The following is a 113,497-nucleotide window of genomic DNA, read 5'->3' on the forward strand; positions in this document are numbered from 1 at the left end:
TCATCGCGCTCGTCGGCCTCAACAGCCTCATCAGCATTCCGGCCGAGATGAAGACGGTGATCGTGACGGCGACCACGTTCCTGCTATCGATGGCGCTGGCCGCGATGGGACTGGAGACCGATTTCGCCAAGCTCAAGGCAAAGGGCCTGCGGCCGCTGGCGCTGGGCCTGCTCGCCTTCCTGTTCATCGCAGGCTTCAGCCTGGCCCTGGTGAAGCTGACCACGTAGGACGCATGTGACGCTCGAACAGCTCAGGATTTTCGTTGCGGTCGCGACCCGCGAGCACGTCACCCAGGCGGCCCGCGACCTCAATCTGACCCAGTCGGCGACATCGGCGGCCGTGGCCGCGCTCGAAGCCCGCTACGAGACCAAGCTGTTCGATCGTGTCGGACGCCGCATCGTGCTCACGGCGACCGGGAAGGCGTTTCTCGTCGAAGCAAAGGCGGTGCTGGCGCGCGCGGCCGCAGCCGAGACCGTGCTGAACGATCTCGCCGGCCTGAAGCGGGGGCAGCTGGCGCTGGCCGCGAGCCAGACCATCGCCGGCTATTGGCTGCCGGCCTTCATTCACCGTTTCAAGACGGCGCATCCCGCCATCAAGCTGCAACTGTCGATCGGCAATACCGAGCAGGTGGCGGACCGGGTGCGCGAAGGCTCCGCCGATCTCGGCTTCGTCGAGGGCGACGTCGACGATCCCGCGCTCGCGGCCCAGCCGGTCGCCGAGGACGAGATGGTGCTGGTCGGGCCGATCGATCATCCCCTGTGCCGCGGCGCGTCTGTCACAACCAGAGACCTGAAGACGGCACGCTGGGTGCTGCGCGAGCAGGGCTCCGGCACGCGCGCCGTGCTCGAATCAGCGCTCGGCGGGTTTGGGATCGCGCCAGCCGGGCTCGACGTGGCGTTCGATCTGCCGTCCAACGAAGCCGTGCGCGGCGCCGTCGAAGCCGGCGCCGGCGTCACGGTGCTGTCGCGCCTCGTCGTGATGCGCGCGGTCAAGGCGGGCCTGCTTGCTGTCGCCAATATCGAACTGCCCAAGCGCCGCTTCTACAGCCTGCGCCACAAGGAGCACCATCAGACCCAGGCTGCGCGGGAGTTCTTGCGAATCGCAGGGGAGACCGCGGCTGTCGACACTCATCGGTGACGGCTGAACCGCGAAAATCACAGAGAGAATCGAATCTGGATCAACGAATTCCGTCATCGCGAGCGCAGCGAAGCGATCCAGAACTGCGACCACCTGCGTGACCCTGGATTGCTTCGCTGCTGTTTAGCCCGGAGACATAGCTTACACCTGTTCGGGGACATGGTTGACACTTTTGGGGTCACGCAAATCGATCGCTGCGATCTGATGAGCGGCAAAGAAAACTCCGAATTTTCCGTCTTGGCTGAGTGGACGAATAGCGAGTCGCTCACCGCGAAAGGCTTGAGGGACTTTCCAGAGCCGTCCCTCGAAACTGACATAGGCCTTCGTGCTCGACACGGAACGGACGATCTCCCCCTCGTCGTAGTCCACCGTCGGAAGGCGATCCGGCATGGTGCGTTGGCTGGGCCGATAGCGGCTTGCCGGCACATTGAAGTCGAGAGCCTCATGGGGGCGGTCGAGATTGTAGACGGCTCGCCATTCGTCGAGTGCCCGCTGGACATCGGGAAGGTCCCTGTAACGCTTGAAGGCAAAGACCTCGGCCTTCAGGCTGCGGTGGAAGCGTTCGTTCTTGCCGCGGCTCTGGGGATGATAGGGCCGGCTATGGATCGTTCGAACGCCGAGCTTCAGCAGCCAGACCGTCAACGCGGTCCAGGGGTCTTCGAGAGTAAAGCCCCAGGGGCCACCGTTGTCGACGAACATCGCATCCGGCAGTCCATAGCGGCGGAACGTCGTCTCCAAATGTCCTTTGACCGTAGAGCCGCGCTCATTGTCGCAGGCCGCCAGGCACAAGGAAAAGCGCGAGTGATCGTCCAGCGCGGTGAGCGGATGACAAGACACACCGTTCTCCAGCGCACTGTGTCCCTTGAAGTCCATCTGCCACAGCTGATTGGGCGCATCCTTCTCGAACCGCGTGTAGGGCTGCCCGGGCGTGCCGCCAGGCTCCGTCACCCGATCGTAGCGGCGCAGGATGTTATGCACGGTGGAGATCGCCGGGACAGCTTGCCCATCGCGATCGAGACGATGCGCGAGCTTGCGCGCGCCCCAGGCCGGGTGAGCATCGCGCAACGCGACAATCTGCTGCTCAGTCGCAGCTGCGGTGCGCTCCGGACTTCGATGCGGCCGCCGCGACCGGTCCGCCAGCGTCGTATCGCCGGCGTCAGACCGCTCGATCCATTTGTAGCCGGTCTGGGGGCTGATGCCGAACCGCCGACACAGCTGCCGCCGGTTGGCTCCCTCCTGCTTGGCAAGCATCACAAACTCTCGTCGCTGGTCCATGACAGACACCTCTCGCCACGGCATCGCTCGCCCCTTTGCTTGACGAATCGAGCCAATTTTGAGGTGTCAACCATGTCTCCGAACACCTGTCAGCCATGTCCCCGGGCTGAACACTGCGCTCGCAATGACGAAGGAAGGACTAGGGCTTACGTAACGATGCCAACGCTTCCCGCGCCGCCCGCTCGCCCGAGTCTCGCGCGCCATGGGCGGTGGAGAAGAAGTCCGATGGCGTCGCTTCCCCAGCGAAGAACAGGCGGTCATCGACCGGCGCGGCGAGCACCGCGCGCTTGTCTGCATGGCCCGGCAGCGCATGCGAATAGGCGCCGCGCGCGAACGGGTCGGCACCCCAGCGCGACTCGGCGAGCGGCTTGAGACTTTTGCGGATGTCGCCGCCGAGCAGCGCGACGACGTCATCGATCGCCTGGGCCGCGAGCGCGCCCTCGCCGGCCGCTTCGATGTCGCGGGCGAAGCTGCCGCCGTAGAAGCCTTCGATGCAAGGCTGGTCGAACGGGCGCAGCTGGAAGCTGCCGACCCGCGCGGTGCTGCTGCGGCCGCGCATCCCGGAATCTTTTGGCAGGTGCTCCCAGCCGTCGAGCGCCAGCGTCACCTTGTTGTCGAGGCCGAGCGGCAGACCGGCGGCGGCTTCGACCTTGGCCGGCAATCCGGGCGTAAAGCGGATCGCCTCGTCCGCGATGAGATTGGTCGGCACGGTGACGATCACCTTGTCGGCGGTCAGCGTGCCCTGTGATGTCGTCAGACGGATAGGCTTGTCGCTGTGATCGATCCGCGTGACGTCGCAGTTCAGCGCGATTGGCAGGCCGGCACCGTAGGCGGCAACCAGCGCGCCATAGCCGCGGCGGATCCGCCAGTTCAGCTCGGTGTCCTCATAGGCCTCGAAGTCGAGCAGCGACATCTGCTCGAGCTCGCAGCCGTTGAGATAGGTGCAGATCGCATCGATCATGCCGTTCCAGCGATTGCCGGGCTCCAGGCAGATGCTCGCAGGCGCATCGCGGCCGCTCTCGGCGGCCTCGGCGGTACGCGTGAAGAACGCTTCAAGCGCGCGAACAAAATCCTCGCGCTCCGCGCGGGGGAAGGCCGCCTCGTAGGCCTGGTCGCGCCACGGCGGGCGCGACTTGTCGATGGCGAAGGAAAGCTGCTCGGCGATGGCGACGAAAGAATTGCGGTCGGCCGAATGCAGCCAGCCGCAGCCGAGATCGAACGTCACCTCGGGCGACGCCGTGATGGTGTGAGCGCGGCCGCCGATGCGGTTGCGCGCCTCCAGCACGATGAAGGAGACGCCAGCGTTCTTCAGCGCGTGTGCGGCGCCGAGGCCGGCCGCGCCGGCCCCGATGATGGCGATGTCGGTGGAGGGTGGAAAGGACATTGGCTCATCCAACTCCGTCGTCATGCCCGGGCTTGACCCGGGCATGACGAAGGAGAGAGCAAAGGCTGGCCTTACGCCACCGCTTCCTTCTGCTTCTCGGCGCGCTTGCGCTCGTTCGGATCGAGGTGCTTCTTGCGCAGGCGGATCGACTTCGGCGTGATTTCCACCAGCTCGTCGTCCTCGATATAAGCCAGCGCCTTTTCCAGGGTCATCCGGATCGGCGGGGTCAGGCGGACGGCCTCGTCCTTCGAGGTGGTGCGGATGTTGGTGAGCTGCTTGCCCTTGAGGACGTTGATCTCGAGATCGTTGTCGCGGGTGTGCTCGCCGACGATCATGCCCTTGTAGACCTTCCAGCCCGGCTCGATCATCATCGGGCCGCGGTCCTCCAGCTTGAACATCGCGTAGGCGACGGCCTCGCCCTGATCGTTCGAGATCAGGACGCCGTTGCGGCGGCCCTGGATCGCGCCCTTGTAGGGCAGGTAGTTGTGGAACAGGCGGTTCATGATCGCCGTGCCCTTGGTGTCGGTCATCAGCTCGCCCTGATAGCCGATCAGGCCGCGGGTCGGCGCGTAGAACACCAGCCGCAGACGGTTGCCGCCGGACGGACGCATCTCGATCAGCTCGGCCTTGCGCTCGCTCATCTTCTGCACGACGACGCCGGAATGCTCCTCGTCGACGTCGATCACGACTTCCTCGATCGGCTCCAGCGTCTGGCCGGTTGTCGGGTCCTTCTCGAACACGACGCGCGGACGGGACACGGAGAGCTCGAAGCCCTCGCGGCGCATGGTCTCGATCAGGATCGCGAGCTGCAATTCGCCGCGGCCGGACACTTCCATCGCGTCCTTGTCCTGGGACTCGACCACGCGCAGCGCGACATTGCCCTCGGCCTCGCGCAGCAGGCGGTCGCGGATCAGGCGGCTGGTGACCTTGTCGCCTTCGGTGCCGGCCAGCGGCGAATTGTTGACGATGAACGACATCGACACGGTCGGCGGATCGATCGGCTGCGCCTGCAGCGGGCTCTCGACGGCAGGATCGCAGAACGTATCGGCCACGGTGCCCTTGGTCAGGCCCGCGATGGCGACGATGTCGCCGGCCTCGGCGAACTCCACCGGCTGCCGCTCGAGACCCCGGAACGCCAGGATCTTGGTGATGCGACCGGTCTCGATCAGCTTGCCTTCACGCGACAGCACCTTGACCGCCTGGTTCGGCTTCACGGTGCCGGACGCGATACGTCCGGTGATGATTCGACCGAGATAGGGGTTGGCCTCGAGAATGGTGCCGAGCAGCCGGAACGGGCCTTCCTCGACCACCGGAGGCGCCACGTGCTTGATGACGAGATCGAACAGCGGCTGCATGCCGTCCTCGTGGGAGGCGTCGGGCGAGGTGGCCATCCAGCCGTTCTTGCCCGACCCGTACAGGATCGGAAAATCGAGCTGCTCGTCGGTGGCATCGAGGGCTGCGAACAGGTCGAACACCTCGTTGACGACCTCGGTGATGCGCGCGTCCGGCCGATCGACCTTGTTGATGGCAACGATCGGCTTCAGGCCGAGCTTGAGCGCCTTGCCGACCACGAACTTGGTCTGCGGCATCGGGCCTTCGGCGGCATCGACCAGCACGATCACGCCGTCGACCATCGACAGGATGCGCTCGACCTCGCCGCCGAAATCGGCGTGGCCGGGGGTGTCGACGATGTTGATCTGGGTGTCTTTCCACTGCACCGAGGTGCACTTGGCCAGAATGGTGATGCCGCGCTCGCGTTCCAGATCGTTCGAATCCATCGCGCGCTCAACCTGACGCTGGTTTTCGCGATAGGTACCGGATTGCTGCAGCAGCTTGTCGACCAGGGTCGTCTTGCCGTGGTCAACGTGGGCGATGATAGCGATGTTACGGAGGTTCATGGTCGGTGTCTTCTAAGCTTTCTCAAGAGCCCGTGCTCTGTCCCCGGCGGGGCGCGCGCTTTATGATAGTCGAATCAAGCTGTTAGCTTTGCGACGCGCGCTCGCGAAACTCGTTCGGCGGCAGGGGCCGGCAGCCCCAAATAGGAAGCCCGGCCAATCGACCGGGCAGACCTCGCGCGTTGCGGCGCAATATAGGCAGAAAATGCCAAAAAACAATGACTGCTTTCAGGAGCGAGGAGCAGTTTCCGGGCGGCTGGCTAATGCCTCCGCCGCCACGCGCCTCCGGCCGCGCGAGAGAAAACGCTGACGGCCGACGCGGCCGCTGCGCCCATGCGCGGAAAGTAAATGGCGCCTGCGGGCTCAGCCCGCCTCGGCCTGCTCGGTCGGATAGACACCGCGCAGGACCTCCTCGAAATGGGTCTTCACGGCCTCGTTGCACAGGCAGGAACGGCGCTTCAGCGCGTCGAAGTCCCGCACCATGAAGGCGCCGCGGCGGGTTTCGAGAATGCCCTCGGCCCTGAAGGTCTGGACAACCCGGCTGACGTAGCTGCGGCCGACGCCCAGCAGGGTGGCCAGCTGCTCATGCGTCAGCGGCACGATCGGCTCGCCATCGGTGCGGTCCATCGCGGCCACGATCCACTTCGCCGTGCGCTGCTCGATCGAATGGATCGCGTTGCAGGCGGTCGACTGGAACATCTGCGCCAGCATGCAATCGGCGTAGCGCGCGAACACGTTGCGCAGCGTCTTGGATTGCAGCTTGGCGGCCGCCAAACGGGACAACGGCAGCCGGGCGAACGGGCCGCCGAACTTGACGACGATCCGCGTATAGGCGGGCAGGAAGCCCTCGCTGACGATCCCGCCGACGGCGCCCTCGCGGCCGACCAGGATGGTCTCGACGTCGCGACCGTCCTCATTGGGAACGAGATAGGACGTCAGCGCCGGCCCGCAGGGAAAATGCACGATCTGCACGTCGTCGCCCGGACTGTAGAGCAGCTCGTTCGGCGTTGCCGTGTCCTCGACCAGATTCGGCGAGATCAGCGCGTAGTCGGCCGGACTGAGCCGCCGCAGCAGGTTGTTGTAGGGCCGTTCCCGGCTCAGCGTGGTCACACCCTGGCTCAGCATCGTCATCCCCCGTGCGCAACGCATGTGCGTGATCCGTGCTCCTTGTGTTCACAAGTGCACCGACACAGGAACTCTGATATGCTGCCTTGGTTCCAGGAACCCGCCAGCGCGCTCGAGAGGAGGCGCCGGCCGCGGGGTCCGTCCCTCCTCCTGGAACCCGCAGATCCCATGACCAGCTCGCAATCAGGCGTGCCCGAGTTCTATCAGCATGTGCTGGTCGTCGAAGACGACCCCATCATTGCGCTCGGATTGGAAGACACGATCACCGACCTCGGCGTTCCCGACATCAGGATCGCAGCCGACGTCGCCACCGCGCTCGCCATGATCGCCGAGCGTGTCCCGCAATTCGCACTCCTCGATGTCGGCCTGGTCCGCGAGAAGAGCTTTGCGATTGCCGAGCGGCTGGCGGCGCTCGGCATTCCCTTCGCATTCTCGACCGGTTATGGCGCCGACCGCGTGCCGGCCGCATTCGCCGACCGGCCGCGGCTGCCGAAGCCGTGCCCGACCGAGGCGCTGGAGGCCGTGCTGCGGCGACGCGATTAGTTGCCGTCGCAGCACGCGATCGTGTTGCCGCCGAGCAACAAGACCTCAGCCGAGCTTCGGATCGAGCGTGGTCGACCACAGCGCGACGTCGGCGCGATCCCGCAGGGTCACGGTCATCTGGCCCGTTGCGCCTTCGATCTTGACGTGGCCGAAGAACTGCATCCCGGCCGATGGCGGCAGGTTCTGCTTGTCGAGGCCGGGCGCCTTGATGAAGCGCACCTCGGGGCCGAAGGTGTTGTCGAGCTCGTTCGGACCGAACGTGCCGGCATGCAACGGACCGGAGACGAACTCCCAGAACGGCTCGAAGTCCTGGAACTGCGCCTTGTTCGGATCGTAATAATGCGCGGCCGCGTAGTGCACGTCCGCCGTCAGCCACACCGTGTTCTGGATCGGCGCCGTCTTGATGAAGCGCAGGATCTCGGCAATCTCGAGCTCGCGGCCGCGCGCCGGGCCGTCACCCTGGGCGATGGCTTCCGAGCCCTTCTTGTTGGCCGCGTCGTCATAGACGATGATGCTGAGCGGCATGTCGGAGGCGATCACCTTCCAGGTCGCGCGCGAATTGAGCAGCGCCTGCTTCAGCCAGCGCATCTGCTCCGGCCCGATGAAGTAGGACGCCGGGCCATATTTGTCCTCGAGATTGGGACCGTTGGCGCCGCGGTAGCTGCGCTCGTCGAGCACGAACACGTCGAGATGCGGACCGTAGTTGATGGTGCGATAGACGCGGCCCGGCTCGATGATGCTCTCGCGCATCGGATACATCTCGTGGAAGGCGCGCGCCGCGCGGGCCGCGAGCAGCTGGATGTTGCGCTCCTTGTAGCTCGCCGGCAGCTCCTTGGAAGCCGACCAGTTGTTGGTGACCTCATGATCGTCCCACTGCACGAAGATCGGCACCTCGGCATTGAAGGCGCGAACGTTCTCGTCGAGGAAATTGTATTTGTGGGCGGCTCGGAATTCGTCGAGCGTCTCGGCGACCTTGGCCTTCTCTTCCACGGTGAGGTTCTTCCACACCTTGTTGTCCGGCAGCTTTACCTCGGACTTGATCGGGCCGTCGGCATAGATGGTGTCGCCGGAATGCAGGAAGAAATCCGGGCGGTGCTTCTTCATCGTCGCAAAGGTGAACATGCCGCCATCATCGGGATTGATACCCCAGCCCTGCCCCGCCACATCCCCGCCCCAGACGAACGAGACGTCGCGCTTGTTGCCGGGCGCGGTGCGGAAGCGGCCGGCCACGGCCTCGCTTTCGACCGCGGTATGCGACAGGTCGCGGAACTTGACGCGGTAGAAGATGTCCTGGCCGCTCGGCAGGCCTTCGATCAGCATCTTGGCCGTGAAGTCGCTCTCCGGAAGCGCGGCGATCGGTGGCAGCGCCCGCGCGTCCTTGAACGATTCGGTGGTCGCCACCTCGACCAGCATCTGCGACGGCCGATCGGCACGCGCCCAGACCACGCCGCCATCCATGCCGACGTCGCCGGACTGCACGCCATGCGTGATCTGCGGCCGGTCGGCGGCGCGGCTCAGATAGGGCATCGCCAGCGTCGTGACGCCGGCTGCGGCGGCCGTCGACAGGAAGCGGCGGCGGGACAGGGCTGTGTGCGGTCGAGGAATGCGAAGCGTCATGCGGATCTCCTGGTCGGATCGCGCGCGGGAGCAGGCGCGAGTCACGGCCCGGCAGACCTAGGAAAGATTGATGACGCTGGAATTACAATCGCGCCCCGGCCGCCGCGTGACACGGCCGCAGCGCAAGCGTGGTCCGACCTCAGGTGCCGGCGGCACGCAACTGCGCGCCGGTTCGCTGCAGATTGGCGGGCATGCTCATCAGGATGAGCTTGCGATCGGCCACCGCGTTGTGGAACTGCTCGAGCGCGATGTTGAACGCGGTCAACGCAGCGTGCTCGATCGCACCGTCCTCGAAGAAGGTCAGCGTGTTGCGCAGGATCTCGTCGGCCTCGCTCTGCAATTGGTCGAGCTCCTCGGTCGAATCGCTCCTGCGCGCGATGGTGATCATCTCCAGCAGACGATCGCGCAGCGAGGTGTTGATGGTGCGTTCGTCGCGCTTGAGATAGCCGGCGAACCACGCACCGGCCGAACCCATCGCCGAAAGCGCCATCAGGCTCCACCAGATGTAGTCGCTGTAGCGGTCGAGGAAGGTCTTCTCCTCGCCGTCGACGAACGCCGCCGCGCCGGGATGAGCGGGGATCGCCGCGTCCTTGTCGGTGTCCGGCGTCTCGATCTTGGCGGCAAGCGGAAATTCCGACAGCAATTGCTGGCGCACCGAGAACAGCTGATGCGTGAACGTCGAGACCGTCGAGTCGGTGAGGCCCTTGCGTGCCACGATGTGGTGATTGAAGCTGATCGTCTTCACTTCATCTTCGGGGCGATCGGGCGCCCCGCCGAACGCGCCGGCCGGAATCTCGGTGGCCTCGTATTCGGGATGGTTCTGTGCGATGGCTGCGGCGGAATCGATGGCCAGGAACGTCGGAGGCCCGCTTTCCTTTGTGGCGGCGGCGATCGCATCCGCCGTGATCTTGCTGTTGATGGGACCGGCCGCCAGATAGACATCGGCCCTCTGGCTTCGGACCGCTTCGGCGGCCTCGGTGATCGGGAATTGGACGATCTCGACCTTGCTGGGGTCGACGCCATATTGGCGCAGGATGACCTTCAGCAGGTTCGCGTTCGCCGGCGTCCGGCCGATGATGCCGACTTTGTGGCCCGCGAGCTGCGAGATCTTCGTGATCTTGGCGCCACCTTTGCGGCTCTTGCCCTTGCCGGACGAGGGCACCCAGAGGATGACGACGTTCTTGCGCAGCGTCGCCACCGCCTGTGCGTTCTTTGGGACCTCGAGGTCACCCCGCACGATCGCAAGATCCACCTTGGCGGCGGCCAGCGCCTGCGCGCTCTCGGCGGCGCCCTCGGTCGGAACCGGCCGCAGCCTGACGGAGGCGTGCGACTGGGAAAAGGCCTGGGTCAGGGCCTGGACGACCTTCAGGTCGTCGCTGTTGGGCGGACCGACCGCGATCTTGAGCACCACGGGACGCATCGCAAAATAGTAGGCACCCGTCAAAGCGCCGACGACCGCAAGGATCCCGGCGATGACGATGAACACGGCAGGGCGCATCCGTGAGCGCTGCGCTGGCGTGGTCTGAGCATCTACCAGATTCTGTCCTCCGGTGGTCCTGGTCCCGGGCGATGCCACAGGCGGCTTCGTCTGGCCACGTCGTCCTTTGATAGAGCTGAACTGTAGCAAATTTCTTGTCCGCCCGGGGTGACATCTGCGTCATGGTTACCATCGCACCAGCCACCGGAGGATCGGGACAGGTCCGAGCCCCTCCGGCAACGGCCTGTGACAAGGCTCTGATCGGGATGCGTTTTCGGCTAGTCTGCGCAACCGGACCCCGGCGCGATCCGGCTGGAGGTAGACCCCGCAATCGCCCGGATGTTGCCACGTGTCCGGTCGATTGCACCACGAGAGGAGATCGAGATGCCGCAACGATTGTCGGCGGAGGCACGCGCCACTGCCTTGCGGGAGCTTCCCGGCTGGTCCGAGGCGGTGGGCCGTGATGCCATCGCCCGCACGTTCACATTCACAGACTTCAACGAAGCCTTCGGCTTCATGACCCGCGTCGCCCTGGTCGCCGAAAAGGCTGACCATCATCCCGAGTGGCGCAACGTCTACCGCACCGTCGAGGTGGTCCTCACGACCCATGACGCCGGCGGCGTGACCCTGCGCGACATCGAGCTCGCCAAGGCGATGAACGCGATCGCCGCGACGATGCGCGGCTGAGGCCTTGGCGACGACGGCACGCGCCTTGCGGCCGGCGTCGCCATCACCACATCCGAGGACGAGGACCGCGCCCCCGGCGCCGTCTGGAACCGGAGATCGGACATCATGTCGGATGCGACCGACTACAGCGTTGGCTTCGAGCCCGCGGAGCGGCTGGCCCGGGATCGCGAGACCCTTCGCCGTCGTTTCTGGATCAAGTTCAAGAAGGTTGTCGCGCGGTTGCCATTCGCCGAGGAGCTGCTTGCGGCGTATTACTGCGCCTTCGACAAGGAGACACCCCGGCACGTACAGGTCGCCCTGCTCGGCGCCATCGCCTACTTCGTCGTGCCGTTCGACTTCATGCCTGACGTGCTGCCCATCCTCGGCTTCACCGACGACGCGGCGGTGCTCGCCACCGCCATCCGCATGGTCGCCTCGAACATCACGCCCGACCATCATGCCGCCGCCCGCGCCGTACTCGCGCGGCTGGCGGCAGACAAGAACGCTGACGTCGCGAAGGACGGCGAGACGATCGGCTGACGACGGCTCCGGCCGGGCAAGCCGGGCGCCCGCAGTCAGCGCCTCGGAAGGGCGCAAAAGCAAAAAGCCCCGCATCCGCGGGGCTTTTCTCTTGATGGGACGTCGTCGAACGCTCCGAGCTCAGCGCTGGCCGCGCGCCTGGGCGCGGGCGCTGCCGGTCTTCTCGGCCTCCCAGGCCTGGTACTGCTTGAACAGCGCCTCGCGGTCGGCCTGGCTGGGCATCGCCCTGCCGGCGCTGCTCTGCTTCAGGAAGTCGTCGAAGCGGTCGCGTTGCGCGCCTTCCATGGCATGGCTCTCCAGCCATTTGCTGGCGGACGGCAGCCGCTGCCAGCCGGCGAGCGGGGCCGACAGCGAAACCTCCTTCCACTTCGGATGGAACGGCGGATTCTGGAATGCCGGGAATTTGGTGAAGAAGGCGTCGACGAAGGTTGCGAGCTTGCGATAGCGGTCGGTGTTCGGCGCCCAATTGTAGGCGGCGAGCACGGCCGGCACCGCGATCGTGTCGACCTTCTCGCCCTCGGCGATCAGGTTCGGGTAGTCCTTCGCCGTCAGGGTCGCGGGCAGATAGTCGGTCTGCAGCGGTCGATCGTAATCGACGTTGACGAGATGGAAGCGGCCGTCGTTCACGAAGGTCGAGACCGACTTGTAGGGCTTGCCGCCGACCACGATGACGGCATCGAGCTCGCCGCGCTTCAGCTTCTCCATCGCGATGCGCTGCTCGATGTAGGCGAAGTTGGCGCGCAGGCCAAGCCGCTCGAACACCGTCAGCGCCGTGACGAAGGTGCCGCCATTCGGCAGGTCGACGCTGACGCGGCGGCCCTCGAGGTCACGCAGGTTGCGCACCGCGCGCGGCGCGATCACCTGCATCTCTTCATTGTAGAGCTTGGTGACGTAGGTGAACTGCCGCTTGATGTCCTTGGCGAAACCCTTGCGCTCGAGATAGTCGAGCGTATCGGCGCGGACGATGCCGAGATCGACGCCCTGCAGGAACAGAATGTCGGCCACGCTCTGCACCGAGCCGCGGCCGACGATCGGCAGGACGCGCAGATTGTTGCCGTCGTCGAGCAGCGAGGCCAGGTCGGCGCCGAACTGCACATAGGTGCCGCCGATCGTGCCGGTGATGAGCGTCACCGTGTTGGCGTTCAGCGCCTGCTTGGTCTGCACCGAGCCGAACTGGAAGATCGCCTTGAGGCTGTCGCTCACCTTGGCCGGGTCGAACTCGCCTTCCTCGGCGTGGGCAGCAAAACCGCACGCTATCATCATTGCGGCTAGGGCCGCTCCAACAAGACGTCGCATCTGTCCCCCTTGATGTAAGGCTGGCACATGGTTGCGAGCCGGACGCGGGCAGCGCCAAGTCTCGGCTGGCGTCGCCCCTGAACGGACCCGAAAATCATGCGTGAAACAAAAAAATGAAACGGGGCGGCATCGCTGCCGTCACGAGCGTTCAGTTCTGCAGCTGATCGAGCCTGCGCTGCGCCTCTGACGAGCCGAGTTGCGCGGCGCGGCGGTACCAGTTGCGAGCCGCAGCCGGATCGGCATTGATATTGCGGATGTCCTTCGTTCCCAGCACGTGGGGATCGTAGGTCTGCGCCAGCATCAGCGCCGCGGCCGGTTCTTGCGCCTCGGCGGCGCGCTCCAGCAGCAGTCGCGCCGGCGGGATGTCACCCGCGGCCAGCAGACTCTTGGCGCGTTTCATGATGCCAGCGAGTTCGTCGGGATCGAGCCGGCGGACCTGCGCGGGCGGCGGAGCGGCGGTCACGGCGCCGAGGCCGGGTGCGACGATTGCCGATCCCGCGCCAGGCGAATTGATCGAGGACGGCTCCATCGCGCTCGGGGCCGGCGCGGCCGGTGCCGTGGCGAAGCTCGGCGGCGCTGCAACCGGCGCAGGCTGCGTCACGCTGCGATTCTGCAGCGCTGTCTGGTAGGCGTTGGCGATGTCGTCACGCGTCGGGGCGACGGCTGCCGTCTGCACCGGCGCCGCAGCGGCAGCCGGCGGCTCGGGCGGCAGTCGCGCCGGCTCGTTCAGCTGCATGTCGCGCGCGGTGAGCTGCGTGTTGGTGGCCTGCGGCGGGGCCGTCGGATCCGGCGTGGCGCCGATGATGGAAGCCTTGGCACTGGCGATCAGGTCGCGCGTCGCATCCGAGGTGACAAGCGCGAAGAGCACCGCGACGCCGGCCGCAGCCACCACGGCGAGAAGGATCCGGGACGAGATCGAGACGCGGCGGGTCCGCGCCGGCCACTGGTCCTCGAAATGCGTGCTGTCGATCTGATTGCCGCTCTCATACTCAGAGAGGAACATCGGCATCGATTCGTCGTTTGGATAGTTGTCCTGGGTCGACCGGCCGAAACGATAGTTCGGTGGGCGCTCCTGAGGGAGTTCGTCGGGGAAAGGCCTGAAGTCAGGCTCCGAAGGAGTTCTGTTGTTGAAACGTCCGCGCGTCGTCCGCTCAGCCATGGCCTTCATCCCCATCTCAACTTCACGCAACATACTTTTGGTCCCAAGCCCGTCAGAAGCTCGAGACACGTCACGATTGCCAGAGGCACCCCACTGCCGACAACTAATTGACTAATTGAATCCGACTAAAAGTGGACGAGAGCCGGCATGATTCTGGAAATATTTTGATCTGATTGTGGCGACGCACGTGCGACATCGCACGGCACCAAATCCAGAAACGTCGAGATAACAACGGCAAAGCCCTACAATTAACCATGCCATAATGTGGCGCAGTTGCGTTAACCAAGAAACGCTCGTTTTCGGATTTTCTGCTTCCGGTTGCGAATCCGTGACGCCGGCGCGGCAGCCCGCCGAACAAATTTGCGACCCGCCGCGCATCGCGCGGATGTCACAGCGACCTCGGGCCGGCTCGGCTCGAGCCTTGCGCCCGCAGAACAGACAGGGCTCTGCCCGGTTTGGTTGCGCGGATCAGGGCGAGGCTACCCCGGGGGAATACAGCAACCCCGGGGGCCTTCATTGCGCGACGTCCTCAGGGGTGCAGGATCACCTTGCCCATCGCCTGGCGGCCGGCCAGCACCTTCAAGGCATCGGCGGTCTGCGCCAGCGGGAAGGTGCGGTCGACATGCGACGACAGCTTGCCCTCCGCGGTCCACTGCACGAGCTTTTCGAGGTTCGCGCGGTTCTTGGCGGGGTTGAGTCGGGTCCAGGCGCCCCAGAACACGCCGCGGATATCACAGCCCTTCAGCAGCGCGAGGTTCAGCGGCATCTTCGGGATGTCGCCGGCGGCGAAGCCGATCACCAGGAACCGGCCCTCCCAAGCGATGGAGCGCAGCGCAGCCTCGGCGTAGGTGCCACCGACGGGATCGAAGATGATGTCGGCGCCCTTGCCGTCGGTGAGCCGCCGCAGCCCCTCCTTGAGATCCTCCTTGGCGTAGTTCAACGTCAGCGTCGCGCCGTGCTGCCTGGCGAATTCGAGCTTCTCGTCCGAAGAGGCACAGGCGATGACCTTCAGCCCCATCAGCTTGCCCAGCTCGCAAGCGGCAAGGCCGGTGCCGCCGGCGGCACCAAGCACGGCCAGCGTCTCGCCCGGCTTCGGACTGGCACGATCCTCCAGCGCATGCAGCGCGGTGCCGTAGATGATGATGATGCCGGCGGCGCGATCGAAATCGAGATTGTCCGGAATCTTGACGATCGACGCAGCCGGCAGCGCGATCTTTTCGCGCGCGCCGTTGTGGCCGCAGGAGGCGACGACACGGTCGCCGACCTTCAGGTCGGTGACGCCATCGCCAACGCTCTCGATGACACCTGCGACCTCTGCGCCCGGCGAGAACGGGAACGGCGGCTTGATCTGGTACTTACCCTGGATCATCAGGATGTCGAAGAAGTTCAGCGCCGCCGCCTTGATCGCAATCACGGCCTCGCCGGGACCGGCCACCGGATCTGGCACCTCGGTGAGGACGAGATCGTCGGGCTGACAGAATTGCGAGCAGAGAATGGCTTTCATGGGCGCTCCTTGGTCGTTGCCGCCGGATCGAGGTCCGGCTTTGGGAACGTCATGCCGGATTTGCCGCCGCGCCACAATCATCATCGGGCCGCGGCATGGGCCGCGGCGCCGGCCCGAGGACGCGAAGCGCCGGACAATCCGGCTCTGCGGCCTTTGCAAGCGGTGCATTTAGCCGCTATCCATCGCGACCACGGTCAGCGATTCCGGGCCATTTTCCAGTCACAATATTGGTGGAACGAAGTCGCGGGGGAACTCAACGTATCATGTTGTTCGGGCGATTGTTGACAACGCTGGTCGGCGGCGTGCTGCTGTTCGGAGCTCCGAGCCTCGTCGTGGCACAGAGCGCCGCGCCAAAGGCCGCAGCTCCGCATCCGAAGGCCGCACCGAAATCGGAATCGAAGCCGGCCGTTCCCAGCATCGGCGGCGCGGAACCGACGCTGATCGGACAGTTCGGCGGCTGGGGCGCCTACACCGCGATGCCCGGCGGCAAGAAGGTCTGCTTCGCGCTGGCCAAGCCGACAACCTCCAAGACCAATCCGCCCAACCGTCCGCGCGATCCCGCCTATGCCTTCGTGTCGACCCGGCCCTCCGAGAAGGTCTTCAACGAGGTTTCGATCATGATCGGCTATGCGCTGAAGCCCGGATCCGACGCCGCGGTGGAGGTCGGCGGTGCCTCCTATGCCATGTATACCCAGGGTGACGGGCTCTGGATCAAGAACGCCGCCGAGGAAGAGCGGATGGTCGAGGCCATGCGCAAGGCGCCCGAGGCGGTGGTCAAGGGCGTTTCGGCCAAGGGCACGGAGACCACCGACGTGTTCTCGCTGAAGGGGCTCGCCCAGGCGCTCGACCGCATCGCGCAGGATTGCCGCCGGTAGACGGCGGCCGCCGGTACCGCTCGTCAGGCGGGTCGCATTTGCCGGCCGGATCGTTATATAAACCCGCTGAACGCCTTCGGCCGCCGCGGCCGGGCAGCACTTTGGGCTCCTCGACATGGCAACGACTGCCGGGCTGCGCGACTCATCTGCGCCCCTCGAAAAGACTCCGCTCGAAACCTACGTCCCGCCGGCGAAGCCCTCGCTGATCGGCCTGTCGCGCGCGGAGCTGGCCGCGAGACTGGGCGAGGTCGGAGTACCCGAGCGCCAGCAGAAGATGCGGGTGCAGCAGTTGTGGCACTGGATCTATTTCCGCGGCGCCAGCTCGTTCGACGAGATGACGTCGGTGTCGAAGGACACACGCACCGCGCTGGCCGAGCATTTCACCGTCGACCGTCCCGAGGTCGTGGCCGAGCAGATCTCCAACGACGGCACCCGCAAATGGCTGCTGCGGCTGCCGAGCGGCGACAATCTGCAGAAGGCCCACGAGGTCGAGTGCGTCTACATCCCCGAGACCGATCGCGGCACCTTGTGCGTCTCGTCGCAGGTCGGCTGCACGCTGAACTGTTCGTTCTGCCACACCGGCACGCAGCGGCTGGTGCGCAACCTCACCGCGGGCGAGATCGTGGGCCAGTTCATGGTGGCGCGCGACCGGTTGAACGACTGGGCCGACCGCGAGACCCCGCTCGGCAACCGGCTCATCACCAACATCGTCATGATGGGGATGGGCGAGCCGCTGTACAATTTCGACGCGGTGCGCGACGCGCTGCTGATCGTCTCGGACAACGAGGGCATCGGCATCTCCCGCCGCCGCATCACGCTGTCCACCTCGGGCGTGGTGCCGAACATCAAGCGCGCCGGCGAGGAGATCGGCGTGATGCTGGCGATCTCGCTGCACGCCGTGCGCGACGAGCTGCGCAACGAGCTGGTGCCGCTCAATCGCAAATATCCGATTGCCGAGCTGCTGCAGGCCTGCCGCGACTATCCCGGCGCCTCCAACGCGCGCCGCATCACCTTCGAATATGTGATGCTCAAGGGCGTCAACGATTCGCTCGATGACGCCCGGCTGCTGGTGAAGCTGCTGAAAGGAATCCCGGCCAAGATCAACCTGATTCCGTTCAATCCCTGGCCCGGCTCGGCATATGAATGCTCGGATTGGGAGCAGATCGAGAAGTTCTCCGAATACGTCTTCAACGCCGGCTACTCCTCACCGGTGCGCACGCCGCGCGGCCGCGACATCCTCGCCGCCTGCGGCCAGTTGAAGTCGGAGACGGAGAAGCTGTCCGCGCGGGAGCGCCAGGCGCTGCGTGCGATGGCAATGACGGATTGAGTCCTGTTTTTGAGCATTGTTATCGATGACGTCGTCATGGCCGGGCTTGATCCGGCCATCCATGTAGTTGTTCCGAGACGAAAGACGTGGATGCCCGGGTCGAGCCCGGGCATGACGAGTGGAGAGAGCGGGGCCTCCATTGCTTAATATGGGTTTTTCGCCATGGCGCTGATCGGCCGTCTCGTCGTGATCGCGTTCGCCTTTCTCGCCGCGTGCTTCCTGGCCGGGCTGATCGTCGTGACCGCGATCCTGTTCCCGGAGTTCTCCGATCTCGGCAACGGCCCGATCGACCAGGGCGCGTTCGAGGTCATCATCGGCTTCGGCTTCATCTTCGTGTCGGGGTTCGCGCTGATCCCGGCGCTGCTGATCGCGCTGATCACCGAGGCGTTCTCGATCCGCAGCGTGCTCGCCTATGCGATCGGCGGCGGCGTGGTCGGCGCCGCCTGCTATCTTGGCCTGGTCCCGTTCGATCCCGAGACCTTCCGGTTCGAGGGCATCGTGCGCCGCCATCTCGAGATACTGACCGGCGCCGGCATCGTCGGAGGGCTGGCCTATTGGCTGATCGCCGGTCGCAACGCCGGCCGCTGGCGCGAGCCGTCGCCGCCTCTGCCGCCGCCCCCTCCGCTTCCGTCGGGGTCGCCGCGGTGAGCGCGCGGCCTTTCCATCGCCACCCGCTTTCGCTAAACCGCGCGCCATGAACCGCACTGGACTCTTCATCGCATTGTCGCTCGCGCTCGTCATCGGCGTGCTGTTCGGCGTCTATCCCGAGCTCGACCTCAAGCTCGCCGCGCTGTTCTACGATTCCCACACGCGCAGCTTCCCCGTGAAGCTCGACGGCTATGCCGCCTTCGCGCGCGATGCCGCGATGTGGGTTGCCTGGGGCATCGCGCTGCCGTCCATCGTTGCGCTGGTGGTGAAGCTCATCCGTCCCGACCGGCCGCTGCTGGTGAAGGGCCGCACCATGGCGTTCCTGCTGCTGACCTTGTCGCTGTCGGCCGGCGTGCTCACCAATTTCACCTTCAAATCCTATTGGGGCCGGCCGCGTCCGGTCGTCGTGACCGAGTTCGGCGGCGACATGCAGTTCGTGCCGTGGTGGGATCCGCGCGGCGGCTGCGGCCGCAACTGCTCGTTCTTCTCCGGCGAGGGCGCGACCGCGTTCTGGACCCTGGCGCCGGCCGCGCTGACGCCGCCCGCCATCCGGCCCGTCGCCTACGGCGCCGCCGTCCTGTTCGGCATCGCCACCTCGGTGCTCCGGATGGCGTTCGGCGGACATTTCTTCACCGACATCGCCGCGGCCGGCCTCGTCACCTTCATCGTGATCTGGCTGCTGCACGGCTACATCTACCGCTGGCCGTCCACCCGGCTCACCGACGCCGGCATCGACGCCGCCCTGACCCGCTTCGCCTGGCCGGGCTTCCGGCTGATGCGCCGGCTGTTCGGCCGCCGCCAGCCCGGCACCAGCCCCGCGGCCTGAGCGCGGCCGGAAGCCGATTAATCGCGTGCCGATCGGGGCGAAATCTGCTATCCGCGCCCGAATTTCTGAACGATACGGCCATCAACACCGGTTGGACTCCCCATGACCACGATCCTGAAAAGCCTGCCCAAGGGCGAGAAAGTCGGCATCGCCTTTTCCGGCGGCCTCGACACCAGCGCCGCGCTGCTCTGGATGAAGCAGAAGGGCGCGCGCTGCTTCGCCTACACCGCCAATCTCGGCCAGCCCGACGAGTCCGACTATGCCGAGATCCCGCGCAAGGCGCTGAGCTTCGGCGCCGAGAAGGCGCGCTTGGTCGATTGCCGCACCCAGCTGGTGCATGAGGGCATCGCCGCGATCCAGTCCGGCGCCTTCCACATCTCGACCGGCGGCATCACCTATTTCAACACCACCCCGCTCGGCCGCGCCGTCACCGGCACCATGCTGGTCGCCGCGATGAAGGAGGACGGCGTCAACATCTGGGGCGACGGGTCGACCTACAAGGGCAACGACATCGAGCGGTTCTATCGCTACGGCCTGCTGACCAATCCAAACCTCAAGATCTACAAGCCCTGGCTCGACCAGCAGTTCATCGACGAGCTCGGCGGCCGCGCCGAGATGTCGGCGTTCCTGACCGCCAACGGCTTCAATTACAAGATGAGCGCCGAGAAGGCGTACTCGACCGACAGCAACCTGCTCGGCGCCACCCACGAGGCCAAAGATCTCGAGAGCCTCGACAGCGGCATCCGCATCGTCAACCCGATCATGGGCGTGCCGTTCTGGCGCGAGGACTGTGTGGTCAAGCCGGAAACCGTCGTCGTCCGCTTTGAGGAGGGCCAGCCGGTCGCGCTGAACGGCCAGACTTTCGGCGACGCCGTGGCGCTGTTCCTGGAGGCGAACGCGATCGGCGGTCGCCATGGTCTCGGGATGAGCGACCAGATCGAGAACCGCATCATCGAGGCCAAGAGCCGCGGCATCTACGAGGCGCCGGGCATGGCGCTGCTGCACATCGCCTATGAGCGGCTCGTCACCGGCATCCACAACGAGGATACGATCGAACAGTACCGCATCAGCGGCATGCGCCTGGGACGCCTGCTCTACCAGGGCCGATGGTTCGATTCGCAGGCTTTGATGCTGCGCGAGACGGCGCAGCGCTGGGTGGCGCGCGCCGTCACCGGCGAGGTGACGCTGGAGCTGCGCCGCGGCAACGACTACTCGATCCTCAACACCGAGAGCCCCAACCTGACCTACCAGCCGGAGCGGCTGAGCATGGAGAAGGTCGAGGACGCCGCCTTCACGCCGGCCGACCGCATCGGCCAGCTGACGATGCGCAATCTCGACATCACCGACACCCGCTCCAAGCTGAAGCTCTATTCGGACACCGGGCTGCTGTCGGGTTCGGACGGCGCGGAGATCTTCCAGCTCGGCCACGACAAGGGTTGAGCGACGTCTCAAACAAGATACGGCGCCGTCTCCACCGGCGTCGTCCCTGCGAACGCAGGAGCCATAACCACCGGCTGACGTGGTGAGAGCTGGCTGTAGCTCCAACCATCGCAAAACTGGATCCTGGGAGTATGGGTCCCCGCGTTCGCGGGAAGACATCGAGTTGGCCGCGACAGATTGCCTCCAACGAAAAATGGCCGGGATTGCTCCCGGCCATTTTCTTTACTGAGTCGCAGCGCCTCAGCGCGGCGGCGCGACGCCCGGAGGCGGCGGCGGCAGCGCGGCCTGGCCGCCATTCAGCAGCGGCGTGATGCGGCGGACCGTGACGCGCCGGTTGATGCGGCTCGGCCCCTGCGTCTGCTCCTTCAGGTACTGCTCGCCATAGCCCTGCGAGGTCAGGTTCTCGGCCGGCACGCCGAACTGCTGCGTCAGCAGCGTCGCCACCGACTCGGCGCGGCGATCCGACAGCGACAGATTGTCGGTCTCGTTGCCGACCGCGTCGGTGTGGCCCTCGATCAGGTAGACCTCGCGCGGATTGCGCTGGATCGCCTGGTTGAGGCCGTCGGCGATGACCTGCAGCTTCGCCGCCTGCTCCGGTCCGATCTCCCACGATCCGGTATCGAAAGTGATCGTGTTGAGATCGATCGACGGCATCAGCTGGCGCACCGACGGCGAGTAGCGGACCTCGTCGAGCGAGTAGCGGCGCTGCACGCGCTCGACAGGCGGGGCCATCAGCGTGTCGTAGATGACATCCGGCGGCGCCTCCTCGGCGTCGACGATGTAGCGGTTGTAGGGGATGCGGATCTCCGGCGGCGGCAGGTCGACATAGAAGCCGCCGACCGCCTGAGGATCGCGGAAGGTGTTGTCGATGATGATGATCTCGCGGCCGCCGACGTCGCGACGGATGCGGCGCAGCAGCCGTCCATCGGGCGCCGTGATCGTGACGATCTGGCTGCCGTCGGGACGGATCACCACGGTGCGCGTCTCGCCCCGCTCCTGCTGCACGCGGATGTCACGGGCGCCGTAGCGGAAGCGCTCGAGCTCGTCGTGACGCACGAAGGCCTGTCCGCTCGGATCGCGGACGATGACGCGGCCCGGCTCGTAGATCACCGTGCGGCCGCCCTCCTGGACCTCGCGGCGCTGGCCGCGGAAGTCTTCCAGCCGCTGCGGCCCGGGCATCGGGGCGCCCGGTGCGATCGGCGTGAGTTGCTGGGGCGTCGGCGGGGGCGGCGCCGGAATTGGCGCTGCGACCTGCGGCGGCGGCCGATTGGACATGGCCGGGGGACCGGCAGGCGGCACGGCGCCCGGCCCGGCCTGCGGCGCGCCGGCGGGTCCCGGTCCGGGTCCAGCAGCACCGGGACCTGCCGCCGGGGGCGCCGCCCCCGGGGCACCTGGGGCCGTTCCCGGACGTCCGCCGGGCGGGCTGCCAGCGACGGGCGGCGTGCCTTGCTGTGTTGGCGTCTGGGCGGCCGGAGGCGCGGGTGGCGCCGGCGGAGTTCCCGGAGCAGGCGCGACGGTGCCGGCGGGCGGGATCGGAGCCCCTCGCGGCGGGGGTCCGCCTTGCGGGGAACCGGGCGGCGGGCCGCCGGCGCCCGGACGGCCTCCTGGTCCACCGGACGGTGGAGTAGGCGCGGCCGAGGGTTGCGGCGACGGGCCCGCGGCGGGTGGCGGCGAATGGGGCGGTGTTGCGCCAGCCGGAGGCGGCGGGGTTCCTGGCCGCTGATTCGGCGCAGCACTCGGCGGCGGGGGCGGAGCTACCACGGGCGGCGCAGGCGGCGTTGGCCGCGATGGTGCCGCCGCGGGCGGCGGCGGAGCGGGCGGAGTTGCTGGACGCGGAGGCTCGCGCACCACGGGCGGCGGGGCCGGCGGATGCGCCGGAGGCGCTGCGACCGGGGGCGGCGGCGGTGTCGGACGCGGGGGAGCCGCCGGCGGCGGGGGCGCGGGGCGCGGTGGCTCCGCACGGGGTGGCGGCGGGGGAGGTGGCGGCGCGGGACGCGGTGCCGCAGCCGGGGGAGGCGGTGGGGGAGCGGGACGCGGCGGAGCCGCCGCGGGCGGCGGCGCAGGCGGTGCCTGATGGGGCGGTGCAGCGGCCGGCGGCGGGCCAGCCGGCCGCTGCGGCGGGCCTGGCGGTTGACCATGCGGCGGCTGCTTGGGCCGACCGTCCGGGCCGACCTCGCCGCCGGGGCCGCCTGGACCTTGCGCCATGATCATCGGCGCGCTCTGCGCGTGGGAGCCGGAGCTCATCAGTTGCATCGCCGACAGCGCAGTCGTCGCCAGCAGCAGGACGCGAAGTTTGCTCATGTGTCTTGTTTTCCCGGAACGATCTTTTTCAAGCACGGAGAGATCAACGAGTATGGGTTAGGCCGGATTGTGGCGCAGTTCAAATCCGCAGGCGGATTTATTTCGACGCGAAGCCACCACCGCAGGGCCGCCATTCAGGTTTCATTCAGCCTTGATTTTCAAGGGCTTGGCGTAACCGCAGAGATGCGGACCGGCTCGCGGCCAAGCCCTCGGCAGGCGATCATCATGACCGTCCAATCGCGGTCAATCCGTGGCCGGATTCGGTGTGGTGGGACCGAGCGGCCCTCGGCCGGGGATTTCGTCCGGCGTCGGCCCTGGCAGCTCGCGCGGCGGCGCCGGCGCATCAGGCTCGTACACCGGCGGCGGAATGTCGGGCTGCGGATTGCCGACCGGGTCTTCCTGCGGCGGCTCGACCGGATGGCCCGGCGTCGCCGGCGGAATCTCTGGCGGTTCGATCGGCATCACATCGCGACCTTGCGGTTGTCGCCGAGGTCGGGACGCGTGCCGGTCACCGCGGCCGCCGCCATCTTGACGTAGCTCACGACCGTGCCGGGCGCATCCCAGAACTCGGCGTCATCAGGCGTGATCTTCAACAGGCGGATGTTCGGATCCTCGGCGCTGTCCCACCAGGCCTTGGCCGGCGTCGAGAAGAGCTCCCGGATCTTGCCGCGATCGTTGGAGACGGCTGCCGTGCCCGTCAGCGAGACGTATTTCTGGGCTCCGGCGTCCGCAAACGACAGATTGATCTGCGGCGACCGCGCGATCTCCTCGTCCTTGTGACGCCGCGCGTCGGTGAGGAAATAGATCATGTTCTCGTCGCGCGCGAGATAGGCGCTCATCGGCCGTGCTCGCAGCCTGTCACCGTCGCGGGTGACCAGCATCGCAAATCCGATCTTCTTCATCAGGTCCCAAACGCGATCCTGATCGCGCGCGTCGTCATTGCTCATGGCCGGCTCCCTTGATGTCAGGGCCGACAACGCAGCGTGGGGCGCCGCGTTCCGGACGTAGCAGGGAAAGCGGACGGATGCGCGGTTCAGCCGCGCAGCAGCAGCGTGTTGCTGCGGGTGCGGCCGCTCTCGCGGTAACCGCGGCCGAGCATGTCGGCGAGGCAGTCGTTCTGCCATTCGTCGCGCGACAGATGTTCGATGACCACCGCCCGCGGCCACAAGGCGGCAGGCGCGTCACGGAAGAAGCAGGTCAGCACGCGGTCCTCGAAACCTTCCACGTCGATCTTCAGCACGTCGACCTTGGTCGCTCCGGCCTGTTCGAGGATGGTCTGCAGCCGCAACGATGGGACCTTGAATGCCTCCGCTCCGGCCTCGCCGATCACGATATGGCTGGCGCCGAGATTGTCACCGTCCGTCTCGATCATCACCTCGCCGTCGCTGTCGCCTGCGGCCGCTGCCACCAGCCTGACCTGGGACAGCGCGGACGCAGCACGGTTGAAGTTCAGCCGCGCATGCGTGACCGGATGCGGCTCCACCGCGATCACGAGGCCGTCGGGCCCGACGTGACGGGCCAGCGGCAAGGCGAACGTTCCGACATTGGCGCCGATATCCACCACCACGCCGCCCTGCGGAACGTGGCTGCGCAGGAAATCCAGCTCCTCGCGATTGTAGTCGGGATTGAACAGCGCGCCGCGCTCGGTCGCACTGAGCTGATGGTAGAAGCGGAAACTGGCGCCCTGATAGCCGACGTCAACGGGGCCCGCCCCGAGCACATTGACGACGCGCGTCAACATCGGCCGGAACGCGCCGCGCTTGAGCCCGGAGCCGTGCGCCAGCCGGATCACCAGCGCCTGGGCGGCGTTGGGAGCGAAGGCACCAAAGGGAGGCGGAGAAGGATCGTTGTCGGGCGTCAAGGTCGCGTCCTGGGCTGAAGGCGACGTGTGATAGCCGGTTTCGCTGCGATCTCCAATGCAGGCGGCGTGTCCGCATTGTGTCGTCACCGGGACAGCGCTGCGGCAGGGGCGCGAGGCGCTCAGGCTGCCTTGCGCTGGCGCAGGAAACGTCCGATGAGGCGACGCTTCCCCTTGCGCGGAATGAGGTCGATGTCGCTGACGAGCTTGGCGCCGCCCTTGCGCCGCTCGAGCACGATCTTGCGGCTGTGGAAGGCCTCCAGCTCCACCCGGTGCGCAACGCTCACGATGGTCGCCTTCGGCAGCTCGCTCGTCACCATCTCCATCATCTTGTCCTGGCTCTTCTCGTCGAGCGCGGACGTCGCCTCATCGAGCACGACGATGTCGGGACTGTGCAGCAGCAGGCGCGCGAAGGCGAGGCGCTGCTTCTCGCCGCCCGAGAGCGTCTGGTCCCACGGCGCCTCCTCCTCGATCTTGTCCTTGAGATGATCGAGCCCGACCTTGTGCAGGGCTTCGCCGACCTGCGCCACGCTCCAGTCCTCGGCGGCGCCGGGATAGGCGACGGCCCGGCGCAGGCTGCCCGAGGGCACGTAGGGGCGCTGCGGCAGCATGAACAGCCGCCGGTCGGGATGGAAGTCGATGCTGCCGCCGCCCCACGGCCACAGGCCGGCAATGGCGCGCACCAGCGTGCTCTTGCCGGTGCCGGATTCGCCGGCGACCAGGAGTCGCTCGCCGGGATCGACGACGACCTCGGTTTCGCCGACCACGGCGGTGCCGTCGTCGAGCGTCACCTGCAGATCATTCAGACTGAGCATCGCCTCGCCGGCCGTCTCGCCGCGCTTGATGCGGCCAATGCCGTCTCCCCGCTCAGCACGTTCCAGCGCGTCGAGCGACATCATCAGCGAGGCAATGCGGCGGGCACAGGCGTTCCAATCCGCCAGTCGCGGATAGTTGTCGACCAGCCAGCCGAACGCAGTCTGCACGATCGTGAACGCGCTCGCGGCCTGCATCACCTGCCCAAGCGTCATGCTGCCGTCGAGAAATTTCGGCGCGCACAACAACAGCGGCACGACCGGAGCGATGAGGCTGGATCCCTGTGACACCAGCGTGGTGCGCATATGCTGGCCGGCGAGCCGCGCCCATTGCTGCAGCACGTTACCGAACGTCCGGTCGATGCCGGCGCGCTCCTCGGTCTCGCCGCCGAGCAGGGCGATGCTCTCGCCGTTTTCGCGGACGCGGGTCAGGGTATAACGGAAATCGGCCTCGGCCTGGTTCTTGTCCTCGGACACCTGCACGAAGCGGCGGCCGATCGTCATGATCGAGCCCGAGGCGATGGCGGCGTACACGATCGCAGCAATGACCAGAAAACCGGGAATGGTGATCTCGGTCGCGCCGAGATGCAACGTCAGCGCGCCGCCGATGGTCCAGAGCACGACGATGAACGTCGCGGCCGACAGCAGCGCAGAGGTCACGCCGGCGATGAAGTCGACCGGCGAATCGGTTGCGACGCGCAGGTCCTCGGCGATCCGGTATTCCGGATTCTTGTGGTCGCCGCTGACGAGATTGAGCTGATAGTAGCGCCCGCTGGTCAGCCAGCGGGTGATGACGCTGTTGGTCAGCCACGCGCGCCAACGCCGCTGGATCGCCATCCGCGCATAGACCTGGGCGACGCCGAGGATGACGCTGCCGATCGCGAGCGGAAAGAAGATCGCGGTGAGATGAAAGACGGTCGCGGAATCGCGTTTCTCGATCGCGTCGAAGATCGACCGATTCCAGACGTTGATGCCGTACTGAAATCCGACAGTCGCAACGATCAGGACCAGCAGCCCGATCGTGAACGCCCACGCCAGACGTTCGCCGCTCCGGCCCCAATAACCGCGGGCGCTGATCCAGAACCGGGTCAGCAGATAGCGCTTGCGCAGTTGCTCGGCCTCTTCGGGCGACAGCTCCGGATCAGGCTCCACCAATTCGGGCGGCGGCGGCTCGACCTCAGCGCCATTCTCGGCCGCGATCTCGATGATCGGCGCCTTCTCGGGCGCCTGTGCCCCCGGCCGCGCGATGTCCTGAACCTGTCCCATGGCGCGATAACAGCAACGCAACCAGAAGGTTCCCGTCCGGGTTCCCGCGCAATGCGTGCCGGTCTCACGGCACCTGCGTGTTCGGCGCCATGGGTGGGGCGCGATACAGCGGCACCGGAACGACCTTGTGCAGCACGCGCGACAATTCCTCGATCGAATAGGGCTTGCGCAACAGCTCGAAGCCATGCGTGCCCTGCTGCACCAGCACATGGCTGTAACCGCTCGCGAGCACGACCGGCACGTTGAGCTCGAGCCGCCTGATTTCCTCGGCAAGTTCCAGCCCGGTCATGCCGGGCATCACGACATCGGTGAAGACGACGTCGAATCGGCTGGTGCCGCCGATCAGCTCCTCCAGCGCGTCCCGGGCGTTGTCGACCAGCGTGGTCCGATAGCCGAGCTCGGCCAGCGCTTCGGTCGCCGACCTGCCGACGTCGATGTTGTCCTCGACCACCAGCACCGACATGCCTCGACCGCCGATCGGCTCGGCATGGCTACCGTCCTCGCCGCGCTGCACCTGGGCTGGAGCGACGCGCGGCAGATAGAGCGTGAACGTCGCGCCGCGGCCCTTCTCGCTCGTGACCCCGACTTCGCCGCCAGACTGCTTGGCGAAGCCGAACACCTGCGAGAGGCCGAGGCCGGTGCCCTGGCCGATGGTCTTGGTCGTGAAGAACGGCTCGAAGATGCGTCCGAAATGCTCCGACGGGATGCCGACGCCGGTGTCCTGGACGTTGATGGCGACATAGCCCAGCGGCGGACGGTCGTGCGGCGCCGCCGGAGTCGGCAGCGCCGCTGCGGGGGCGACGGTGATGCTGAGACGTCCCTGGCCGGCCATTGCGTCGCGGGCATTGACGGCCAGGTTGATCAGCGCCGTCTCGAACTGGCCAGCGTCGGAATTGACGTAGCACGGCTCGTCGGGAACGGAGATCACGACCTCGACGCGTGACCCGACCAGGGTCTTGGTCATGTCGCGCAGGGCGATGACGCTGCGGCCGATGTCGAACACCTCGGGCTTCAGCGTCTGGCGCCGGGCGAACGCGAGGAGCTGCGACGTGAGCTTCGATGCGCGCGCCACCGTATCCGAGATCGCGTCGATATAGCGCTGCCGCCGTTCGTCAGCCAGATCCGGCCGGCGCAACAGGTCGGCCGAGGCCCGGATCACGGTCAGCAGATTGTTGAAGTCGTGCGCGACGCCGCCGGTCAGTTGTCCCAGCGCCTCCATGCGCTGACCGTGCTTGAGCGCATCCTCGGCCTCGAGGCGGCGGGCGGCCTCGACATGCAGGCGCTCGGTCCGCCGCTGGGCAAGGGTCAGGAAGACGATGAGCAGCGCGGTGGCCGGGATGCCGAAGATGAGGTGCCGGCCGATCGTGCCGAGCCAGCGGTTGCGGATGATCGACGTCGCCAGCCCCGCCGAGACGTAGACCGGATAGCCGCCGAGCCGCTGATACCCGACGAGACGCTCGACGCCATCGACCGGCGAGATCTCGGTGACGAGCTGCTCCGCATCTGCGGCCCCGGCGGGAATGTCGCTGGGCCCTGCAGCCGCGCCTCTCCCGCCGCCCGGGAAGCGCGCCAGGATGAGACCATCGAAGCGGCGCAGCGCGAAGTAGCTGCCGGGTGCCCGGCCGATCCGGGCGTAGAAGTGCTCGAAATAATCCGGCAGCACCGAGGCCTGGATGATACCGGTGAAGCTGCCGTCGTCGCTCTGGCGGCGGCGGCTGATGCTGAAGAACGGCGCGCCCTGATAGGGCGGCCGCGGCGTCAACCGCGCGCCGATGAAGGTGCCGATGCTGTCCTTGACGTGGGCGCTGAAGTAGTCGCGGTCGAGGAACGTCATGTCCGGCGCCGGATAGATCATGCTGTTGACCAGCGGCCGGCCATTGGCGTCGAACACCCAGGCGGACTTCATCTGCGGCAGCGCGTCCGACAATTGTCGCAACCGGGCGTGCAGCGCCTGCTCGCGCGCCTTGATGTCGGCATCCGACAGGTCGCGGACGACCTCGTCGATCTCCGAGAGGCTGCGCTCGATGGTCTCGAACACCTTCAGCGCGTGCTCGTGGACGATTTCGAGCGAGCGGCTGATCTCGCGATCGGCCTCCTCATATGTCGTGCCGTGGGAGACGTAGGCCGCGATCACGAACAGAGCGACAGGAAGCGCAAGTGACGCGACCATCATCCAGCGCAGCATCGTCAGCGATTTGCGTTGTGCGGTCTGCACGGTCGCTCCGGCCTCAAAGGGCCACGAGCTTAACGCAATCGACGGCGGCTACAAACTCGCTGCGCCCGGAACTTGTGCCGGTTCCGGGCGCATGATCGGTAAAGCTGTCCGCCCGGCTAGATCTGCCGCTCGACCAGCTTGAACTTGAGTTCCGCGATCGCCTCGGCGGGGTTCAGCCCCTTCGGGCAGGCCTTGGCGCAGTTCATGATGGTGTGGCAGCGGTACAGCCGGAACGGGTCCTCGAGATTGTCGAGCCGCTCGCCGGTGGCTTCGTCGCGGCTGTCCTTGACCCAGCGCGTCGCCTGCAGCAGCGCGGCGGGTCCGAGATAACGCTCGCTGTTCCACCAGTAGCTCGGGCACGAGGTCGAGCAGCAGGCGCACAGGATGCACTCGTAAAGGCCGTCGAGCTTCTCGCGATCCTCGTGGCTCTGCCGCCATTCCTTCTGCGGCGTCGGCGAGGTCGTCTTCAGCCAGGGCTCGATCGAGGCGTATTGCGCGTAGAAATTGGTGAGGTCGGGCACCAGGTCCTTCACGACGGGCTGATGCGGCAGCGGATTGATCTTGACCGCGCCGTCCTTCACGTCGTGCATCGAGCGGGTGCAGGCCAGGGTGTTCTGGCCGTCGATGTTCATCGCGCAGGAGCCGCACACGCCCTCGCGGCAGGAGCGGCGGAAGGTCAGCGACGGATCGATGTGGTTCTTGATCCAGATGAGGCCGTCGAGCACCATCGGGCCGCAATCGTTGACGTCGACGTAGTAGGTGTCGACGCTCGGATTCTTGCCGTCGTCCGGATTCCAGCGATAGACCTTGAACTCGCGAACCTCGGTGGCACCGGCCGGCTTGGGCCAGGTCTTGCCACCGGTGATCTGAGAATTCTTTGGAAGTGCGAACTCAGCCATTTCGGAAGGCCTTCTTGGGTTTGACGGTCGGGCTCAGGTCACACGCGATCAGTACACGCGCGCCTTCGGCGGAATGTACTGCACGTCGTTGGTCATGGTGTAGTTGTGCACCGGGCGGTAATCGATCGTCGTCTTGCCGTCCTTGCTGTCGATCCACGCCAGCGTGTGCTTCATCCAGTTCGTGTCGTCGCGATCGGGAAAATCCTCGCGCGCATGGGCGCCGCGGCTCTCGGTGCGATTGACGGCCGAGTCCATCGTCACGACCGCCTGCGCGATCAGATTGTCGAACTCGAGCGTCTCGATCAGGTCGGAATTCCACACCAGCGAGCGGTCAGACACGGCGATGTCGCCGATGCCGCCATACACCTTGTGGATCAGGTTATGGCCTTCCTGCAGCACCTCGCCGGTGCGGAACACGGCGCAGTTGGTCTGCATCACGTTCTGCATGCTCTCGCGCAGCTTCGCGGTCGGCGTGCCGCCGGAGGCATGGCGATAATGGTCGAGCCGGCCGAGCGCCTTGTCGGCGGAGTCCTTCGGCAGGTCCGGCTGCTTGCCGTTCGGCGTCAGCTTCTCCGCCAGTCGCAGCGCCGCCGCGCGGCCGAACACCACGAGGTCGATCAGGGAGTTCGAGCCGAGCCGGTTGGCGCCGTGCACGGAGACGCAGGCCGCCTCTCCCACCGCCATCAGGCCGGGGACGATCGCGTTGTCGTCGCCGTCCTTCTTGGTCAGCACCTCGGCGTGATAGTTGGTCGGGATGCCGCCCATGTTGTAGTGCACGGTCGGCACGATCGGGATCGGCTCGCGCGTCACGTCGACATTGGCGAAGATCTTGGCCGATTCGGAGATGCCGGGCAGACGCTCGGCCAGCACCTTCGGATCGAGATGGTCGAGATGCAGGAAGATGTGGTCCTTCTTCCGGCCGACGCCGCGGCCTTCGCGGATCTCGATGGTCATCGCGCGGGAGACCACGTCGCGCGAGGCGAGGTCCTTGGCGGATGGCGCGTAGCGCTCCATGAAGCGTTCGCCCTCGGCGTTGACGAGATAGCCGCCTTCGCCGCGCGCGCCTTCGGTGACCAGACAGCCGGAGCCGTAGATGCCGGTCGGGTGGAACTGCACGAACTCCATGTCCTGCAGCGGCAGGCCGGCGCGCAGCGCCATGCCGCCACCGTCACCGGTGCAGGTGTGCGCCGAGGTGCAGGAGGCAAAGGCGCGTCCATAGCCGCCCGTCGCCAGGATCGTGGTCTGTGCGCGGAAGCGGTGCAGCGTGCCGTCGTCGAGCTTCAGCGCGATGACGCCACGGCAGACGCCCTGGTCGTCCATGATCAGGTCGATGGCGAAGAACTCGATGAAGAACTCCGCGGCGTGCCGCAGCGACTGGCCGTACATCGTGTGGAGCATCGCGTGGCCGGTGCGGTCGGCGGCGGCGCAGGTGCGCTGCGCCTGGCCCTTGCCGTAGTCCAGGGTCATGCCGCCGAACGGCCGCTGGTAGATCTTGCCGTCCTCGGTGCGCGAGAACGGCACGCCCCAATGCTCGAGCTCATAGACGGCCTCGGGCGCGTTGCGCACCATGTATTCGATCGCGTCCTGGTCGCCGAGCCAATCCGACCCCTTGACGGTGTCGTACATGTGCCAGCGCCAGTCGTCCTGGTGCATGTTGCCGAGCGAGGCCGAGATGCCGCCCTGCGCCGCCACGGTGTGCGAGCGGGTCGGAAACACCTTGGTGATGCAGGCGGTGCGCAGGCCCGCCTCGCTGCAGCCGACGACGGCGCGCAGGCCCGCGCCACCGGCACCGACCACGACGACGTCGTAGGTGTGGTCCTCGATCGGATAGGCTTTTCCGTTCGTCGCGGGCGCGCCGTTCGCGCTGCCATTTGCTCCGCCGGCCATGGGCTAGACTCCAGTGGACAGTTTGATGAGGGCGTAGATCGAGGCGAGCGCCACGGTCACCGCAAAGAAGTTATTGGCCATGATCGCAACGAGCTTGAGCGGCTCGCTGTGGACGTAGTCCTCGATCACGACCTGCATGCCGATCTTCATGTGCCAGCAGCTCGCGATCACGAACAGCAGCATGATCACGGCGATCGGAATCGAGCCCAGGATCTGGACCGCGCCGGCCTGGTTGCGGCCGAGCAGCATGATCACGACCACGACGACCGGCACGATCAGCAGGGTCATGGCGACGGCGGTGATGCGCTGGCGCCAGAAGTCGCCGGTGCCGGAATGCGCTGCGCCGAGGTTGCGGACGCGGCCGAGCGGGGTCCGCATCGATTTCGCGCGTGCGTTGCTCATCGGCCGCCTCCCACCGCGTAAGCCACGATCCACACCAGGACGGTCAAGGTGATGCCGCCGATCAGGGCACCCCAGGTCAGCGCCTCGCGCTCATTGGGCTTGAAGCCGTAGCCGAGGTCCCAGACGAAGTGGCGGATGCCGGACAGCAGGTGGTGCAGCAGCGCCCAGGTGTAGCCGAACACGATCAGGCGGCCGAGGAAGCTGCCCATGAAGCCCTGGACGTAGGAGTAGGCGCTGGGACCAGATGCGGCGGCGATCAACCACCAGGCCAGCAGCAGCGTCCCGAAATATAGTGCAACCCCGGTGGCGCGATGGACGATCGAGAGGATCATCGTCAGCGTCCAGCGGTAGGTTTGCAGATGCGGCGAAAGCGGTCGTTCGATCCTGGCTGTCATTGGTTGCTTTGATGATTTCTTGTGGGCCGTGAACGCGGGGGGCTTGCGGCCGTGTGGATCGGCAAGGCGGCCTTTATTTACGGAGAAGGAACAGGCGTTGCAACGAACAAATCGCTCAAAATAGAACGCGGATTCAGTACTAGGCGGCCCGAAGGAAAAGGATCAATCGCCGCCGTGGTATACCAGAAACCGGTCGCGACTGGATGCAGCGAACCACTATTCATTGCTACCTCCTCTCCCAGGCCGTTGCCAACGTGGCGGAACAGCTGAATAGCGCCGATCGCCGAGCACTGATTCACCGCTTAACGATGGTCCTGAGCGAGCGGTTTCGCGACAACAGCCAGCGTCATCTGATGATTCTGCAAACCTGCCCGGAGCGATACGCGGAGCAACAACCTGTCTCGGCGCCGGCCCGCGCGGCAGCAAAAGCGCCTCGATCTCCCGCGTTCCTCGCCGCGCACATGGCCCTCCGCCGGTCGATTTTGCCGCATGTCGCCACCCGGCGAAGCAGCCTAGTCTCAACGAGGTGCAACAGACGCGGTGCAGGGAGCCTCGATGCCGCTGCCGACGGTGCGACCGACAGCCACTGAACGCCCGGCGGAACTGCCGGCGCGCAAGGTGTCGTCGCACGAGCCCGTCGAGGAGCCCCTGACCTGCGTGCTCGGCTTCGCCGCCGCCGGCCTGTTCGCCGCCTGTCTCGCGCTGGCCATCCAGCATGAGATTGCCTCGCTCGCCGTGCTCGAATTCGTGCTGATCTGCGCCGCGCCGCCGCTGGCCGCGCTCGCCGGCCTCGCGATCGGACGACGGCGCTAGGCCGCCGTCACTTCGTATAGATGTCCTTGTACTGATCACGCAGCACGTTCTTCTGCACCTTGCTCATCGCATTGCGCGGCAGCTCGTCGACCACGAACACGCGCTTGGGCATCTTGAATTTCGCCAGTCGGCCGTCGAGACCCTTGAGCACGCCGGCCTCGCTGACATCAGCGCCGGGATGGCGCACCACGACCGCCGTGACACCTTCGCCAAAATCGGGATGCGGCACGCCGATGACGGCGGACTCGACCACGCCCGGCATGGCGTCGATCTCGCTCTCGATCTCCTTCGGATAGACGTTGAATCCGCCGGAGATCACGAGGTCCTTGCCGCGTCCGACGATGTGGACGTAGCCCTGTTTGTCGATCTTGCCGAGATCGCCGGTGATGAAGAAACCGTCGTCGCGGAATTCCGACTTGGTCTTCTCCGGCATGCGCCAATAGCCCTTGAACACGTTCGGGCCCTTCACCTCGATCATGCCGATCTCGTCGCGCGCCAGCTCCTTCGCGGTCTCCGGATCGGTGACGCGCACCGAGACTCCGGGCAGCGGGAAGCCGACCGCGCCGGGCACGCGCTCGCCCTCATACGGGTTCGACGTGTTCATGTTGGTCTCGGTCATGCCGTAGCGCTCGAGCACGGCATGGCCGGTGCGCGCGAACCATTCGCGGTGCGTGTCGGCGAGCAGCGGCGCCGAGCCGGAGACGAAGAGACGCATGTGACTGGTCGTCTCCTTCGACAGCCGCGGGTTCTGCAACAGCCGCGTGTAGAAGGTCGGAACGCCCATCAGCACGGTGGCGCGCGCCATCAGATTGATGATCAGGTCGGGATCGAGCTTGGGCAGGAAGATCATCGAGGCCCGCGCGAACAGCGTCACGTTGCTGGCCACGAACAGGCCGTGGGTGTGATAGATCGGCAGCGCGTGGATCAGCACGTCGTCCTTGGTGAAGCGCCAGTAGTCGATCAGGGTCAGCGAGTTCGAGGCGAGATTGTCGTGAGACAGCATCGCGCCCTTCGAGCGGCCGGTCGTGCCCGACGTATAGAGGATCGCCGCCAGATCATCGGCACCGCGCGGCACGGTGGTGAACGCGGTCTCCGCCTTGTCGGCGGCCTCGGTCAGCGAGCCCCTGCCGGAGGCATCCAGTGTCTCCACCTTGGCGCCGACCTTGGCCGCGAGCGCACCGATGCCCTCGGCCTTGGCAGGATCGCAGACCACCACGGTCGGCTCGGCATCGCCGATGAAATAGTCGAGCTCGTTGAGCGTGTAGGCGGTGTTGAGCGGCAGATAGACGCCGCCGGCGCGGACCGTGGCGAGATAGAGCACCAGGCCGGACACCGACTTCTCGGTCTGCGCCGCCACGCGATCTCCGGGCTTGACGCCACGGGCCACCAGCACGTTCGCCATCTGGCCCGCGCGCGCGATCAGATCGCCGTAGGTGATGCGCTGGCCGTCATGGGTCTCGATCGCGAGACGGCTGGGATCGTCGAGACCGTCGAACAGGCGGGAGAACAGGTTGGCGTTGGCGGCTTGGTTCATGCGACATTCCCCTGGAGCGGTGGCCCGCCGGCAGTGCCAGCCTGCGGAACATGATGCTCGACGAAGACGAAAAGGGCTGGGACGGCGGATGGCACCGGCGATGTCGCCAGGGTTGCCGTCTCTGATCGAGGCTGCCTTAGCAAAAACGCCCTTTCAAAGGCAACGGGAGACGCCAAGATATGACCAAAGGGAAACGGATCGCGTGGATCACGGGCGGCGGCACGGGGATCGGCGAGGCCGGCGCGCTGGCGCTGGCGTCCGATGGCTGGACGGTCGTGGTGTCGGGCCGTCGCAAGGCGGCGCTCGACTCCGTGGTGGCGCGGATCGCGGCGAGCGGCGGCACGGCCGAAGCTGCAGTGCTGGACGTCGCCAAGGCGGCGGACGTGCAGGCCGCCGCCGATGCCATCCTGATGCGGCACGGCCGCATCGATCTCCTGGTGAACTCCGCCGGCGTCAACGTGCCGAGGCGGCGCTGGGACGACATGACGCTCGACGGCTGGAACCAGCTGGTCGAGATCAATCTCAACGGCGTGCTGTATTGCATGAAGGCAGTGCTGCCGGCGATGCGCGCGCAAGCGGACGGCACCATCATCAACGTCTCGTCCTGGGCCGGGCGCCACGTCTCGAAGATGCCGGGGCCGGCCTACACCTCGACCAAGCACGCGGTGCTCGCGCTGACGCACTCCTTCAACATGGAGGAATGCGTGAATGGCTTGCGCGCGTGCTGCCTGATGCCGGGCGAAGTCGCGACGCCGATCCTGGAGCAGCGCCCTGTGGTGCCGAGCGCGGAGGAGCAGGCGCGGATGCTGCAGCCGGAGGATCTCGGCCGCACCATTGCTTTCGTCGCGAACATGCCGCCGCGCGTGTGCGTCAACGAGATCCTGATCAGCCCGACATGGAATCGGGGATTCATCCAGACGCCGGGGAACAGGGATTGAGAGGGGGTGCATCTCAAACACGCCGAACGCTCGCACAACGATAGAGGACCTCGGGCCTGGTCTCACGGGATAACCACTGTCGGGCGGGCCTATCACGCGCGACCCCACCGGTGTCGTCCCCGCGAACACGGGGACCCATACCGCGTGATGTCTGAAACAGGCAGGCGGCCGGTATCGAGCACGACAACTTAGCCCTGTGGTTATGGGTCCCGGATCTGCGCGCTTCGCGCTTGTCCGGGACGACAGTGGAGGTTGGCGCATCGAGCGCCGCCTCCGAAAAGCAGATTGAAATCGTGCGGTCTCATCCTCGCGACACGGTGCGCCCGAGCTGTGCTGAAACTCATCGCCCTCAAACAAACAGAGGGCGCAGGGAAGGCCGGGCGCTGGCCGCGCCCGTGGCCCGCCTGCGAAAGAAAATGCAGGCGGCAGGTACCACAGGTCTGGCCGAACACACCCGGCCCTCCCTGCGCAACGGTTTTAACGGCTGCTTCGCGTTCTCCCTGGTGCGCCGGCTTGCTGGCCACCATCACGAGCGCGACACGCCAGGGCATCGCCACCCGCTTGATATCAGCGTCGGGATATCAGGACCGCGCGACTTGACCGTGCGTGCATCGCCGTTCGTCCGCGCAGACGGATCCACGCTGCAGCCACACACGCCCATCGCATCCCACTGCCAACGTCTCGTGACGGTCGCGACACGCCCCTCATGCGGCAGCAGGGACGCGCGGAAATGTGCAGGTGATTTGCCCGACGGCACAAGGCCGAATATCGCGACAAACTAACACGACGGGCAGTTTGCGCATGGGAGGGATGCGAGCGACGTCAGGCGATCTCGCATGAGCGATCATGTAGCCGAAGACTGTGCCGCCCGGACGGTCGGCTTCCCTCCCCCTTGCGGGGAGGGGTTGGGGGTGGGGGTCCGCGGGCGATGACGTTAGCGGCGTAAATGCGGTCCGAGTAGCGAAGCGACGGACCATCGCTGATGTCCGTTGTGAGCCTCGACTCTCATGAACAGCGGGATTTGTGGACCCCCACCCCCGAACCCTCCCCGCAAGGGGGAGGGGAGCGCACCGTCGTTGCGGCAAGGGCGGCGTCACCGACGGAAAGCGACGTCATAACTGCCCAGAGTTCGTCACGCCCGCCCTCAGAACGACGTGCCGCCGCCGAACCGGAATTCCTGGGTGACGTCGTATTTGCCCTTGGACAGCGGCACCGCGTAGTCGAAGCGGAGCGGGCCGAACGGGGAGGCCCAGATCAGGCCGACGCCGACGGAGGAGCGCACGACCTTGCTGTCGTCATACAGCATGCCGCATTTGCAGGCGGCCGAGTTGACCTCGCCGGTGGCGGCCCAGGAGGTCGGGCCCTGATAGCCCCACAGCGAGCCGGCGTCGGCATAGACGGCGCCCTTGAGGCCGACTTCCTTGGGCAGGAACCAGAACGGCATCTGCAGCTCGGCGGAGGCGCCCCAATATTTGGTGCCGCCCAGCGAATCGCCGGTGGCGCCGAGGCTGCGATAGGTGATGTCGCGCGGCCCGATGCCGTTGGACGCGAAGCCGCGCACCAGCGTCGGGCCCATCTGGTAGTGGTCGAGCATGCGCAGGTCCTTGTCGCCGATCTTGTTCAGCATGCCGCCCTGCAGATGGATGACACTGACGATATCGGCGACCAGCGGGGTGTAATATTTCGCGTCCACCGCCGACTTCAGATAGCTGACATTGCCGCCGACGCCGGCGAAATCCTGCCGCCAGTCGATCAGCAGGCCGTCGGTCGGGTTCTTGGTGTTGTCGAGCGTGTTGTAGGTAAGAGTGTAGCCGAGCGCCGAGGTCAGCGCGGCGCCGTCATTCAGCTCCTTGCGCACCGCCAGGCTGGATTCGCCGTCGCCGTAGCAGCCATAGCCATAGACGCCGGAGCTGGTCGCGTTGGTCGGATCGACGCCGCCGAGCACGCTCTGGATATAGGCCGGGGTCGGATTGAAGGCGAGCAGGCCGTTGGCGTTGTTGTTGTTGCAGTTCGCCAGATAGGACGGCAGCGTGATCTCCTGCCGGTACAGCGAGTAGCGCAGCTGCAGCGACAGGTCCTCGCGCAGCTGGAAGCCGAGCCGCGGGCTGAAGCCGATCGTGCGCGTGCCGTAGCTCGTATAGCTGTTGGCGAGCTGCTGACGATAGGAGACGTCCAGCCCGAGCGCCACGCGGTAGTCCAGCAGATAGGGCTCGACAAAGGACAGCGACACGCCGCGGGTATATTGTCCGTAGGTGACCGCCGCCTTGGCGTACAGGCCGCGGCCGAGGAAATTGCGCTCGGAGATCGAGACCTCGGCCAGGGCGCCGTCGGTGGTGGAATAGCCGCCCGAGATCGAGAAATCGCCGGTCGACTTTTCCTCCAGATTGACCACGAGGATGACGCGATCGCTCGACGAGCCCGGCTCTGCGGTGATCTTCACGTCTTTGAAGAAATCCAGGTTCTTCAGCCGGCGCTCGGCACGGTCGACCAGCGCGCGGTTGTAGGCGTCGCCCTCGGACAGATCGAACTCGCGCCGGATCACGTAGTCGCGGGTGCGGGTGTTGCCGCGGATGGTGATGCGCTCGATATAGGTGCGCGGGCCCTCGTCGACCTGGAACACGATCGCCACCGTATGGGCTTCCAGATTGCGGTCGCCGCGCGGACGCACGACGGCAAAGGCGAAGCCGCGGCGCGACGCCTCGATCTGCATCTCCTCGACCGACTTCTCGAGCTGCTCGACGTTGTAGAGCGCGCCGACATTGACGCGCGAATAGCCGCGCAGCGTGTTGGCGTCGAGCGCCGCGACGCTCGACTGGAACTGCACCGAGCTGACGCGGTATTGCTGGCCTTCCTCGATCTGGAACGTGACCAGGAAGCCCTTCTGCCCAGGGTCGTATTCGCTCAGCGCCGCGACGACCTGAACGTCGGCATAGCCGTTCTTCAGATAGAACCGGCGAATCAGGTCTCGATCGGCCTCGACGCGATCGGGGTCGTAGACGTCGTTGTTGCCGAGAAAGCTGAGCCAGTTCGATTCGTGGGTCTTGATCACGTCGCGCAGGCGCGCGGCGGAATAGGCGTTGTTGCCGACGAAGCTGATCGACTTCACGCCGGTCTTGACGCCCTCTTCGATGGTGAAGACGAGATCGACGCGGTTGTTGGGCTGCTCGATGATCTCGGGCGTGACGCGGACGTCGTAGCGGCCGGAGCGGCGATAGATCTCGGCGATGCGCTGCGCGTCGGACTGCACCATCGGACGGGACAGCGTGCCGCGCGGCTTCGACTGCACTTCCGCCGTGAGCTGCTCGTCCTTGACCTTCTTGTTGCCCTCGAAGGCGACGCGGCCGATCACGGGATTCTCGACAACGCGCACGATCAGCCGGCCGCCCTGCCGGTCGATCTTCACGTCGGCGAACAGGCCGGTCTCGACCAGCGCCTTGAGACCGTCGTCGACCTGGCCGGCATCCAGCGTGCCGGACGGGCCGGGCTTGAAGTAGGAGCGGATGGTGTCGGATTCGACGCGCCGGTTGCCCTCGACGGTAATCAAAGTAGCAACCGCGGCCGGCGCTGCCATGGCGATGCGGGGCGGCGCGGTCATTGGCAGGGCCAGCATGATCAGGGCAAACACGCCCGGCAGTCTCAGACGCATCATCGACGCTCTTTCGAAAGTCAGAGTCCTCGGCGCGCACGCATTCGCCGGCACGCCACGGGAATCGCTGATGCCCGCCAATCATGGTCGCGATGCGCCGATCTCGTTTCGCGAAATGTCTGATGATTCTGGATGTGGCTGATTATGTCCGGCCAGACAAGATTCTCGGCCCGGCGGGTCGACAAAGCGTGCGACACGATAATAAGTGCGTCGGCCGCGCTGCGACCGGAAAGCCACGGCGGAGGCGGACATCTCCGTTAAGCAATTGGTCCATCCACGCCGCACTCGGTGGCTTCCGAAATCAAATTCTACAAATCTTCGGAAGTTGGCAATACAAGGGAAAAACCAGGGTGCTAATTGACCATCACCCGAACTAAGCCCCCAAGTAGTTCGGCCAAGGCCCGGTGCGCGCAGATTCCCATTGATATTCCGGCGCACCGGGCCGCCCGTTTTTGTCATCTGCGGCGGTGCTTATGAATGCGCCCTCTCCCCTTGTGGGAGAGGGCATGTACGAGCGTGCGGCAGGCGCGGTTGAGTGAGGGGTATCTCTTCACAAGTTCAGCCCGCGGAGAGAACCCCTCACCCAACCGCGCTCGCGGATGGGCCAGCGATGCCCTCTCCCACAAGGGGCGAGGGCGCTGTATCGGGCAGCGCGCTGGCGGCGGCTTGGGCCTAGCCAAATGAGACGGTTCCCCTCCGCCTCCCCGAATCACCACAATGTCCGCCGCTGTTGCGAAATTGCCTCTGGATCGGGGCAGGAAAACCGATCAAAACGGGCGGCAGCGCCGATGGTTAATCGCGTCTTAACCTCGCCCCACCTATGGTGACCGCTAAAGGCACCGGTTCATGGGCGATCGGCGGCTTCCACTGGTTTGGCGCGCGTTTTACGTATGGCAATGACCGCTTCATCCCCCGCGCCCGCTGGCGCCAGCCATTCGGAGAGCGAACGCTCGCCGTTTGCGCGGCTGAACGAGCTGCTCGCCCCCTACAAGCCGGGCAAGCCGATGATCACGCTCGCCGTCGGCGAGCCGCAGCATCCGGTGCCGGGCTTCGTCGGGCCCGTATTGGCCCAGCACATCGCCGAGTTCGGCCGCTACCCGGCCGCCAAGGGCATCGAGCCGTTCCGCAAGGCGGCCGCCGGCTGGCTGTCGCGCCGATTCGCGCTGCCGCGCGCTGTTGATCCCGAGCACGAGATCCTGGTCCTCAACGGCAGCCGCGAGGGCCTGTTCTTCGCCGCCCACGCCGCGCTCCGCCATGTCGGGCCGCGCCGCGGCAAGCCCGCGATCCTGATGCCGAACCCGTTCTATCCGGTGTATGGCGTCGGCGCGCGCACCGCCGGCTGCGACTCCATCTATCTGCCGACGACGCGCGAGAACGGCTTTCTGCCCGACCTCGACGCGATCGACGAGGTGACGCTGTCGCGCACGATCGCGTTCTACCTCGCGACCCCGGCCAACCCGCAGGGCTCGGTGGCATCAGCGGACTACATGCGCAAGCTGGTCCGGCTCGCCAACGCCTACGGCTTCCTGATCTTCAGCGACGAATGCTATTCGGAGATCTACACGAAGGCGGCGCCCGGCAGCATGCTGGAGCATGCCGGGCCCGACTACACCAATGTGGTCGCGTTCCAGTCACTGTCGAAGCGCTCCAACGTACCGGGCATGCGGATCGGCTTCGCCGCCGGCGACCGCCGATTCCTCGCGGGCTTTCACGAGCTGCGCAACGTCGCGGCGCCGCAGGTGCCGGTGCCGCTGCAGCACGTGGCGGTCGCCGCCTATGCCGACGAGGCCCATGTCGAGGAGAACCGGCGGCTGTACCGCGCCAAGTTCGACCTCGCCGACCAGATCATCGGCAACCGCTATGGCTACAGGCGGCCCGATGGCGGCTTCTGCGTCTGGCTCGACGTCACTGAGCGCGGCGGCGACGAGGAGGTGACGTTGCGGCTGTATCGCGACGCCGGCGTGCGCGTGGTGCCCGGCAGCTACCTGGCGCGGCCGCAGGCCGACGGCTTCAATCCGGGCCTCGGCTACATCAGGCTGGCGCTGGTGGCCGATGCCGAATCCACCGGTGAGGCGTTGCACCGGCTGGTCGAGGTCCTGGGATAATCGCGGGGCTGATGCAGATGCCGGCGATCGAACGAGTCATTCCCCTGGTCAACCACCTGCCGACGTCGCTGCGCGACGCGCTGGTGCGGCGGCTGCGCGAGCTCGCGGGCCTCTGCCTGATCGCGCTGTGCGGCGTGGCCGCGGCGGCGCTGATGACGTGGTCGGTGCAGGACCCCAGCCTGAGCCACGCCACCTCGCGCGCGATCCGCAACATCGTCGGCTATCCCGGCGCGATCAGTGCCGATCTGCTGATGCAGATCCTCGGTCTCGGCTCGATCATGGCGATCCTGCCGCTTTCGATCCGCGGCTGGCGGATGATGACGCACCGGCCGTTCGACCGCGAGGCGCTGCGCTTCGGCGCCTGGATTCTCGGCGCCGTCATCGCCGCCGGCTTTGCCAGCTGCTGGCCGCGCTCGCATGCCTGGCCGCTGCCGACCGGTCTCGGCGGTGTCGTCGGCGATGCCCTGGTGCGCGCACCGGCCGTGGTGTTCGGACCGCCCGGCGTGATCTATCGGCTGGTGCTCGGCGCCCTTCTTCTGGTGGCGATGATCGGCTGCCTGCTGGTGGCCGGCGGCATGGGCGCGAAGGAAGCCGACCCGAGCCTGCTCGCCGACGAGGACGACGACACGCCGCTGGCCGACCCGGAGGATGACGACGACCGCAAGGCGATCCGGCTCGGCTGGGTGTTCCATGCCATCATGAGCGCCAAGGCCCAAGTCGTCTGGTTCCTGAGCACGGCCTACCGCGCGCTGGTGTCGTCAGGACCGCAGCCGCGCGCCGCCGCCGCAGGCCGGCAGGAGCCGAGCCTCGGCCGCGGCCAGGGCAAGCCGACGCTCGCGCCCGAGATGGACGAGGACGGCGGCGACGAGGAAGAAGCCGAGGAGGGCGAGGACGAAGAAGAGGAGGAGGAGCCCGCTCCGAAGTCGCGCAAGAAGCCGGCGCCGAAGACTCCTGCGAAAAAGTCCAACGACAAATACGATCTGCCCTCGGTCTCGATGCTGGCGGCGCCGAAATCCTCCGACCGCCAGCCGCTGTCGAAGAGCGAGCTGGAGGCCAATTCGCGCGCGCTCGAAGGCGTGCTGCAGGATTTCGGGGTGCGCGGCGAGATCGTCAAGGCGCATCCCGGCCCGGTCGTCACGCTGTACGAGCTGGAGCCGGCGCCGGGCATCAAGTCCTCGCGCGTGATCGGCCTCGCCGACGACATCGCCCGCTCGATGAGCGCGCTGTCGGCGCGCGTCGCCGTCGTGCCCGGCCGCAACGCCATCGGCATCGAGCTGCCCAACGTGCATCGCGAGAAGGTCTATTTGCGCGAGCTGCTCGTCGCCAAGGAGGCGACCGAGAGCGTCGCCAAGCTGCCGCTGTGCCTCGGCAAGAACATCGGCGGCGAATCCATCATCATCGATCTCGCCCGCACCCCGCACATGCTGATCGCCGGCACCACCGGCTCGGGCAAGTCGGTCGCGATCAACACCATGATCCTGAGCCTGGTGTATCGGCTCCGGCCCGATCAGTGCCGCCTCATCATGGTCGACCCGAAGATGCTCGAGCTTTCCGTCTATGACGGCATCCCGCATCTCCTCACGCCCGTCGTGACCGACCCGAAGAAGGCCGTGGTCGCGCTGAAATGGGCCGTGCGCGAGATGGAGGAGCGCTACAAGAAGATGGCCAAGCTCGGCGTGCGCAACATCGACGGCTACAACGCCCGTCTCGGCGAAGCGCGCGCCAAGGGCGAGGAGCTGACCCGCACCGTCCATACCGGCTTCGACAAGGAGAGCGGCAAGGCGATCTACGAGGAAGAGAAGCTCGACCTCGATCCCCTGCCCTACATCGTCATCATCGTCGACGAGATGGCCGACCTGATGATGGTCGCCGGCAAGGACATCGAGGGCACGGTGCAGCGCCTCGCCCAGATGGCGCGCGCCGCCGGCCTGCACGTCATCCTGGCGACGCAGCGTCCGTCGGTCGACGTCATCACCGGCACCATCAAGGCCAACTTCCCGACCCGCATCTCCTTCCAGGTGACGTCGAAGATCGACAGCCGCACCATCCTGGGCGAGATGGGCGCCGAGCAGCTGCTCGGCCAGGGCGACATGCTCTACATGGCCGGCGGCGGCCGCATCAGCCGCGTGCACGGCCCGTTCTGCTCCGACGAGGAGGTCGAGAAGGTCGTCAAGCATCTCAAGGCCCAGGGCTCGCCGGAATATCTCGAGGCGGTCACCGCCGAGGAGCCGAGCGAGGAGGATGGCGCCGTGTTCGACGCCACCGGCATGGGCGGCGGTGGCGGCGGCGACGACCTGTTCTCGCAGGCGGTCGCCGTGGTCAAGCGCGACCGCAAGGCCTCCACCAGCTACATTCAACGGCGGCTGCAGATCGGCTATAACAAGGCCGCTTCGCTGATGGAGCGGATGGAACAGGAAGGCATCGTCGGCCAGGCCAACCACGCCGGCAAGCGCGAGATCCTGGTGCCCGAGGAGGAAGGCGGGTTCTGACGGCCCGATGGCCGCAGAAACGCCGCTTCGGTGCCCGATCTTCACGCGATTACGATCACGCTGCCCGGCCGAACCGGGATAGAACGCGTAAAACCTCAGGACGTCGTTTTGAAAAGCTCCTTGTTGAACAGCACGTTTTCGTATCACGCAGCTTGGCGCGGGCGCCGGATCGGCGCCTGGCTGGTCGCCTGCGCCGTGACGACATGCTCCATCGCCGGAGCGTCCGGTCACGCCGCCGCGCAAGGCACGCCGGCTCCGAAATCAGGCCCGAAGAGCGGCTCCCAGCTCAGCGCCTCCGACCAGCAGCGGGCCGGCCAGAGCCCCTCGACCACCCAGACGGCCCCGCCCAATCCGGTCATTCCCGATCCCCGGCGCAACGTGCCGGCCAGCATCTTCACCTCGTTCGACGCCAACCAGAAGGCGCAGGCGGCCAAGGTCAGCGCCTATCTGTCGTCGCTGCAGACGCTGGTCGGGAATTTCGTTCAGGTCGGCCCGGACGGCAGCAAGACCAAGGGTGATTTCTACATCCAGAAGCCCGGCAAGGTCCGCTTCGAATATGACCCGCCGACCCCGATCGACATCATCGCCGACGGCTCCTCGCTGGTGGTGCGCGACCGCAAGCTCGCCACCCAGGACGTCTATCCGCTGTCGCAGACGCCGCTGCGCTATCTCTTGTCCGACCGCATCGACCTGTTGAAGGACACCAACGTGATCGCGGTCGCCGCCGACGACCTCTACGTCACGATCACGATCGAGGAGAAGCAGGCCCTGATCGGCACCAGCCGGCTGATGCTGATGCTCGGCGCCAAGGACGGCCAGCTCAAGCAGTGGACCGTGACCGATCCGCAGGGCTACGACACCACGATTGCCGTCTACAATCTCGATACGACCAAGAAGCTCGACCCGGCGATGTTCAAGATCGACTTCACGGCCTACCCGTCGACCCCGCCGGGCTGACGCCGCCTCCCGCGCTCGCTCAGCGCGATTCGAGCCCGCGCACCTTCCACTGCGCTTCGGACAGCGCAAGCTTCTCGAAGCGCTTGCGCGCCTCCTCGAGGTCATCGGCTGGAAGCGCGTCGCAGCCGGGCCGGTCGCGCAGGATCATCGACGTCGTCGCCCAGCTCAGCCGTGCCGCCTTGCAGGCCAGCAGCAGATCCGTGAGGCGATCCTCCTCCAGCAGCGTTTCGATCGTCTCGATGGTGACGACGCAGAGCAGCGCCAGCGCCGCGATCACGGCAGGGAAATCGCCGGTGGCACAGAAGCGGTTGACGGCGGAGTCGCCGAGCTTGCCGGTGCGGCTGAGGGCGGCGACCTCAGCCTTGACCTGCTGATAGTCCCAGATCGCGCGCATCGCCGCGCCGGGCGAGCGGGTCGGCGTCGCCTGAAGGGTCGCGCGGGTCGCCGGCGGTGCGGCCTTGATGAAGCGGGCGCGGGCGCCCTCGCTGGCCGCGGCGACGAAGGCCCGCGACAGCTTGGCCGGCAGGTCGGTGCGCAGCGCGAGCTTCTCGGCGAGATCCTCATCGCGCTCGGCGATCTTGAACAGGCTGCGATAGCCATCCTCGGACAGCTTTGCTGTGAGGTTCTGCGCCAGCGCCATGCGGACCGCCGGAAAGCCGCGCGCGATCAGCTGCGTCGTGAGGTTGTCGCCGATGCCCCTGCGGCTGGCGAGCGCGACGAGATGCGCCGGGCTGCCGGTGCGGATGAACTCGGCGAGGTCGCGCTCGGTCAACACCGCCGCCTTGGCCAGCATCGGCCCGGCGACGCGCAATTCGGGGTGAACAGCGAGCATCCGCGCCGTCGCGTAAGGCGCGCGCTCGACGCCGGCGAGCGCCATGCTCAGCTCGGCCAGCAGTTCGGTCGCGACCTGCGGCATCAGCCTAGCGAACATCTGATCGTAGAGATCGAGCTGCTCGGCGGACGCCGGCCGCGGACCGGCCAGGAACAGGCTGGTGGTCCGGCGCAGCATGTCGGTGGCGAGCTCGGACACCGTCCGCGCATCACCGGCGGGCGTCTTGGCGGTTGGAGCTGCCGCGGGCGCTGGAGGCATCACACGTCCCTCGTTGGGCGCCTCTCGGCCGTGACGGAGGCGCGGGTCGATCGTCGATTGCGGAAGAATGCGAAGGCCGGACTAAAGGGGCGTTAAGCCAAGCAGACCGACCTGGGTCGCGATGCGACCGTCGTTAACGGATTGCGCGCGTCTGGCGCACCGGCTTGTTCCTGTATTGTTCTTGCGAACTGGACCCGCTTCCGCTAGCCTTCTCGCGGGAGGGGCATCATGGTCCAGCGCGTTTCCACCGTTGCCTTCGAGGGGATCGAGGCCCGCGCGGTCGACGTGCAGGTCCAGGTCGCGCCCGGACTGCCGGCGTTCGCGATCGTCGGACTGCCGGACAAGGCGGTGTCGGAGGCGCGCGAGCGGGTGCGCTCGGCGCTGATCGCCTCCGGGCGGGCGCTGCCGGCGCGGCGGATCACCGTGAACCTGGCACCGGCCGACGTGCCCAAGGAAGGCAGCCATTACGACCTGCCGATCGCGCTCGGCCTGATGGCCGCGATCGGCGCCATCCCGCCCGATGCGCTCAGCGGATTCACCGTGCTCGGCGAGCTCGGCCTCGACGGCTCGATCGCGCCCGTCGCCGGCGTGCTGCCGGCCGCGATCGGCGCCAATGGCCGCGAGGAAGGCCTGATTTGCCCGGCCGCCTGCGGTGCCGAGGCGGCGTGGGCGAGCCCCGATCTGCAGATCATCGCGGCGACATCGCTGATCCAGATCGCCAACCATTTCAAGGGCACGCAGGTGCTGTCGCGGCCGCAGCCGAAGATCCAGGAGGCGCCTGCAAGCCTGCTCGACCTGCGCGACATCAAGGGCCAGGAGAGCGGCAAGCGCGCGCTCGAGATCGCCGCGGCGGGTGGGCAATCTGTTGAGCATGTGCTACATTGATCTTGGCAGAGTGCGGGCCGAGAGCCTCGATGTGAGCCGTTGGATTTGGCCTAAGCAAAACGAGGCGGAACCAGAGATCTGGCTCCGTCCTCGAGGACAGCTGAGCGCGCGGGTTTATTCGACGCGCTAACAGCGCGGTACCACCATGAAAAGCGCGAGCACCGAGAATGCGTACCCAAGCGCAAGCATTACGTAGGGGATTGATTTGATCCATTCGCGACGGCTCAAATGACACAGCGAAACGATTGAGTACGACGTCATAAGGAGCAAAGCTGCAACCGAGATGAGGCTCTTATCCATTGTTTGACTCCGGGGTTGTTGGCCCGGCAGTTGTTTGAGCCTTCTTACTTTGCTTCCTTGCTAGAGCGGATTTGGATTTGTTTGCAGGAGATCACTTGTTCTGGTCTATTTTCTTGCAATTTTTTGCAGGCTTCAAATGATCCCGACCCTGGCAGAAAAATACCGTCTGGATTATCTGCGGAAGACCTACTTTCCCGATCTGTCAAACGACTCCGAATTTCGACGAAGAGTTGTTACAGTCGGAATTGAAGAGCAATCAGACCCAGATTATGAAAAGCCGGCCACGCTCACACTTCTCACGAAGAAAGAAGCGGGCATTCCACTGGGACCCAGGGTATCTCTCAAGCACAATCCATTCCTCGCCCGAATCAAGTTACCAGGGGACAGCAATTACAGTGACACTCAGTCCATCGGCGACGATTTAAGACAGGCGTGTGCTCATGTGTTCGCGACCGATATCTTTCTAAGACAAGGAAAAAAGATCACGGTCCCCAAGATCGACAGAACGAGCGTAAAGCCTTCGGCTGCTGAAAAGATCAAAGCGGAGGCAGAGGAGCCCTTCTTCAAACTTCGCGATCAGATTTTTGACTATCTCCAGAATGGTTCACGTTATCCCTATCAGCTACTTGGGGAGCAAGCACTAGGTCACGAATTAACCTACGAGCCCCTACTTAAATATAATCTCACGCGCGAAAGAGAGCGGACTCGGGCAGAAGGCAAGAAACTTGGCCTTGTCATTCGCACTGAGGGTGCTCTTTTCTTACGCGGCGCTGAACCGCGAGACTGGTCGATACTGAGTGACGTCGCGGTACCGAGAATCGAACATGAAGAGGCGATTGCCCGATCTATTGTCGAAAATCGTCTCTGTATTGTCACTGGGGCAGCTGGGGACGGCAAGACAACGATCTGCAAGCGAGTTGCCCTCCGACTCAAGTCCGCTGGCTGGCGAGTTTTCTATGCAACTGCGCCAGATGACACATCACAAGATCTGAGTGGTTACAAACTCACCGGAAGCAATACAGCAGTCTTTGTCGACAATGCTGAGTTTCTAAATTCATTTACTTCTGTAAGTAAGTTTCTACGAGCCAATCCTCACGTATCTCTGGTTCTGATCGCCCGGCACCATCAGATCATTGACAAGCTCAAGCCGATTTCGCACCTCAATCCGCGAGAGCACTTTGTCGGTCGTTGTAAGGCCGAGTTGGCAGAGTCTCTCGCCAAAACTATAGTCCGCCACGGCGCCGCACCGGATTGCTCTGAAGCGATCCTTATCGACCGAATACGCACCAGCATTTCGGAGGGAAGCACGCATCTTCTCGCCATCATGATCTACGCCACGCGCGGCGAGTCGTTCTCGACCACGATACAATCGATGATCCGGCAGTTCTCCGCTAGCGGTGATGATTGGATTCTGCGTTTGGTGGCTCTCGGGGCAATGTTTGCCTATCTGGCAAATAATCCTCAACTTCTTGTGGACCGAACTTTGATTACAAAGTTCGCTGACATCCATTGCGATGGCAATGAGGCCGAATCAACTAGATCGATTTTAGAGCGAACCCAAAGCGAGATAATGAGGCGGTCATCATCGTCTTCCTCCACCAAAAGAGCGACCTTGTCATTGCGACATCCTGATATCGTGACAGAGGTCCTTAGGCGCTTCTATGAGATCAATCCGGGCGTCGATATAGGTGACGTCGAGACTTTTGAGTCTGATTTACGGCAGCTTTGCCTTGCGGCTACCATGGTTGCAATGGAAAAGGCCTATAGTTATGCTCGGCGAGTTCCCAACTACTCTATAACCCTCCTTTCTTTTCTCTTGAGCTATACATGCGAACATTCTTGGATACCGAGGGCTCCGGTCATTGACACTGCATTTTATTGCGCCAAACGATGGGGGACATCTGAAGCCGACAAGGCTCAAGCTATTCGCTATATTTTCCACGTGTTCAAGAACCAACTAAATAATAAAATCGATGATGTTGAGGACATTCGCCACACCGGGATGCGATACGTGGCAATGGGAGGAGATGATCCGAATCTTCTCACGCTGTGGATGACGTTTGAGTTTGATAATGCAAATCCTGGTGCCGTAGAAACGAAGTATTCTGGGCGTTGGATTGGCTATGAGCACTTACTAAAGGCCAATTTCCCCGATCCCAACCTGCTGGCTTGCTGGCTTACGGCCGAATTCAATCTCGGCAATGCCGGGTCACCCAGTAAGATACATTCGGGGCGGTGGCTCGGCAGTAAGCACCTCTCGCAATCTGATCCACCGGATGCTAACTTATTAGCTTGCTGGCTGAAGGCCGAGTTTGATCTCGGGAATGCCGGATCTTCCACTGAGCCATATACGGGACGTTGGCTGGCCCATAAGCACCTATCCTATCCCGGGATTCCGGACTCGTCGTTGATAGCGACGTGGATGAAGGCGGAAGTCTCACTAACTAAGTGCGGTGATCAAAACGAGAGCGGCTATCTGTTAGCCCGATCCGTCGCCGAAACAGCGTGGATGAGAGGTGTGCGTGGTGCCGATTTCATTCAAAAATGGATCCAGCTTGAGGCGGGACAGAGGAACTTTGGTTCAAAGACTACTCCGGTGTCTGTATACGGCATAGTCTGGAGATATTGCGAAGAAGGTTACCTCGATAATAAAGTAATCGACACCCTGCTCCGTCCGCCAATCTATCAAGCATCTCCCGAATATTACGAGATCGAAACGGCGATCAGGAACCAAGTTGGTGAGATTAATTTTGAGCAGCTTCGTAACAAAATTACATCGGGTGCTCTGTGTACTAACGAATACCTCAACGATGAGAAGAAAGCTTGAGTATAGCTATAAATGGTTATTCGCTCGATAGAGCTCGAGTGGTAACTTGCGTTCTCCGTCTACTCACTTCGTCTCTCATAGACTGCTGATGAAGTGGGTCAGCATAATTGCAGATCGTCGCTCTTCTACTCCGCGTGTGATCCACGATCCTCTTCTGGGAGATGCTCTCGCTACATCGCCGCGCAAATGAAATGACATGGACGTCGGCGCCGATAAGTGTTCCCGTATTGTTCTTGCTAACCTGCTCCGCTTCCGCTAGCCTCCCAGCCCGGGAGGGGCATCATGGTCCAGCGCGTTTCCACCGTTGCCTTCGAGGGGATCGAGGCCCGCGCGGTCGACGTGCAGGTCCAGGTCGCGCCCGGACTGCCGGCGTTCGCGATCGTCGGACTGCCGGACAAGGCGGTGTCGGAGGCGCGCGAGCGGGTGCGCTCGGCGCTGATCGCCTCCGGGCTGGCGCTGCCGGCGCGGCGGATCACCGTGAACCTGGCGCCGGCCGACGTGCCCAAGGAAGGCAGCCATTACGACCTGCCGATCGCGCTCGGCCTGATGGCCGCGATCGGCGCCATCCCGCCCGATGCGCTCAGCGGATTCACCGTGCTCGGCGAGCTCGGCCTCGACGGCTCGATCGCGCCGGTCGCCGGCGTGCTGCCGGCCGCGATCGGCGCCAATGGCCGCGAGGAAGGCCTGATCTGTCCGGCCGCCTGCGGTGCCGAGGCGGCGTGGGCGAGCCCCGATTTGCAGATCATCGCGGCGAGCTCGCTGATCCAGATCGCCAACCACTTCAAGGGCACGCAGGTGCTGTCGCGGCCGCAGCCGAAAATCCAGGAGGCGCCCGCGAGCCTGCTCGACCTGCGCGACATCAAGGGCCAGGAGAGCGGCAAGCGCGCGCTCGAGATCGCCGCCGCCGGCGGGCATCACCTGCTGATGATCGGCTCGCCCGGCGCCGGCAAGTCGATGCTGGCGGCGCGGCTGCCGTCGATCCTGCCGCCGCTGTCGCCGGCCGAGCTCTTGGAAGTGTCGATGATCGCCTCGGTCGCCGGCGAGATCGAAGGTGGCGCGCTGACCAACCGGCGGCCGTTCCGCAGCCCGCATCATTCCGCCAGCATGGCGGCGCTGACCGGCGGCGGCCTGCGCGCCCGCCCCGGCGAGATCTCGCTGGCGCATCAGGGCGTGCTGTTTCTCGACGAGTTGCCGGAGTTCGATCCGCGCGTGCTGGATTCGCTGCGGCAGCCGCTGGAGAACGGCGAGGTCTCGATCTCGCGCGCCAACCACCGCGTCACCTACCCTGCCCGCTTCATGCTGGTCGCGGCGATGAATCCATGCCGCTGCGGCAACGCCTTCGAGCCCGGCTATGCCTGCAAGCGCGGCCGCATCGACCGCTGCACGGCCGACTACCAGACGCGCATCTCCGGCCCGCTGATGGACCGCATCGATCTGCGCATCGAGGTCCCCGCCGTCACCGCCGCCGACCTGATCCTGCCGCCGTCCAAGGAAGGCTCGGCCGAGGTCGCTGCCCGCGTCGCCGCCGCGCGCGACCTGCAGCGCGAACGCTATGCCAAAGCGGGCCTGCCGCAGGTCAGGACCAATGCCGAAGCGCCCGCCGCCGTGCTCGACGAGATCGCCAAGCTCGACGCCCCCGGCCAGAGGCTGCTGCGCGAGGCCGCCGAGACGATGCGGCTGTCGGCGCGCGGCTATCACCGCGTGCTGCGCGTCGCCCGGACGCTGGCCGATCTCGATCATGCCGATGCGATCGGCCGGCTGCATCTGGCCGAGGCGCTGTCGTATCGCGCGCTGGCGGAGGACAATCGTCACGCGGCGTGACTGCCCGCCCCTTCAACACTCTGGTAACGACTTCTCTTTACGCTCCGACAACCATAAGGCCCGCGTTTCGTCCTCAGGCCTGCCGCGTCGGTGCGTATCATGTTGCGTTTCAATGTCATCGTTTCGGCCGTGCCGCTGATCGCGGCCGTGGTCATTGCCAAGGTCGAATTGGCACCCTCCCCGCAGCCCTGCATTGCCATCGGCGCCGACAGCGCCTCGCTCGGCTCGGCGCCGTTCCACGCCGATCTGCATGTCGACTTCACCAACGATCCCGCGCTCGCCACGGTCCGCGTGGCCCTGGCCGAAAGTCCTGAGACGGCCGATGTCGTCGTGGTCGACGATGCGCCCGTGAAAGAGGATCAGGGTTGCGGCATCACGGCCGCCACCCAGGTCGTCGCGATCGCGGCTGATCGCCTTGCGGGTTCGCAGCGGATCTATCTCGCCCGCGATGATGCCGATGGCCGCGCCGACTATCGCATCTACGTCCGCTCCAGCCACATGACGGCCGGGGACGCTGCCGCACTGATCGTCGCGGCCCGCAATCATTCCTCATCGCCGGCCAATCCGGTTCTGTGACTCGGGCTAACGCCCGGTTCACCATCTCTGCACCGCCGGCTGGCGTGGGCATGACCTTTCAAAGTCTCAGCAATACCGACGCCGCATGGTGCGGGGTCGGCGAGGACATCGGGATCGGAAGCTGGGGGTGAACGAGATGGGACCGATTTTTCACGTCAGGCTGCGCCTGCGCCGGTTCATGCGCCGTCACCACACCATCTTCGCGATCCTGCGCTCGCTGATGATCTTCTCCGCCGGCTTCGGCGGCGCCTACGGCTTCATCAAGGCCAGCGTCTCCCCGAACTCCGGCTACAATCCGCACGCCTTCGCGATCGGCGCCAGCTTCCTGTTCGCGCTCGCCTGCGTCGGCCTGGCCACGCTCAGCATGCGGCTGCGCTTCGTCGCCAGGAAGCTGCACAAGATCGCACTTCACAACGAGGTGCTGGCCGACCGGAACTGGGAGCTGCAGGAAGCCGAGCAGCGCGCCCGCAATCTGTTCGAGCAGCAGGGCGATCTCATCGTCATGCGCGCGCGCGACGGCACCATCGTCTTCGTCAACGACGCCTATTGCCGGATGGCGGGCCTCGACCGCGACAACCTGCTCGGCAGCGCGTTCACCTTCGAGCTGATCGAGCAGGGCGACAGCGCGCTGGAGCCGAACGGCACGCGCGTCCACGACCAGCGCATCGAGAGCGCGATCGGACCGCGCTGGATCGCGTGGCGCGAGGCGCTGGTGCGGTCCGACGCCGGCCAGCCCGCCCTGCTGCAATGTGTCGGCCGCGACGTCACCGACCGCACCGAAACCGAGCGCGCGCTGGCGGAGGCGCGCGACCAGGCCAACGCCGCGAACCGCGCCAAGTCACGCTTCCTGGCGATGGCCAGCCACGAGATCCGCACGCCGTTGAACGGCATCCTCGGCATGAGCGGCCTGTTGCTCGACACGCAGCTGACGCCGGAGCAGACGACCTACGCCAAGGCGGTCCGCACCTCGGGTGAAGCGCTGATGTCGCTGATCGACGAGCTGCTCGACTATTCCAAGATCGAGGCCGGCAAGCTGGCGCTCGAGGCGCAGCCGTTCTCGCTGGCGGCGCTGATCGAGGAGATCACCGAATTGCTGGCGCCGCGGGCGCAGGCCAAGCAGTTGGAGATCGCGGCCTATCTCGACGAGCGGCTGCCGACCTGGGTGACGGGCGACGCGGCGCGGCTGCGCCAGGTGCTGCTCAACCTCGCCGGCAACGCCATCAAGTTCACCGCGACGGGCGGCGTTGCCCTGATCGCCGAGCCCGGCATCTGGCCGAACGAGATCAGCTTCCAGGTGCGCGACACCGGCATTGGCATCGCAGCCGACGCGCAGGACCGCATCTTCCGCGAATTCGAGCAGGCCGACGACAGCGTGGCGCGCAGCTTCGGCGGCACCGGGCTCGGGCTCGCGATCTCCGACCGGATCGTCAAGCGCATGGGCGGGCGCATTTCGCTGCAAAGTCAGCTCGGCGCCGGCTCGACCTTCGAGGTGTCGGTGCCGCTGCCGCCGGCGCTGGAGCGCGGCGAGCAGAACAGCTTCCGCGGCCCCGATCTCGCCGGACAGTCGATCATGCTGGTCGCGCCGGCCGGGCTGCAGGCCGAGCTGATCGAACGGCGCCTGCAGAACTGGGGCGCGCAGACCTGCCTGGTCGCGGAGGCCGAGGTGGCGGAAGCCCTGCTGCCCGAACGCGCCTGGCATGCCGTGCTGGTCGACGACGCCATCGGCAGCGATGAATCGCTGCGTCTGGGACGGGTCGCGCACCACCATACGACGCGGCTGATCGTGTTGGTGACGCCGGCGAGCCGCCACGAGCTGGCACCGGCGGCGCCGTTCCACGGCTATCTCGTCAAGCCGCTGCGCGCCGCCTCGCTCGCCGCACGCGTGAGCTTCGACACCGACGGCACGGTGCTCGCCGACGATCCGGTCCCGACGATCGCGCCGCCGATCGCGGCTCAGGCCGGCGCGGGCCTGTCGATCCTGGTCGCCGAGGACAACGACATCAACGCGCTGCTGATGCGCTCGCTGCTGACCAAGCTCGGCTATCACGCCGACATCGCCGTGCATGGCGAAGCCGCGCTGGACTCCTGGCTCGCGGCGCGCTCGGCCGGCGCACCGTACGATCTGATCCTGATGGACGTGCAAATGCCGAAGCTCGACGGCATTGCTGCCGCCAGGCGCATCCGCGCCATCGAGGCCAGCGAGCCCGGCGGGCGCACCCCGATCCTGGCGCTGACGGCCAACGCGCTGGTCGAGGACCGCTACGCCTGCTTCGAGGCGGGCATGGATGGGTTCCTGGTCAAGCCGATCGATCGCGACAAGCTCGACGAGGCGCTGGCGAATCTGGCGGCGGCGCGACAGGTGCCAGCGTAAGGAATTAGTTGGGGCGGATCAGCCCGGCGCCGCGCCCGCCGGCCCCGTTTACAGCCGCCTCAGCGCCACCGTCTCGATCTCGTGATCCGCGCCCTTCTTCAGGATCAGGGTCGCGCGCGGCCGGGTCGGGAGGATGTTGTCCTCGAGATTGGCCAGGTTGGTGCGCTCCCAGATCGCGATCGCGGTGGCGATGGCCTCCTCGTCCGACAGCAGCGCGTAGCGGTTGAAGTAGGACCTGGGATCATGGAACGCCGTGTCGCGCAGCGAGAGGAAGCGCTTGACGTACCATTTGCGCAGGATCGCCTCGTCGGCATCGATATAAACCGAGAAGTCGAAGAAGTCGGAGACGACCGGCACGGCCTTGCCGTCGCGCGGCAGCGGACCGGTCTGCAGCACGTTGACGCCTTCGACGATGAGGATGTCCGGCTGGTCGATCTCGGTCCACTGATTGGGGACGATGTCGTAGCTCAGATGGGAATACACCGGCGCGCGCACCGGATGGCGGCCGGCCTTGATGTCGGACAGAAAGCCGAGCAGCCGCGGCAGGTCATAGCTTTCCGGAAAGCCCTTCTTCTGCATCAGGCCCTGCCGCTCCAGCACCGCGTTCGGATACAGGAAGCCGTCGGTGGTGATGAGATCGACCTTGGGCCGCGGCGACCAGCGGGTCAGCAACGCCTGCAGCACGCGCGCGGTGGTCGACTTGCCGACCGCCACCGAGCCCGCGACGCCGATGATGTAGGGCATCTTGCGGTCGCGGATGCCGAGGAACTGACGCTGCGCGTAGTACAGCCGCTGCGCCGCGTCGACATACATCGACAGCAGTCGCGACAGCGGGAGGTAGATGTCCTCGACCTCCTGAAGGTCGAGACGATCGTGCATCGACCGCAGCTTGGAGAACTCGCCGGGCTCCAAGGTCATCGGCGTGTCGTTGCGCAGCTCGGCCCATTGTTCGCGGGTGAAGACGCGGTACGGATTATATTGTTGTTCGGTGGTGCGCATATCCATGACGCTGCCCTTCGTTTCCCCGCCGCCGCGCCCTACTCCGTCTTGCGCGACGCCTTTTCTTCCAGCCCCGATTGACCGGTGCGCTTGCCGAGCGCCGCCTCGACCTCCTCGAGCCGGACGTCGCGCGACTTCAACAACACCAACAGATGAAACAGCAGATCGGCGCTTTCGGAGATCAGATGCTCGCGGTCGGTGCCAACAGCGGCGATGACGGTCTCGACCGCCTCCTCGCCCATCTTCTTGGCGCATTGCGGCGGCCCCTTGTCGAGCAGCTTGCGCGTATAGGACGCCTCGCCGCCCGCCGCGGCGCGCGCGTCGATGATGGCAGCGAGATCGTGAAGCGTGAAGCGGGACATCAGCCGGTACTCGGAACGCCTGCCCGACCACGGCGGCCGGACCAGCGTTCATCTAACATTTTTGCGACGCAATGTCGTCAGGGATCGAGCCGCATCGGCAGGCCCTGGCGCACCATGTGCTCCTTGGCCTGCCGGATGGTAAATTCCCCGAAATGGAAGATCGACGCGGCCAGCACCGCGGTCGCGCGGCCCTCGCGGATGCCGTCCACCAGATGATCGAGGTTGCCGACACCGCCGGAGGCGATCACCGGCACCGGGACGCTGTCGGCGACCGCCCGGGTCAGCGGCAGGTCGAAGCCCTGGCGGGTGCCGTCGCGGTCCATCGAGGTCAGCAGGATCTCCCCTGCCCCCAGCGATACCACCTCCTGGGCATATTCCAGCGCATCGATGCCGGTCGATTTGCGGCCGCCATGGGTGAAGATCTCCCAGCGGCTTCCGCCGCCAGGCCGCGACACGGACTTGGCGTCGATCGCGACCACGATGCACTGCTCGCCGAACTTCTCGGCCGCCTCCTTGACGAATTCGCGCCTGCTCACCGCGGCCGAATTGATCGAGACCTTGTCGGCGCCGGAACGCAGCAGGGTCTTGATGTCGTCGATGGTGCGCACGCCGCCGCCGACCGTGACCGGCATGAAGCAGGCCTCCGCCGTGCGCCGGACGACGTCCAGCATGATGCCGCGGTTCTCATGGGTGGCGGTGATGTCGAGGAAGCAGAGCTCGTCGGCGCCGGCGGCGTCATAGGCGATCGCCGCCTCCACCGGATCGCCGGCGTCGCGCAGATTGACGAAGTTGACGCCCTTGACCACCCGTCCGTCCTTGACGTCGAGGCAGGGAATGACGCGGACCTTGAACATCCTGTTTTCTCCTACGCACGCGCCGCGCGGATCAGCGCCAGTGCTTCCGCGGGATCGAGGCGGCCGTCATAGAGCGCGCGGCCAGCGATGGCGCCTTCGAGCTTTTTCGCCCGTGGTGCCAGCATCGCCTTGACGTCCTCGATCGAGGCCAGGCCGCCGGAGGCAATCACGGGGATCGAGATGGCATCACCGAGCGCGATCGTGGCCTCGAGATTGAGGCCCTTGAGCAGGCCGTCGCGCGCGATGTCGGTGAAGATGATCGCGGCGACGCCGGCGTCCTCGAAACGCCTGGCGATGTCGAGCGCCGTGACCTCGGAGGTCTCGGCCCAGCCCTCGACGGCGACCTTGCCGTCGCGGGCATCGAGTCCGACGGCGACGCGGCCGGGGAAGACCTTGGCTGCGGTCTTCACCAGCTCGGGATCGCGCACCGCCGCGGTGCCGATGATGACACGGGTGATGCCCTTGGTCAGCCAGGCCTCGACCGTCGCGAGATCGCGGATGCCGCCGCCGAGCTGCACCGGCATCTTGACAACTTTCAACATCGCCTCGACCGCATGCGCATTCATCGGCTTGCCGGCGAAGGCGCCGTCGAGATCGACGACGTGGAGATAGTCGAAGCCCTGGTCGGCGAAGCTCTTGGCCTGCGCGGCGGGGTCGAGGTTGAACACGGTGGCGCGCGCCATGTCGCCCTGCTCCAGGCGCACGCACTGGCCGTTCTTCAGATCGATGGCAGGAAACAAAATCATCTGAGCTGTCTTTCAGGCAAGCGCCCTGCCCGCCTCCTGGACGGACAGGCGCGCTGCGCTCACGGCTTCCACTTCAGGAAGTTGGAAATGAGGGCGAGACCGAAACGCTGGCTCTTCTCGGGATGGAATTGCGTGCCGATCGCGGTGTCCTTGCCGACGATCGCGGTGACCGGACCGCCGTAGTCCGCGCGCGCCAGCACGTCGTTCTCGTTGACGGCATTCAAGTGATAGGAGTGCACGAAGTAGGCGTGCAGGCCCTTCGGCCCGAGCGGCAGCCGCTCCAGCACCGGATGCTCTTGCAGCACATCGAGCGTGTTCCATCCCATATGCGGGATCTTCAGGCTCTCGTCGCGAGGCGTGATCTTCTCGACGTCGCCGGAGACCCAGTCGAAGCCGTCGGTGGTGACGTGCTCCTTGCCGCGCGTCGCCATCAGCTGCATGCCGACGCAGATGCCGAAGAACGGCCGCGCCTTGTGGCGCACGGCCTCGGTCATCGCCTCCAGCATGCCGTCGACGGAGTCGAGTCCGCGGCGGCAGTCGGCGAAGGCGCCGACGCCGGGCAGAACGATGCGGTCGGCGCGATACACCGTGTCCGGATCGCGCGTCACCACGACCTTCTGCGGATCCTCCATGCCGCGCGCGGCGCGCTCGAACGCCTTGGCGGCGGAATGCAGATTGCCGGAGCCGTAATCGATGATCGCGACACTCATCGTCCACCTCCGGGTTCTGGGAACAAGCCAATGATGCTGGCATGCGGCAGCGGCGGCGGGTGCTGCCCATTGCCATTGTCACGCGAGGGCGGCGGTGCGCCGCGATCGACGGTGTAGTTGCTGTAGCCGAGATCGCTGCGCCGGGCGGCCCAGCGCTCGAAGAAGCGGCGCTCGGCGGCATCGAGATCGTCGGCCACGACGACGTCGAGCTGGCGCCAATTGCCGCGCGAATAGCTCCAGCGCTTCAGGCTCGAGGCTTCGAGCCCGAGCAGGATCGCAAGCAACAGATCGATTCCGGCAATCGCGGCGCCGCTGACGCCGACGCGTACCAGGACGACGTCGAGCGCGATCATCAGCAGGGCCCAGACCAGCATCGCAAGCCAGAGGCGATGCCAGGCCAGCCAGACGGCGCCGAGCACGGCGGCCCAGAAATGGAAGCCGTCGCGGATGAAGACGAAGCGATCGGTCGAGCGCAGATCGGCTCCGGCGGCGAGGGGAGCGTGAACCGTATAAACGGGCATGTCGAAATTCCCTTGGGAGGAGGGAGGTCAGCCGCCGAGCTGACCCTTGGTGGATGGCACTTCGCCCTTGTTGCGCGGGTCGATCGCGAGCGCGGTTCGCAGCGCCCTGGCCAGACCCTTGAAGCAGGATTCGGCGATATGATGGGCGTTCTCGCCGTACAGCGTCTCGACATGCAGCGTGATGCCGGCGTTCATGGCAAAGGCGTTGAACCACTCGCGCACCAGCTCGGTGTCGAACTCGCCGATCTTGTCGCGCGCGAAGGTCGTGCGGAACACCAGCATCGGCCGGCCCGACACGTCGATCACGACGCGCGTCAGCGTCTCGTCCATCGGCATGTGGATCGAGGCGTAGCGGGTGATGCCGGCCATGTCGCCGAGCGCCTGACGCACGGCCTGGCCGAGGGCGATGCCGACATCCTCGGTGGTGTGGTGGAAATCGATATGCAGGTCGCCGACCGCCTTGACGGTCATGTCGATGCGGGAATGCCGGGCAAGCAGATCCAGCATGTGATCGAAGAAGCCGATCCCGGTCGCGATATCAACCACGCCGGTGCCGTCGAGGTTCACGGACACCTCGATCTCGGTCTCTTTGGTCTTGCGCTTGATGGTCGCGCTACGCATGGGGTCAGCTTTCCCTTGAAAACGCGGCCCTTTTATCAGGCGGATGACACCTTAGCTACTGCGGGATGACGCCCCGGACGCCTGATCTCGGGCCATGGTGAGCGGATTTCAAGGCCTGACAGGGCAGGGCAGGGACCCGGTAATTGTATCCCGACGCCTCAGCGCCTAAATCAGGGCATCAACCAGGGATCCCCCATGCACGCATCTTCGAACGAGCCCACCGTCTGGCACGGCACCACGATCCTGACCGTCCGCAAGGGGGGCAGGGTGGTGATCGGCGGCGACGGCCAAGTCTCGATCGGCCAGACCGTGATCAAGTCCAACGCCCGCAAGGTGCGCAAGCTCGGCAAGGGCGACGTCATCGGCGGCTTCGCCGGCGCCACGGCCGACGCGTTCACCCTGTTCGAGCGGCTGGAGAGCAAGCTGGAGCAATATCCGGGGCAGCTGACCCGGGCCGCGGTCGAGCTCGCCAAGGACTGGCGCACCGACCGCTACCTGCGGCGGCTGGAGGCGATGATGATCGTGGCCGACAAGGAGGTCTCGCTGGTGCTGACCGGGACGGGCGACGTCCTGGAACCGGAGGCCGGCGTGATGGCGATCGGCTCCGGCGGCAACTATGCGCTGGCGGCCGCGCGGGCGCTGATCGACACCGACAAGGACGCCGAGAGCATCGTGCGCCGCTCACTCGACATCGCCGCCGACATCTGCGTCTACACCAACCGCAACATCACCATCGAAGCGCTGTCGGCCGAGTAGACGATGACCGCGGACGAGATCGGCGCCCCGTCCCGGCCTTGGTCCGGACCCTGGCTCATCCTGGCGCTCGGTCTGCTGGTGCTGCAGGCCGCACTGTTGTTCGCGCTGGGCCGGCTGCCGATCTGCGCCTGCGGCACCGTCAAGCTGTGGCACGGCGTGGTGCAGAGCTCGGAGAACTCCCAGCATCTCACCGACTGGTACACGTTCTCCCATGTCATTCACGGCTTCCTGTTCTATGCGCTGACCGCGCTGGTTCTGCCGTTTCTGCCGTGGCAGGGGCGACTGCTCACCGCGATGCTGATCGAGGGCGCCTGGGAGCTGGTCGAGAACTCCAGCTTCATCATCGAGCGCTATCGTGCCGCCACGATCTCGCTGGACTATTTCGGCGACAGCATCGTGAACTCCGTCGGCGACACCTTGGCGATGATGACCGGCTTCCTGCTGGCGCGGGTGCTGCCGGTCTGGCTGACCGTCGTGATCGCAATCGCGTTCGAGATCGGGGTCGGCCTGCACATCCGTGACAACCTGACCCTCAACATCCTGATGCTGATCTATCCAACCGAGGCGATCCGGCAGTGGCAGGCCGGGCCGCCGCTCCTGTGACGGCGGAAATCCGGCTTGCCCTCATCCCCGTCCGACCCTAGCTAGAGCCCATGACCGACTTTTCCCCCCGCGAAATCGTCTCCGAACTCGACCGCTACATCGTCGGCCAGGCCGACGCCAAGCGCGCCGTCTCCATCGCCCTGCGCAACCGCTGGCGCCGGCTGCAGCTCGATGCCGGCCTGCGCGAGGAGGTGCTGCCGAAGAACATCCTGATGATCGGCCCGACCGGCGTCGGCAAGACCGAGATCGCGCGGCGGCTGGCCAAGCTCGCGGGCGCGCCGTTCCTCAAGGTCGAGGCGACCAAGTTCACCGAGGTCGGCTATGTCGGCCGCGACGTCGAGCAGATCATCCGCGACCTCGTCGAGGTCGCGATCGTCCAGGTGCGCGAGCGCAAGCGCAAGGATGTCGCCGCCCGCGCCCAGCTCGCCGCCGAGGAGCGCGTGCTGGATGCGCTGGTCGGCGCCAATGCGAGTGCTGCGACGCGTGACTCGTTCCGCCGCAAGCTGCGCGCCGGCGAGCTGAACGACAAGGAAATCGAAATCGAGACGCAGTCCTCGGGCGGCGGCATGCCGATGTTCGAAATCCCCGGCATGCCGGGCGCGCAGATGGGTGCGATCTCGATCGGCGACATCTTCGGCAAGCTCGGCGGCCGCACCAAGACGCGGCGCGTGACGGTCGAGGCCTCGCACGACATCCTGATCGCGGAGGAATCCGACAAGCTGCTCGACAGCGACCAGCTGGTGCAGGAGGCGATCGGCGTGGTCGAGAACAACGGCATCGTGTTCCTCGACGAAATCGACAAGATCTGCGTGCGCGAGAACCGCGCCGGCGGCGACGTCTCTCGCGAGGGCGTGCAGCGCGACCTGCTGCCGCTGATCGAGGGCACGACGGTCTCGACCAAGCATGGCGCGGTCAAGACCGATCACGTCCTGTTCATTGCCTCGGGCGCGTTCCACATCGCCAAGCCCTCGGACCTCTTGCCGGAGCTGCAGGGACGATTGCCGATCCGGGTCGAGCTGCAGGCGCTGACGCGCGACGACATGCGCCGCATCCTGACCGAGCCGGAGGCATCGCTGATCAAGCAATATGTCGCGCTGATACGGACCGAGGGCGTGACGCTCGACATCACCGACGATGCGATCGACGCGCTCGCCGACATCGCGGTTGCGGTGAATTCGACGGTCGAGAACATCGGCGCGCGCCGGCTGCAGACGGTGATGGAACGCGTGCTGGACGAGATCTCCTTCAACGCCTCCGACCGCGGCGGCGAGACGATGCGTGTCGACGCCGCCTATGTGCAGCAACACATCGGCGACCTCGCCAAGAACACGGATCTCAGCCGGTTCATTTTGTAAGAGGCGTCGCCCTTCAGCCTCTGCGCTCTTTCGCACAGGCGTAGCGTCACCCTCCGCTGTCGTCCCCGCGAAGGCGGGGACCCATAACCACCGAAGCTGATTGTCACTCAAGATGGCGGCTCCAGCCCTGCCTCATCACGTACAGCGGTGGTTACGGGTCCCGGCTCAAGGCCGGGACGACAGCGGTGGGTGTGGCGGCGAGCTTGCCTCCATCTCTCACCGCTCGGACATCGCATGACGGCCGCCTACAGCCGGCACTGGCGCACGATGCTCGCCGTCAACGCCGCGGTCATGCTCGGCGTGTTCCTGCACAAGCTCACGCTGCCGCCCTACATTCCCTACATCCACCTGCTTGTCGACTATCACCACGGCTTCATCAAGCGCGCGCTGATCGGGGCCATCGTCGGGTTGTTCACGACGAAGGTGCCGGTGTGGCTGGTGTTCGCGTTGGCAGGCCTCGTCTGGCTGATCACGTTCGGATTGTTCGTCCAGCTATTCCGCCGAACATTCGGATTGAACAGCGCACAGCTCCCGCTGTTCGTCTTCACCGCTGGCTCGCCGTTCGTGTTCAAGAACTTCCTGTTCACGCTCGGGCACTTCGACGTCTATGGCTGTCTTGGTGCCATCATCCTGATGCTGGTGCCGGCAGGCTCGCTCGGCTACGTCCTGCTCGCTGCGCTGACCTCGGCGGTGCTGGTGCTGATCCATCACATCCATCTGCTGATGTACGTGCCCACCATCGCCGCCATCGTCGTGCTGCGCTACTACTTGCCGCGCAGGACGACGCGCCTCGACATGGCCGTCGGCGGAGCCGCACTGATCGGACTCGGCGCGCTGTTCCTGACGGCGCAGTTCCTCGGCACGATGCCGCTGCCGGAAGCGGACTTCACAGCATATCTGCGGACCCGCATGGCCGATCCGACACGCACCGAGCTCTTGCAGTTCGCTTACGTGTGGTACCAGCCACTGACGAAGGAGGTGCAGGACACCTGGGCAAGACTGCCGTCGAACCTGCTCGGCTTGCCCGTCTATGCGCTGCTGCTCTGGCTTCACGCGCCGCTCTGGCGCACTTTCAGGGACCTGATTGGCGCGCTGGAAGAGCAGCGCCATCGCCAGATCGTCATCGCCGCGCTGGTTGTCATCACTCTCGCTTACCTCGTGATGTTCGCGATGGTGTTCGACTATTCGCGCTGGATCTCGAGCTGGGTGGTCTGCATGGTGCTGATGCTGCACGCGGTGAAGACGCTGCCCACCACAAAGCCTGTGGCCCTCATCGACGCAGGCGACCGCACGACCACGATCCTGGGCTGGATCGTCACCGCCATCCCGCGCGTCGGCATCATCCGGCCGTTCTGAGGCTCAGCCCCGGGCGCGCCTGATCCGGACATAGAGCGCGCCGGCACCGCCATGTCCCACATGAGCCTCCTCGAAGCCGACAATCAGCGAGCGGAATTCCGGCAGGCTCAGCCAATGCGGCACCTGGCGCCGGAGCACGCCGCGTTCGGGATCCGCACCGATCGTACCCTTGCCGGTGATGACGAGCACGAAGGTGAGACCGTCATGCTGGGCGCGATGCAGGAAATGGTGCAGCGCCTGGTGCGCCCGGCTCTGGGTCATGCCGTGCAGATCGAGCCGCGCATCGATCTCGCTGCGGCCGCGCGACAGTTTCGAGCGCTCCTTGCGGCCGAGCGAGACCAGCGGCGGGATGGCCGGCCGGGCCGGCTTCGGCACGACCACCGGCGCGACCGGCCGCGGCGTCATCATCGGCTTGTCCGGCTGCGGCTCGGCCGTCACCATCGGCGGATGCGGCCGCACCGGACGCGGTGTCTTGCGCAGCGGCTTGACCTGGCGCGCCACCGTCTCCCACAGCGTACGCTCGTCCTCGGAGAGGCCACGCTTGCGACGGCCGCGGGGCGGCTCGGGATCTTCAGACATGGAGACGGCTTGTCATCGGCGGTTGCGGTGGCGCCTGCCATAACGCAATCGGCGGATATTGCGATCACTTTCGATACGGGGGCGAGCCTCGGGCAGGGGCACGGGCTGTGGTGCCACGACGTTCTGCGCCACCGTGGTCGCCGGGCTTGCGCTCGCGGCGGGAGCAGAGGCTTTCGCATCGTTGACCGGAGAGGCGGCGGCTTTGTTGGCCTGGTTGGCCTGCCCCTGATCCTTCCCTTGATCCTTGACCTGATCCTTGGCTGCCTCCTTCGGCAGCACCTGCGGAAACAGTTTTGCGATCTTCTCCGACGGCCGTGCATCCGGCAGCGGCATCTTGCGGCCACGCGCAACCGGATCGAGGCTCTTCGGCACCAGCATCACGAACTGGATGCTGTGCTTGAGACGGCCGGAAACCTTGCCGGCGTCCTGGCCGGCGCCGAAATAGAGATCGGCGCGCGCAGGTCCGACGATCGCCGAGCCCGTATCCTGCGCGATCATCAGCCGGTGGAACGCCGTCTTCGACTTCTCGGATTCGATCGGCAGCTCGCCGGTGATGAAGAACGGCGTGCCATAGACGTGCAGCGACTTGTCGACCGCGATCGAGCGGCCCGGGGTCAGCGGAATGCCCTGCGCGCCGACCGCCTCGTCCTTCTCCGACAGCTGCACCTCGCGGAAGAAGATGTAGGAGCGGTTCATCCGCCGCAGCTCGTTGGCACCTTCCGGATTCTGCTCCATCCAGTCGCGGATGCGCTGCATCGACATCTGCTCGCGTGGAATGATGCCGCGCTCGATCAGGATGCGGCCGACCGGTGTGTAGGGAAGGCCATTATAGGCATCGTAGTTGATGCGAATGGTCGAGCCGTCGTCGAGACTGATGCGCGCCGATCCCTGGATCTGGGCAAACAGCAGGTCGGTCTGGTTCCTGAGCCATGCGATCTCCAGGCCGCGCCCCTCGATGGCACCGTCCTCGATCTCGGCGCGGTCGTAGTAGGGGACCAGCTTGCGCCGTCCGATCTTGCGATAGACGGGGCCCTTGTTGGGCAGACTCGTCGCATCCTGCTTGAAACCACGGACAAACAAATTGGAGGGCCGGCGATAGACTGGAACGTTGTAGACCTCATTCTGGGTCCGCGAGCCCTCGATGACGGGTTCGTAGTAGCCGGTGACGAAACCGTCGGCATCGCCGAGCTTGGAGATCCTCAGCGGCTCGAAGTGCCGTTCGAAAAAAGCCCTTGCCGCAGCATTGTCGGCGAGATCGGTGGCCCGAGCATCGCGACAGGGGTCGCGCAGGGAATCACCCAGCGCCTTACCATCCACCCTGCCATCCGGCGCTGCATCCGTCTTCGCGGCGATCGGCTTGCAGCTGGCGCGGAACGTCCGATAGGCCGCGAGCTGATCGTCGTCGTTCCAGCCGGGCACGTCGGTCCAATCCATCGGCAGGTACTGGCTGTTGCTGATCTCGAGCGGCCAGTCGAGCTGCGGGTAGGGCAGGTGGCGCATCGGCGGCGTCGCCGCCCGATGGCGCGCGCGAACCGCCTCGGCTGCATAGGGGGCGAGCGCCACGGCAGCGACGCTCAGGGCGAGCGCCGGCGTCCAGTAGGTCAGGCGGCGGGCGGTAAAACCCCGCTTCCAAATTTCGCGAACCATGCTTGCACCATCAAAGTACCACTCAACGCGAAATTCAGAGAAAACGGGATGCTGAAAAGATCCGTGTCAAAAATCGAGGATGCGCCTCTTCACGCGCCTCACGCAGCCGGTCGACAACGGGAGCAGGCGATCTCCCAATGTAACGCCAGCGGCGGCAGCCTATTCCATCAATGGCTGCCGGTTCCGACCAGCTTCCAGTTCGGATCGCGCGAGCCGGTGTCGCGGGCGAAAGTCCAGATGTCGGTGATGTCGGCGACCTTGTCCGGATTGCCGTCGACGATGTTGCCGCCCTTGTCGCGTGTCACCGAGATCATCTGCGAGACGAAGCGCACCGTGACCTGCGCGGTGCGGTCGCGCAGCTCGGCGCCGACCAGTTCGGCGGTATCGATGGAGACGAAGCGGGTTTCGGTCTTCTGCTCCTGCTTCTCACGCTCCTTGATGACGGCGTCGAAACTCTCATAGACCTCGGACGACAACAGGTCGCGCAACGCGCGGCGATCGCCATTGGCAAACGCCAGCACGATCATCTCGTAGGCGCTGCGCGCGCCGGTCAGGAAATGGCGCGGATCGAACGAGGAGTCGTCGGCGACGATCGCATCGAGGCCACGGGCGAGCGGCGTGCCCGGCTCGGCCAGACCACGCCAGCGATCACCCGGCGCCGGCATCTCGCCGCCGGGGACCGCAGCCGAGGGGTCGATGGGCTTGTTGGGAACCGGCATGACGTGGTTGTCCGGCGCGCCCTGGACCGCGTTTCGAGCGGCATGATCGAACGGCGTCCGCTCGCTCCCGGTGCGCTGCCCGAGCACGGCGCGCAGGCGGATGAAGATGAAGACCGCCAGCGCCAGGAAGATGATGGTATAAATGTCCACGTCGTGTTCGCTTTCTGACTTGTCGAGCCGAACGCGGAGCCCGGCCACCGGGCACCCGTTCTACAGGATCCAGGTTAAGACCCGTGAATCCCTGGTCGACCCGGATGTAGTCATCGAATTGGGCCCGGCCAATGGCGCATTGTGGCGCGCCGATCCTAACCCTTTTCCCCCTCAAGGGGAAATCCGATCGGCCCCGGATTGGAACAGGGGAGGCCCGTCTCCGGTTCCCTCCGACGGCCGATGCGACAAATAGAGGCATACTGGCCGGATCGAGCGGTTGCTTCGGCCCTTGACGGCGTCGGTGGCTCGTCCTTGTGGAACAAGCCGGCCCTATGGTAGCCACGCGCCGCAACGACCCGCCCTTTTTGCCTGGAGAACACTGCGATGACCAACGGTAACGGCGCCACTCCCGACGCGGCTCCTCCTCCTCAACTGAACGTGCTGGCGCAATACATCAAGGATCTCTCGTTCGAGAATCCGAACGCTCCGCAGTCCCTGGCGCCGCAGGGCCAGCCGCCGCAGATCAACATCCAGATCAATGTCGGCGCCAATGCGCTGAATGACACCGAGTACGAGGTGACGCTGACAATCGAGGGCAAGGCCGAGAGCGGCAGCCAGGTGATGTTCAGCTTCGAGCTGGTCTATGGCGGCGTGTTCCGGCTGGTCAACATCCCGCGCGAGAACCTGTCGCCGATGCTGCTGATCGAATGCCCGCGCCTGCTGTTCCCGTTCGCCCGCGAGATCGTCGCCAACTCGGTGCGCGACGGCGGCTTCCCGCCCCTGATGCTGGACCCGGTCGATTTCGTCGGCCTGTACCGCCAGAACATGGAGCGTCAGGCCGCGGCCCAGGGCGGCCAGGTGCTGTCGAGCTGATCGTTTCGCTCTTTAAAAGTTTGATGTTCGCAGGGCGTGATCCGCCGCCGATCGGGCGGATCACGTGCCGGCGAGAAACTCCATCCAGATCGGCTTGTCGCCGAGGGTAGCGATGAAGGCGCGATGTGCCTCTCGCTCCGCCTCCGTGACCCGCGGCGACAGCGGCTGCTCTCGCTGACGGCGCGGCGTCTCGCCGGCGGACCCGATGCGGATCTCCTGGCTGTCCTGGGTCAGGATCAGCTGCGACTGCCGCGCCCCGACCAGATCGACATAAACCTCCGCCAGCAGCTCGGCGTCGAGCAATGCGCCGTGCTTGGTCCGGCGCGAGTTGTCGATCGCATAACGCGAGCAGAGATCATCGAGTCGGTTCGACACGCCGGGATGCTTGCGTCGCGCCAGCAGCAGCGTATCGACGAGGCGGTCCCGCGGAATGGCCGCGCGCTTGACCCGATCGAGCTCGGCATTGATGAAGCCGATGTCGAAAGAGGCGTTGTGGATCACCAGCGGGGCATCGCCGATGAATTCCAGGAACTCCTCCACGATCTCGTGAAACAGCGGCTTGTCCGCCAGGAACTCGCTCGACAGGCCGTGAACGGCGAACGCTTCCGCCGGCATGTCGCGTTCGGGATTGATGTAGCGGTGGTAGACTTGGCCAGTGGGCATGCGGTTGATGATCTCGACACAGCCGATCTCGACGAGGCGATCGCCGCGCAGGGCGTCGAGGCCGGTGGTTTCGGTGTCGAGAACGATCTCACGCATCTAGCTTGATCCGTCGAAATTGCCGCGTGGCCGGTTTGCGAATCAGCCCCGGCGCTGCGGCATTCTAACGACCTCAGCCAGGATGTCGCGGATGCGTGCCCGCACCGGATCGAGCCCGTGCGAGGTATCCACGACGAAATCGGCGCGCTGACGCTTCTCGGCATCCGGCATCTGCCGTGCGAGCAGCGCATCGAGCGCCTCGTCAGTCATCGTGCCGCGCGCCAGGATGCGCTGCCGCTGGATCTCGGGCGAGGTCGACACCACCACCACGGCATCGACGCGCTTGTCGCCGCCGGTCTCAAACAGCAGCGGGACGTCGACCACGGCGACCGGCACGCCGGACTGCTCGGCGTCATCGAGAAACTTCTGATGATAGGAGCGCAGCATCGGATGCACGATCGCTTCGAGCCGGCGGATTGCGGCGGGATCGCCGACGACCTTGGCCGAGAGCCTGGCCCGATCCACCTTGCCGTCCACCGTGGTCCCGGGGAATTCGGCTTCGATCGCCGGCGCGGCTTCGCCTTCATAGACCTTATGAACGGTCGCGTCGGCGTCGTAGACCGGGACGCCGGCTTCGGCGAACAGCTTTGCGGTCGTCGACTTGCCCATGCCCATCGAGCCGGTCAGACCCAGCACTCTCATCCGCGGTCGCTCCCCTGACGCATGGCTGCGGTCGGCATCAGATCCCAAGCAGCTTCGCTTCGCGAAAATAGGCGAGCAGCGGCAACAGCGGCAGACCGAGGATAGTGAAGTGATCGCCGTCGATCCGGTCGAACAGGTGCACCCCGAGCCCTTCCAGCTGATAGGCGCCGACGCTGGATGTGACGGCGTCACCGGCGGCATCGAGATAGGCTGCAATCTCGGCCTCAGAGAGGGCGCGCATCGTCATCCAGGCGACGGCAACGTGCGAGAACAGGACCTCGCCGTTGCGGACCACGGCGATGGCCGAGTGCAGCGCATGGGTGCGCCCGCCCAACGCCAACAATTGCTGCATGGCATGCTGGCGGCCGGCCGGCTTGTTGAACATGCGCTCGCCCAACGCGAGCGTCTGATCCGCGCCCACCACGTAGGAATTGGGCCTGCTTGCCGAGACCGCAGCGGCCTTCGCATTGGCAAGGTGTAACGCAATCTCGTAGGGCGCGACCAGGCCGGCTTCGGCCTGCACCGCGCGTTCGTCGATATCGGCCGGACGCGCCTCGCACGCGAGTCCTGCGTTCGCGAGCAGCATCCGCCGCGCGCGGCTCTGCGATGCCAGAATGAGAGGCTCGTGACTGCACCAGATGGACATTGATCCGCTCACTAGTCCGGAAGCCGCTGCCGCTGCCGGTCGGTATAGAGTTTCAGGATCGCGGCGGCCGTCTCCTCGATCGAGCGCCGCGTCACGTCGAGCATGACCCAGTTGAACTTCGCACTGAGCTTGCGCGCATAGGCGACCTCGTCCGTCACCGACTGCTTGTCGACATAGTTCTCATTGCCGGATTCCGCACCCATGCTGAGCAGGCGATTCTGCCGCACCTGGATCAGCCGCTCCGGGGTCGCATGCAGGCTGACGACCAGCGGTTTCTTCAATGTCTCGAGCTGGTGCGGGATTGGAATGCCCGGGACCAGCGGCACGTTGGCTGTGCGCACGCCGCGGTTGGCGAGATAGATCGAGGTCGGAGTCTTCGAGGTCCGGCTGACGCCCACCAGCACCACCTCGGCGTCTTCGAGGCCGTCGACCATTTGCCCGTCATCGTGGAGCATCGTGTAGTTCAGCGCATCGATGCGGGCGAAATATTCGGCATTGAGCACGTGCTGCGCGCCGACGCGGCCGGCGGTCGACGCGCCGAGATAGGCCTCGAACAGCTGCATCACCGGACCGATGATCGACAGGCTCGGAATGTTGATCTGCTGGCACTTACCTTCGAGCCGGCTGACCAGGTCCTTCTCGAGCAGGGTGAACAGCACGATGCCCGGCGCTTCCTCGATCTCGTCGAGCACGCGGTCGAGCTGCTTCTGGCTCCGCACCAGCGGGTAGACGTGCTCGACCGGGGTCACGTTGGTGTATTGCGCGGCGACTGCTCGCGCGACCGTGATCAGGGTTTCGCCGGTCGAATCGGAAACCAGATGGAGGTGAAAGTAGTTGCCGGTGGTGGGCATCAAATCCTTAACGATCTGTGAATCCCTGTGAAGGATGGGGCCAAAAAGTCGCCTCGGACCGCTCCCTTTGTATAACCCCGATTGTTCTGCACATGGTCGCCGTCCGGGACAACGTCAGGCAGCAGCGCGATGATATCGGGACGAGGCCCATTTGTCTCTGGATAAGCTGTCGAAGGATTTCGACAAGCGTCTGAATCACATCAGACTCTGGGGCGATCCGGTGGGCGCAGCGCGCATGTTGAGGGATGTGAACAAGCTGCGGGCAGACTGCGGATGACATTGCATGAGTCCAATCCACCGCTACCTAGACTCAAACCTTAAGATTCTAAAATTATTTGGTTTGGAGGGGACTGAGCGAGCGGATATGTCTCGGCACGCAAGCTGATCGCTGGCTGAGAGGATCGCGCGTTTCCGATGTATGAGTGGATCAAGGCCCTGCACGTCATCGCCGTCATCGCGTGGATGGCCGGCATGCTCTATCTGCCGCGGCTGTTCGTCTATCATTGCGACGCCGAGATCGGTTCGAAGCAGTCCGAGACGTTCAAGGTCATGGAACGGCGCCTGCTCAAGGCGATCATCAATCCCGCCATCACCGTGACTTGGCTGGCCGGGCTTTATCTGGTCTGGGCCGGACACTGGTATACCAGCGGTTGGTTCCACGCCAAATTCCTGCTGGTGCTGATCATGTCCGGCGTCCACGGCCTGTTTACCCGCTGGGTCAGGGAATTCGGCGCCGACAAGAACACCCGGAGCCAGAAATTCTACCGCTATGTCAATGAGGTACCGACGGTGCTGATGATCGGCATCGTGATTCTCGTGATCGTCAAGCCGTTCTGACCGTTTCCCAGGGAATACCGCTCCGCTGCAGATGCCTTGCAGACGACGGCGCGATTTTCTATATTATGGATATCCCACCCCACGCAGGCGGATGTGGTTGCGTTCCGGCTTGACCGGCCGCCGCATCAGGTCTGGTGCCTCATCGGCGCCAACCTTGCTCAGACCTGCGGACCTCATTTTCGTCCGCCTTCCCACAGCCACCTCGCATCCCTCCCAAGTCGCTTCCACAGGACCACCCCAATGCGGGAAATCAAACTACAGGACCTCAAGTCAAAGACGCCGGCCGAGCTCGTCTCCTTCGCGGAGGAAAACGGGGTCGAGAACGCCAGCACGATGCGCAAGCAGGAGCTGATGTTCGCCATCCTCAAGCAGCTCGCCATCCAGGAAATCGACATCATCGGCGAGGGCGTCGTCGAGGTTCTGTCCGACGGCTTCGGCTTCCTCCGCTCGCCCGACGCCAACTACCTGCCCGGCCCCGATGACATCTATGTCTCGCCGTCGCAGATCCGCCGCTTCGGCCTGCGGACCGGTGATACGATCGAGGGCCACATCCGCAGCCCGAAGGAGGGCGAGCGCTATTTCGCGCTCCTCAAGGTCAACACGCTGAACTTCGAGGATCCCGAGAAGTCCAAGCACAAGGTCAATTTCGACAACCTGACGCCGCTGTTTCCGGACGAGCGCTTCCGGCTCGAGCTCGAGGATCCGACCCGCAAGGATCTGTCGCCGCGCGTCATCGACATCGTCGCGCCGATCGGCAAGGGCCAACGCGCGCTGATCGTCGCGCCGCCGCGCACCGGCAAGACCGTGCTGATGCAGAACATCGCGCACTCGATCACGGCCAATCATCCCGAGTGCTACCTGATCGTGCTGCTGATCGACGAGCGCCCCGAGGAAGTCACGGACATGCAGCGCTCGGTGAAGGGCGAGGTTGTGTCCTCGACCTTCGACGAGCCGGCGGCCCGTCACGTCCAGGTTGCGGAAATGGTGATCGAGAAGGCCAAGCGCCTGGTCGAACACGGCCGCGACGTCGTCATCCTCCTGGACTCGATCACCCGCCTCGGCCGCGCCTACAACACTGTCGTGCCGTCATCCGGCAAGGTGCTGACCGGCGGTGTCGACGCCAACGCGCTGCAGCGGCCGAAGCGCTTCTTCGGTGCCGCGCGCAACATCGAGGAAGGCGGCTCGCTGACGATCATCGCTACTGCGCTGGTCGACACCGGCAGCCGCATGGACGAGGTCATCTTCGAAGAGTTCAAGGGCACCGGTAACTCCGAACTCATCCTCGACCGCAAGGTCGCGGACAAGCGAACCTTCCCGGCGATCGACATCGCCCGGTCCGGCACCCGCAAGGAAGAGCTCATCACCGAGCCGCAGAACCTCAAGAAGATGTACGTCCTCCGCCGCATCCTCAATCCGATGGGCACCATGGACGCGATCGACTTCCTGCTCGACAAGCTCCGCAGCACCAAGAGCAATGCCGAGTTCTTCGAATCCATGAATACCTGATTGGACCACGGTCTCGATCTGGACGGGGGCGCTCTTCGGAGCGCCCTTTTTGTTTGCGGGACTGTATCAGGCGCGGGCGCCACCGCTCGTCGGCGGCATCCGACGTAAAGCATGCCGCTGCAAACCGATTGTGTTTCGCTGCCGGCAAGCCCAACTGAGGATGATGCATCCTCACGATCAGACCATCTTTGCATTGTCCTCGGGACGGCTGCCGAGCGCGATTGCGATTGTCAGACTCTCTGGCTCACATGCGGGATCTGCCCTTCGGCTGCTGGCGGGAAGATTGCCGGTGCCGAGGACTGCAACACGCGCCTTGTTGCGCGATGGCGGTGGCGAAGCGATCGACGATGCCGTCGTGCTGTGGTTTCCCGGACCCGCAAGCGCCACCGGCGAGGATGTCGCCGAGCTGCACGTCCATGGCAGTCGTGCCGTCATCGCGGCGGTGTTCTCGGTCCTCTCGACGATGCCGCAGATGCGCCCTGCGGAGCCGGGCGAGTTCACGCGGCGCGCGTTCGAGAATGGCAAGATCGATCTGACCGAGGCCGAGGGGCTCGACGATCTCATTCATGCCGACACTGATCGCCAGCGGCGCCAGGCGTTGCGCCAGCTGAAGGGCCTGCTCGGTGACAAGGCGCGAAGCTGGCGGGAGCAGATCATCGAAGCGGCGGCGCTGATCGAAGCCGGGATCGACTTTGCCGACGAAGGCGACGTGCCGACCGAGCTGATGGCGCCGGCGCTAGCGCGGATTGAACAACTCCTGACGGAGATCGAGACCGTTTTGTCAGCGCAGGGCCGGGCCGAGCGACTGCGCGACGGCCTGACGGTCGTCATCGCCGGACCTCCAAACGCCGGCAAGTCGACATTGATGAACCAGCTCGCCCGGCGTGAGGTGGCGATCGTCTCGCCCCATGCCGGCACCACGCGCGACGTCATCGAGATCCAGCTTGACCTCCAGGGCTATCCGGTCACGGTGATCGATACTGCGGGGATCCGGGAGACGGACGATCCCGTGGAGCAGGAGGGCGTGCGGCGGGCCCGCGATCGGGCGGCGCAGGCCGATCTCGTGCTGTGGCTGTCCGAGGATGATCAGGCGGAGGCAGAGCGTCGAACTGGGGTGCCTGTCTGGCTGGTCCGCAACAAGATCGACCTGCCGGCCCCCCAGGCGAGAGCTGCGGCGTCGGTGCAAAGCGCGGATCGGGTTTTTGCGATCTCGGCGAGAACCGGAGCAGGCTTGTCCGAACTGCTGGAGGCCCTGATCGGCTTCGCTGGTGACTTCTTTGGATCGACCGAGAGTGGCCTGATCACGCGAGAACGGCAACGAACCCTGCTCGAGGAGACGGCGGCCGCACTTCGCCAGAGCATTGCGGCCGTAGATCTCGGGGAGGAGCTCGCCGCGGAGGAGCTGCGGATCGCCGCCCTCGCGCTCGGGCGCCTCTTGGGGCGGGTTGACATCGAGGATGTGCTGGACGTGATCTTTCGCGAGTTCTGTATCGGCAAGTAGCGACGGCAACGGTCTCGGCGCGACAGATATACTTAATGAAGCGTTGCTTGGTTAACGGACCATCAACTGTTTCACGTGAAACAGGGACGGAACTCTCGCGACGTTTCACGTGAAACAAGTTCCGATCTCAGGGTGCTGTTTCACGTGAAACGTCCTCGCCTTGTCGTGGCGAATGTTTCACGTGAAACGTCTTCCGAGCGTTGTCTGCAAGCGTTAGATAAGCCCCCATGTTCCAGCATCTGACATCCTACGACGTCATCGTCATCGGTGGCGGCCACGCCGGCTGCGAAGCTGCGGCGGGTGCGGCACGCATGGGCGCCCGGACCGCACTGATCACCCATCAGTTCGCGACGATCGGGGCCATGTCTTGCAATCCAGCGATCGGAGGACTGGGGAAAGGACATCTGGTTCGCGAGGTCGATGCGCTCGACGGCTTGATGGGCCGGGTCGCCGATGCCGGCGGCATCCAGTTTCGGGTTCTGAATCGCCGGAAGGGACCGGCCGTTCGAGGTCCCCGTGCCCAGGCCGATCGCAAGCTCTATGCCGCAGCGATGCAGTCGGCGATCCGGGAGACCGCGAACCTTTCCGTGATCGAAGGCGAGGCGGACGAATTGATCGTCACGGACGGCCGGGTCACGGGAGTGCGGTTGGCCGATGGCCGGGCTTTTATTTGTGGCGCGGTGGTCATCACGACCGGCACCTTCCTGCGTGGTCTGATTCACCTGGGTGAGCGGACCTGGCCGGCTGGGCGGGTCGACGAAGCGCCGGCGCTGGGGCTCTCCCGGTCCCTGGAGGCCATCGGGCTTCAGCTCGGCCGGCTCAAGACCGGGACCCCGCCGCGTCTGGATGGATCGACGATCGACTGGACGGCAGTCGAGATGCAGCCCGGCGACGATCCGCCGGAGCCGTTCTCCGCGCTGACCGATAAGATCACCACCCCGCAGATCCAATGCGGCATCACCCGGACGACGACCGCGACCCATGAGGTGATCCGCGCCAATGTCCATCGCTCGCCGATGTACTCCGGGCAGATCAAGTCGACCGGGCCGCGGTATTGTCCCTCGGTCGAGGACAAGATCGTCCGCTTCGGTGATCGCGACGGCCACCAGATCTTCCTGGAGCCGGAAGGACTCGACGACACGACGGTCTACCCGAACGGCATCTCGACCTCGCTGCCAGAAGAGGTTCAGCTCGCGCTGCTGCCGACCATCCCGGGTCTCGAGCGGGTCCGGATGATCCGGCCCGGCTATGCGATCGAGTATGACCACGTCGATCCGCGTGAGCTCGAGCCGACCCTGCAGACCAGGCGGATGAAGGGTCTATTCCTGGCCGGTCAGATCAACGGCACGACCGGGTATGAGGAGGCCGCGGCTCAAGGTCTGGTCGCCGGCCTCAATGCGGCGCTGGCCGCAGGCGGCGGCGCGCCGGTCGTGTTTGATCGCGCTGACGGTTATCTCGGGGTGATGATCGATGACCTGGTCACGCGAGGGATCACCGAGCCGTATCGGATGTTCACCTCGCGCGCCGAGTATCGGCTGACGTTGCGGGCGGACAATGCGGACCAGCGGCTGACCGACAAGGGCATCGCACTCGGCTGTGTCGGCAATGAGCGTGCGTGTTTCCATCGAAGCAAGATGGATGCGTTGGAGGCTGCCCGTTCGCTGGCGAGGTCGCTGACGATCACGCCCAACGAGGCGGCTAAGCATGGCCTCACGCTCAACAAGGATGGCCAGCGCCGCTCGGCCTTCGAGCTGATGGCCTATCCGGAGATCGGCTTCTCCGAGGTGAGGGTGATCTGGCCGGAGCTCGGCGCGATCGATGCCGCCATCGCCGCCCATCTTGAGATCGATGCCAAATATGATGTCTATGTCCGCCGCCAAAGCGACGACGTCGATGCCTTCCGGCGCGACGAGGGATTGGTGCTCGGCGACATCGACTATGCGCTCGTTCCGGGTCTTTCCAATGAGGCGCGGGCGAAGCTGGCGGCTGCCAGGCCCTGGACGATCGGGCAGGCGGGCCGGATCGACGGCATGACGCCGGCGGCGCTCGGAATTCTCGCGGCCTATCTTCGCCGCGAAGCGCGTCGCAGCAAGGCCGCGGGCTGAGGGGCGTTTCACGTGAAACAGGCAGTGGCGTCCAAGGTGATCGAATCCGACAAGGCGGCTGCGCTCGCCTTGACGCCCGTTTCACGTGAAACGGAGCAGCGCCTCGATTGCTATGTCTCCCTGCTGTTGGAGTGGCAGGCCAAGACGAATCTCGTCGCGCCTTCGACCTTGCCGCATCTCTGGACCCGGCACATTTCGGATTCGCTGCAGCTTCTCGATCTCGCGCCCGACGCCCGGATCTGGGTCGATCTCGGCAGCGGCGGCGGGTTTCCGGGCGTCGTCCTCGCCTGCGCGCTGGCCGAGCGGCCCGGCGCCCAGGTCCATCTGGTTGAGCGCATCGCCAAGAAGGCGGCGTTCCTGCGCGAAGCAATTCGCGTCACCGGTGCTCCGGGGATCGTGCATTTGTCAGAGATCGGGGATATCGTGGAGAAGTGGAGTGGGCGAGTCGATTGCGTGACCGCACGCGCGCTGGCTCCGCTACACCAACTCATCGGCTTTGCGGAGCCCCTGGTGAAAAAAGGCGCGAAAGCGCTGTTTCTCAAGGGTCAAGATGTAGAAGCGGAATTGACCGAATCTACTAAGTATTGGAAAATTGAGCCGAAACTTCATTCCAGCCGGACGGGCGGGCAGGGCTGGATCGTCGCAATCGATTGCATCGAGCGACAGAGCTGAATTCCGTCAAGACGACAACCAATGGCGATCGCGCATGGCCGTAATTGATCAGATTTATCAAGAAGATAGGGCTCCTCACCCGGAGGGGCATCCGCGCATCCTGGCGCTCGCCAACCAGAAGGGCGGGGTTGGCAAGACCACGACCGCGATCAATCTCGGCACGGCGCTGGCCGCGATCGGCGAGCGCGTGCTGATCGTCGACCTCGATCCGCAGGGCAATGCCTCGACCGGGCTCGGCATCGACCGTGGCAGCCGCAACTGCTCGACCTATGACGTGCTGATCGGCGAGGCCTCGCTGCGCGACGCCGTCGTTGCGACGGCCGTGCCACGGCTGCACATCGCCTCCTCGACGATGGACCTGTCGGGTCTGGAGCTCGAGCTCGGCTCCAGCGCCAACCGCGCCTTCCGTCTGCGCGACGCGATCGCCGGTCTCAACAACAACGTCTCGCCGGAGAACGACTACACCTACGTGCTGGTCGATTGCCCGCCGTCGCTGAACCTGCTGACCGTCAATGCGATGGCCGCGTCGGATGCGATCCTGGTGCCGCTGCAGTGCGAGTTCTTCGCGCTCGAAGGTCTGTCGCAATTGCTGCAGACCGTGGAGCAGGTGCGCTCGACCCTGAACCCGAACCTGTCGATCCACGGCATCGTGCTGACGATGTTCGACTCGCGCAACAACCTGTCGAACCAGGTGGTGGCCGACGTCCGTCAGTTCATGGGATCGAAGGTCTACAACACGATGATCCCGCGCAACGTGCGCATCTCGGAAGCACCGTCCTACGGCAAGCCGGTGCTGGTCTACGATTTGAAGTGCGTCGGCAGCGAGGCCTATCTGAAGCTCGCCACCGAGGTCATTCAGCGCGAGCGTGACCTGCGCACGAACTGACCTTGCCTCTGCTCCGGGCACCTCGTCGCCCGGATCTCATTTGAGGACGGCAGCGGATCCGGTCAGGATCCGCTCCCTCGTTCATTGTGCCGGCGGGACTGATCGGCAGCAGACGCAAGCGGAGCGTGACGTGAATCCAAAGGAGAAGGCGATGGCCGACGAGTCGCGATCGCGATTGGGCCGGGGTCTTGCAAGTCTGATCGGTGACGTCGGCCGCGAGGCCGGCGCGCCGCCGGAGCGGCCGCGCAATCAGCGCAAGGTGCCGATCGAGTTTCTCAAGCCCAATCCGCGCAACCCGCGCAAGACGTTTTCCGACGGCGAGCTCGCCGAGCTCTCGGCCTCGATCAAGCAGCACGGCGTGATCCAGCCGATCGTGGTGCGTCCGGTGAAGGGCCAGCACGACCGCTACGAGATCATCGCCGGCGAGCGGCGCTGGCGCGCCTCGCAGGCCGCCGGCCTGCACGAGGTGCCGATCGTTCCGGTCGATGTCAGCGACAGCGACGCGCTGGAGCTCGCGATCATCGAGAACGTGCAGCGTGAGGATCTCAACCCGATGGAGGAGGCGCAGGGCTATCACGCGCTCGCCAACGAGTTCAAACGCAACCAGGAAGACATCGCCAAGATCGTCGGCAAGAGCCGCAGCCACGTCGCCAACATGATGCGGCTGACCAAGCTGCCGGCCGAGGTGCAGGGCTTTATCGCGACCGGGCAGATCTCGGCCGGCCATGCGCGCGCGCTGATCAATCTGCCGGATCCGATGTCGGCGGCGAAGAAGATCATCGCGGAAGGATTGAACGTCCGGCAGACCGAGGCGCTCGCGCATGAAGAGGGCGTGCCGGAGCGCAAGCCGCAGAAGCCGCGCAGCGCTGGAGGCAGCGCGACGGCGGAGAAGAAGGACGCGGACACCATCGCGCTGGAGAAGCGCGTCGGCGATGCGCTCGGCCTTTCCGTGTCGATCAGCCACCGCGATCCCGGCGGCACGGTGCAGATCACCTATCGCAGCCTGGAGCAGCTCGACGAGGTGATGCGTCGGTTGGAGCAGGGTTAGATGTGAGTTGGCGGCGCTTACTGCGCCGCGGTCTCTCATGAGTTCGTTGCCCCGAACTCACATTCGTCATGGCCGGGTCAAGCACGAGCATGACGAGCTACTAATGAGTGACGAGAGTGGCCTGCATGTGTCCTCGTCGCGTCTGCCTCTGCTGATCTCGGCTCTCTCCTCCGTCATTCCGGGGCGCGCGTAGCGCGAACCCGGAATCCATTTTACGGCAGATGACGCAGCCCGATGGATTCCGGGTTCGCCGCGCTGCCGCGCGTCGCCCCGGAATGACGCCGGAGATTGGAGCGCGGTCGCTGGCCAATTTGGGGTGTGCGCTTCGTCACCGCCGCTGCCTCAGCCGACGTTACGTAGACGCGTCACCCCTTCCGCCGTGCCGCGACCGCGATCGACAACAATGTCCGCTGCGCGATCGCCGCTGCGAGCCCCGGCTGCTTGCGCATGTCGAGCGCAGCCGTCGCCAGCTGGTCGATGATCGGCAGCAGCCGGGCAGGGGAGAAGTTGCGCAGCGCGACTTCCGCGCTCGGCTTGCGCGAGAAGTGCAGCCGCGGGAAACCGCCTTCGAGGATGGACGAGACTGGCGTGCCGGAAGCGACGGCGAGCGCCGATTTGTGCAGCCATGCCGCATGTCGCTGCGCAGCGGAGATGATGACGCCGGGATAGGTACCGGCGATCATCGCCTTGCCGAACTCGGTCTCGACAACGTCGGGCTTGCCGCCGAAGGCGCCGTCGACGATCGGATCGAGCTTCATCTCCGAGGCGTCCGCAACCACGGCCATCACATGGTCGAGCGTCACCTCGCCCTCGCCATGCGCGAACAGGGTCAGCTTGCGCAGCTCGTTGCGCGACGCCTGGCGGTCGCCCCCGAGCAGCGCCATCAGATAGGCGCGCGCGTCGGGCGCGATGCGCAGGGCCGCGATGCGCAATTCGTCGTCGATCAGCTTGGCGAGATCGCGCTCGGTGTCCGGGTAGCAGCCGATCGCGACCGCCGTTCTGGCCTTTTCGCAAATCTTGCGCAGTGGCGAGTCAGGGCGGATGTCGCCGGCCTCGATCACGATGCGGCAGTCCCGCACGTTCATCTCGCTGAGCGTCTCGACGCCGCTGGCGAAATTGCGCGAGCCGGCGCGGACCCGGATGGCCCGCCGGCCGCCGAACAGCGGCACGGTCATGGCCTCGTCGACGAGGCGCGACGGCTCCGCGGAGAGCTCGTCACCGTCGAGCCTGACCACGGAGAACGGATCATCGGGGTTGTCGACGGCCGACGCGATAAGGGCCTCGGCACGCTCGCGAACCAGGCCCGTATCCGGGCCGTACAACAGGATCAGCGGACGGGCGGCGTCCGGTTTGGCCAGGAAGGCATCGATGTCTCGTCCGCGCAGCGCGACCACGGCGATGTCAGCCGTGCGTCAGGTGCCCGCGGTGAAATAGGCCGCGAGCCGGGTCTTGATCTTCTCGGCAACCTCCTCGGAGGCGCGATCCTCGGCGTCACGGAAGGCGCGTTGCCGGGCGAAGCGCTGGTACGAGCCGGGGATGTCGTAGGAGGTGCGCGCGAAGGTCGTTCCGGTCATGACCGACTTGTTGGTCGCCAGCTCGACCAGATTGTACTGCACGTCGAGGCCGACATTTTCGGTGGTCGGCAGGCCGGTGGTCTGCGAGACGATCAGCGAGGACCGGCTGGTCTGCAATCGCAGCACCAGCTTGTGGGTCGGCGCCGTGCCGGTTGCGGTGCCGTACAGCTTGAAGGCGAGCGCGTTGCGGATGCCGACGCCGATGCGCGCCTCGGGCGAGGCGTTCGGCTTGTCGACCGGCGGCAGCTCGATGCCGGCAAGCTTTTCACGCAGGCCGGGCGTGCCGTCGGTATGTTCCGCATACATCGGCTGGAAGCAGCCTGCCGTCAGCGCGGCCAAAGCGGCCACGGCAACAAGCCGAGCAGCGATCCGAAACCTAGCCGACGACATTCACGATCCTCTTGGGAACAATGATCACCTTGCGGACGGGTTTGCCATCCAGCGCCAGTTTTACTGCATCGAGGGCCAAAACGGCAGCCTCAATTTCCGGATTCTGCGCGTTGCTGGCGACTGTGACTTCTCCGCGCTTCTTGCCGTTGACCTGGACGACCAGGCTCATGCTGTCCTCAACCAGCAAATCTCGTTCGATTTGCGGCCAGGACGCCTCCGAGATCAGCCCAGTGTGGCCCAGCAACTGCCAGCATTCCTCGGCCAGATGCGGCATCATCGGCGAGAAAAGCTGCACCAGGATCCCCGCAGCCTCGCGAATCGCCCAGGCCAGGTCGGGGGCCGGCTTGGCCGGCCGCGCCAGGACGTCGGCCAGCGCGTTGGCGAATTCGCGGATATGCGCCAGGCAGACGTTGAAGTGCAGCCGCTCGATGCCGCCGGTCACCTTGTCGAGGGCGCCGTGGGCCGCCTTGCGTAGCGCCAGCGCGTCGGCGCCGAAGGCGGCGGGACGGGGGGAGGGGGTTTCGGCGGACGCCGCGACCGATTCGTTGACCAGCCGCCAGAGACGCTGGACGAAGCGCGCCGCGCCCTGCACCCGCTCGTCGCTCCAGATCACGTCGCGGTCCGGCGGCGAGTCCGACAGCATGAACCAGCGCGCGACGTCGGCGCCGTAGCTCTCGATGATGTCGTCGGGGTCGACCGTGTTCTTCTTCGACTTCGACATCTTCTCGATCGGGCCGATCGTGATGTCCTCGCCGGTCGCGCTCAGCACCGCGCGGCGGCCATTGCCGCCAACCTCGATCTTGACCTCGGCCGGGTTCACGTAAGTGCCGTCGGCCTTCTGGTAGGTCTCGTGCACCACCATGCCCTGCGTGAACATGCCGGCGAACGGCTCGTCCATGGCGACGTGCCCGGTGGCCTTCATCGCGCGGGTGAAGAAGCGGCTGTAGAGCAGATGCAGGATCGCGTGCTCGACGCCGCCGATATACTGGTCGACCGGCATCATCCGGTTGGCCACCGCCGGCGTGGTCGGCGAGGTCTCGTTCCACGGATCGGTGAAGCGCGCGAAGTACCAGGACGAGTCCACGAAGGTGTCCATGGTATCGGTTTCGCGCAACGCCTTGCCCCCGCATGTCGGGCAAGTGACGTGCTTCCAGGTCGGATGGTGATCGAGCACATTGCCTGGCTTGTCGAAGCTGACGTCGTCCGGCAGCACCACCGGCAGGTCCTTCGGCGGTACCGGCACGACGTCGCACTTGGCGCAGTGGATCACCGGGATCGGACAGCCCCAGTAGCGCTGCCGGGAGATGCCCCAGTCGCGCAGGCGGAAATTGACCTGGCGCTCGCCGACGGCAGCGCCGCCACGCTGCTCGGTCTCCAGCCGCCTGGCGACCTCGTCCTTGGCCTGCGCGATCGTCATGCCGTCGAGGAAGCGCGAATTGATCAGCCGGCCGTCGCCGTCGAAGGCGGTGTCGGTGATGACGAAGCTCGACGGGTCCTGGCCCTCGGGGCAGACCACCGGGACATTGCCGAGGCCGTATTTGTTGACGAAGTCGAGGTCGCGCTGGTCGTGCGCCGGACAGCCGAAGATGGCGCCGGTGCCGTATTCCATCAGCACGAAGTTCGCGACATAGACCGGCAAGGTCCAGCTGGGGTCGAAAGGGTGCACGGCGCGGATGCCGGTGTCGAAGCCCTGCTTCTCCGCGGTGTCGATCGCCTCCTGCGCGGTTCCGATCCGCTTGATCTCGGCGATGAACGCGGCGAGCTCCGGGTTCTTGGCGGCCGCGGCTTGCGCCAGCGGATGGTCCGCCGAGATCGCCATGAACTTGGCGCCGAACAGCGTGTCGGGCCGCGTCGTGAAGATCTTCAATTCGGTCTCGCCCGCCGGCGTCGTCTTGGGATCCAGCGCAAAGCGGATCAACAGGCCTTCGGAGCGGCCGATCCAGTTCCGCTGCATCAGCCGGACCTTGTCGGGCCAGCGGTCGAGACCATCGAGCGCGTCCAGCAGCTCCTGCGAGTACTTCGTGATCTTGAACACCCACTGGTTCATCTCACGCTGTTCGACCACCGCACCGGACCGCCAGCCGCGGCCGTCGATGACCTGCTCGTTGGCGAGCACGGTCATGTCGACCGGATCCCAGTTGACCTTGCGCTGCTCGCGCTCCACCAGCCCGGCTTGCATGAAGTCGAGGAACATCTTCTGCTGGTGCTTGTAGTAGGACGGATCGCAGGTCGCGAATTCGCGGGCCCAGTCGAGCGACAGGCCGATCGAGCGCAGCTGCTTCTTCATCGCGGCGATGTTGTCGTAGGTCCATGCCTTCGGCGCGACCTTGCGCTCGATCGCGGCGTTCTCCGCCGGCAGGCCGAACGCGTCCCAGCCCATCGGATGCAGCACGTTGAAGCCCTTGGCGCGCATGAAGCGCGCCAGCACGTCGCCGAGCGTATAATTACGGACATGGCCGATATGGATGCGTCCCGACGGATAGGGAAACATCTCGAGTACGTAGTATTTCGGACGCGGATCGTCGTTCCTGGTGGCGAAGATCGCCTTCTCGTCCCACTGGCGCTGCCAGCGCGGCTCGGCTTCACGGGCGTTGTAGCGTTCGGATGTCATGGAATCGCTTATAATTTTCGAGGATTCGCGTCGTTTGAAGACGGCGGACTAGGCCACAAAAGCGGCAGCCCGGTCAATGGGGCGACAGATGATGATACCATTTTGGGCATCCGCTAAGCGACGGTAATCGCGAGTTTTTTGCAGCCTCCGCCGGCTGTGTCGAAGGTCCGATTGAGGCACGGTTAAGACTTGAATGGGAGACTGAGTGCATACATCCAGGCATCAGCCCGCATCTGGGATCACTCCACATCGTGTCCGGCGCTACGTTCGACGAGCTTGACTTCGAGTACGCGACGACGGTCGCGGAAAAGGCCATGAAATCCATGGCTCAACAGCGCGTGCCACCGACGCCTAACAACTTCCATCTGTGGTTCAAGTACTCACTGGGCTCGGCGTCGGATCTCAAGCGCGCCGTCGACATCCTGGTCAGCAACAAGCGCAAGTTCGACAAGACCACCAACCAGGCGCTGTTCGACACCTATATCGGCCAGCAGGGTACGGAAGCGGCTGTCGTCCACAAAGTCTCGCAGCAGTTGCATGGCGTGATGGACTCCGCCAAGCAGTATCTGACGGCCGCGATCGCCGACAACCGCACGCACATGGCGGCGATCGATGGCGTCGCCGAACGCAGCGAGCAGGGTGTCGATCCGAAGATCCTGATCGAGAACCTGGTCAGTGAGCTCGCCCAGGCAACCGCGCGTGCGGCGAAACTCGAAGCGAGCTTTGCCGAGAAGTCACGCGAGCTCGACACCATCCGGGACTCGCTCAACAAGTCGGAGCAGCGCGCCCGCACCGACACGCTGACCGGATTGCCGAACCGGCGCGCGCTCGAAGAGTTCTTCCGCCATGCACAGGTCGAGGCGATGGAGCGCGACGAACCGCTCAGCATTCTCCTGATCGACGTCGACCACTTCAAGAAGTTCAACGACAATTACGGCCATGGCGTCGGCGATCAGGTGCTGCGCCTCGTCGCCAAGGCATTGCGCGAGCGCGTCCGCGACAAGGATCTTCCGGCGCGTTACGGCGGCGAGGAACTGATCGCGGTGCTGCCGCAGACCGACCTCGAAGGTTGCACCGTCATCGCTGAGCGCATCCGGCGCACCATCGCCGACTGTCAGTTCACGCGGCGCTCGACCGGCGAGGTGCTGCCGCAGATCACGGTGTCGATCGGCGTCGGCCAGTTCCAGTTCGGCGAATCGATGGCTGATCTGATCGACCGTTGCGACCGCTCGCTGTATCTCGCCAAGAAGCTCGGCCGAAACCGCGTGGTCACCGAGCTCGAGCTCGACCGGAAGCTCGCGGTCGGCTGATCGCTGGCCGCGGCGCAGCCCTATCCGGCGCGTGCCACGCCGCTCCTGTCATCCGCGACATCCGCGAAGCCATGCGCGATGACCGTGTTGCGGCCGCGATGCTTGGCCGCATAGAGCGCGGCATCGGCGGCTTCGATCAGGTCGGAGGGCATCAGCGACTCGTTCGGCCGGGTCGAGGCGACACCGACGCTCACGGTGACGCATCGATGCGCCGACGTCGCGTGCGGCAGCTCGAGCTCCAGCACCGTGGCGCGCACCTGCTCGCCGACCGCGAGCGCCTCTCTCGCACCCATGCCCGGCAGCAACAGGCAGAACTCCTCACCACCATAGCGGCCGGCGAAAGCCGTCATTGCACCGGCGATCTGCGACAGCGTCTCGCCGAGACGTGACAGGCAGGCGTCGCCCTCAGGGTGCCCATAGGTGTCGTTGTAGAGCTTGAAGTGGTCGACGTCGATCATCAGCAGCGACAACTCGGTGCCGGCCTGCTGCGCGCGGCTCCATTCGACGTCGATGCGGTTCTGGAAGCCGCGGCGGTTGGCGAGGCCCGAGAGCATGTCGATCGACGCCATCACCGTCAGCCGGTCATTGGCGGCGACCAGCTCGCGCTCGCGCTGGCCGAGTTTGGCGGCCATCGCATTGAAGGACTTTGCCAGCGGAACGAACTCCGACGGCAGATGCTTGGTGGTGACGCGCGCCGACCAGTGGCCGTGGCCGAAGCGCTTGGCGGTCGCGGCGAGCATGCTGACGGGCTTCACGATCAGCTTCTCGGCGGCGATCAGCGCGCCGAGCAGCACGATCAGGCAGACGAGGCCAGCCTGCAGATAGGCATTGCGGATCTCGCGGTCGATGGCGGCGGTGACGCGCGTCTCATCGATGCTGACGATCAGCCGCGAGCCGGTGTCGGCGATCCGGGTGAAGGTGATCGCGCGCTTGGAGCCATCCGCCGCCGTGAAACTCATCGTCTCGGACGGCTTGCCCGAGCTCAGCGCGGTCTCGGCAACGGCCGACAACAACGGCACGCTGTCGAGCGGCCGGCCGATCAGCTCGGTGCGGTCGGCGGGCGCCGCCAGCACGGTTCCCTCGCTGTCGATCAGCACCGCCGTGATGCCGGGACGGCCGCCAAGATTGCTCATGATCTTGGACATCCATTCCAGGTTCACGCTCGCCAGCATCACCGCGTCCGGCTCGCCGGTGATGGCGCCGACCGGATAGGCGGCCATGACGATCGGCACGTGCGACGGTTTCGACAGCAGGTAGTCGCTGAACACGAAATCACGTGATTCCTGGGCGCCACGGAAATATGGCCGGTCGCTGAAATCGAGCCCGACATATTGGTTGTTGGTCGAACACTGGATGCGGCCGTCGCGGCCGGCGATCATCAGGGTGCGGATCCACGGCAGGGTCGCCGGCAGGCTGGCGCGCATCATGTCGCAGCTGCGGCTCACGCCGGTGCTCGACGCCCGGACATAGGCGGTCGATTTCAGCACCGTCTCCACCGACATGATGACCTCGCGCTGCATGTCGGCGCTCTGCCGGGCGAGGCTGGAGAATTCCTCCGATGCGAGCGCGATCTGCCTTGTCCTGGCGCCTTCCAGCGAGCGCGCACGTTCCAGCATCAGCGGCGCCACCAGGATCAGGGCGAGCAGCGCCAGCCGGGCGCGGATCCCCATCAGCCGGTTCAGCTTCACTCTATTGCGATTGAACCGGATGCTTGGCATTTCTTCCCCCTACCCCCGGCCGTGGAGGGTAAGGAGAAGGGCTCAAGAACCTTTTCTCGAACTGCGTAAAATTGCAGCCAAACCCGTAATCTACCGACGGACGCCATCGTGCCTGATGAATCGAACGCCTCAACCTCGTCCTCGCCGTCCGCGCTCGCCGCCGTCGAGCAGGAGATTCTGCGGGCCTGCCGCGACGCCAAACGTGATCGCGGCTCGGTCACGCTGATCGCTGTGTCGAAGACCTTCGATGCCGACGCGATCGAGCCGGTGATCGCGGCCGGACAGCGCGTGTTCGGTGAAAATCGCGTTCAGGAAGCCAAAGCCAAATGGCCGCCGCTGATGGCCGCGCATCCGGGACTCGCGCTGCACCTGATCGGGCCGCTGCAATCCAACAAGGCCAAGGAGGCGGTGGCGCTGTTCGACGCCATCCATTCGGTGGACCGGCCGAGCCTGTGCGTGGCGCTTGCCAAGGAGATTTCCGCCCAGGGCCGGCATCCGCAACTGTTCATCCAGATCAACACCGGCGAGGAGCCGCAGAAGGCGGGCATCGCGCCCGGCGACGCCGACGCCTTCATCGCCGCCTGCCGCACGGATTACGGGCTCACGATTTCAGGGCTGATGTGCATTCCGCCGGTCGACGAAGCACCCGGGCCGCATTTCGCGCTGACCGCCAAGATCGCCGCCCGCAACGGCCTCGCGCATCTGTCGATGGGCATGAGCGCCGATTTCGCCATCGCCATCCAGTTTGGCGCCACACATGTCCGTGTCGGCTCGGCGATCTTCGGGCATCGCTGAAGAGGGCGCGGTCGCGGCAGGTCCCTACTCGAACCGCACCGATACCTGCCCCAGATCGCCGAAATCGGCCTCCATGTGGTCGTCGCTGTCGATCGGCAGCGGCGGATGACAGGTGCCGGTCGTGATCACCTGCCCTGCCCGCGCGGGCACGCCGAGCGCGCTGAGCTCGTTGACCAGCCAGGCCAGCGCGATCAGGGGATCACCGAGCACGTTGCGGCCGTGGCCGATGAAGGTCTCGCCACGCAGCGTGATCCGCGGCCGCTCCGCGATCAGGTCGCGGCTGCGCCAGTCGGCGGTGCTGGCCTCGCCCAGCACGAACAGATGCGCGCAGGCATTGTCGGCGATCAGTTGCGCCTCGCCGGCGCTGACGAAGTCGGCGAACCGCGAATCGGGAATCTCGATCGCGGGGTGCAGCGTGTCGACCGCGGCCAGCACCTCCGCGACATTATAGGGTGTCGGCCGGGGCGGCAGATCGCGTCCGAGGCGGAAGGCGAATTCCGGCTCGGCGACCCGCATCGCGTTGCCGGCCATCGACGCGGTGCCGCCGACCGGCAGCACCGTTTCGGCCAGGATTCGCCCGGCCATCGGACCGGCGACATTGATATGGCGCTGGCCGGCCTCGCTGGTCGCCGCAATCTTCCAGCCAAATAGCGGCTTGGGCGAGTGGCGCTCGAGCTCGGCCTGGACCGCATAGCCCTCTGCGCGGTCGCGTGGACGCAGCTCCGGCGGCAGCGCCGCCAGCTTCCGGCCTTCGCTCCAATGCTGGCGCAGGATGCCCGAGGCGCTGGCTGGCTGATCCGGTGCGCGCATGACGTCGTCCTCCCTTACATTATTGGATGACGATCCTGGTGCGCGGGCCGATCCTTTGCAACAGACGCAGCATCGCCGGTCGGGTCATGGCCACGCAGCCTGCGGTCGGGCCGAAATTCGGCCGCGCCAGATGCAGGAACACGGCGCTGCCGCGGCCCGCGATCCGCGGTCGCGTGTTGTGATCGATCTCGATGATGAAGTCGTAGAGATGGTCCTGGCGCGCCAGCCGGTCCCCGGGCCGGTCGCCGCGCAGCCGGATCGCCCGATTGTAGTGCCGGTCGGCCGGGTCCTCGCACCAGGCGTCCTCCGGACCGATCCCTCGGATCGGAAGAAAGGTCCGCGGACGCGGATGACGATCGGCCCGCCACCACAGCTGCCGGGGCCGGAAGGTCCCCCGGGGGGTGCCACCATCGCCCTCGCGCTTGTTGGCCAGGACGCCGCCGCGGCCGAGCGCCACCGGGATGGCATGGCCCCAGACATGGAGCCAGCCGCGCTGCCGCGACCCGGCTTTGGCGCGAATCAAGATTCGCGATGCTGGCATGCCAGGCTTCACCTTCGATAACGACATGAAACAACGTGCCTTTTCATTGCCATGGACTGCCCGGTAATTGCCTTAATGTCGGCAAATGGTCCGCCGCGAGGGTCGAACAGGACAATCATCTCAATCCCTGCCCAATTCTGAAGTAGAGTCCCGGGCGCTTGTGAATCGGTAACAGCCCCTTACTTCAAGACGGAACAGGGCTGATGAGCCTGTTTGCCCACCGTTGACGGCGCCACCCATCCGATCCCGCCGGCGCCACCTAGAGGATTGTACAATGGCCAATGCCCGCAAGATCCTGATCGTGGATGACGACACCGATCTGCGCGATGCCCTGATGGAGCAGCTCTCGCTGCATGACGAGTTCGAAGCCCAGGCCGTCGATACCGGCGCCAAAGGCGCCACCGCCGCAAAGGCCAATTCACCCGACCTGGTTCTGATGGACGTCGGCCTGCCCGACACCGATGGCCGCGAAGTGGTGCGGTCCCTGCGCAAGGGCGGCTTCAAGGCGCCCATCATCATGCTGACCGGGCACGATACCGATTCCGATACGATTCTCGGGCTCGAATCCGGCGCCAACGACTATGTCGCCAAGCCCTTCCGCTTTGCCGTGCTGCTGGCCCGCATCCGGGCCCAGCTTCGCCAGCACGAGGCCAGCGAGGACGCGGTGTTCTCGGTCGGCCCCTACAGTTTCCGGCCGGGCTCGAAGATGCTGACCGGCGCCAATGCCCGCAAGGTCCGCCTGACGGAGAAGGAAACGGCGATCCTGCGCTTCCTGTACCGCGCCGGCCAGCAGCCGGTGTCGCGCGAGACCCTGCTGCAGGAGGTGTGGGGCTACAATTCCGGCGTCACCACCCACACGCTGGAAACGCACATTTACCGTCTGCGGCAGAAAATCGAAAAGGATGCCGCTAATCCGGAGATTCTGGTGACGGAGGCCGGTGGCTACAAGTTGGTACCGTGATAGGTTCGGGGATGGCGGTTTCGCCATCTATGATATTGGTTCCATTCCGCCTTCCCCGGGCCCTTGATGTCGATCGAAGACGATATTGCGCTATTGGAGCGCGTCCCAACATTACGGCTGCTGGGAAGCGAGTCCTTGCGCATGATCGCCATCGGTTCCGAGCAGCGTAACATCCAGAGCGGCGAGACCCTGTTCCGGGAAGGCGACACGGCTGATTGCGGCTATGTCGTCCAGCGCGGGTCATTGCGCATCAGCGACGAGGTCGGTGCCGAGATCGTTGCGACGCCGACCATGCTGATCGGCGAGCTGGCGCTGCTGGTCGAGATGCGGCGTCCGGCGACAGCGACGGCGCTGGAATATTCGACCGTGGTGCGGATCTCGCGCAGCCTGTTTCAGCGTGTGCTGGAAAGCGACGCCAAGGCTGCGCGCCGGCTGCGCGACGAGTTCGCCCACCGCGCCAGCCGTATAGCCAACGACATCATGGTTGCCGGCGCCAAGCTGACATCGTGATTCGCGTGGCCGACCGGGTCTGCTTCGCTATGACACGTCCAGCGTCACTGTAACCGGCACGTGATCCGACGGTCGCTCCCAGCTGCGGGCGTCGCGCAGGATCCTGAAGTCGCTGACCCGGTCCTTCAGGGCGCGTGACACCCAGATGTGGTCGAGCCTTCGGCCGCGATCGCCGACGGTCCAGTCGGCGGCGCGGTAGCTCCACCACGTGTAGACCTTCTCCGACATCGGGATGCGTTCGCGGGCGACGTCGACCCATTCGCCATGGGTCTGCGCCGCCAGCAGCTTCTCGCATTCGATCGGCGTGTGCGACACCACCTTCAGGAGCTGCTTGTGCGACCAGACGTCGTGCTCATGCGGCGCGACGTTGAGGTCGCCGACCAGGATATGCCGGGCGTCGCCGCGCGGATGCAGCGGCTCGCACGCCTTCAGTTCGTCGAGGAATTGCAGCTTGTGCTCGAATTTGGGATTGAGCGCGGGATCGGGAATGTCGCCGCCGGCCGGCACATAGAAATTATGCAGCACCAGCGGCTGCGCGAGCTGCGCCTTCTCGCCGAATGCCACGGTGATGTGGCGCGAATCCACCTTGTCGCAGAAGGTGCGGACGTTGGTCTCCTCGAACGGCCATTTCGAGATCACGGCGACGCCGTGATAGCCCTTCTGCCCGTTCAGTGCGACGTGCTCATAGCCGAGCCGCTTGAAGCGCTTCAGCGGGAAAGCGTCGTCGATGCACTTGGTCTCCTGCAGGCACAGGACATCGGGCCTGACCTGCTTGATGAGCTTGGCGACGAGGTCGATGCGCAGGCGCACCGAGTTGATGTTCCAGGTGGTCAGGACGAGACGCATGAGAATGGCGTCATAGCATGAATTGCGCCGATGTGAGCGATTCCGCCTCGCCTCTGACGCATCGGACTGATCGCGTTGGTTGGCCTTATCCCCAGCGAAGTGGGACGGCGCTTGATCAGCGCCGTTTGCTCTCGATGACGTCCCATACGCGGGCCGCGATGTCGGGTCCGCCGAGCCGCGAGATCGCGCGGATGCCGGTCGGCGAGGTCACGTTGATCTCGGTGAGGTTGCCGTCGATCACGTCGATGCCGACCAGCAATAGCCCGCGCGCGCGCAACTCCGGACCCAGCGTATCGCAGATCTCGCGCTCGCGGGCGCTGAGATCGGTGGCCTGCGCGGCGCCGCCGCGCACCATGTTGGAGCGCAGATCGTCGGCCGCCGGCACGCGGTTGACGGCGCCGGCGAACTCGCCGTCGACCAGGATGATGCGCTTGTCGCCATGCTTCACCTCGGGGAGAAAGCGCTGGATCACCCAGGGCTCCTTGAACGTCACCGAGAACATGTCGAACAGCGAGCCGAAATTCATGTCCTGCGGCATGACGCGGAACACCGCCGCGCCGCCATGGCCATGCAGCGGCTTCATCACCACGGCGCCGTGCTGATCGCGGAAGGCGTTGATCTCGTCGAGGTCGCGCGAAATCAAAGTCGGCGGCATCAGTTGCGGGAAGTTCATCACGAACAGCTTTTCCGGCGCGTTGCGCACGCTCGCGGGATCATTGACCACCAGCGTCTTCGGATGGATGCGCTCGAGGAAATGCGTCGAGGTGATGTAGGCGAGATCGAACGGCGGATCCTGGCGCAGGAGCACGACGTCGAACGAGGTCAGCGCGGTCGGCTTCGGTTCGCCGAGCGTGAAGTGGTCGCCGACCTGGTCGCGCACCGTCAGCGCCTGCACCGGCGCATACAGCTCCTCGCCGCGCAGCGACAGCTTGTCCGGCGTGTAATAGCACAGGCCATGGCCGCGCCGCTGCGCTTCGAGCAGCATCGCGAAGGTCGAGTCGCCGCGGATGTTGATGCGCGCGATCGGGTCCATCTGGACGGCGACATTCAGTTTCATGGGCAGGTCCCTGCTCTCTGCAGTCGGGTCATGTCAGGTGCTGGCGTCGAAGGCCGCCATCAGATGGCGCGGCAGGCTGCGCGGCGCAACCAGAATCGCGTCGAAGCGCAGCTCCAATTCGGCATGGTCGGGATGCGCCATCAGCCACGCCTGCGCGGCATTGATGATGCGCTGCTGCTGGCGCGGCGTCACCGCATAGGCGGCATCGTCGAGCGAGGCGCGCGCCTTGACCTCGACGAACGCCACGAGGCCGCGCTTGCGCGCGATGATGTCGATCTCGCCATGCGGCGTGCGGAAGCGCTTGGCGAGGATGCGATAGCCCTTGGCGATCAGCAGCGCTGCCGCGCGGGCCTCCGCCGATAGTCCGGTGCGAAAGGCGGCGACGCGCTCCGGCGCAGCCGTCTTGGCCGGCTTGTCGGCGGACGCGCGCTCAGTCTTCGCCATCGGCCGACCCTGACCGCGCGTCCTTCGCCAGCTCGAGCGCGCGCGCATAGACTTCGCGGCGCGGCCGGCCGGAGAGCTCGACCGCATGCATGACGGCATCCTTGACGCTCGATCGTTGCAGCAGATCCTTCAGCACGGCGTCGAGGGCATCCGCCGTCAACACGCCGGCGCCGCGTGGCGGCGGACCGATCACCAGCACGAACTCGCCGCGGGTTTCGAGATCGCCGGCCGCTGCAGCGAGATCGCCGGTGGCGCCGCGCAGCACCTCCTCGTGCAGCTTGGTGAGCTCGCGGCAGATCGCGGCTTGGCGGCCAGCCATGGCCTCGGCGAGATCAGCCAGCGTCTCCTGAACCCGGCTGCCGGCCTCGAACAGCACCAGCGTCGCGTCGATGCGCGCGAGCTCGGCCAGCCGCGCGCGCCGCGCCTGCTGCCTGGCCGGCAGGAACCCCTCGAAGAAGAAGCGGTCGGTCGGCAACGCCGCGACGCTGAGCGCCGCGAGCACTGCGGAGGGGCCCGGCAGCGCGGTGACGGCATACCCGGCCGCACACGCCTCGCGCACCAGCTTGTAGCCGGGGTCGGAGATCAGCGGCGTGCCGGCGTCGGACACCAGCGCGATGGTCGTGCCTTCGGCGAGGCGCTGCAGAATCCTGGGCCTGACGGCTTCGGCATTGTGCTCGTGATAGGCTGCGAGTTCCGCGGCCAGGCCATAACGCTCGGTCAGGCGTCGCGTGATTCGGGTGTCCTCGCACAAGATGAGATCGGCGCCGGCCAGGGTTTCCAGCGCGCGCAGCGTGATGTCGCCGAGATTGCCGATCGGCGTCGCCACCAGATGCAATCCAGGCCGGGCCTTGGGCGCCACAACGATCTGCCCCGCCACCAGATAGGTCGACGTGGTGGAAGATTTGCCGTCGTCCGGCGACGTCTTGGGGATTGCCTTCGCGCCCATCGAGGTAATTTAAAGGGCCTGCCGCGGGATTGCCACAGGGGAACAGCCGCGCGGCGATTTGAAGTTCCGGGATCGGCATCGCCGCGTCGCCATTCATCGCCGATTCAAGTCCGAAACGGCACATCGATGGGGGTGTGGACGAGCAGGGGATAGGCCGTGCAAAACGTCGAATTGATCGGCGGTGTGGCGCTGACAGCCTTTTGTTTTGCTTAACTATTCGTCGACAATATGAGTGAATCGGCACGGCCTTGCGGACGTGCGTTTGGGGAACTTCTGGCCGGTCTCGGCCGAACGAAGAGATGCCATGGTGGGCCCGCGTCATCCCAACTCTCTCGGTCCGGGACCCCATGGGGTCGCCCGGCGAACGGCGCTGGGCCTGATCGTCGGCGCGCCGCTGCTGTCGGCGTGCTCCAACGTGCAGCAGGGCTTCAATCCGTTCGAGCAGCCGACGGCGCCGGCCGGACCGCCGCAGCAGCCGGCGGTGGCCGGCAACGGCCAGGTCAAGGTCGGGCTGATTCTGCCGCTGTCGGCGTCGGGCAATGCCGGCGTCGCCGCGCAATCGATGAAGAACGCGGCCGAGATGGCGCTGGCCGAGTTTCAGAACCCCAACATCCAGCTCCTGATCAAGGATGACGCCGGCAGCCCGCAAGGCGCGCAGCAGGGCGCGCAACAGGCCTGCGACGAAGGCGCCGAGATCATCCTCGGCCCGCTGTTCGCCGGCTCGGTGCCGGCGACGGCCCAGGTGGCGCGCACGCGCAACATCTCAGTGATCGCCTTCTCGACCGATTCGAGCGTGGCGGGGCGCGGCGTCTATCTGCTCAGCTTCCTGCCCGAGTCCGATGCGAGCCGCATCGTCGAATATTCGGCCAGCGTCGGCAAACGCTCGTTCGCGGCGCTGCTGCCCGACAATGCCTATGGCACCGTCGTCGAGGGGGCGTTCAAGACTGCGGTCAGCCGCCGCGGCGGACGCATCGTGGCATTCGAGAAATATTCCGGCGACCGCACCGGGCCGGCGCGCACGGTGGCGCAGGCGCTCGGCGGCGCCGATGCGCTGCTGCTGGCCGACGACGGCGAATCGGTCGCGGCGACGGCCGATGCGCTGACCGCTGCCGGCGCCAATCTGCGCAACATCCAGCTGCTCGGCACCGGGCTGTGGGACAATCCGCGCGTCTATGCCAGCGCCAGCCTGCAGGGCGGCCTCTATGCCGCGCCGGATCCGTCCGGCTTCCGCGCTTTCGCCGGACGCTACCGGACGCGATTCGGCGGCGATCCCGTACGCACCGCGACCCTCGCCTATGATGCGGTGGCGCTCGTGGCCGCGCTGGCGCGCACCCAGGGCAACCAGCGTTTCGCGCCCGATGTCCTGACCAATGCCTCCGGCTTCGCCGGCATCGACGGCCTGTTCCGGTTCCGCAGCGACGGCACCAATGAGCGCGGGCTTGCCGTGATGCGTGTCGGTTCGGGGGGCGGACAGACCGTCGCCGGCGCGCCGAAGAGCTTCAGCGCGACGTGAGTCGCAGCACGTCTCAGGCGGCGAGGTCAGCGACGACCGCGTCGAGCACCGGAAAGCCGTCCTGGGTCACGCGCAGCCGTCCATCCGGATCGACCGCGATGGCCCCCTCCTCGCGCAGCAGCGCGATGCGGCGCGGATCGAGCGTGCGGCCGGAGATCCTCGCGTAGCGCTGCGGGTCGATGCCCTCGGCCAGTCGCAGCCCCATCAGCAGGAATTCGTCGGCGCGCTCCTCGCGATTGAGCTCGTCGTCGGTCATCACACCGTGACCGTTGGACTCGACCCGCATCAGCCAGGCCTCGGGCCGCTTGTCGGTTGCGGTCGCGTGTCTGATGCCGCCGATGTCGAGACGGCCATGGGCGCCGGGACCGATGCCGGCATATTCCTGGCCACGCCAATAGAGCAGGTTGTGCCGGCACTCCGCGCCCGGGCGGGCATGATTGGAGATCTCGTAGGCCGGCAGTCCGTGACGGCCACAGATCTCCTGCGTGACGTCGTACAATGTGCGCGCCAGGCCTTCATCCGGCGTCTTCAGCTTGCCCGCGGCATGCAGGCCGAAGAACGGCGTGCCTTCCTCGATCGTCAGTTGATACAGCGACAAATGCTCGGCCGCCTCGCCGATCGCGCGCGTCAGCTCCTCGGTCCACATCGCCGGCGTCTGGTCGGGCCGGGCATAGATCAGATCGAACGAATAGCGCTCGAAGGCATTGCGCGCGATCGCCACCGCCTTCATCGCCTCCTCGGCCGTGTGCAGTCGGCCCAGCATCTTGAGCGACGCATCGTCCATCGCCTGGACGCCGAGCGAGACGCGGTTGACGCCGGCGGCGCGATAGCCGGCAAAGCGCGTCGCCTCGACGCTGGTCGGATTGGCTTCGAGCGACACCTCGACGTCAGCGGCGACATGCCAGTGCTTTCCGATCGCGTCGAGAATGGCGCCGACGGTCTGCGGCTGCATCAGCGACGGCGTGCCGCCGCCGAGAAAGATCGAGCTGACGGTGCGCGGCCCAATGCGGGCGGCGGTGGTCGCGATCTCCTGGGCGAAGGCGCGGGCGTAGCGCTCCTGGTCGATGGCCGCGTGCCGGACGTGGCTGTTGAAGTCGCAATACGGACATTTCGACAGGCAGAACGGCCAGTGCACATAGACGCCGAACGCTTCGCTGTCAGCGCTGGTCAAGGCAGATCTCCGCGAGCTTCACGAAGGCGCGCGCCCGGTGCGACAGGCCGAGGCCGAGCGGCGGCAGGCCGTGCTTCTCGATGCTGGTCATCTCGCCGAACGTGCGATCGTGCCCTTCTGGCAGGAACATCGGGTCGTAGCCGAAGCCGGCCGTGCCGCGCGGCGGCCAGACCAGCGTGCCGTCGACCCTCGCCTCGACCTCCTCGACATGGCCGTCCGGCCATGCCACGCACAGCGCCGAGACGAAATGAGCGCCGCGCTGGTCGGCACCCGCGGCGCCGCGCTCCTGCAGCAGGCGCTCGATCCGCGTCATCGCGCCGGTGAAATCCTTGTCCGGTCCGGCCCAGCGCGCCGAATAGATCCCCGGCGCACCGTCGAGGGCGTGAACCACGATGCCGGAATCGTCGGCAAAGGCCGGAAGCTGTGCGGCCTTGGCCGCGGCGACCGCCTTGATGCGGGCGTTGGCCTGGAAGGTCTCGCCGGTCTCGTCCGGCTCGCCCAGGCCGAGATCGCCGGCCGACACCGCCTCGACGCCATGGGGGGCGAGCAGCTCGCGCATCTCGGCAAGCTTGCCGGGATTGTGGGTCGCGATGACGATGCGACCGGTGAGCCTGCGGTGCGGACCGTTCACGCGACCGCCATCTTCTGCAGGTCGACCAGCCGCGCGACGCCCTTGCGGGCGAGCGCCATCAGCGCCAGGAACTCGGCCTCGGTGAACGGCGTCTTCTCCGCCGTGCCCTGCACCTCGATGATGCGGCCGTCGCCGGTCATGACGAAATTGGCATCGGTCTCCGCCTCGGAATCCTCAGCGTAGTCGAGATCGAGCACCGGCGTGCCGTTGTAGATACCGCAGGAGATCGCGGCGACGTTGGCCCGCAGCACCTCGGTCTTGATCATGTTGCGCGACTTCATCCACTTGATGCAGTCGGCCAGCGCGACCCAGGCGCCGGTGATCGACGCCGTGCGCGTGCCGCCATCGGCCTGCAGCACGTCGCAGTCCACCGTGATCTGGCGCTCGCCGAGCGCTTCCAGGTCGATCGCGGTGCGCAGCGAGCGGCCGATCAGGCGCTGGATCTCGACCGTGCGGCCGGTCTGCTTGCCGGCGGAGGCCTCGCGCCGGGTTCGCTCCAACGTGGCGCGTGGCAGCATGCCGTATTCGGCGGTGATCCAGCCGCGTCCCTGGCCCTTGAGCCAGGGCGGCAGCCGGTCCTCGAGCGTGGCGGTGACCAGCACATGGGTGTCGCCGAACTTCACCAGGCAGGAGCCCTCGGCGTATTTGACGACGCCGCGTTCCAGGCTCACGGCCCGCAGTTCATCCGGTGCACGGCGGCTCGGCCGCATGATTCTCTCCGTGAAAGAGGCGAAAGAGGGTGTTTGACGGCCTTGTAGGAGCCGCGACCGGCAGCGGCAAGGGTTTATCAAGGGCCCGTCGCTCCCGGAGCCCCCTCCTCATGACCGGCTTGCCACCGAGCCGCCGCATGGACACATTATAGGCAGCTGGGAGGAGTGCATCTGGTGGCCCACCACGATCCGATCAACCTGATGACACCGCCGGCCGGTCTGGCGCAGCTGAACGAGCGCTCGCGCGAGATCTTCCGGCAGATCGTCGAAAGCTATCTGGCGACCGGCGAGCCGGTCGGCTCGCGCAACATTTCGCGGCTGATCGCGGTTCCGCTGTCGCCGGCCTCTGTGCGCAACGTCATGGCCGATCTCGAGCAGCTCGGCCTGATCTACGCGCCGCACACCTCGGCCGGCCGGCTGCCAACCGAAGCCGGCCTGCGCTTCTTCGTCGACGCCCTGATGCAGGTCGGCGACATGACGGAGGCCGAGCGGCAGTCGATCCAGAGCCAGCTCGCGGCCGTCGGCCGGGCGCAATCGGTCGAGGCGGCGCTGGATGAAGCGCTGACCCGGCTGTCGGGTCTGACCCGTGCCGCTGCCGTGGTTCTGACCGCCAAATCCAACACCCGGCTGAAGCACATCGAGTTCGTCAGGCTCGAGCCCGAGCGCGCGCTCGTCGTTCTGGTCGGCGAGGACGGACAGGTCGAGAACCGGGTCCTGACCCTGCCGCCGGGCGTGCCGTCCTCGGCATTGACCGAGGCGTCCAATTTCCTCAACGCCCGGATCAGAGGGCGGACGCTGGCGGAAGCGCGGCTCGAGCTCGAGACCGCGCTGGCGCACGACCGTGCCGAGCTCGACCAGCTGACGCAGAAGGTGATCGCCGCCGGCGTCGCGAGCTGGTCCGGCGGCGACAGCGACGAGCGGCAGCTCATCGTGCGCGGCCACGCCAACCTGCTCGAGGACCTGCATGCGCTCGAAGATCTCGAGCGTGTCCGGCGGCTGTTCGACGATCTCGAAACCAAGCGCGGCGTCGTCGATCTGCTCGGGCGCGCGGAGAGCGCGGAAGGTGTCCGCATCTTCATCGGCTCGGAGAACAAGCTGTTCTCGCTGTCGGGCTCGTCGACGATCGTGTCGCCCTATTCCGACGCCACGGGTCGCATCGTCGGCGTGCTCGGCGTCATCGGTCCGACCCGGCTCAACTATGCCCGGGTGATTCCGACGGTCGATTATGCCGCGCGCCTGGTCAGCCGGCTGCTGGGTGGCTGATGCGTGAGATGGTTAATCCGCGGACGGCGTCTCCGGCGGGCCGGTCAGGCTGCGCTTGATTTTCGACGCTCAAAGCACGATATCCCGCCCCATATCCCCAAACCCGTCAGCCGAACTTGCGAGTCTGTCCATGACCGATCCCGACCTGCATAAGAATGATCCGGAAAACCCGGCGCAGGCCAGCGAACCCGTCGTCTCCAAGCCCTACATCATGCCCGATGATCCTGAGGCCGGCTCGGCAGAGGCCCTTGCCAAGGAGGCGGCCGACGCGCGCGACAAGATGCTGCGCACGCTGGCGGAGATGGAGAATCTGCGCAAGCGGACCGCCCGCGAGGTCGCCGATGCGCGCATGTACGGCATCACCGGCTTCGCCCGTGACGTGCTCGACATCGCCGACAATCTGCAGCGCGCGCTCGATGCCGTGCCGGCGGAGACGCGCGACAATGCCGATGCGGGCCTGAAGTCGCTGATCGAGGGCGTCGAGCTCACCGAGCGTTCGCTGCTCAACACGCTGGAGAAGAACGGCGTCAAGAAGTTCGATCCGACCGGGCAGAAGTTCGACCCCAATTTCCAGCAGGCGATGTACGAGGTGCCGGATCCGTCGGTGCCGTCCGGCACGGTGGTGCAGGTCGTGCAGGCCGGCTTTATGATCGGCGAGCGCGTGCTGCGCCCCGCTTTGGTCGGCGTGTCCAAGGGCGGCGCCAAGGCGGCGCCCGCGGCGAGCAACGATCAGTCGAACAGCGCCGCCTGACGGCGAGCACGGGCACGCATTCTGCGGCCGTCCTGTTGTCGAACGAAGAAGCCACGGGCAGCGATGCCCGTGGCTTCTTGTTTGTCGGCGCGACCTTGTAGTTCGTCTCGCGGCGAGCAGCCGGCGTGATCACGCCGTCCGATGCCGGGCTGGTCTCAGCCTCTTGGCTGGATGCCGTCGCGGACGGCACGGAACCGCGGGAAGGCCGCCGACCACTGGTCGCGCGGCGCGCTGCCGATGATCCGCAACGTGTTCGGCCCGCCGAAGCGCAGCCACTGCACCACCGTCACCGGCGTATTGTCCTTGCCGCTGGTGGCGTCGATCCGGGTCTCATAGGCCGGCTGGCCGTCGATGCGGATCGGCTCGGACATCGTGATGCGCGCTTCGCGGACGCCCGGAATGGTAGTGGCCGCCTGCTGCGCCACGCGCGCGCGGTCGCCCGCCTCCGGGGCCACGCCGGCCACCAGCCCGATCACCACGAAGGGCGCGGCCTCGAATCCCTTGTCCTCCTCGCCGTCGGCGAGGATCAGGGCGCCCGGCCCGAGCGTGCGGATGGTCTTGAACCCGGAGAGGTCGGTGACCTTGAACGGCATCATCGCGAGCTGCTCGTCGACCGGAACGTCCTTGCGGACGACGGCGGAGGCGAACATCTGGCGCACGGCATCGTCGGTGTAGATCCGGCTCGCGGTCTCCGGGATCTGCACGGCCACGTAGCCGGAGAAGCCGTTGCCGGGCAGGATCATCGAGTATCGCCGCACCGGCGTGGTGCCATCGCGGCCGTTCTCGACGGTATAGTAGGCGGTGCCGGCGGCGGTCTCGATGCTCTCCGGCTTGACGCTGCCGGTCCCGGCGGGATTGGCGGTAAACGCGTTCTTCACCTCGCCATAGGCGGCGGCGGGCAGTTCGGTCAGCAGCACCTTCACGCTCTGGTCCTCGGTTTCGAAGCCGGAGAACGTCTTGGCCTTGGCGAGCCCGACCAGCGGTGCGAGCCCGATGCGGACGCCGGGCGGAAATACGGCGTCAGTGGCCCATGCGGGGTGCAGCAGCGAGATCAGCAGGGTGGCCGCGGTGAAGAGTCGAACGATCATCATCAAACATTGCCTCGTTGACCGGGGCCGCGCGCCGAGGCGGTCGGGGGTCCTCGCCAGCGTGGTCTTCGGCGGGCACGCTTTTAGCGGCTTTGCGCCCCCCGCAACAGGCCGGGCGCGCGGTTTTGATCGCCTGCGGCGGTCGGCGCGCTCCGGCGGGGCACATTTTGCCTCAAAAGGCGGATTCAGGATGGTGCAGCGCTAGCCGCGCTTCAGGATTTCGACGCCGTCGACGGTCTGTACCAGCACATAGGGCGCGAGCAGGGCCCTGAGCTCGGGGTCGGAACGCGCCCAATCGCCCCAGTCGCTGTTCTGATTGTCGATCAGGACGACGTCGGGCGGCTGCTTCCGGAAGTCGGCGATGATCCCGGCGCGTTCGCGTTCCACATAGGGCGCGAGCCGCTGCGCCGTCTGTGAATCGATGGTTCCGTCCTGTTGCGATCGGCGGACGATTTCCCGGACCCAGAACGCCTCCTGGCGCGAGATCCAGGTGCCACCGAGGGTCCGCACCATCGGATGGCCGATGACTGCGGCCGCGCTGAGCACCAGCATGCTCGGGCGCGGTCCGAGCCGCGCCACCTGGGCTTCGATCTGCCGGACGTCGACGCTGCCATTGAACCAGAGGCAGGTCTGCACGAACAGCACGGCGCCGGCGAGAGCGGTGGCGACCTGCGGCCAGCGCCGCATGTCGCGACTGGTGTCGATCGCCGACACGGCGAGGCCGGCGGCGAGCAACGCCAGCGCGACCATGGGGTAGGCGTGATAGCCCCAGCCCTTCTGCTGCGCGACGAACGACACCAGGAATCCGAGCGATCCGGCCAGCGTGGTGAAAGACGCCGCGTCGCGCGCGTGCTGCCGGCGTTGGAGGAGGAGGATGATGATCGCCGCCGCAAGCCACAGGCCCATCGGCAGGGTCACGAGGATGGTCGGCACCGGCGCCTTCAGGAGCAGATAGACGTCGCGGACCAGCGGGTAGATGAGCGTGAAATATTCGGGAAAGAACAGGTAGATACAGGCCGCGTTGAGCAGCACCAGCGCCGCGGCGATCCAGTTCTCCAGCGCGAACAGCACGCGCCAGTCGCGCGCCTGCGCGGCGGCGGCGAGAATGCAGAAGCCGGCGCTGAAGGCGAAATAGGGCTTGAAGCTCATCGTGAGGCCGGCGCTGAGCCCGGCGATGAGCACGGCAGCCGGGCCCACCCGCTCGCCCCTGGCGCGCAGGATGTACACCGCGATCGCCGGCAGGATCGTGATCAGGGCCAGGTGTTCCCGCTGGCCGAAATCATACATCGGCGCGATCAGGAGCAGGGCGGCCGTCCACGCCGCCAGCCAACCGTCGGCGAGGCGATGGCGCAGCGCCGATGTCCGCAGCACCAGCCACACCAGCGTCAGGGATGCCGCGGCCAGCGCGAAGATCAGGATGTTCGTCGCCAATTCGGGCCTGAGATGGATCGCACGCGCCAGCGCGACGGCCAGCAGATAGACCGATCCGGCCATCGGCGGATTGGTCTCGAGGATGTCGACGTAGAGCCGCTGGCCATCGAGCATGCGCTCGCTGACGAGGAGCCACCAGCTGACATCGACATTGAGGGGAAGGGTGTATCGCAGCCACGCCGCTGCAACCACGATGGCGCAGATCAGCAGTCCGGGGAACGTGGCCTGGCCGGCTTCGCGCGCACGCTGCGGAAAGCCCCAATCGGTGTCGATGACCATGCCTCATTCCCGTCCCAGGAGTGCGGCAGGCTAGGGCCCGTGGGTTAACAACGCATTTCGGTCATCGGGGCAGATCCGGAGTACCGGATTCGTTGCTCCCTGCCCGCGATCGCACCCTCCCGTTTAGGGCGCTGCCAAGGTCGATTGGCCCTTCTTGATGACTCCGCGAGGTCGTTCGGCGAGGGCCGTGATTTTCGTGGGGTCGAACCCCTGGTCCGGTCCTTGCGGGCCACTCCCCCCCTCCTATATGACGCTCATCGTCGCAATATCGCGAGCATTTGATCTGAGGGGGTTTTGGATGGGGGCGCCGTCAGGGCCCCACCCAACCTGCCGCAAAAAGAAGGATATGAGACCATGGGAAAGGTCATCGGGATCGATCTCGGCACCACGAATTCGTGCGTGGCCGTTATGGACGGCAAAACGTCGAAGGTCATCGAGAACGCCGAGGGCATGCGCACCACGCCGTCGATCGTCGCCTTCAGTGACGACGGCGAACGTCTGGTCGGCCAGCCGGCCAAGCGTCAGGCCGTGACCAACCCCGAGCGCACCTTCTTTGCGGTCAAGCGCCTCATCGGCCGCCGCTATGATGACCCGATGGTCGAGAAGGACAAGAAGCTCGTCCCCTACAAGATCGTCAAGGCCGGCAACGGCGACGCCTGGGTCGAGGCCGACGGCAAGACCTATTCGCCCTCGCAGGTCTCCGCCTTCATCCTGCAGAAGATGAAGGAGACCGCGGAAGCCCATCTCGGCCAGAAGGTCGACCAGGCCGTCATCACCGTCCCCGCTTATTTCAACGACGCCCAGCGTCAGGCCACCAAGGACGCCGGCAAGATCGCGGGCCTCGAGGTTCTGCGCATCATCAACGAGCCGACCGCGGCGGCGCTCGCCTACGGCCTCGACAAGACCAAGGCCGGCACGATCGCCGTGTACGACCTCGGCGGCGGCACCTTCGACGTCTCCATTCTTGAAATCGGCGACGGCGTGTTCGAGGTGAAGTCGACCAACGGCGACACCTTCCTCGGCGGTGAAGACTTCGACATGCGTCTGGTCAGCTACCTCGCCGACGAATTCCAGAAGGAGCAGGGCATCAACCTGCGCAACGACAAGCTCGCTCTGCAGCGCCTCAAGGAAGCGGCCGAGAAGGCCAAGATCGAGCTGTCGTCGACCACGCAGACCGAGATCAACCTGCCCTTCATCACCGCGGACCAGTCCGGTCCGAAGCATCTGACGATGAAGCTGACCCGCGCCAAGTTCGAGGCGCTGGTGGCCGACCTCGTCGAGAAGACCATCGAGCCGTGCCGCAAGGCGCTGAAGGATGCCGGCCTGACCGCCGGCGAGATCGGCGAAGTGGTGCTGGTCGGCGGCATGACCCGCATGCCGAAGATCCAGGAGATGGTGAAGCAGTTCTTCGGCAAGGAGCCGCACAAGGGCGTCAACCCCGACGAGGTGGTGGCGATCGGTGCCGCGATCCAGGCCGGCGTGCTGCAGGGCGACGTCAAGGACGTGCTGCTGCTCGACGTGACCCCGCTCTCGCTGGGCATCGAGACCCTGGGCGGCGTGTTCACCCGCATCATCGACCGCAACACCACGATCCCGACCAAGAAGAGCCAGGTGTTCTCGACCGCCGAGGACAATCAGAACGCGGTCACCATCCGGGTCTTCCAGGGTGAGCGCGAGATGGCGGCCGACAACAAGATGCTCGGCCAGTTCGACCTGATGGGCATTCCGCCGGCCCCGCGCGGCATGCCGCAGATCGAGGTGACGTTCGACATCGACGCCAACGGCATCGTCAACGTCTCGGCCAAGGACAAGGCCACCGGCAAGGAGCAGCAGATCCGCATCCAGGCCTCGGGTGGCCTGTCGGAAGCCGACATCGACAAGATGGTCAAGGACGCCGAGGCGAATGCTGCGGCGGACAAGAAGCGCCGCGAGGCGGTCGACGCCAAGAACCATGCCGACGCGCTGGTGCACTCCACCGAGAAGGCGCTGGCCGAGCATGGCTCGAAGGTCGCCGACACCGAGCGCCGCGCCATCGAGGATGCCGTCAGCGACCTCAAGGAAGCGCTGAAGGGCGACGATGCCGAGGCGATCAAGGCCAAGACCAACACGCTGGCCCAGGCGTCGATGAAGCTCGGCGAGGCGATGTACAAGCAGCAGGCCGAGAGCGATGCGGCCCGCGACGCCGCCAAGGATGACGTGGTCGACGCGGAGTTCACCGAGGTCGACGACGACAAGAAGAAATCTGCTTAACTGAGGCAGAGGTAGTGACCATGGCCCCCATGCCAAAGAGCGCTTTCAGCGGCTCGTTGGATGGGGGTCATTTTCATTGACCCGGAACGCGCGCGGCGATCGCGCCAGCCGTTCCTGTTGGGCGAAGTTCGGGCGGGTTTGATTGATGTCCACCAAGCGCTGCTACTACGAGACCCTGGAAGTCGAACGCGACGCCGACGAGGGCAAGCTCAAGGCCGCCTTCCGCAAGCTGGCCATGAAGTGGCATCCGGACAAGAATCCGGGCGATGCCTCCAGCGAAGTGAAATTCAAGGAAATCAACGAGGCCTATGAGGTGCTGCGCGACGCCGACAAGCGCGCCGCCTACGACCGCTATGGCCACGCCGCGTTCGAGCAGGGCGGCATGGGCGGAGCGCACGGCTTCGGCGCCGGCTTTGCTTCGTCGTTCTCCGACATCTTCGAAGACCTGTTCGGCATGGCCGGCCAGCGGCGCGGCGGGACCGGGCGCGAGCGCGGCGCCGACCTGCGCTACAACATGGAAATCACCCTGGAAGAGGCGTTCCAGGGCAAGACTGCACAGATCGAGATTCCGGTCTCGGTGACCTGCGAGTCCTGCTCCGGCACCGGTGCCAAGGCCGGCACCAAGCCGAAGACCTGCGCGATGTGCGGCGGCGCCGGCCGCGTCCGGCAGGCCCAAGGCTTCTTCACCCTGGAGCGCACCTGCCCCGGCTGTCATGGCCGCGGCCAGATGATCGAGGACCCCTGTCCGTCCTGCTCCGGCTCCGGCCGCGTCACCCGTGACCGCACGCTGTCCGTCAACATTCCCCAGGGCGTCGAGGACGGCACCCGCATCCGTCTCGCCGGCGAGGGCGAAGCCGGCCTGCGCGGCGGACCGCCCGGCGATCTCTACATCTTCCTGTCGCTGACGGCTCACGAGTTCTTTCAGCGCGACGGCGCCGACCTGCACTGCCGCGTGCCGATCTCGATGGTGACGGCGGCGCTCGGTGGCGAGTTCGAGGTGCCGACGATCGACAAGGGCAAGACCAAGGTCAAGATTCCCGCCGGAGCGCAGTCCGGCCGCCGCTTCCGGATCGCGTCCAAGGGCATGCCGGTGCTGCGCTCGCGCCAGACCGGCGACATGTATGTCCAGATCGTGGTCGAGACGCCGCAGAACCTGACCAAGAAGCAGCAGGAGCTGCTGGCCGAGTTCGAGAAGTTGTCGTCCGGAGCGACCCAGCCCGAGGCGGCCGGCTTCTTCACCAAGGTCAAGGACTTCTTCGGCAAGGCGGCGAGCTGAGCCGTGAGTTCAAGCAAGCACGGCCTCGTGGTTTCGCCGAATGATTTCGGGATTCAGATTCAGAGGTCGAGCGAATTTGCTGCTCTGCACATGCAAAAAATTATCGAATGCAACTGTAAGAGCGCGGACCCGCCAGCCTTAATCGTACGTTACGGTTCGGCTTGACCGTCCCGCCTGCGCCCTATACGTCTTTGTGACTCTTTTCTGACATCGCCGTGAAAGCGGTCCCGTCTGGTACCGAGATGCCCCTGCAAACGTCCGTGCGTGCGTCGAAAAAGCCTCTCCGTCTGGACGACGAAGTGCGCTTCCTCCGCTCATGGATCGAAAAGCCGCTGCATATGGGCGCCGTCATGCCGTCGGGCCGGCTGCTGGCGCGGACCATGGCGCAGTACGTCGATCCGCACGGCACAGGCCCCGTCATCGAGCTTGGACCGGGCACCGGCGCGATTACCAATGCGCTGGTCGAGCGCGGCGTCGATCAGAAGCGGCTGGTGCTGGTCGAGTACAATCCGGGCTTCTGCGCGTTGCTGCGCGACCGCTACCCGCAGGCCAAGGTGGTCCAGGGCGACGCCTATCGCCTCCGCGACACACTCTGGAACGTGCTCAGCGCCCCTGCCGCCGCCGTCGTCTCCGGCCTGCCGCTCGTGACCAAGCCGATGCTGACGCGCATGAAGCTGATCCGCGATGCGTTCGCGGCGATGTCGCCGAATGCGCCGTTCGTGCAGTTCACCTATTCCGTCGTGCCGCCGATTCCGAAGTCGCTGCCCGGCGTCACCACGCAGGCCTCCGAGCGCATCTGGATGAACCTTCCGCCGGCGCGCGTCTGGGTGTATCGCAAGCCCTGACCGGCGGCCGCGATCCTTCGTGGCGGGTCGCTGACCGACCTCACGATGTCCGCGCTGAAGATCCTCATCATTCCCGGCTCGACCCGGGCCGGCTCGCACAACGCGAAGCTCGCCGCGGCCGCCGCCTATCAGTTCGTGCAGGCTGGCGCCGACATCACCCGCATCTCGCTCGCCGACTTCCCGCTGCCGATCTACGACGCCGATCTCGAGGCGCAATCGGGCATTCCGCATCACGCCGTGAATCTGACGCGCATGATCGGCGTTCATCATGCTGTGCTGCTGGTGACGCCGGAATACAACGCCTCGGTGCCGCCGCTGCTGACCAACGCCATCACCTGGATCTCGCGGGTCGACGAGCCGCCCGGCAGCCGCGGCGCGGTGTTTCGCAGCCGGCCGTTCGCGATCGCCGCCGCTTCCGAGAACCGCTTCGGCGGCATCCGCGCGCTCGCCGCGTTGCGGCTGATGCTGACCGCCTGCAATGCGACGGTGATCCCGAGCCAGCTCGCGCTGGCCTTCGCCGACAAGGCCTACAACGACATGGACCGGCTCAAACTGCCCGCCGACATCACGGCGCTCGATGCGCTGGTGCGGGAGCTGGTCGCAACAGCGCAACATACGATGTGAGGTGACATGCCGACCGAGATTGCTCCGCGCGATCGTCTGATCGTGGCGCTCGACCTGCCCGGCGTGGCCGAGGCCGAGGCGATGATCGCCAGGCTGGGCGAAGCCGTGACGTTCTACAAGATCGGCATGGAGCTGACCTATGCCGGCGGCCTCGGCCTCGCCGAGCGCCTCGCGGCCGAGGGTAAGCACGTCTTCATGGACCTCAAGCTGCACGACATCCCGACCACGGTCGAGCGCGCCACGAGGCAGATCGCCCGGCTCGGCGCCCGTTTCCTTACCGTGCATGGCTTCTCGCAGAGCATGCGAGCGGCGCTCGCCGGCGCCGCCGGCTCCAGCCTCGAGCTGCTCGCCGTCACCGTGATGACGTCCTACGATGATGCCGACCTCGCCGCCGCCGGCTACGCCATGGGCGTCAAGGAGCTCGTCGCCAGGCGCGCCGTGCAGGCCAAGGAGATCGGCATCCACGGCCTGATCCTGTCGCCCGAGGAAACGGCGCTGGTGCGTCCGCTGGTCGGGCCTGACATGCAGCTCGTGACCCCCGGGATCCGTCCGGCGGGATCCGACGTTGGCGACCAGAAGCGCATCATGACCCCGGCCCTGGCGATCGCCGGCGGCGCCGACCGCCTCGTCGTCGGGCGTCCCGTCACCGGCGCTGCCGATCCGGCTGCGGCCGCCGAGAGCATCGTCGCCGACATCGCCGGCGCCGTGGCGCTGGCCGGCAAGACCAATCGCACGTAAGCAACAGCGACCGAGAACAGGGAGACGACAGGGATGCCCAAGGCCTATTGGATCGCGCGGATCGACGTGCACAACATGGACGGCTACAAGGAGTACGTCGCGCAGAACGGCGCCGTGTTCCATCAGTACGGCGCCAAATTCCTGGTCCGTGGCGGCCAGTACGAGACCAGGGAAGGCACCTCGCGCTCGCGCAATGTCGTGATCGAGTTCAAGGACTACGCGACCGCGCTGGCGTGCTACAATTCCCCTGAATACCAGCGGCTGGTGGCGATGCGCGCGCCGCATTCGCAAGGCGACCTGGTGATCATCGAGGGCTATGATGGCCCGCAGCCCTGATCGTCGCCCGCCCCGACCACCCGCGACCTGGCCTCGCTCGGTTGCCGCCGCTATCAGCCCCGGCTATAGCCCTTGAAGGGGCGGAGGAGTTGACATGTCCAAGATGCGCTTGATCGTTGCCGGAGCCGGCGGCCGCATGGGCCGCGCCTTGGTGCGCGCGATCGCCGAGACCGACGGCGCCATGCTGGCGGGTGCGCTCGAAGCCCCCGGCTCGGAGCTGATCGGCAAGGACTCCGGCGCCCTCGCCGGCCTGCCCGCCAACGGCATCAAGCTGTCGGGCGACCTCTGGAGCATGTCCGCCGAGGCCGACGGCATCCTCGATTTCACCGTCCCGGCCGCGACCATCGCCAACGTTGCCATCGCCGCCCAGCGCGGCCTCGTTCATGTCGTCGGCACCACCGGCCTTTCGGCGTCCGACGACGCCGTCATCAAGAGCGTCACCAAGCGCGCCGTCGTCGTGCAGTCCGGCAATATGAGCCTCGGCGTCAACCTGCTGGCGGCGCTGGTCAGGCAGGTGGCGAAGTCGCTCGACGCCGGCTTCGACATCGAGATCCTCGAGATGCATCACAAGCACAAGGTCGACGCGCCCTCCGGCACGGCCCTGATGCTGGGACGCGCGGCCGCCGCCGGCCGCGGCATCGAGCTCGAGGAGCATTCGGAGCGCGGCCGCGACGGCATCACCGGCGAGCGCCGCTCTGGCGACATCGGCTTCGCCTCGCTGCGCGGCGGCACCGCGGCCGGCGATCACAGCGTCATCTTCGCCGGTCCCTCGGAGCGGCTCGTGCTGTCGCACCAGGCCGAGGACCGCATGATCTTCGCCCATGGCGCGCTCAAGGCGGCGCTGTGGGCCCATGGCAAGCCGCCGGGTTACTACACGATGGACGACGTGCTTGGCCTCAAGGACCTTTTCTAGTTCAACGTCGATGGAAGCGAACTGATGAGCGAACGTCTCCTGGTGCTGGTGCGCCACGGCCAGAGCGAGTGGAATCTGAAGAATCTGTTCACCGGCTGGAAGGATCCGGACCTGACCGAGCAGGGCGTTGCCGAGGCCAGGGAGGCCGGCCGCAAGCTGAAGGCGCAGGGGCTCGTCTTCGACGTCGCCTTCACCTCGGTGCTGACGCGCGCCCAGCACACGCTCGACCTGATCCTGACCGAGCTCGGCCAGACCGGCCTGCCGACGTCGAAAAACCTCGCCTTGAACGAGCGCGACTATGGCGACCTCTCCGGCCTCAACAAGGACGACGCCCGCGCCAGATGGGGCGAGGAGCAGGTCCACGTCTGGCGCCGCTCCTACGACGTGCCGCCGCCCGGCGGCGAGAGCCTCAAGGACACGCTGGCCCGCGCGCTGCCCTACTACGTGCAAGAAATCCTCCCCGGCGTCCTCCGCGGCCAGCGCACCCTGGTCGCCGCCCACGGCAACTCGCTCCGCGCTCTGATCATGGTGCTGGAGAAGCTGACTCCGGAAGGCATCTTGAAGCGCGAACTGGCGACGGGCGTGCCGATCATCTACCGCCTCAACGCGGATTCGACCGTGGAGTCGAAGCTGGACCTGGCGGGTTAGCAGTCGCACGCGCGACCAGTCACGGCAGTCTACGGCGCTCGCTATGAGTTGAAGCCCCACGACCGGCCGCGGCGCCGGTGCGCCCCCTCGCCCCGTTCTTACGGGGAGAGGGTTGGGGTGGGGGGCAGCCGCACCGGTAGTGCTATTGAGCGACGTCACAAAATGCCATCGAGCTTATGAGTTACTCGTCATGCCCGGGCTTGACCCGGGCATCCATCCCCTCGCGAGTCTCTTTCCAAGACGATGGATGGCCGGGTCAAGCCCGGCCATGACGGTCTGAATAACTCAACGACGACCGAGCCCTGAGATCGCGGAGTTGGCTGACGCGCTTCTCTCCACGCTCCGTATCATGCGGCCGCGATCCGTCATCTCCCCGATTCACATCTCAAACAGCACGGAACACAGCTCCGCGATCTCGCGGCGTCATCGCCCGAGTCCTGCATCGGCCATGTCCCTCCGAAAGATGAGAGGGCGGAGGGAATGCCGGGTGAAGGCCTCACCCATGGCCCGCCTGCGTAAAAAAATGCAGGCGGCAGGTACCACAGGTGCTGCCGATCATCCGGCATTCCCTGCGCGACGGTCTTCACGCTTATACGCAGTCTCCCTGGTGCGCCGGGCTTGTTGGCCACCATCCCCACGCGAAGCGAAGCTTCGTCGTGAGTTGATACCAGCGTCGGGGTATCAGGACCCTGCGACTTCACGTCCGCAATCCAACCGTTCGTCGGCGTGCCCGAAGACACGCTGCGGCAGACCGCGGCCATCGCCTCCCCGCCTCGCGTGTCGTGACGATCGCGCGCAACGCCCCTCTCGTTGAGGCGGGATGGGGAGAGAGAAACATGAATTCTGAAAAATAGCAATCTAATTCTTTTCCGAAATGCTGGTCTGCCGATACCGGGGCTCTAAGGACCCTCAATGGACCACCGCCCGGATAGCGAAGAGGTTCAGTGCCTCTCGCATCGAAGATTCGTACGGGGATGCAAGACCTAAAAGCGCACTCCACCGAATATCCCCCATATTTGGCGTGCGCTTAATAAGCCACGCAACTAATTGACCAACAAAATCAATAGGTAGACATTACGGAACATTTGGAATCAAGACGCCATGGGGAAGGATTCTGGCCGAGCTTCCTCCGGGCGCCTTCAGGTCGCCGGTAGTCGGCTTCAGCTCCAACGATCGCTTAGCTATGCCCGTAACCTTCGTTGCCTATATCGATGAATCTGGCGATACGGGACTCAATAGAGTCAAGCCGGACAGCCCTGATGGGGCCACTGAATGGCTCATCCTAAGCGCTTTCTTAGTTTCGTCAGCAAACGATTCCAATTTGGTATCTTGGGTAAAGGACGTTCAAGAGGGCATAAAAAGCAAGCGTCGAGATCTTCACTTCAACAAGCTGCTACCGTTCAAGAAGAGCATGGTATGCGCCGCTCTAGCTCAGAAGGATGCGCGGTGCTTTTCGGTTATGTCGAACAAGCAAAATATTGAACGCTACAAGAACAAGAATCTCGGAGAGGAGAAGGCGTGGCTTTATTGGTGGCTCACCCGACTGCTGCTGGAGCGTGTCACAGACTTCTGCGAACGTCTCACGCCCATAAAGCAGCGCGGTCAAGACAAACTCCGCATTGTATTTTCGAGGCGCGGAGGTCTAACCTACGAGAACTTCAAGTCCTACTTGGAGCTGCTCCGCTATCAGAGCGTGAACGGCAAGCTTCGGTTAAAGGCTGGGGATATCAAGTGGTCAATGATCGATCTAAATGAAGTCCTCGTTATGGATCATCACCATCGAGCTGGGCTTCAACTCTCCGATGTTATAGCCGGTGCGTTCTACGAAGCCGTTGAGCGCAATCGCGGTGACATCGAACACTGTGAACCCGCCTATGCGAAACAATTGGAGCCTCTCGTTGCCAAGAGCGCGAAAAACAACGCGCTCGGCTACGGCATAAAGACGATGCCAAACCTATGGAAGATGGATCTTCAGGACCAACAAAAGGCGATCTTTGAACACTTCGGCTATTCGCCGAGAGGATGGAAAAGTGGGTAGGCCCTCGGCTCCTGACCACGGCTTTTAAGGGCCGCTGCCTCACGCGATTGGAGACCCGGAGTTCTTACCGACGTTGCCTACCCGCTAAAAGTATATCAGATTTCACCAGTGAAATCAAAGTGTTGGCTAACTCGTTGAATGGAATCGCCTTTTAGTTGATTGGCCGAGGGCCCCTAACCCATCCCCACCTGCCCAGCCTCCCACCCGATCATGGCCTGCTTGCGCGTTAGCCCCCAATGATACCCCGTCAACGCCCCCGTCTTGCCCAGCGCGCGATGGCACGGGACCACGAACGAGATCGGGTTCTTGCCGACCGCCGCGCCCACCGCGCGCGAGGCCTTCGGCGACTCCAGCCGTGTCGCGATGTCCGAGTAGCAGACGGCGCGGCCCATGGGGATCTTGAGCAGGGACTCCCAGACGCGGACCTCGAAGTCGGTGCCGATCAGCACGACGCGCAGCGGCTGGTCGGGGCGCCACAGGGTCTTGTCGAAGATGCGTTGGGCGAGGCCGGCGGTGCCGGGGACGTCCTCGACATAATCGGCGCGGGGCCAGCGGCTCTTCATGTCGGCGAGCGCGGAGGCCTCCTCGCCGGGGTCGGCGAAGGCGAGGCCGGCGAGGCCGCGCGGGGTCGCCATCACCAGCGCCATGCCGAACGGGCAGGGGTGGAAGCCGTAACGGAGCGTGGTGCCGGCGCCGCCGGTCTTCCATTCGCCGGGCGACATCGCCTCGTGGGTGACGAACAGGTCGTGCAGGCGGCCGGGGCCGGATAGCCCTGAATCGAGCGCGGCGTCGAGCACGCTGGCGGAGCCCTTCAGCAGGCCCTTGGCGTGGTCGAGCGTCAGCGCCTGCATGAACGCCTTCGGCGTCAGCCCGGCCCAGCGCCGGAACAGATGGTGCAGCTCGTCCGGCGTCAGGCTGGCGGCGTCGGCCATGTCCTCGATGGTCGGCTGCCGGCGCCAATGCTCCGAGATGAACGCGATCGCGCGGCGCACCGCATCATAGTCGCGCAGCGCGGCGGATTGTTGCGGGCCCGGCTTGGCCAGGGCGGAATCGT

At 65.7% G+C, this 113,497-nt stretch carries 99 protein-coding genes and 1 pseudogene (2 of these 100 only partly in view); 48 read left to right on the forward strand and 52 right to left on the reverse strand.

The features are described 5' to 3' along the window. Both ACQR1H_RS19880 and ACQR1H_RS19885 read left to right on the forward strand, forming a co-directional pair. On the forward strand, nt 1-227 hold the 3' end of the coding sequence (locus ACQR1H_RS19880; protein ID WP_434908073.1) for a YeiH family protein. Its footprint begins 835 nt before the window's first position; 227 of the gene's 1,062 nt are visible here — the last part of the coding sequence; the start codon falls outside the window, past its left edge; it ends in the stop codon at nt 225-227. A gap of 7 nt (nt 228-234) precedes the next feature. Then, a complete protein-coding gene (locus ACQR1H_RS19885) occupies nt 235-1,137 on the forward strand; it encodes a LysR family transcriptional regulator (protein WP_434908074.1) in 903 nt (300 codons plus the stop codon). 141 nt (nt 1,138-1,278) lie between these two features. Here ACQR1H_RS19885 and ACQR1H_RS19890 read toward each other — a convergent pair whose 3' ends face one another. The 4 genes from ACQR1H_RS19890 to ACQR1H_RS19905 form a co-directional block, all read right to left on the reverse strand. Continuing rightward, nucleotides 1,279-2,436, reverse strand: coding sequence for an IS481 family transposase (locus tag ACQR1H_RS19890; protein ID WP_315800828.1), 1,158 nt, complete (start codon nt 2,434-2,436; stop codon nt 1,279-1,281). 115 nt (nt 2,437-2,551) lie between these two features. Continuing rightward, nucleotides 2,552-3,796 (reverse strand): flavin monoamine oxidase family protein, encoded by a 1,245-nt coding sequence (locus ACQR1H_RS19895; RefSeq protein ID WP_434908075.1) that lies wholly within the window; start codon nt 3,794-3,796, stop codon nt 2,552-2,554. A gap of 71 nt (nt 3,797-3,867) precedes the next feature. Beyond that, the gene (gene typA, locus ACQR1H_RS19900; protein ID WP_434908076.1) at nt 3,868-5,694 is read right to left on the reverse strand and encodes a translational GTPase TypA; all 1,827 of its coding nucleotides are present in this window, start codon (nt 5,692-5,694) and stop codon (nt 3,868-3,870) included. Between the two features lie 360 nt (nt 5,695-6,054). After that, a complete protein-coding gene (locus tag ACQR1H_RS19905; RefSeq protein WP_315800831.1) occupies nt 6,055-6,816 on the reverse strand; it encodes a Crp/Fnr family transcriptional regulator in 762 nt (253 codons plus the stop codon). A 168-nt stretch (nt 6,817-6,984) separates the two neighbouring features. Between ACQR1H_RS19905 and ACQR1H_RS19910 the strand changes: the two genes are divergently transcribed. Continuing rightward, the gene (locus ACQR1H_RS19910; protein WP_315800832.1) at nt 6,985-7,359 is read left to right on the forward strand and encodes a response regulator; all 375 of its coding nucleotides are present in this window, start codon (nt 6,985-6,987) and stop codon (nt 7,357-7,359) included. A gap of 45 nt (nt 7,360-7,404) precedes the next feature. Here the strand turns inward: ACQR1H_RS19910 and ACQR1H_RS19915 are convergent, their stop codons facing one another. Both ACQR1H_RS19915 and ACQR1H_RS19920 read right to left on the reverse strand, forming a co-directional pair. After that, complete coding sequence (locus ACQR1H_RS19915) at nt 7,405-8,976, reverse strand: alkaline phosphatase D family protein (RefSeq protein WP_316180181.1); 1,572 nt, start codon at nt 8,974-8,976, stop codon at nt 7,405-7,407. A gap of 139 nt (nt 8,977-9,115) precedes the next feature. Continuing rightward, the gene (locus tag ACQR1H_RS19920) at nt 9,116-10,462 is read right to left on the reverse strand and encodes a TAXI family TRAP transporter solute-binding subunit (RefSeq protein ID WP_316180179.1); all 1,347 of its coding nucleotides are present in this window, start codon (nt 10,460-10,462) and stop codon (nt 9,116-9,118) included. Nucleotides 10,463-10,837: 375 nt separating this feature from the next. Between ACQR1H_RS19920 and ACQR1H_RS19925 the strand changes: the two genes are divergently transcribed. Further along, nucleotides 10,838-11,140, forward strand: coding sequence for a 4a-hydroxytetrahydrobiopterin dehydratase (locus tag ACQR1H_RS19925; RefSeq protein WP_434846083.1), 303 nt, complete (start codon nt 10,838-10,840; stop codon nt 11,138-11,140). 105 nt (nt 11,141-11,245) lie between these two features. Beyond that, a complete protein-coding gene (locus ACQR1H_RS19930; protein ID WP_315800836.1) occupies nt 11,246-11,659 on the forward strand; it encodes a YkvA family protein in 414 nt (137 codons plus the stop codon). Nucleotides 11,660-11,779: 120 nt separating this feature from the next. Here ACQR1H_RS19930 and ACQR1H_RS19935 read toward each other — a convergent pair whose 3' ends face one another. The 3 genes from ACQR1H_RS19935 to ACQR1H_RS19945 form a co-directional block, all read right to left on the reverse strand. After that, nucleotides 11,780-12,955 carry a TAXI family TRAP transporter solute-binding subunit gene (locus ACQR1H_RS19935; RefSeq protein WP_315800837.1) on the reverse strand — a complete coding sequence of 392 codons (1,176 nt, stop codon included), beginning with the start codon at nt 12,953-12,955 and terminating at the stop codon, nt 11,780-11,782. 148 nt (nt 12,956-13,103) lie between these two features. Then, complete coding sequence (locus ACQR1H_RS19940; protein ID WP_315800838.1) at nt 13,104-14,114, reverse strand: hypothetical protein; 1,011 nt, start codon at nt 14,112-14,114, stop codon at nt 13,104-13,106. Nucleotides 14,115-14,643: 529 nt separating this feature from the next. Beyond that, nucleotides 14,644-15,618 carry an NADPH:quinone oxidoreductase family protein gene (locus tag ACQR1H_RS19945; protein WP_315800839.1) on the reverse strand — a complete coding sequence of 325 codons (975 nt, stop codon included), beginning with the start codon at nt 15,616-15,618 and terminating at the stop codon, nt 14,644-14,646. Nucleotides 15,619-15,881: 263 nt separating this feature from the next. Here ACQR1H_RS19945 and ACQR1H_RS19950 point away from each other — a divergent pair, with 263 nt between their 5' ends. The 5 genes from ACQR1H_RS19950 to argG all read left to right on the forward strand — a co-directional run bounded on the left by ACQR1H_RS19950 (nt 15,882) and on the right by argG (nt 20,734). Then, nucleotides 15,882-16,493: an invasion associated locus B family protein gene (locus ACQR1H_RS19950; RefSeq protein WP_316238585.1), complete on the forward strand. Its 612-nt coding sequence runs from the start codon at nt 15,882-15,884 to the stop codon at nt 16,491-16,493. A gap of 115 nt (nt 16,494-16,608) precedes the next feature. Then, complete coding sequence (gene rlmN, locus ACQR1H_RS19955; RefSeq protein WP_316238586.1) at nt 16,609-17,820, forward strand: 23S rRNA (adenine(2503)-C(2))-methyltransferase RlmN; 1,212 nt, start codon at nt 16,609-16,611, stop codon at nt 17,818-17,820. A 162-nt stretch (nt 17,821-17,982) separates the two neighbouring features. Next, entirely contained in the window at nt 17,983-18,468 is a 486-nt protein-coding gene (locus ACQR1H_RS19960) for a hypothetical protein (protein WP_315800842.1), read from the forward strand. Nucleotides 18,469-18,514: 46 nt separating this feature from the next. After that, complete coding sequence (locus tag ACQR1H_RS19965; RefSeq protein WP_316180173.1) at nt 18,515-19,294, forward strand: phosphatase PAP2 family protein; 780 nt, start codon at nt 18,515-18,517, stop codon at nt 19,292-19,294. A gap of 102 nt (nt 19,295-19,396) precedes the next feature. Next, on the forward strand, nt 19,397-20,734 hold the full coding sequence (argG, locus tag ACQR1H_RS19970) for an argininosuccinate synthase (protein WP_434874684.1): 1,338 nt from the start codon (nt 19,397-19,399) through the stop codon (nt 20,732-20,734). Between the two features lie 240 nt (nt 20,735-20,974). Here the strand turns inward: argG and ACQR1H_RS19975 are convergent, their stop codons facing one another. The 10 genes from ACQR1H_RS19975 to sdhC all read right to left on the reverse strand — a co-directional run bounded on the left by ACQR1H_RS19975 (nt 20,975) and on the right by sdhC (nt 32,769). After that, nucleotides 20,975-23,035, reverse strand: a complete 2,061-nt coding sequence (locus ACQR1H_RS19975; protein WP_434874685.1) for an OmpA family protein — start codon at nt 23,033-23,035, stop codon at nt 20,975-20,977. A 243-nt stretch (nt 23,036-23,278) separates the two neighbouring features. After that, entirely contained in the window at nt 23,279-23,497 is a 219-nt protein-coding gene (locus ACQR1H_RS19980) for a hypothetical protein (RefSeq protein ID WP_315800846.1), read from the reverse strand. Then, nucleotides 23,497-23,982, reverse strand: a complete 486-nt coding sequence (locus ACQR1H_RS19985; protein WP_434874686.1) for a pyridoxamine 5'-phosphate oxidase family protein — start codon at nt 23,980-23,982, stop codon at nt 23,497-23,499. Before ACQR1H_RS19985 ends, ACQR1H_RS19980 begins: the two co-directional genes overlap by 1 nt. Before the next feature lie 86 nt (nt 23,983-24,068). Continuing rightward, complete coding sequence (locus ACQR1H_RS19990; RefSeq protein ID WP_434874687.1) at nt 24,069-24,896, reverse strand: FkbM family methyltransferase; 828 nt, start codon at nt 24,894-24,896, stop codon at nt 24,069-24,071. Nucleotides 24,897-25,015: 119 nt separating this feature from the next. Beyond that, nucleotides 25,016-26,971: an ABC transporter ATP-binding protein/permease gene (locus tag ACQR1H_RS19995; protein WP_434838759.1), complete on the reverse strand. Its 1,956-nt coding sequence runs from the start codon at nt 26,969-26,971 to the stop codon at nt 25,016-25,018. 64 nt (nt 26,972-27,035) lie between these two features. Continuing rightward, entirely contained in the window at nt 27,036-29,186 is a 2,151-nt protein-coding gene (locus tag ACQR1H_RS20000; protein WP_434838758.1) for an ATP-binding protein, read from the reverse strand. Between the two features lie 116 nt (nt 29,187-29,302). Next, a complete protein-coding gene (locus tag ACQR1H_RS20005; RefSeq protein WP_315800851.1) occupies nt 29,303-30,085 on the reverse strand; it encodes a succinate dehydrogenase iron-sulfur subunit in 783 nt (260 codons plus the stop codon). 48 nt (nt 30,086-30,133) lie between these two features. Next, nucleotides 30,134-31,972 carry a succinate dehydrogenase flavoprotein subunit gene (gene sdhA, locus ACQR1H_RS20010; RefSeq protein ID WP_315800852.1) on the reverse strand — a complete coding sequence of 613 codons (1,839 nt, stop codon included), beginning with the start codon at nt 31,970-31,972 and terminating at the stop codon, nt 30,134-30,136. A 3-nt stretch (nt 31,973-31,975) separates the two neighbouring features. Continuing rightward, on the reverse strand, nt 31,976-32,350 hold the full coding sequence (gene sdhD / locus ACQR1H_RS20015) for a succinate dehydrogenase, hydrophobic membrane anchor protein (protein WP_315800930.1): 375 nt from the start codon (nt 32,348-32,350) through the stop codon (nt 31,976-31,978). A 20-nt stretch (nt 32,351-32,370) separates the two neighbouring features. After that, the gene (gene sdhC, locus ACQR1H_RS20020; protein ID WP_315800853.1) at nt 32,371-32,769 is read right to left on the reverse strand and encodes a succinate dehydrogenase, cytochrome b556 subunit; all 399 of its coding nucleotides are present in this window, start codon (nt 32,767-32,769) and stop codon (nt 32,371-32,373) included. Nucleotides 32,770-33,324: 555 nt separating this feature from the next. On the opposite strand from sdhC, the gene ACQR1H_RS20025 reads away from it, so the two are divergent. Further along, nucleotides 33,325-33,582 (forward strand): hypothetical protein, encoded by a 258-nt coding sequence (locus ACQR1H_RS20025; protein ID WP_315800854.1) that lies wholly within the window; start codon nt 33,325-33,327, stop codon nt 33,580-33,582. Between the two features lie 7 nt (nt 33,583-33,589). Here ACQR1H_RS20025 and ACQR1H_RS20030 read toward each other — a convergent pair whose 3' ends face one another. Continuing rightward, on the reverse strand, nt 33,590-35,116 hold the full coding sequence (locus tag ACQR1H_RS20030; protein WP_316215441.1) for a malonate--CoA ligase: 1,527 nt from the start codon (nt 35,114-35,116) through the stop codon (nt 33,590-33,592). Nucleotides 35,117-35,295: 179 nt separating this feature from the next. Here ACQR1H_RS20030 and ACQR1H_RS20035 point away from each other — a divergent pair, with 179 nt between their 5' ends. Then, nucleotides 35,296-36,054 (forward strand): SDR family oxidoreductase, encoded by a 759-nt coding sequence (locus ACQR1H_RS20035; RefSeq protein WP_434838757.1) that lies wholly within the window; start codon nt 35,296-35,298, stop codon nt 36,052-36,054. 1,144 nt (nt 36,055-37,198) lie between these two features. Here ACQR1H_RS20035 and bamA read toward each other — a convergent pair. Further along, on the reverse strand, nt 37,199-39,703 hold the full coding sequence (gene bamA / locus ACQR1H_RS20040; protein WP_316183048.1) for an outer membrane protein assembly factor BamA: 2,505 nt from the start codon (nt 39,701-39,703) through the stop codon (nt 37,199-37,201). Between the two features lie 887 nt (nt 39,704-40,590). On the opposite strand from bamA, the gene ACQR1H_RS20045 reads away from it, so the two are divergent. From ACQR1H_RS20045 to ACQR1H_RS20055, 3 genes are all read left to right on the forward strand, one after another. Further along, on the forward strand, nt 40,591-41,805 hold the full coding sequence (locus ACQR1H_RS20045) for an aminotransferase class I/II-fold pyridoxal phosphate-dependent enzyme (protein WP_434908077.1): 1,215 nt from the start codon (nt 40,591-40,593) through the stop codon (nt 41,803-41,805). An 11-nt stretch (nt 41,806-41,816) separates the two neighbouring features. Continuing rightward, complete coding sequence (locus ACQR1H_RS20050) at nt 41,817-44,294, forward strand: DNA translocase FtsK (RefSeq protein ID WP_315800859.1); 2,478 nt, start codon at nt 41,817-41,819, stop codon at nt 44,292-44,294. Nucleotides 44,295-44,462: 168 nt separating this feature from the next. Further along, nucleotides 44,463-45,251, forward strand: a complete 789-nt coding sequence (locus tag ACQR1H_RS20055) for an outer membrane lipoprotein carrier protein LolA (protein WP_409997877.1) — start codon at nt 44,463-44,465, stop codon at nt 45,249-45,251. A 19-nt stretch (nt 45,252-45,270) separates the two neighbouring features. On the opposite strand, the gene ACQR1H_RS20060 is transcribed toward ACQR1H_RS20055, so the two are convergent. Further along, the gene (locus ACQR1H_RS20060) at nt 45,271-46,341 is read right to left on the reverse strand and encodes a DUF2336 domain-containing protein (protein ID WP_434893677.1); all 1,071 of its coding nucleotides are present in this window, start codon (nt 46,339-46,341) and stop codon (nt 45,271-45,273) included. 228 nt (nt 46,342-46,569) lie between these two features. Here ACQR1H_RS20060 and ACQR1H_RS20065 point away from each other — a divergent pair. From ACQR1H_RS20065 to ACQR1H_RS20085, 5 genes and pseudogenes are all read left to right on the forward strand, one after another. Continuing rightward, nucleotides 46,570-47,199 (forward strand): annotated as a pseudogene (locus ACQR1H_RS20065) (magnesium chelatase domain-containing protein); the annotation flags it as partial. 463 nt (nt 47,200-47,662) lie between these two features. Beyond that, on the forward strand, nt 47,663-50,353 hold the full coding sequence (locus ACQR1H_RS20070; protein WP_434908078.1) for a hypothetical protein: 2,691 nt from the start codon (nt 47,663-47,665) through the stop codon (nt 50,351-50,353). Between the two features lie 282 nt (nt 50,354-50,635). Beyond that, nucleotides 50,636-52,174 carry a YifB family Mg chelatase-like AAA ATPase gene (locus ACQR1H_RS20075; RefSeq protein ID WP_434908079.1) on the forward strand — a complete coding sequence of 513 codons (1,539 nt, stop codon included), beginning with the start codon at nt 50,636-50,638 and terminating at the stop codon, nt 52,172-52,174. A gap of 99 nt (nt 52,175-52,273) precedes the next feature. Continuing rightward, nucleotides 52,274-52,750, forward strand: a complete 477-nt coding sequence (locus ACQR1H_RS20080) for a hypothetical protein (protein WP_434908080.1) — start codon at nt 52,274-52,276, stop codon at nt 52,748-52,750. A gap of 136 nt (nt 52,751-52,886) precedes the next feature. Further along, nucleotides 52,887-55,121, forward strand: coding sequence for an ATP-binding protein (locus ACQR1H_RS20085; protein ID WP_434908081.1), 2,235 nt, complete (start codon nt 52,887-52,889; stop codon nt 55,119-55,121). A 48-nt stretch (nt 55,122-55,169) separates the two neighbouring features. Here the strand turns inward: ACQR1H_RS20085 and coaA are convergent, their stop codons facing one another. The 7 genes from coaA to hisB all read right to left on the reverse strand — a co-directional run bounded on the left by coaA (nt 55,170) and on the right by hisB (nt 59,934). Continuing rightward, the gene (gene coaA / locus ACQR1H_RS20090; protein WP_315800864.1) at nt 55,170-56,126 is read right to left on the reverse strand and encodes a type I pantothenate kinase; all 957 of its coding nucleotides are present in this window, start codon (nt 56,124-56,126) and stop codon (nt 55,170-55,172) included. Between the two features lie 32 nt (nt 56,127-56,158). Beyond that, on the reverse strand, nt 56,159-56,482 hold the full coding sequence (locus ACQR1H_RS20095) for a phosphoribosyl-ATP diphosphatase (protein ID WP_316183042.1): 324 nt from the start codon (nt 56,480-56,482) through the stop codon (nt 56,159-56,161). A gap of 77 nt (nt 56,483-56,559) precedes the next feature. Further along, the gene (hisF, locus tag ACQR1H_RS20100; RefSeq protein ID WP_316183041.1) at nt 56,560-57,336 is read right to left on the reverse strand and encodes an imidazole glycerol phosphate synthase subunit HisF; all 777 of its coding nucleotides are present in this window, start codon (nt 57,334-57,336) and stop codon (nt 56,560-56,562) included. Between the two features lie 11 nt (nt 57,337-57,347). Continuing rightward, a complete protein-coding gene (hisA, locus tag ACQR1H_RS20105; protein ID WP_434908082.1) occupies nt 57,348-58,082 on the reverse strand; it encodes a 1-(5-phosphoribosyl)-5-[(5-phosphoribosylamino)methylideneamino]imidazole-4-carboxamide isomerase in 735 nt (244 codons plus the stop codon). A gap of 59 nt (nt 58,083-58,141) precedes the next feature. Further along, nucleotides 58,142-58,792: an imidazole glycerol phosphate synthase subunit HisH gene (hisH, locus tag ACQR1H_RS20110; protein ID WP_315800868.1), complete on the reverse strand. Its 651-nt coding sequence runs from the start codon at nt 58,790-58,792 to the stop codon at nt 58,142-58,144. Then, nucleotides 58,789-59,313 (reverse strand): DUF2628 domain-containing protein, encoded by a 525-nt coding sequence (locus ACQR1H_RS20115; protein WP_315800869.1) that lies wholly within the window; start codon nt 59,311-59,313, stop codon nt 58,789-58,791. The genes hisH and ACQR1H_RS20115 overlap by 4 nt, the downstream gene beginning before the upstream one ends. Nucleotides 59,314-59,340: 27 nt before the next feature. Beyond that, nucleotides 59,341-59,934: an imidazoleglycerol-phosphate dehydratase HisB gene (hisB, locus tag ACQR1H_RS20120; RefSeq protein ID WP_316183038.1), complete on the reverse strand. Its 594-nt coding sequence runs from the start codon at nt 59,932-59,934 to the stop codon at nt 59,341-59,343. A gap of 195 nt (nt 59,935-60,129) precedes the next feature. Between hisB and hslV the strand changes: the two genes are divergently transcribed. The 4 genes from hslV (at nt 60,130) to ACQR1H_RS20140 (ending at nt 64,004) form a co-directional block, all read left to right on the forward strand. Continuing rightward, nucleotides 60,130-60,690 carry an ATP-dependent protease subunit HslV gene (gene hslV / locus ACQR1H_RS20125; RefSeq protein ID WP_315750519.1) on the forward strand — a complete coding sequence of 187 codons (561 nt, stop codon included), beginning with the start codon at nt 60,130-60,132 and terminating at the stop codon, nt 60,688-60,690. Nucleotides 60,691-60,693: 3 nt separating this feature from the next. Beyond that, nucleotides 60,694-61,293 (forward strand): DUF2585 domain-containing protein, encoded by a 600-nt coding sequence (locus ACQR1H_RS20130; RefSeq protein WP_434908083.1) that lies wholly within the window; start codon nt 60,694-60,696, stop codon nt 61,291-61,293. A 50-nt stretch (nt 61,294-61,343) separates the two neighbouring features. Beyond that, nucleotides 61,344-62,648 carry an ATP-dependent protease ATPase subunit HslU gene (gene hslU, locus ACQR1H_RS20135; RefSeq protein ID WP_434908084.1) on the forward strand — a complete coding sequence of 435 codons (1,305 nt, stop codon included), beginning with the start codon at nt 61,344-61,346 and terminating at the stop codon, nt 62,646-62,648. 234 nt (nt 62,649-62,882) lie between these two features. Beyond that, complete coding sequence (locus ACQR1H_RS20140; protein WP_315800873.1) at nt 62,883-64,004, forward strand: hypothetical protein; 1,122 nt, start codon at nt 62,883-62,885, stop codon at nt 64,002-64,004. Nucleotides 64,005-64,007: 3 nt separating this feature from the next. On the opposite strand, the gene ACQR1H_RS20145 is transcribed toward ACQR1H_RS20140, so the two are convergent. The 3 genes from ACQR1H_RS20145 to ACQR1H_RS20155 all read right to left on the reverse strand — a co-directional run bounded on the left by ACQR1H_RS20145 (nt 64,008) and on the right by ACQR1H_RS20155 (nt 67,099). Then, a complete protein-coding gene (locus tag ACQR1H_RS20145; RefSeq protein WP_316183034.1) occupies nt 64,008-64,583 on the reverse strand; it encodes a Smr/MutS family protein in 576 nt (191 codons plus the stop codon). Nucleotides 64,584-64,595: 12 nt separating this feature from the next. Next, a complete protein-coding gene (gene mltA / locus ACQR1H_RS20150; RefSeq protein WP_434908085.1) occupies nt 64,596-66,230 on the reverse strand; it encodes a murein transglycosylase A in 1,635 nt (544 codons plus the stop codon). Nucleotides 66,231-66,397: 167 nt separating this feature from the next. Then, nucleotides 66,398-67,099: a Tim44/TimA family putative adaptor protein gene (locus ACQR1H_RS20155; RefSeq protein WP_315716796.1), complete on the reverse strand. Its 702-nt coding sequence runs from the start codon at nt 67,097-67,099 to the stop codon at nt 66,398-66,400. A 384-nt stretch (nt 67,100-67,483) separates the two neighbouring features. Between ACQR1H_RS20155 and secB the strand changes: the two genes are divergently transcribed. Then, entirely contained in the window at nt 67,484-67,972 is a 489-nt protein-coding gene (gene secB / locus ACQR1H_RS20160; RefSeq protein WP_315800877.1) for a protein-export chaperone SecB, read from the forward strand. 60 nt (nt 67,973-68,032) lie between these two features. On the opposite strand, the gene dnaQ is transcribed toward secB, so the two are convergent. From dnaQ to ACQR1H_RS20180, 4 genes are read right to left on the reverse strand one after another with little or no spacing between them, the layout of a single operon-like run. After that, on the reverse strand, nt 68,033-68,731 hold the full coding sequence (dnaQ, locus tag ACQR1H_RS20165; RefSeq protein ID WP_434908086.1) for a DNA polymerase III subunit epsilon: 699 nt from the start codon (nt 68,729-68,731) through the stop codon (nt 68,033-68,035). 42 nt (nt 68,732-68,773) lie between these two features. Next, nucleotides 68,774-69,373, reverse strand: a complete 600-nt coding sequence (gene coaE / locus ACQR1H_RS20170; protein ID WP_434908087.1) for a dephospho-CoA kinase — start codon at nt 69,371-69,373, stop codon at nt 68,774-68,776. Nucleotides 69,374-69,410: 37 nt separating this feature from the next. After that, nucleotides 69,411-70,019 carry a Maf family protein gene (locus tag ACQR1H_RS20175; protein WP_434908088.1) on the reverse strand — a complete coding sequence of 203 codons (609 nt, stop codon included), beginning with the start codon at nt 70,017-70,019 and terminating at the stop codon, nt 69,411-69,413. An 11-nt stretch (nt 70,020-70,030) separates the two neighbouring features. Next, nucleotides 70,031-70,870, reverse strand: a complete 840-nt coding sequence (locus ACQR1H_RS20180; protein ID WP_315740416.1) for a pyruvate, water dikinase regulatory protein — start codon at nt 70,868-70,870, stop codon at nt 70,031-70,033. 414 nt (nt 70,871-71,284) lie between these two features. Here ACQR1H_RS20180 and hemJ point away from each other — a divergent pair, with 414 nt between their 5' ends. The 7 genes from hemJ (at nt 71,285) to ACQR1H_RS20215 (ending at nt 79,425) form a co-directional block, all read left to right on the forward strand. Continuing rightward, nucleotides 71,285-71,707, forward strand: a complete 423-nt coding sequence (gene hemJ, locus ACQR1H_RS20185) for a protoporphyrinogen oxidase HemJ (RefSeq protein ID WP_172113657.1) — start codon at nt 71,285-71,287, stop codon at nt 71,705-71,707. 240 nt (nt 71,708-71,947) lie between these two features. Next, the gene (gene rho, locus ACQR1H_RS20190) at nt 71,948-73,213 is read left to right on the forward strand and encodes a transcription termination factor Rho (RefSeq protein ID WP_315740414.1); all 1,266 of its coding nucleotides are present in this window, start codon (nt 71,948-71,950) and stop codon (nt 73,211-73,213) included. A 163-nt stretch (nt 73,214-73,376) separates the two neighbouring features. Next, nucleotides 73,377-74,714, forward strand: a complete 1,338-nt coding sequence (gene mnmE, locus ACQR1H_RS20195; protein WP_316238608.1) for a tRNA uridine-5-carboxymethylaminomethyl(34) synthesis GTPase MnmE — start codon at nt 73,377-73,379, stop codon at nt 74,712-74,714. A gap of 227 nt (nt 74,715-74,941) precedes the next feature. Continuing rightward, nucleotides 74,942-76,819: a tRNA uridine-5-carboxymethylaminomethyl(34) synthesis enzyme MnmG gene (gene mnmG, locus ACQR1H_RS20200; protein WP_434908089.1), complete on the forward strand. Its 1,878-nt coding sequence runs from the start codon at nt 74,942-74,944 to the stop codon at nt 76,817-76,819. Between the two features lie 12 nt (nt 76,820-76,831). Beyond that, complete coding sequence (gene rsmG / locus ACQR1H_RS20205) at nt 76,832-77,491, forward strand: 16S rRNA (guanine(527)-N(7))-methyltransferase RsmG (RefSeq protein ID WP_316183029.1); 660 nt, start codon at nt 76,832-76,834, stop codon at nt 77,489-77,491. Between the two features lie 34 nt (nt 77,492-77,525). Beyond that, nucleotides 77,526-78,377: a ParA family protein gene (locus tag ACQR1H_RS20210; protein ID WP_315800885.1), complete on the forward strand. Its 852-nt coding sequence runs from the start codon at nt 77,526-77,528 to the stop codon at nt 78,375-78,377. A gap of 151 nt (nt 78,378-78,528) precedes the next feature. Beyond that, nucleotides 78,529-79,425 (forward strand): ParB/RepB/Spo0J family partition protein, encoded by an 897-nt coding sequence (locus ACQR1H_RS20215; RefSeq protein ID WP_315800886.1) that lies wholly within the window; start codon nt 78,529-78,531, stop codon nt 79,423-79,425. 365 nt (nt 79,426-79,790) lie between these two features. Here the strand turns inward: ACQR1H_RS20215 and holA are convergent, their stop codons facing one another. The 3 genes from holA to leuS are packed head-to-tail and all read right to left on the reverse strand — an operon-like array spanning nt 79,791 to nt 84,000. Beyond that, nucleotides 79,791-80,819, reverse strand: coding sequence for a DNA polymerase III subunit delta (gene holA / locus ACQR1H_RS20220; protein ID WP_434908090.1), 1,029 nt, complete (start codon nt 80,817-80,819; stop codon nt 79,791-79,793). Between the two features lie 18 nt (nt 80,820-80,837). Next, nucleotides 80,838-81,389 (reverse strand): LPS assembly lipoprotein LptE, encoded by a 552-nt coding sequence (gene lptE / locus ACQR1H_RS20225; RefSeq protein ID WP_315800888.1) that lies wholly within the window; start codon nt 81,387-81,389, stop codon nt 80,838-80,840. Then, nucleotides 81,376-84,000: a leucine--tRNA ligase gene (leuS, locus tag ACQR1H_RS20230; protein WP_434908091.1), complete on the reverse strand. Its 2,625-nt coding sequence runs from the start codon at nt 83,998-84,000 to the stop codon at nt 81,376-81,378. The genes lptE and leuS overlap by 14 nt, the downstream gene beginning before the upstream one ends. Before the next feature lie 323 nt (nt 84,001-84,323). On the opposite strand from leuS, the gene ACQR1H_RS20235 reads away from it, so the two are divergent. Then, nucleotides 84,324-85,310: a GGDEF domain-containing protein gene (locus ACQR1H_RS20235; protein WP_315800933.1), complete on the forward strand. Its 987-nt coding sequence runs from the start codon at nt 84,324-84,326 to the stop codon at nt 85,308-85,310. Between the two features lie 20 nt (nt 85,311-85,330). Here the strand turns inward: ACQR1H_RS20235 and ACQR1H_RS20240 are convergent, their stop codons facing one another. Beyond that, the gene (locus tag ACQR1H_RS20240) at nt 85,331-87,028 is read right to left on the reverse strand and encodes a sensor domain-containing diguanylate cyclase (RefSeq protein ID WP_315800890.1); all 1,698 of its coding nucleotides are present in this window, start codon (nt 87,026-87,028) and stop codon (nt 85,331-85,333) included. A 108-nt stretch (nt 87,029-87,136) separates the two neighbouring features. Between ACQR1H_RS20240 and ACQR1H_RS20245 the strand changes: the two genes are divergently transcribed. Further along, nucleotides 87,137-87,823 (forward strand): YggS family pyridoxal phosphate-dependent enzyme, encoded by a 687-nt coding sequence (locus tag ACQR1H_RS20245; RefSeq protein ID WP_315800891.1) that lies wholly within the window; start codon nt 87,137-87,139, stop codon nt 87,821-87,823. A gap of 24 nt (nt 87,824-87,847) precedes the next feature. On the opposite strand, the gene ACQR1H_RS20250 is transcribed toward ACQR1H_RS20245, so the two are convergent. Beyond that, a complete protein-coding gene (locus tag ACQR1H_RS20250; protein WP_316183025.1) occupies nt 87,848-88,633 on the reverse strand; it encodes a 2-keto-4-pentenoate hydratase in 786 nt (261 codons plus the stop codon). Nucleotides 88,634-88,652: 19 nt separating this feature from the next. Beyond that, a complete protein-coding gene (locus ACQR1H_RS20255; RefSeq protein ID WP_434882252.1) occupies nt 88,653-89,174 on the reverse strand; it encodes a L,D-transpeptidase family protein in 522 nt (173 codons plus the stop codon). 274 nt (nt 89,175-89,448) lie between these two features. Between ACQR1H_RS20255 and ACQR1H_RS20260 the strand changes: the two genes are divergently transcribed. Beyond that, a complete protein-coding gene (locus ACQR1H_RS20260) occupies nt 89,449-90,135 on the forward strand; it encodes a response regulator transcription factor (RefSeq protein WP_315716813.1) in 687 nt (228 codons plus the stop codon). A 66-nt stretch (nt 90,136-90,201) separates the two neighbouring features. Beyond that, a complete protein-coding gene (locus ACQR1H_RS20265; protein WP_434884054.1) occupies nt 90,202-90,645 on the forward strand; it encodes a cyclic nucleotide-binding domain-containing protein in 444 nt (147 codons plus the stop codon). A gap of 27 nt (nt 90,646-90,672) precedes the next feature. On the opposite strand, the gene ACQR1H_RS20270 is transcribed toward ACQR1H_RS20265, so the two are convergent. The 4 genes from ACQR1H_RS20270 to rsmI form a co-directional block, all read right to left on the reverse strand. Continuing rightward, nucleotides 90,673-91,491 (reverse strand): exodeoxyribonuclease III, encoded by an 819-nt coding sequence (locus tag ACQR1H_RS20270; RefSeq protein ID WP_434908092.1) that lies wholly within the window; start codon nt 91,489-91,491, stop codon nt 90,673-90,675. A gap of 115 nt (nt 91,492-91,606) precedes the next feature. Further along, entirely contained in the window at nt 91,607-92,548 is a 942-nt protein-coding gene (gene gshB, locus ACQR1H_RS20275; protein ID WP_315805601.1) for a glutathione synthase, read from the reverse strand. A 33-nt stretch (nt 92,549-92,581) separates the two neighbouring features. After that, the gene (locus ACQR1H_RS20280) at nt 92,582-92,992 is read right to left on the reverse strand and encodes a YraN family protein (protein ID WP_434908093.1); all 411 of its coding nucleotides are present in this window, start codon (nt 92,990-92,992) and stop codon (nt 92,582-92,584) included. Continuing rightward, complete coding sequence (rsmI, locus tag ACQR1H_RS20285) at nt 92,979-93,938, reverse strand: 16S rRNA (cytidine(1402)-2'-O)-methyltransferase (RefSeq protein ID WP_434908094.1); 960 nt, start codon at nt 93,936-93,938, stop codon at nt 92,979-92,981. The genes ACQR1H_RS20280 and rsmI overlap by 14 nt, the downstream gene beginning before the upstream one ends. Before the next feature lie 304 nt (nt 93,939-94,242). On the opposite strand from rsmI, the gene ACQR1H_RS20290 reads away from it, so the two are divergent. After that, nucleotides 94,243-95,451: a penicillin-binding protein activator gene (locus ACQR1H_RS20290; RefSeq protein ID WP_316239399.1), complete on the forward strand. Its 1,209-nt coding sequence runs from the start codon at nt 94,243-94,245 to the stop codon at nt 95,449-95,451. A 13-nt stretch (nt 95,452-95,464) separates the two neighbouring features. Here the strand turns inward: ACQR1H_RS20290 and hemW are convergent, their stop codons facing one another. The 3 genes from hemW to rph are packed head-to-tail and all read right to left on the reverse strand — an operon-like array spanning nt 95,465 to nt 97,963. Next, the gene (hemW, locus tag ACQR1H_RS20295; RefSeq protein WP_434908095.1) at nt 95,465-96,622 is read right to left on the reverse strand and encodes a radical SAM family heme chaperone HemW; all 1,158 of its coding nucleotides are present in this window, start codon (nt 96,620-96,622) and stop codon (nt 95,465-95,467) included. Beyond that, the gene (gene rdgB, locus ACQR1H_RS20300; RefSeq protein ID WP_315805606.1) at nt 96,609-97,253 is read right to left on the reverse strand and encodes an RdgB/HAM1 family non-canonical purine NTP pyrophosphatase; all 645 of its coding nucleotides are present in this window, start codon (nt 97,251-97,253) and stop codon (nt 96,609-96,611) included. The genes hemW and rdgB overlap by 14 nt, the downstream gene beginning before the upstream one ends. Next, a complete protein-coding gene (gene rph, locus ACQR1H_RS20305; protein ID WP_315716822.1) occupies nt 97,250-97,963 on the reverse strand; it encodes a ribonuclease PH in 714 nt (237 codons plus the stop codon). The genes rdgB and rph overlap by 4 nt, the downstream gene beginning before the upstream one ends. Nucleotides 97,964-98,137: 174 nt before the next feature. Here rph and hrcA point away from each other — a divergent pair, with 174 nt between their 5' ends. Continuing rightward, entirely contained in the window at nt 98,138-99,226 is a 1,089-nt protein-coding gene (hrcA, locus tag ACQR1H_RS20310) for a heat-inducible transcriptional repressor HrcA (RefSeq protein WP_431337589.1), read from the forward strand. A 130-nt stretch (nt 99,227-99,356) separates the two neighbouring features. Continuing rightward, a complete protein-coding gene (gene grpE / locus ACQR1H_RS20315) occupies nt 99,357-99,977 on the forward strand; it encodes a nucleotide exchange factor GrpE (protein WP_315805608.1) in 621 nt (206 codons plus the stop codon). A 155-nt stretch (nt 99,978-100,132) separates the two neighbouring features. Here grpE and ACQR1H_RS20320 read toward each other — a convergent pair whose 3' ends face one another. Together ACQR1H_RS20320 and ACQR1H_RS20325 are read right to left on the reverse strand one after the other, a co-directional pair. Beyond that, nucleotides 100,133-101,068 carry a hypothetical protein gene (locus ACQR1H_RS20320; RefSeq protein WP_434882256.1) on the reverse strand — a complete coding sequence of 312 codons (936 nt, stop codon included), beginning with the start codon at nt 101,066-101,068 and terminating at the stop codon, nt 100,133-100,135. Between the two features lie 198 nt (nt 101,069-101,266). Beyond that, the gene (locus ACQR1H_RS20325) at nt 101,267-102,775 is read right to left on the reverse strand and encodes a hypothetical protein (protein ID WP_434891511.1); all 1,509 of its coding nucleotides are present in this window, start codon (nt 102,773-102,775) and stop codon (nt 101,267-101,269) included. Between the two features lie 354 nt (nt 102,776-103,129). Here ACQR1H_RS20325 and dnaK point away from each other — a divergent pair, with 354 nt between their 5' ends. From dnaK to ACQR1H_RS20370, 9 genes are all read left to right on the forward strand, one after another. Further along, nucleotides 103,130-105,025, forward strand: coding sequence for a molecular chaperone DnaK (gene dnaK, locus ACQR1H_RS20330; protein WP_315805611.1), 1,896 nt, complete (start codon nt 103,130-103,132; stop codon nt 105,023-105,025). A gap of 145 nt (nt 105,026-105,170) precedes the next feature. Beyond that, nucleotides 105,171-106,301, forward strand: coding sequence for a molecular chaperone DnaJ (gene dnaJ / locus ACQR1H_RS20335; RefSeq protein WP_434846116.1), 1,131 nt, complete (start codon nt 105,171-105,173; stop codon nt 106,299-106,301). A 242-nt stretch (nt 106,302-106,543) separates the two neighbouring features. After that, entirely contained in the window at nt 106,544-107,146 is a 603-nt protein-coding gene (locus ACQR1H_RS20340; RefSeq protein ID WP_315805613.1) for a class I SAM-dependent methyltransferase, read from the forward strand. 45 nt (nt 107,147-107,191) lie between these two features. Then, complete coding sequence (locus ACQR1H_RS20345) at nt 107,192-107,770, forward strand: NADPH-dependent FMN reductase (protein WP_434908096.1); 579 nt, start codon at nt 107,192-107,194, stop codon at nt 107,768-107,770. Nucleotides 107,771-107,776: 6 nt separating this feature from the next. After that, complete coding sequence (gene pyrF, locus ACQR1H_RS20350) at nt 107,777-108,508, forward strand: orotidine-5'-phosphate decarboxylase (RefSeq protein WP_315805615.1); 732 nt, start codon at nt 107,777-107,779, stop codon at nt 108,506-108,508. Nucleotides 108,509-108,541: 33 nt separating this feature from the next. Then, a complete protein-coding gene (locus ACQR1H_RS20355; RefSeq protein WP_172113622.1) occupies nt 108,542-108,844 on the forward strand; it encodes a DUF1330 domain-containing protein in 303 nt (100 codons plus the stop codon). 94 nt (nt 108,845-108,938) lie between these two features. Further along, a complete protein-coding gene (dapB, locus tag ACQR1H_RS20360) occupies nt 108,939-109,757 on the forward strand; it encodes a 4-hydroxy-tetrahydrodipicolinate reductase (protein WP_434908097.1) in 819 nt (272 codons plus the stop codon). Between the two features lie 24 nt (nt 109,758-109,781). Further along, complete coding sequence (locus ACQR1H_RS20365; RefSeq protein ID WP_434908098.1) at nt 109,782-110,405, forward strand: 2,3-bisphosphoglycerate-dependent phosphoglycerate mutase; 624 nt, start codon at nt 109,782-109,784, stop codon at nt 110,403-110,405. Nucleotides 110,406-111,588: 1,183 nt separating this feature from the next. Further along, nucleotides 111,589-112,443, forward strand: coding sequence for a DUF3800 domain-containing protein (locus ACQR1H_RS20370; protein ID WP_434908099.1), 855 nt, complete (start codon nt 111,589-111,591; stop codon nt 112,441-112,443). A 173-nt stretch (nt 112,444-112,616) separates the two neighbouring features. Here the strand turns inward: ACQR1H_RS20370 and ACQR1H_RS20375 are convergent, their stop codons facing one another. After that, nucleotides 112,617-113,497, reverse strand: the 3' portion of a protein-coding gene (locus ACQR1H_RS20375; protein WP_434908100.1) for a methylated-DNA--[protein]-cysteine S-methyltransferase. 19 nt of this gene lie beyond the right edge of the window; the window shows 881 of its 900 coding nt (coding positions 20-900); its start codon lies beyond the right edge, outside the window; its stop codon occupies nt 112,617-112,619.

The organism is Bradyrhizobium sp. HKCCYLRH2015 (assembly GCF_051168215.1).
Taxonomy (GTDB): Bacteria; Pseudomonadota; Alphaproteobacteria; order Rhizobiales; family Xanthobacteraceae; genus Bradyrhizobium.

What these genes read in the sequence shown, in the direction of transcription:
- mnmG (WP_434908089.1), top strand. Translation starts at nt 74,942, where the DNA reads ATGTTCCAGCATCTGACATCCTACGACGTCATCGTCATCGGTGGCGGC.
- ACQR1H_RS20365 (WP_434908098.1), top strand. Translation starts at nt 109,782, where the DNA reads ATGAGCGAACGTCTCCTGGTGCTGGTGCGCCACGGCCAGAGCGAGTGG.
- ACQR1H_RS20210 (WP_315800885.1), top strand. Translation starts at nt 77,526, where the DNA reads ATGGCCGTAATTGATCAGATTTATCAAGAAGATAGGGCTCCTCACCCG.
- ACQR1H_RS20370 (WP_434908099.1), top strand. Translation starts at nt 111,589, where the DNA reads ATGCCCGTAACCTTCGTTGCCTATATCGATGAATCTGGCGATACGGGA.
- ACQR1H_RS20045 (WP_434908077.1), top strand. Translation starts at nt 40,591, where the DNA reads ATGGCAATGACCGCTTCATCCCCCGCGCCCGCTGGCGCCAGCCATTCG.
- ACQR1H_RS19945 (WP_315800839.1), bottom strand. Translation starts at nt 15,618, where the DNA reads ATGAAAGCCATTCTCTGCTCGCAATTCTGTCAGCCCGACGATCTCGTC.
- hisF (WP_316183041.1), bottom strand. Translation starts at nt 57,336, where the DNA reads ATGTTCAAGGTCCGCGTCATTCCCTGCCTCGACGTCAAGGACGGACGG.
- ACQR1H_RS20235 (WP_315800933.1), top strand. Translation starts at nt 84,324, where the DNA reads ATGGCTCAACAGCGCGTGCCACCGACGCCTAACAACTTCCATCTGTGG.
- ACQR1H_RS20140 (WP_315800873.1), top strand. Translation starts at nt 62,883, where the DNA reads ATGACGGCCGCCTACAGCCGGCACTGGCGCACGATGCTCGCCGTCAAC.
- ACQR1H_RS19940 (WP_315800838.1), bottom strand. Translation starts at nt 14,114, where the DNA reads ATGGCTGAGCGGACGACGCGCGGACGTTTCAACAACAGAACTCCTTCG.
- grpE (WP_315805608.1), top strand. Translation starts at nt 99,357, where the DNA reads ATGACCGATCCCGACCTGCATAAGAATGATCCGGAAAACCCGGCGCAG.
- dnaQ (WP_434908086.1), bottom strand. Translation starts at nt 68,731, where the DNA reads ATGCGTGAGATCGTTCTCGACACCGAAACCACCGGCCTCGACGCCCTG.
- hemJ (WP_172113657.1), top strand. Translation starts at nt 71,285, where the DNA reads ATGTATGAGTGGATCAAGGCCCTGCACGTCATCGCCGTCATCGCGTGG.
- leuS (WP_434908091.1), bottom strand. Translation starts at nt 84,000, where the DNA reads ATGACATCCGAACGCTACAACGCCCGTGAAGCCGAGCCGCGCTGGCAG.
- ACQR1H_RS20115 (WP_315800869.1), bottom strand. Translation starts at nt 59,313, where the DNA reads ATGCCCGTTTATACGGTTCACGCTCCCCTCGCCGCCGGAGCCGATCTG.
- ACQR1H_RS20265 (WP_434884054.1), top strand. Translation starts at nt 90,202, where the DNA reads ATGTCGATCGAAGACGATATTGCGCTATTGGAGCGCGTCCCAACATTA.
- ACQR1H_RS20340 (WP_315805613.1), top strand. Translation starts at nt 106,544, where the DNA reads ATGCCCCTGCAAACGTCCGTGCGTGCGTCGAAAAAGCCTCTCCGTCTG.
- ACQR1H_RS19890 (WP_315800828.1), bottom strand. Translation starts at nt 2,436, where the DNA reads ATGCCGTGGCGAGAGGTGTCTGTCATGGACCAGCGACGAGAGTTTGTG.
- dnaJ (WP_434846116.1), top strand. Translation starts at nt 105,171, where the DNA reads ATGTCCACCAAGCGCTGCTACTACGAGACCCTGGAAGTCGAACGCGAC.
- mnmE (WP_316238608.1), top strand. Translation starts at nt 73,377, where the DNA reads ATGCATCCTCACGATCAGACCATCTTTGCATTGTCCTCGGGACGGCTG.
- argG (WP_434874684.1), top strand. Translation starts at nt 19,397, where the DNA reads ATGACCACGATCCTGAAAAGCCTGCCCAAGGGCGAGAAAGTCGGCATC.
- ACQR1H_RS19930 (WP_315800836.1), top strand. Translation starts at nt 11,246, where the DNA reads ATGTCGGATGCGACCGACTACAGCGTTGGCTTCGAGCCCGCGGAGCGG.
- ACQR1H_RS20345 (WP_434908096.1), top strand. Translation starts at nt 107,192, where the DNA reads ATGTCCGCGCTGAAGATCCTCATCATTCCCGGCTCGACCCGGGCCGGC.
- ACQR1H_RS19995 (WP_434838759.1), bottom strand. Translation starts at nt 26,971, where the DNA reads ATGGGACAGGTTCAGGACATCGCGCGGCCGGGGGCACAGGCGCCCGAG.
- secB (WP_315800877.1), top strand. Translation starts at nt 67,484, where the DNA reads ATGACCAACGGTAACGGCGCCACTCCCGACGCGGCTCCTCCTCCTCAA.
- ACQR1H_RS19925 (WP_434846083.1), top strand. Translation starts at nt 10,838, where the DNA reads ATGCCGCAACGATTGTCGGCGGAGGCACGCGCCACTGCCTTGCGGGAG.
- gshB (WP_315805601.1), bottom strand. Translation starts at nt 92,548, where the DNA reads ATGAAACTGAATGTCGCCGTCCAGATGGACCCGATCGCGCGCATCAAC.
- ACQR1H_RS20320 (WP_434882256.1), bottom strand. Translation starts at nt 101,068, where the DNA reads ATGATGATCGTTCGACTCTTCACCGCGGCCACCCTGCTGATCTCGCTG.
- ACQR1H_RS19935 (WP_315800837.1), bottom strand. Translation starts at nt 12,955, where the DNA reads ATGCGACGTCTTGTTGGAGCGGCCCTAGCCGCAATGATGATAGCGTGC.
- sdhA (WP_315800852.1), bottom strand. Translation starts at nt 31,972, where the DNA reads ATGGCCGGCGGAGCAAATGGCAGCGCGAACGGCGCGCCCGCGACGAAC.
- ACQR1H_RS20240 (WP_315800890.1), bottom strand. Translation starts at nt 87,028, where the DNA reads ATGCCAAGCATCCGGTTCAATCGCAATAGAGTGAAGCTGAACCGGCTG.
- ACQR1H_RS20180 (WP_315740416.1), bottom strand. Translation starts at nt 70,870, where the DNA reads ATGCCCACCACCGGCAACTACTTTCACCTCCATCTGGTTTCCGATTCG.
- coaA (WP_315800864.1), bottom strand. Translation starts at nt 56,126, where the DNA reads ATGGATATGCGCACCACCGAACAACAATATAATCCGTACCGCGTCTTC.
- ACQR1H_RS20175 (WP_434908088.1), bottom strand. Translation starts at nt 70,019, where the DNA reads ATGTCCATCTGGTGCAGTCACGAGCCTCTCATTCTGGCATCGCAGAGC.
- ACQR1H_RS20250 (WP_316183025.1), bottom strand. Translation starts at nt 88,633, where the DNA reads ATGCGCGCACCGGATCAGCCAGCCAGCGCCTCGGGCATCCTGCGCCAG.
- ACQR1H_RS19910 (WP_315800832.1), top strand. Translation starts at nt 6,985, where the DNA reads ATGACCAGCTCGCAATCAGGCGTGCCCGAGTTCTATCAGCATGTGCTG.
- ACQR1H_RS19915 (WP_316180181.1), bottom strand. Translation starts at nt 8,976, where the DNA reads ATGACGCTTCGCATTCCTCGACCGCACACAGCCCTGTCCCGCCGCCGC.
- lptE (WP_315800888.1), bottom strand. Translation starts at nt 81,389, where the DNA reads ATGTCGTCGGCTAGGTTTCGGATCGCTGCTCGGCTTGTTGCCGTGGCC.
- ACQR1H_RS20025 (WP_315800854.1), top strand. Translation starts at nt 33,325, where the DNA reads ATGCCGCTGCCGACGGTGCGACCGACAGCCACTGAACGCCCGGCGGAA.
- ACQR1H_RS19895 (WP_434908075.1), bottom strand. Translation starts at nt 3,796, where the DNA reads ATGTCCTTTCCACCCTCCACCGACATCGCCATCATCGGGGCCGGCGCG.
- ACQR1H_RS20095 (WP_316183042.1), bottom strand. Translation starts at nt 56,482, where the DNA reads ATGTCCCGCTTCACGCTTCACGATCTCGCTGCCATCATCGACGCGCGC.
- ACQR1H_RS20085 (WP_434908081.1), top strand. Translation starts at nt 52,887, where the DNA reads ATGGGACCGATTTTTCACGTCAGGCTGCGCCTGCGCCGGTTCATGCGC.
- rsmI (WP_434908094.1), bottom strand. Translation starts at nt 93,938, where the DNA reads ATGGGCGCGAAGGCAATCCCCAAGACGTCGCCGGACGACGGCAAATCT.
- hisH (WP_315800868.1), bottom strand. Translation starts at nt 58,792, where the DNA reads ATGAGTGTCGCGATCATCGATTACGGCTCCGGCAATCTGCATTCCGCC.
- hslU (WP_434908084.1), top strand. Translation starts at nt 61,344, where the DNA reads ATGACCGACTTTTCCCCCCGCGAAATCGTCTCCGAACTCGACCGCTAC.
- ACQR1H_RS20260 (WP_315716813.1), top strand. Translation starts at nt 89,449, where the DNA reads ATGGCCAATGCCCGCAAGATCCTGATCGTGGATGACGACACCGATCTG.
- ACQR1H_RS20325 (WP_434891511.1), bottom strand. Translation starts at nt 102,775, where the DNA reads ATGGTCATCGACACCGATTGGGGCTTTCCGCAGCGTGCGCGCGAAGCC.
- ACQR1H_RS20035 (WP_434838757.1), top strand. Translation starts at nt 35,296, where the DNA reads ATGACCAAAGGGAAACGGATCGCGTGGATCACGGGCGGCGGCACGGGG.
- ACQR1H_RS20290 (WP_316239399.1), top strand. Translation starts at nt 94,243, where the DNA reads ATGGTGGGCCCGCGTCATCCCAACTCTCTCGGTCCGGGACCCCATGGG.
- ACQR1H_RS20080 (WP_434908080.1), top strand. Translation starts at nt 52,274, where the DNA reads ATGTTGCGTTTCAATGTCATCGTTTCGGCCGTGCCGCTGATCGCGGCC.
- coaE (WP_434908087.1), bottom strand. Translation starts at nt 69,373, where the DNA reads ATGAGAGTGCTGGGTCTGACCGGCTCGATGGGCATGGGCAAGTCGACG.
- ACQR1H_RS19960 (WP_315800842.1), top strand. Translation starts at nt 17,983, where the DNA reads ATGGCGCTGATCGGCCGTCTCGTCGTGATCGCGTTCGCCTTTCTCGCC.
- ACQR1H_RS20130 (WP_434908083.1), top strand. Translation starts at nt 60,694, where the DNA reads ATGACCGCGGACGAGATCGGCGCCCCGTCCCGGCCTTGGTCCGGACCC.
- dnaK (WP_315805611.1), top strand. Translation starts at nt 103,130, where the DNA reads ATGGGAAAGGTCATCGGGATCGATCTCGGCACCACGAATTCGTGCGTG.
- ACQR1H_RS20050 (WP_315800859.1), top strand. Translation starts at nt 41,817, where the DNA reads ATGCAGATGCCGGCGATCGAACGAGTCATTCCCCTGGTCAACCACCTG.
- ACQR1H_RS19950 (WP_316238585.1), top strand. Translation starts at nt 15,882, where the DNA reads ATGTTGTTCGGGCGATTGTTGACAACGCTGGTCGGCGGCGTGCTGCTG.
- hisB (WP_316183038.1), bottom strand. Translation starts at nt 59,934, where the DNA reads ATGCGTAGCGCGACCATCAAGCGCAAGACCAAAGAGACCGAGATCGAG.
- ACQR1H_RS20145 (WP_316183034.1), bottom strand. Translation starts at nt 64,583, where the DNA reads ATGTCTGAAGATCCCGAGCCGCCCCGCGGCCGTCGCAAGCGTGGCCTC.
- ACQR1H_RS19985 (WP_434874686.1), bottom strand. Translation starts at nt 23,982, where the DNA reads ATGAGCAATGACGACGCGCGCGATCAGGATCGCGTTTGGGACCTGATG.
- ACQR1H_RS20255 (WP_434882252.1), bottom strand. Translation starts at nt 89,174, where the DNA reads ATGCCAGCATCGCGAATCTTGATTCGCGCCAAAGCCGGGTCGCGGCAG.
- rho (WP_315740414.1), top strand. Translation starts at nt 71,948, where the DNA reads ATGCGGGAAATCAAACTACAGGACCTCAAGTCAAAGACGCCGGCCGAG.
- sdhD (WP_315800930.1), bottom strand. Translation starts at nt 32,350, where the DNA reads ATGCGGACCCCGCTCGGCCGCGTCCGCAACCTCGGCGCAGCGCATTCC.
- ACQR1H_RS20070 (WP_434908078.1), top strand. Translation starts at nt 47,663, where the DNA reads ATGATCCCGACCCTGGCAGAAAAATACCGTCTGGATTATCTGCGGAAG.
- rlmN (WP_316238586.1), top strand. Translation starts at nt 16,609, where the DNA reads ATGGCAACGACTGCCGGGCTGCGCGACTCATCTGCGCCCCTCGAAAAG.
- ACQR1H_RS20215 (WP_315800886.1), top strand. Translation starts at nt 78,529, where the DNA reads ATGGCCGACGAGTCGCGATCGCGATTGGGCCGGGGTCTTGCAAGTCTG.
- mltA (WP_434908085.1), bottom strand. Translation starts at nt 66,230, where the DNA reads ATGGTTCGCGAAATTTGGAAGCGGGGTTTTACCGCCCGCCGCCTGACC.
- typA (WP_434908076.1), bottom strand. Translation starts at nt 5,694, where the DNA reads ATGAACCTCCGTAACATCGCTATCATCGCCCACGTTGACCACGGCAAG.
- hslV (WP_315750519.1), top strand. Translation starts at nt 60,130, where the DNA reads ATGCACGCATCTTCGAACGAGCCCACCGTCTGGCACGGCACCACGATC.
- sdhC (WP_315800853.1), bottom strand. Translation starts at nt 32,769, where the DNA reads ATGACAGCCAGGATCGAACGACCGCTTTCGCCGCATCTGCAAACCTAC.
- ACQR1H_RS20075 (WP_434908079.1), top strand. Translation starts at nt 50,636, where the DNA reads ATGGTCCAGCGCGTTTCCACCGTTGCCTTCGAGGGGATCGAGGCCCGC.
- ACQR1H_RS20030 (WP_316215441.1), bottom strand. Translation starts at nt 35,116, where the DNA reads ATGAACCAAGCCGCCAACGCCAACCTGTTCTCCCGCCTGTTCGACGGT.
- hisA (WP_434908082.1), bottom strand. Translation starts at nt 58,082, where the DNA reads ATGATTTTGTTTCCTGCCATCGATCTGAAGAACGGCCAGTGCGTGCGC.
- pyrF (WP_315805615.1), top strand. Translation starts at nt 107,777, where the DNA reads ATGCCGACCGAGATTGCTCCGCGCGATCGTCTGATCGTGGCGCTCGAC.
- ACQR1H_RS20280 (WP_434908093.1), bottom strand. Translation starts at nt 92,992, where the DNA reads ATGGCGAAGACTGAGCGCGCGTCCGCCGACAAGCCGGCCAAGACGGCT.
- bamA (WP_316183048.1), bottom strand. Translation starts at nt 39,703, where the DNA reads ATGATGCGTCTGAGACTGCCGGGCGTGTTTGCCCTGATCATGCTGGCC.
- ACQR1H_RS20270 (WP_434908092.1), bottom strand. Translation starts at nt 91,491, where the DNA reads ATGCGTCTCGTCCTGACCACCTGGAACATCAACTCGGTGCGCCTGCGC.
- rph (WP_315716822.1), bottom strand. Translation starts at nt 97,963, where the DNA reads ATGCGGCCGAGCCGCCGTGCACCGGATGAACTGCGGGCCGTGAGCCTG.
- ACQR1H_RS20355 (WP_172113622.1), top strand. Translation starts at nt 108,542, where the DNA reads ATGCCCAAGGCCTATTGGATCGCGCGGATCGACGTGCACAACATGGAC.
- ACQR1H_RS19975 (WP_434874685.1), bottom strand. Translation starts at nt 23,035, where the DNA reads ATGAGCAAACTTCGCGTCCTGCTGCTGGCGACGACTGCGCTGTCGGCG.
- ACQR1H_RS19965 (WP_316180173.1), top strand. Translation starts at nt 18,515, where the DNA reads ATGAACCGCACTGGACTCTTCATCGCATTGTCGCTCGCGCTCGTCATC.
- ACQR1H_RS19905 (WP_315800831.1), bottom strand. Translation starts at nt 6,816, where the DNA reads ATGCTGAGCCAGGGTGTGACCACGCTGAGCCGGGAACGGCCCTACAAC.
- ACQR1H_RS20060 (WP_434893677.1), bottom strand. Translation starts at nt 46,341, where the DNA reads ATGCCTCCAGCGCCCGCGGCAGCTCCAACCGCCAAGACGCCCGCCGGT.
- ACQR1H_RS20005 (WP_315800851.1), bottom strand. Translation starts at nt 30,085, where the DNA reads ATGGCTGAGTTCGCACTTCCAAAGAATTCTCAGATCACCGGTGGCAAG.
- dapB (WP_434908097.1), top strand. Translation starts at nt 108,939, where the DNA reads ATGTCCAAGATGCGCTTGATCGTTGCCGGAGCCGGCGGCCGCATGGGC.
- ACQR1H_RS19980 (WP_315800846.1), bottom strand. Translation starts at nt 23,497, where the DNA reads ATGCCGATCGAACCGCCAGAGATTCCGCCGGCGACGCCGGGCCATCCG.